This is a genomic window from Chryseobacterium sp. DZ-32, assembly GCF_059587025.1.
Genome location: NZ_JCAIOM010000008.1, coordinates 141,379 through 227,134, shown reverse-complemented (window position 1 = coordinate 227,134; position 85,756 = coordinate 141,379). Strand labels below are relative to the sequence as shown.

Genomic DNA, 85,756 nt, shown 5'->3' with positions numbered 1-85,756 from the left:
TCAGAATAGGAAAATTCCTACTCTGATTTAAGTATATTTGAAATATTAAACTAGTCAACCTTTTTCAGGACTAGTCAACATTTATGTTTGATTAGGTGGAAGATGATAGGTAATAGATGGCAGTAAATGTATGAACGCTGATCATATATATGATTTAGATTTTAGCTCCTCCGGTCTTTTTTAAATGGCTGGGCTAAGGTCTACCCTATTGAATTGTAATAACATCTTTACTTTTATCTTTTTACTTTTATCTTTTTACTTTTATCTTTAAATAAAAAAAATTATGGACACCGATTTCTCAGATAACTTTAAGGTAAACGGAAAATTTTCGATAAAAAAGGCATCAACATCTTATAATGGAAAGCTCACTAAAGAAGAAGGAGAGCAAATGCTGATTCAGGAGAAGGAAAAACTTCGTGAGCTGCAGGAAAAATTATATGCTGACGGAAGCCAGTCCTTGCTGGTGGTATTACAGGCTATGAATGCAGCAGGGAAAGACAGTATGATTGAGCATGTTTTCGGAGGAGTAAATCCTCAGGGATGTAATGTAACCAGTTTTAAAACACCCAGCTCGAAAGAATATTCTCATGATTTTTTATGGAGGCATTATCTTGCACTGCCACAGAAAGGAATGATCGGGATTTTCAACCGTTCTCATTATGAAAGTGTTTTGGTTTGTAAAGTACATCCTGAATATAATCTGAGTGAAAAGACATGGTCTTCCGTAAAAGATTTTGACAGCAAATTCTGGGAAAACAGGTATGAGAGCATCCGCAATTTTGAAAAGCACCTTTCACAGAATGGAACTACTATTGTGAAGATATTTTTACATGTTTCTAAGGATGAACAGAAACAAAGACTTCTGGACAGAATTGATGAACAGGAAAAAAACTGGAAATTCTCTGCCGGAGATCTTCCTGAAAGAGCGTTGTTTGGCCAATATATGGAAGCTTATGAGGAAGCCATCAATGAAACATCAAAAGATTATGCTCCATGGTATGTAATCCCGGCAGACAGTAAATGGTTTGCAAGAGTAGCAGCTATTCAGATTATTATTGATACCCTGGAGAAAATGAATCTCAAATATCCTACTCTTTCCGATAAGGACAGACAGGAATTACAGGAATCCAAAAGACAATTGGAAAGTGAATAAAATAGGGTTGGATGATGGAAGCGTGAAGACGGAGATTTAAAATCATTACGTTTTGAGAAACTTCATTCTTCAAGCCTATGACTTCCAGCTTAAAAAAAACCACGAGAAAATCTGTAAGCCGGATTCTGTACTTCCGAAGAAGTGCCTGTTATTTATCTACGTATTACATTGCTGCAATACTTGAGCTGATTACCCCTCGGCTTTCAGGACGAGCCGCCCCTATTTTCATTGCTGAAAAGAACCGATATACTTATCATTGCACCGCAAAGAGTTTACCTGGTTTCACTACAGCCGAACTGTACCTGCTTTCTGTTGCACTTGTCCTACCCTCACGGGTGACGGATGTTATCCGCTTTGCTGCTCTATGGTGTCCGGACTTTCCTACCTCCTGTAAACAGGAAATCAACAAGCCGATTTTCTCGCAGATGCAAAGGTACACAAATTTTGTGGTAAAAAGGCAAAACGGTAAAATGGCTAAATGGTGTTAGTGCTGCGTAAACGATATGGATGTATCAATATTATTCTTGCATTTTTTTACCTTTTTACTATTTTACATGATAATTTTCCCCTAATTACCAGTTTATTATTATCTTCGTGCCATTATATATCTATGGATTCCAGAGAAAAAGAATTTGCGCAGCTTATCAAAGATAATCAGGGACTGATTATTAAAGTATCGCGTTTGTATACCAATTCTCTGGAAGATGAAGAGGATCTTTTCCAGGAAATCGTGTTACAGCTCTGGAGAAGTTATGATTCTTTCAAAGGAAACTCTAAAATTTCCACATGGATGTACCGTGTAGCGCTCAATACAGCCATTACCCTCTTTAGAAAAAAAAGCAAAAGCCTTCCTACCAATGAGCTTGATATCAACCACAGAGATTTTGTGGAAGATGATGACGAAAAACAACAGCAGGTATCACTTTTGTATACGGTAATCAAGACTCTTCCTAATGTAGAAAGAGCCATTGTCATGATGTATCTTGACGATCTGCCTTACAAGGACATTGCAGAAAACCTCGGAATCACTGAAGTTAATGCACGTGTAAAAATGAACAGATTAAAGAAAACCCTTAAAGAACAGATGGAAAAATATGCCTGAATTTGATTTAGATAGCTTTAAGAAAACATGGCAGGAACAACCTGTCCAGCCTAAATATGACAACAAGGAGATTCTTCAGATGTTGAATAGAAAATCACGTAATTATGTGAAGTATATTTTCTGGATCAGCGTTATTGAATTCCTGTTCTTTTCTGTATTTGGGTTGTTCTACTTTTTTCAGGAAGAAGAGTCGGAAAGTTTTCGTAAAATGCTGACAAGATTGGGTGCGCAGGAAGCTCCTGAAGTAGAAAGCAACTTCGGCCATGCCTATCTGGCTATAAAAATCTTAAGCTTGTTGATTACAGCTTATTTCGTCTTGAAATTCTATCAGAATTACCGGAAAATAAAGATCGAGGAAAATCTGAAAGGGCTTATCACACGAATCATCAAGTTCAAAAGAACGGTGAATGCCTTTATTCTGATCAGCATTGTATTGCTGCTGCTATTCACTTTTGTGCTGATCGCTTTTATATTATATATATTAGATTCCCAGAATATACAGCCTACCAGCTCCAGTCTCACCATCATTATTGTTGGAATTACTGTCAGCACACTACTGGCAATCTCTATGATCTGGGTTTATTACAGACTGGTATATGGTACTATTATTAAAAAGCTTGATAAAAATCTGAAGCAGCTTAAAGAGATAGATTCTCAGGAAAATTAATATACATAGGCATAGTTCGGGATATAATCATTAATTTTATTCCACCAAATCTTAAACTATGCCCTTATCTTATGTGTATGGAACTTCTGACGTTTCATTATTAGGACAGACCATCGGAGCCAATCTTAAAAGTACTGTCGAAAAATACCCTCACCAGGAAGCACTTGTCTGCGTTCATCAGAATTACAGAGCGACTTATCAGGAATTTTACAATCAGACCACAGCTGTTGCAAAAGCTTTATTGTTTTTAGGAGCAAAAGCAGGTGACAGAATCGGGATCTGGTCTTCCAACCGTTATGAGTGGGTACTTTTACAGTATGCCACTGCCAGGATAGGAACTATTTTAGTGAATATCAATCCGGCTTACAGAACTCATGAACTGACCTATGTACTCAATCAGTCCGAAGTTCGTTTTATTTTTTCTTCTTTAAGCTTTAAAACCAGCAATTATAAAGAAATGGTTGAATATGCAAAAGAAGTTTGTCCAACCCTGGAGCATGAAATATTCTTTGATGAAAACTGGGAATATTTTGTGAATAACGGCCAGGAAATTTCAGACGAAGTACTTCACAGTTTTGAAGAACATGTACAGTTTGACGATCCTGTTAATATCCAATATACTTCCGGAACAACCGGTTTCCCGAAAGGGGTCACACTTTCTCATCATAACATTCTCAATAACGGTTATTTTATCGGGATCAGATTAAAATATACTGAGAAAGACCGCGTCTGCATTCCGGTACCCTTTTACCACTGCTTTGGGATGGTTATCGGAAATATGTGCTGCACAGCTCACGGAGCCTGTATGGTAATTCCGAATGACAGCTTTGATCCGGAGATTACTTTAAAAGCTGTTTCAGACGAAAAATGCACTTCTTTGTATGGCGTGCCGACCATGTTTATTGCGGAACTGGCAGTAAAAGATTTTGACAGCTATGATTTTTCAAGTTTAAGGACCGGTGTTATGGCTGGTTCCGTATGCCCTCCGGAGATTATGAAAAAAGTGGAAAGCCTGATGAATATTAAAGAAATGAGCATCTGCTATGGGATGACGGAAACTTCACCAGTATCTACTCAGACTTTAATAGGAACACCGCTGGAAAAGCAGGTCAGCACTGTAGGAACCGTTCAGGATCACCTTGAGATCAAAATCATTGATGAAAACGGAAGGACTTTAAAACGTGGAGAGCATGGAGAACTTTGCACCAGAGGATATTCTGTCATGCTGAAATACTGGAATGATCCTGAAAATACAAAGAAAGTACTGGATGATGCCCGCTGGATGCATACCGGAGATATGGCCGTAATGGACCAAGATGGTTATATTACTATTTCTGGAAGAATAAAAGACCTCATCATCCGTGGCGGAGAAAATATTTCGCCTAAAGAAATTGAAGACTTTTTATATACGTATACCAACATTCTGGATGTTCAGATCATTGGTGTTCCGAGTGAGAAATTCGGGGAAGAAGTAATGGCCTGGATAAAGGTGAGAAAAGGATTTACCATCACGGCAGAAGAACTTCAGGAATACTGCAAAGGAAGGATAGCCCACTATAAAGTTCCGAAATACTGGAAATTTGTAGATGAATTCCCAATGACCATTTCCGGAAAAATAAGAAAGGTGGAAATGAGGGAAATTTCAATGAGAGAGCTGGGGCTGGAACATGTAAAGCAGGGCTAAAATTAAAAAACAAAAAGCATTTCAGACTGAAATGCTTTTTTTATATTTTAAAGTTCTTTTCTTAATCTTGCGACAGGAATATTGAGCTGTTCACGATATTTTGCAATCGTTCTTCTGGCAATATTATAGCCCTGCTCTTTCAGGATCACCACCAATGCATCATCTGTAAGCGGCTTTCTTTTATTTTCTTTACTGATCACTTCCTGAAGATGGGTTTTGATCTCCTTGGTAGAAACTTCTTCTCCATCGTCATTGGTTAAGCTGTCTGAGAACAGATCTTTAAGGTATACAATCCCGTTAGGCGTATCAGCATATTTGCTTTTTACCACCCTTGAAATGGTAGAGATATCAAAACCTGTAATATCAGCAACATCTTTTAAGATCATCGGTTTCAGGGACTTTTCGTCACCTGTAATGAAATAATCCTTCTGGAACTTTACAATCGCTGTAATCGTTTGTAATAAGGTATTCTGACGTTGATTAATCGCATCAATATACCATTTTGCAGCATCCAGTTTTTGCTTGATAAATAAAGCAGCCTGCTTGTGTTCTGATGAGTTTTTATCATGGGAATAGGTTGTCAGGATATCTTTATATTCTTCAGACACTCTTAAAGTAGGCGCATTTTTGCTGTTCAGCATAGGAATTACCTGCCCATCTTTCACCTGAATCACAAAATCCGGAATAATTTCCTGATTGATCGTAATCGTCTGGGTATCAAAGTTTCCTCCAACTTTCGGAGATAATTTTGAAATTTCATCCAGCGCATCTTTCAGATCATCTTCTTCAATATCATATTTCTGAATGATCTTGTTATAATGCTTATTGGTTAAAGCTTCAAACTGATGTCTTAAGATATTGGCAGCCAAAGAAACAGCTTTATCAGAGCTTACTTTCTTTTCGATCTGCAGTAAAAGACACTCCTGAAGACCTCTTGCTCCTACTCCCGGCGGATCCAGTTTCTGAACATAATTTTCAAGGATATCCTCCACTCTTTCTTTCGTGGTATAGATTCCCTGTGAGAAAGCAAGATCGTCAACGATAGATTTGATCTCTCTTCTCAGATATCCGTCTGTATCTAAATTTCCGATAAGGTATTCTGCAATCTTCAGATCTTCCTCACCGATATTCACCAGGTGAATCTGTTCTGTAAGATAATCATATAAGGACTGTCCTTCCGTTAAAAGACTCTCATTATCAAATTCTTCATCATCCGGAGAATAGTTGCTGGATGCGGTTTTATAGCTAGGTTCATCGTCATAGATATATTCGTTGACGTCGAAATCTGTTTCAATGCTGTCTGTACCCTCATCCTGATAAGCGTCTTCAAGGGAAGAATAGTCATCTTCCTTAGAATCTTCTTTTGCAATTTCCAAAGCTGGGTTTTCTTCCAACTCTCTCTCCAACTCCTCTTCAAATTCAAGAGTATGAAGCTGAATAAGCTTCATCAACTGAATCTGCTGAGGGGCCAGCTTCTGTCCTAATTTGAGTTGTAAGTGTTGTTTAAGCATATTCTTATTTGGCGTTTTAACATAACATATTCTACGAATTTAATAAATTTATTTGATAAAAAACATATTTAGCATGATTTTTGCATTACTTGTCCTAATATAATAAACTATTAAAGAATAAAAAAAGCCTTAACTTGTGATTAAGGCTTTTTTTATTGTTCTAGAATTCAGCACTTTTCGGTGTTCTAGGGAAAGGAATTACGTCTCTGATATTCGTCATTCCTGTTACGAAAAGAACCAATCTTTCCAATCCTAAACCAAAGCCTGCATGCGGCACAGAACCGAATTTTCTGGTATCAAGATACCACCAAAGTTCATGCTCGTCTACGTGCATATCTGCCATTTTCTGTTTTAAGACATCTAATCTTGCCTCTCTCTCAGATCCTCCGATGATTTCACCGATACCAGGGAAAAGAACGTCCATAGCGGCAACGGTTTTGTTGTCATCATTCAGTTTCATATAGAAAGCTTTGATTTCTTTCGGATAGTCAAATAATACTACCGGGCTTTCAAAGTGTTTTTCAACAAGATATCTTTCATGCTCAGACTGAAGGTCTGTTCCCCATTTTTCAACAGGGTAAACAAATTTTCCTTTTTTATTTTCTTTAGAGTTCAATAAAATTTCGATCGCTTCCGTATAGCTTACACGCTTGAAACGCTTCGCTACTACATTCTGAAGTTTTTCGATAAGACCTTCTTTTGCTCTTTCTTTTTCCGGTTTTGTCTTTTGTTCTTCCGCAAAACGGTTGTCCAGGAACTCAAGATCATCTTTGCAGTTATCCAATACATACTGGATCACATATTTTAAGAAATCTTCCGCAAGGTCGATGTTATCTTCAAGGTTGTTGAATGCCACTTCCGGCTCAATCATCCAAAACTCGGCAAGGTGTCTTGTCGTGTTGGAATTTTCAGCACGGAAAGTAGGTCCGAATGTATAAATTCTTCCCAATCCCATAGCTGCAGTTTCTCCTTCAAGCTGTCCTGAAACGGTAAGGTTTGTTTTTTTACCGAAGAAATCCTGTGCAAAATCAATTTCACCATCTTCAGTTTTCGGCATGTTGTTCAGATCAAAGTTGGTTACCCCAAACATTTCACCTGCACCTTCTGCATCTGCTCCTGTAATGACTGGTGTGTTGATATAGAAAAACTGATTCTGGTTGAAGAATGAGTGAACAGCAAAACTTACTGCGTGACGCACTCTGAACACCGCTCCGAAAAGGTTTGTTCTGAATCTTAAGTGAGCCTGCTCACGAAGTTTCTCAAGACTGTGTTTCTTAGGCTGAAGAATTGTACTCTGAAGTTCTTCTGTAAAGTTATCTCCTAAAATAATAATCTTTTTAGCAATAATTTCCACAGATTGTCCAGCTCCCTGGCTTTCCACCACTTCTCCTACCACTTTCAGGGAAGAAGCCGTACTGATATTCTTGATGATTGCTTCATCAAAATTTTCGAAATCAACAACTATCTGCAAATTATTAATCGTAGAACCATCATTAAGCGCAATAAAGCGATTAGCACGGAAGGATCTTACCCATCCGTAAACAGTAATGTCATGATGTAATACTTTCTTGTAATCCTTTAGGATTTCTTTGATCGTTTGCTTTTTCATTTGTTGATGATAAATTTTTTATATAAAAATTAATGTCTGCAAAGTTACAAAAAAACAGCGCAACTTGATGATTGCGCTGTCTTTAAAAATCATTTAACTGGTATTTAAACTCTCCGTTCAGGAAATTCACCTTCTCTTCTTCGAACTCTTCTTCATTTTCAGGTACATTTCCACTCAATATTATCCTGAACTTCAATAAAATCCGGAATACCCGGAATGAACACTTACACTATCACTTTTAAAAAGAATAAAATATGATTTTATTCTGAGTTTTCATGGAATTAGTTTATTGAAATGGTTATTAGTTTTTAAGTGATACGTTCGTGGTTATTACCGGGGCTTACATCCATTTTTAGACTATACTATACTTTTAAACTGTGGCGGATTCACCGGATTTATACTGTTTAATGATTTTTAAATGATCACTACACTTTATATTCTAAATTTCTAAACAAGTACTTCATTATTTACATTTAATTTTCTGGTTATTATTTCTGTTTTTATCCTCATTTGTTACTCATTTTTCTGATACAATTCCAGACCTGAATTTTAAATAATCAGGAGTTTGAAACTGATATCTTGTATTGTGCACATACAAAATAAATGGTTGTGTTTTTACCTGAAGCAAAGATGCAGGAAGTGGAAGAATGAAACAAGTGAATACTTTATAGATTCATAAATTTATATACCTAAAAACATGAATCTATAAACAATAAATAATTAAAATCCAGTTGATTAAATTAATCTGAAGACATGTTTTCAATTTCTTTCAGATAGATAGAAAGTGGTGTTCCGGTTCTTTTTTTAAAGGCTAAAGTGAAAGCCTGTTCATTATTATACCCTAATTCTTCGGCGATAAAAGGAATTTTATAAGACCTGAATTTTTTGTCATTGGCCAGTCTGCTGATGGCATAATCAATACGAAGGTCATTGAGATAAGTTGCAAAGTTTTTCCCTTTGTAAGTATTGATAATTTCTGACAGATATTTTGAGTTTGTTTTTATTTTTTTTGCCAGACTTCCCAACGTGATTCCTTTATTCAAAAACTGATCATTGTTTTCAAATATTTCAAGTTCATGTAAAATATTCCTGGCAATATCTTCAGAAACAGTTCTTGATGTTTTATCTTCTGTATTTTCTGTGAGAAGAGGTTCTGATGAAATTTCCTTTTCAATTTCCCCGTCATTTTTTTTCCCTACCCTGTTTTCATTAACGGATTGAATAAGATCCTGAGCGATCTTTTTATAGTTCTTTTCAGATTTTTTATATTTAAAATAAACGTTGATAAATAATAAATGTGAAATCAACAAAAGACTTAAAACAATATAGAAAAGACTTTTTCTTTTCGTAAGCTCATTGGTTATGCTTTCTTTTTCCTGCTGAAGTTCCGGAGTATCATATCTTCTCGGAAGCTCTCTGGAAATATACCTGAACTGCATATCCAGCACCTGATCTACTTTTAAAAAACGGTCTACATAATACAGCTGCTTTTCCTTATCACCGTTTTCTTTATAATAATCAATAAGGTAAGTATATACATCTCTCAGCTCAGGATAGATATAGTTGGTTTTAAGAACCAGAGAATCTATTTTCCTGAAAAAACCAACTGCTTTTTCTTTTTCCTGAAGTCCGGCATAGGACTTTCCTAAATACAAAAGTGTATAATTCTGGTTTCTTTTACTTCCATTATGATTTGTAAAGAAATATTTTTCGCATTCCAATAAGACATCAATGGCTTTCTGATAATTTCTGGAATGCAGATGATAATATCCAAGCAGCCCAAGATTCTGATGATATCGGTAAACATCTTTATTTTTTTTAGAATCCAGCAACCCGTCTTCTATCAATACATAAGCAGAATCCATTTTATTGATCTCTATGTAAGCATCTGCCAGATTCAGTTTGAGAGAATTTTTCTCATCCTCATTCATATAATCTGTATCATAAGCATAGTGTCTCAGTACTTTTGCTGTCTCTGCATGTTTTCCTATATAATTGTTCAGGTGGGCAATACTGATATGGGCCATAGCAATCTGCCTCTTATTTCCCTTTTCTTTTGCATATTTCAGTCCGAGAATATAATTATTGAATGCAGATTGAAGATTGTCATTCTTAGAGTATAAATTTCCTCTTAGCAAATAAATTCTCGCCGGATAGGTATTTTCTTTGGAATTTTTTGTGATGTACTGTAAGCTGTCTAAGTATTTTAATGCGTTGGGTAAGTCTTCTGCAAAATGAAGCATAACATATCCTTCGGCAATATGATTAGCCGCTTTTTCAGATTTTGCCTTTTTAAGATAACTTTGTGCAATACTTTTACTGTTTCCCTCTCCCACACGGTTACTATAGAATTCTTTTTCCAATTCCTCATAAGTCCGTTGTCTCAGGTTATTTTTTTCTATACTTTGGGCTTTTGCATGAGAAAACACCATTCCCATAATCAAACACAGTAGTAAATATTTTATTTTCATCAGTCATCCTGGCTATATTACAAAAATATTATTTTTCTTCAGTAGATACACCACAGCTTTTGCTTTTTTCGTGTATTTATCCATATTTTCATTAGAAGTAATGGAAATTAATCAACAAAAAGAGAGAACAGCCTTAAAAAACTGTACTCTCTTCAAAAATTATTTCCATTCTACTTTACCTTCCAGATAGTACACTCTTCCATTGCTCTCATAAAGAAGATCATAGCCCTGAGAGGTAAGATAGAAATGACAGACTTTCATTTCATTGTTTCTATCTCTGAATTGAATTACTGCAGGACACATTTTCGCCCTATCCATTTTCTTCACCATTACATCAGAACTCTTCTGAATATTTTTCCTGCTATACAAGGACAGCATTCTGTCGTCAATAAAGCGGACATATTTCAAAGATGACAGAGGATAGGTAATTAATTTAAAGGGCTGTCCTGCGAGCTTCGCAGCATTCTCATTGAAAAAATTTGTGATCGAAATACTGTCCTCGGTAATACTTTTCACCACACTTGATTCATACCTTTGCCCATCCTCAAACTCCATACTGTAGATGGCTTCCATTTTAATAGCAAAACCTTTCCCGGATTTTCTTAAATCTGTCAGATCTGTAAATTCTTTTCCTTTTTTAATGACAATCAAAACATTCCCTTCTCCAAAATCACACTCATAATATTTTTTATAATCGAAAGGTTCTTCAATATGGGTTTTCAAGGTATCATTCACTGTATTTTGTGAAAAAACACGTATTGACAGCATCAGTAAAAATAAGATCAGCGTATAATTTTTCATGGCTTGATGATGTAAGGGTTAAAACTTATTATGGTGGCTCTTCTGCAGCGCCTTTTTTGTTTTCTGATTCTTAAAATTCCAGTTGATAAGAGGAAGCTTCCTTCTTCCGTTCTCATTCCAACCACCAATCTGGATGCCCCGGAAATCCTTACATTGATTATACAAACCGATCTGGATTCCTCTGCATTTCTGCCCGATATTGGCCAATGGCGCTACAGAAACACCTTTCATCTCGTGATGCACATTAAAAAAGGGAGAAACAGACATTCCATTGGTCACCGCATACGTATTGATATTACTCGATACATTAATTTCCAGTCCGTTTGTGACGGTAGGTTCCATATTGATAAGCGACAACTGCAGACCGTTAATAGTATTCATTTTTTTGCGGGGAACTACCACATAATCATTATTACCTGGTAATTGTAGGTTGAAAAGCATTAATGGCGGCAAGAAAATGCCCACAAAATTGAATCCCATGCCTAAGCCATTTACCTTTTTAGGCTTAAAATGATCTTCTTCATCATAATATTTAAATAAAATTCCGTTGACATTTTTTACAGTCTTTGAGGGTGAAGCGGCAATCAGTCTTGGTTTCAAAGAATCTACTTTCAGGCTGTCTGAGGCATACATCAGAGTATTGACTAAAAGAACTGCTATTAATAAAATTCGTGTTTTCATAACTCTTATTTTAAAATTACAGTTCAAAATTATCTGCTGAAGATCCAGTTCCGAATGTGAAAAAAAATTAAAAAAAACATCCTGTTTGCGAAAATCGCAAAATGAGAGGTTGGAAGCCGGCAGAAGGAGCCTGCAGGTTACTTTCAGTAATCAATAGTAATAGTAATTATAAATCTTATTACTTTTAAATTGTTATTAATTTTTTCAACATCCAATACTTCCCTTCTCCCAGCTTCTAGCTTCCAGCCCATTCAATCAGCTATAATAACTCGATTGATGTGATAACAATTATTATCCTTTCGACATCCAAAACTTCCCTTCTCCAAGCTTCAAGCTTCCAGCCTTCTAAAAACAAAAAATCAAAAACTCTTTCCACAAAAAAATACTACATTTGTGAAAATCACAAAACTATGCACCAGGAGGCTTTATTGAAGGAAATCCGAAGAAAAATCGGTGAGAAATCTTTGAATGATGAGATCGCCAACATTCTTAATATCAGTTATGATGCCGCTCACAGAAGAACTTCTATGAAAGCCAAGTTCAGTTTTGAAGAAGCACTGGAGCTCGCCAAATACTATCAGATCTCATTGGATCAGTTTCTGGGAACGGAAAATCAATTGGTTGTCAAAAGAACACAGCCTGTAAAAACTACAGAAGATCTTTTAAACTATTTTGAAAACTCTCTGAAGATTTTGAATGTTTTTCAGAACATTAACAATTCCAAAGTATTTTATTCTGCAAAAGACATCCCGTTTTTTTATACTATTTCACATTCAATGTTATCCCGTTTCAAGTTTTATGTCTGGATGAATTTACTGAATCAGGATAAGTTCTTAAGCCCTTTCCATGGGTTTACTATGGAATACCATTCTATAAAAAATGAGATGCTGAAAGATCTTTATGATAAACAAAATGTAACGGAAATATGGAATGACACTACCATTATGAGTGTATTGAGACAAATTTCATTCTATTATGAAATGGGATTATTAAAGAAAAATGAAGTGGATCTTATTCTGGAAGACCTAAGAAAATTACTGGAAGAACTGGAGACTAAAACACTGGAAAAAAATAATTTTCAGATCTATGTCAATGATTTAGTAATTTTAAACAACAGTATTTTATTCAAAAATGAAGAACAGTGTTCCTTTTTTGTGCCTTTCAGCATGTTTGGATATATGATGACCAATGATAAAATGACGTGCGAAGATTCTCTGAGCTATTTTGAACATCAGATCAAAAACTCAAGATCACTGAACGAATCCGGAAACAGAGAGAGGAAAATATTTTTTAATAAGATGTATGAGCAGATCGACAGATTAAAACAAAATTTATCATGAACAGTCTTCGTAGTGGCGAATATTTCGGGGAAACCAATCAAATGGTCAATTTAGAAGGATTGACCATCACCGATACGGAGTATACTCATCCTTACGTAGACTGGCATTATCATGAAAATGCTTATTTCACTTTTCTTCTACAGGGCACCATGACAGAAGGAAACAGAAAAGAAACCTACGGCTGTTCTGCAGGGACATTATTGTATCATCATTGGGAAGATCCGCACTATAATCGTAAACCGGATATTTTCACAAGAGGCTTTCACATTGAGCTTTCGCAAAGCTGGTTTGATCGGTTTGATATTCAGAAAAATAAAGTGGAAGGAAGTTTTAATATCAAAAACCCTGCTTTAAAATTATTGGCCTATCAGATATTCAGGGAAAGCAAAACCAATGATATTTCTTTTGAACTAAATACTAATCAGTTATTACTGCATCTTTTCAGCCAGTTAACTCATCAGAAGGAAAATACAGAAAGAAAACCTTTGTGGGTAGGCCGGATCAATGAAATTCTGCATGAAAGCTTTACAGAAAATCTCAGTCTTACAGAACTTTCCAAAACACTGAACATCCATCCTGTTCATCTCAGCAGGGATTTCCATAAACATTTCCATTGCAATCTGGGGGAATACCTCAGAAAACTAAAGATTAATAAATCAATGGAACTTCTCAATTCACCTTCTTCTTTAACGGATATTGCTCTGGAATGCGGTTTTTCTGATCAGAGTCATTTTATCAGATGCTTTAAAGAAAATATCGGAATTACTCCTTTGAAATACAGGAATCTGTTGAAAAATCATTGAAACTTGATTGTTTGAGATTCTTCATTACATTGCATTTCATTGAGACTGACACGCGTTAAATAACATCATTCACGATTTGGATACATCATTCCCCGATTTGGATACATTTCCCTTTTCGTAAGTTTTCATCTTTGTACCATCATTTAAACAAAAAAATATTTAAAAATGGAAACAAAAAAAGTATGGTTCGTGACAGGAGCTTCAAAAGGCTTAGGGTTCGAGTTGGTGAAAAAATTACTTTCAGAAGGATTTCAGGTTGCTGCAACAAGCCGTACCGTTGAATCCCTGATCTCCAACATTGGAGAAAGTTCAGAAAACTTCCTTCCGCTCAGCGTAAACATCACAGACAATAATGATATCAAATCTGCTATTGAAAAAACAGTAAACCATTTCGGACAAATTGATGTAGTGGTCAACAATGCAGGTTACGGCCAGATCGGAACGCTTGAAGAACTTACTGATGAGGAAGCAAGAGAAAATTATGCAGTGAATGTTTTCGGAACTTTAAATGTGATCCGAAACGCCATGCCTTATCTGCGTAAACAAAGGTCAGGAAACATTTTCAATATTTCTTCTGTCGGAGGATATTCTGCTAATTTTCCAGGCTGGGGAATCTACTGTTCTACAAAATTTGCGGTTGCCGGATTTACGGAAGCGCTGGCTGAAGAGGTAAAAGATTTCGGAGTTCATGCTACCGTGGTTTACCCGGGATATTTCCGTACCGATTTTCTAACTAAGGATTCTGTGAAAACGCCCGCCAATCCTATCCAGGCTTATGAAGCAGCGAGAAATTCGGAACAGGCTCACCTTAATGAAATCAATGGAAATCAGCCTAACGATCCTGAAAAAGCAGCGGATGTCCTGATTCAGATCAGTAAAGAGAAAAATCCTCCAGTACATTTATTATTGGGTGTAGGAACGATGGAATTTCTGAATAACAAAATTGATATTTTAAAGAAAGATGCTGAGAAATGGGAAAGCCTGACTGTTTCTACTGCAATTTAATATAATCATGTCCTTCGACTCCGCTCAGGGTGACATTTCTAATACTGAATGTTTTAATTTATATTCCTGAATTCGATATAAAACTTTAGAGAGATCAGTCTTAGCGGAGCCGAAGACTTTTTGGATCAATGTGTTATCATTTTGAAAAAACAACTAACTTCGTTATATGAAACAACCTGTTCGTTTTAATTCTATATCCGATTTTCATGCTTTCTGCGGACTTCCGAGTCCTGAGCATCCGTTGATCAGCCTGATCGATTACAGCAAGGTCCGCTATGTTGTAGAAAATGAAGAATTGAGATGGATCCAGAATTTTTACTCTATCGGTCTGAAAAAAAATGTCAGTCCGAAATTTAATTACGGACAGCAGCAATACGATTTTGATTCGGGTGTATTGTGCTTTGTTTCCCCGCAGCAGTATTTAAGCCTGGAAATCAATCCGGATGTAGAAGTTGAACCGACAGGTTTTTTACTGTTAATTCATCCTGATTTTCTGTGGAATACTTCATTAACCCGGAAAATAAAGTCTTACGATTTCTTTAGTTATAAGGTGAAAGAAGCACTTTTCCTTTCTGATAAGGAAGAGAAAATCCTTGTTGATCTATTTAAAAATATCGAGCGGGAATATATGGCCAATATCGATAAATTCACGCAGGATCTGATTATTGCCCAGATTGAATTGTTACTGATTTATTCAGACCGCTTTTATGAAAGGCAGTTTTTCACCAGAAAAAAATCAAGCCACGAATTGTTATATAAATTTGAAGACATTCTTTCTCAATATTTTGAAAACGGAAACCTCCTTGAAAACGGAATTCCCACAGTGAAATGTATTGCCGAGCAGATGAATATTTCACCTAATTACCTTGGAACGCTCTTACGTCTTCACACCCGGCAAAATACACAGCAGCATATTCAGAATAAATTAATTGATGCGGCAAAAGAACGTTTAAGCACCACCAATTTGTCTGTCAGTGAAATTGCTTATGAGCTGGGCTTTGAGCATCCGCAGTCTTTCAGCAAACTTTTTAAGCAAAAAACAAATCAGTCACCAGGAGAATTCAGAAAGCTTTTCAATTAGCAGCGCTTTGAAATGATCATTATAAAATAGCAATGTTAATTTCATTCTATTTCACTCTAAAGAAGTTTATTATTTTTGATTAAATACTTCTTTGATATGAAATCATTTCTACTATTGATCTTTATTTTTATATTTTGTCTACATCACGGGCAAAACAACAATATTGTCAATCCTGAAAAAATTGAAAATCCGGTTCAGAAAAAAAATAGTGGAAAGATTGTTTTCCTTTCACAAAATACGCCGCTGGACAACCTGAAAGATTCAGATATTCTCACTTCTACTGTATTTCAGGAAAACGGAGATCTTGGTATTCATGCTTTTTTTGATAACTCGCTGATCAATTATCTTCATCAGCTTGAACCCGGCTGGACTATGGATGAATTGTTGAAAAAAGGAAATTATCAGTTCTCATTTTATGTAGACGGAAAACTTATTTATCAGGAAAATATCAATACAGGAGCGGGAACTTCCGACCATAAAAAATTCAAAACCAGCTTACGAATTCCTCTTCTCAGCAGCAAAAATGAAGATTCCTGGGGAAGGTATTTATGGATGCGTTTTTATATGGCTCACGACGGAATTGATGCACTTTCAGCAGGCAATCATGTTCTAAAAATTGAAATCCGCCCTTACCTTACCACTTACACGATCATAACGGGATCAGTCATTGCAGAAGGACAAATCAATCTCACTGTTCCTGCTCAAAACACTACAGAGCAGCAAATCGCCATTCAACCTATTCAGTCCAATAGCGGTTGGAATATTTCACAGGAAAGAATCAATACGGAAAGCATCAGAACTCTGAATAAGAAAATTGCAGAAAACAGGTTCAAAAATATCACCGGAATAGCTGTTATAAAGGAAGGAAAATTACTTATTGAAGAATATTTTAACGGATCCGGAAGAGATTCATTACAGGATACGCGCTCTGTTGGGAAATCTTTTTCTTCTGCTTTAACGGGAATTGCAATCCAGGATGGATATTTAAAAAGTGAAAATCAAACTCTGAAAGAATTTTATGATCTTAAACTTTTTAAAAATTATTCTTCTCAAAAAGAAAATATTACTATAAAAAGCTTACTGACAATGAGTTCAGGATTTGACGGAAATGATGAAAATTCTGAATCTCCGGGAAATGAAGAAAATATGTACCCGACAGAAAACTGGGTAAAGTTTACGCTGGATCTGCCTTTGACAGGGAATAAAACCGGTAAAAACTGGAGTTACTTTACGGCAGGTGTTGTATTATCCGGAGATATTTTGGATAAAACAGTTCCAAAAGGTTTAAAAAATTATGCAGATAAAACATTATTCCAGCCACTCGGAATCACCCGCTATAAATGGCAGTTTACACCACAGCAGAAGCCTTCTTTGGCGGGAGGACTCCGTATGAGACTACTGGATCTTGCAAAATTCGGACAGTTGTATAAAAATAATGGCGACTGGAATGGAAAAACGATATTGAGTAAGGAATGGATTAAAAAATCCTTCACCAATTATTTTCCTGATCATCCTGATTTCGAAGGATATGGCTATCTGTTCTGGCGAAAGATTTACAAGGTGGGAAACAAAAGTTATGAAGCTTTCCAATCCAGTGGAAATGGAGGAAATAAGATTATTATTTTCACTCAGATACCAGTTGTCATAGTAATTACAGCGCAAGCCTACAACAAGCCCTACGCACACCAGCAATCTGAAAAAATAGTACAGGATTATCTTTTACCCGCCTTAAAAATGAGTAATGAATAATCAGTAATGAGTAAGTAATGTAGAAAAGTGAGAATGAATTGCTTATTGCTAAACTATTCGTCTTTTTTTGAAGGAACCAGAAAAACATCAATAAGACCTTCAGGAAGTTCCATTTTGATGATTCTTTCTTCTCTGTCTACCTCAAGAATCCAGTCTTTGATCATTGGAATAACCACTTCTTTTCCATCCAGATTGGTAATGAAATACACCTGTGCTGTCTGATCGTTCACAGATCTGATCACGCCACAGTTGTTATCATTCTGATCAAGAATTTCAAATCCGATGATTTCGTGGTAATAGAATTGTTTTCCTGAAAGTTTAGGCAGTGAAGCAAGCGGAAGGTAAACACTTTTACCCAGCACCTGATCTACCATAGCTTCAGAAGAGTTTTTGAATGCAAGATTCAGAGCATCCAGTTTGCTCCATGATGATTTTTCAATAAAAAATGGAACCAATAATCCGTTGATTTCAACGAATATTGATTCCAATTTATTGTAAAGCTCGGGTTGATCGGTATCCAATTTAAGGATCACGTTACCCGCAAGTCCATGTCTGCGTGTGATTTTTCCTAAAAAATAGCAATCTTCTTTACGCATAACAGGTTTTGTTCTTAAGCTTCAGTGTTTTCTTCAGTTTCAGCAGCAGGAGCTTCTCCTTCTGTAGCTTCAGCAACAACTTCTTCAGCAGGTGCATTAGCAGCTTCTTCAGCAGCTTTAGCATCAGCTTCAGCTTGTGCAGCAGCAGCAACTCTAGCTTCGTTTACTTTTACTTCAGCTTCTAAAGCAGCTTTCTTAGCATCAGCTTTAGCAGTAGCTAAACCTTCTACTTTACCTTGTACTTTAGCATCTTTAGCTTCTACCCAAGCATTGAATCTTTTTTCAGCTTCAGCTTCGTCAAAAGCACCTTTAGCTACACCACCTTGTAAGTGTTTTTTGTAAAGAGCACCTTTGTAAGATAAAATAGCTCTAGCAGTATCAGTAGGCTGAGCACCGTTGTTTAACCACTTTACAGCAGAATCAACGTTCAATTCGATAGTTGCCGGGTTAGTAATTGGGTTGTAAGTACCTAGTTTTTCGATGAATCTACCATCTCTTCTAGCTCTAGAATCTGCAACCACGATGTGGAAAAAAGGTTTTCCTTTTTTACCGTGTCTTTGTAATCTGATTTTTACTGACATAATGTTTGAATTTTACGGGAACTCGTCCCAGTTAAATATTTAAGAGTGCAAAGATAGTAAAAAAGTTTGAAGTAAAGAGCTCTGAGTAAAAAGTTTTATAAAATTCATTATTTTTTAACTAATCAGTGCAAAAGAGAATACTGTTGAAATAATCACAGAAATTAAAACTGCCATAAAAACAACAAAATTATCTCTTGTTTTTCCTGTAATCCCATAGATCACCAAATAGTTGATGATATACGCAGGCACCAGTAGAAAAAATGAAAACTGCCCGGTAGATGTAAGCACAGCCTTAAAAAAAAGACTCCCGGTTACAGAAGCTATGATAAGCCCTAAAAGACTTTTAAAAATGATTTTCTCATCTATCTTATCATTTTCTTTGACTTTTGAAAACTGATCAAATTTATTCAGAATAAAAATCTTTAAATCGCTGCTGCTAATCATTTCTGAAGAAATATTTTCAAGGATAACATCTATATTTTCTCCCTTTTGTACCCTTTTGTGTACTTCAAATGAGATTCTCCCTTTTTCTTTGACTAAAACTTTCCTGTATTCTGCTGTTTTTACAAATTCATCATAATTGAATTGCTGACTGATGGCTTCCCGCAGTTCATCATTGACTTTACCAGTATGATCAGTCATATGAAGATAGGCAGCATGAAGATCTTCTTCATTATAATTTCTGTAAATATTCTTCATCTACACCGTTCCCATATAGAAAAGTCCAAGGCACTTCTGGTTTTCCTCAATGGTCAGAGAGTCTTTCAGCTCGTCCACGATTTTAGGAGAACTCCAGTAACACCCGATATTATTTGCTGTACAGCTAAGATACATATTCTGAACCGCCATTGAAGTCGCTGCTATTTCTTCCCATTCAGGAACCATTCCGCTGAAGTTGACAACAATAGAAACCACAACATTGGCTTTATTGATTTTAAAACCGATATCGTTGTATTTTTTTTCTAAAAAAAGTTGTTCTGGAGTAACGGTCTTATAGATAGCCTGCATTTCTGCTGCCAGCTGTGCTTTTTCTTCTCCTTTGAATATTTTGAAACGCCAAGGCTTAGTACGTTTGTGATTGGGAGCAAACGTGGCAGAATTTACAATCTCTTCCAAAACTTCCTGAGATATTTCTGTGTCTGTATAATCTTTCGGGAAAATACTTCTTCTCTCCTCTATAATTTCTTTTAAAATGGTTGCTTTACTCATACCTGCAAATTTACAACATGAAATTCAATCTTCATTTTAAAATGTTAAGGATGTATAGCCAGTTTACGATTTTTATACGCCTGATAATTGCTTATGATAAATGTTGCTGCAATTATTAAAGCAATCAGAATACTCAGCCATTTTTCATAGACTTCCCCTTTTGCCGGGTTCAGCATAAATAACACAATAAAACTTATGGAATATACTACCCCGGCAATGATCCATCTGTTATCGGGATCAGGATATTCCTTCACGGTACTTGCTTTATTGTAATTAAAAACAGGAAGCAGTTTATGTTGATCCCAAATGACCAATATCAGTACGGCAATCATCATTAAGGAGGTGATTATCCAGGTCCCCGAAAAGGAAAGGCTGAGGGTAATAACCCAGATATTACTCAAGATAGCCAGAAACATCAATGCTCCCAATGTTGCAAAGCGCTGTGTCATCAGTAAAATTCCGGCTGCCACCTGTGCCAGTCCTAAAAAATTCCAATACAATCCGGATTGATATAAAGCTTCAAAAAAGTATCCGATTGGGTTATCAGTTGAAATTCTGGTAAACCTCTCTCCCATAAGCTTTATTAAACCTGATGGAAAAAAAGCAGAGCCTACGAGATAACGAAGGTGAATAATGATCCACTGATTAATTCTGCCTGTTCTTAATTGTTCAAATTTCATAGTATAGTATTTTGCATAGCAAGGTACTAAATAAAAATAAAACTTCAAATATAAATTTGAAGTTAATCTTATTAAGATGAATAACTATATGATACTGCAGAATCTTATTTACAATACCTCTACAATCTTCTGATGGATTTTATTCAGGGTAAACTCGTCTCCGGGTCTCATTCCCATCATTTTTTTAGCCATGGGGCTTTCCGGAGAAATAGCGTAGAATCTGTCGCCCTCAAAAAAGAACTCTCCCAGCGACACGGAAATGTAGAACCTGGCTTTATTGGTAATCACCAGTGAACCGAGCTGTACCCTTTCTGTAGCTGTATTTAGAACCTTTGCCATATTCCTCCTAAGATCATTCAATGCGCCAAGTTGCCGCTGCATCTGATAAATTTCCTCCTGCATTTCTTCTCTCATGCTGTCATATTTCGGAGTTTTTTTGATGTCACGGCTGGCTTCCAGGGTAAATTCTATAAAGTTTTTCAATTTTTCAATTTTCTCTGCGATGGTGGTCTTCACAAAGTCTCTGATATCACTTTTTTCAAATACAATCTTCTCCATACAATCTATTCTTTATATAAAGATAATATTTTTAGAATAATATTTCAATGACTTAACATAAAATAACGCTTCCTCAACCAACAGTATTAATAAAAATCCCTGTAATAAAAAAGCCCTGTACATTATACAAGGCTTTCCTATTATTTTTCAGCAAGTTTCTTCAGATCTCCCAGTCCCTGGCTAAACATTTTGTCCATATTACTGTCCATCATAGGCTTCATAATTTTCATCATGGTATTCAGCTCATTATCTATCATCCAGGTCACTTTTGTACCGCTGCCCTCAGGAGTCAGTATGATATTACTTTTAGCAGTTCCCTCAAAAGGCTGTATGAAATGAAGCTGGGTTCCCAGTTTTTCATTCGGGATAATTTCTGTGATAGACTGTTCTCCTTCACTGCCGTCACCCTTCCAGTGATAAGAGCTGCCAGGCTGGTTACCCGCACCTGAATAAGTGACAGAAAAGTTTTTGATTTCTTTAGAAAAAGGATCCCAGGTATTGTATGCTTGTAAAGAGCTGGTATGCTGCCATACTTTTTCCTTTGGAGCATTAATGACAATTGATTTTTCATAGTGATAATCTTTACTGAAAGCCAGCATGGCAATGACAGCATAGATAAGAATCAGTACGATGATAATACCGATAATTTTTAAGAGTGTTTTCATAGTCTGTATATTTAAGGTTACTTATTTAATGATGACTTTTTAAATCTGTTCTCAAAATTAAATATTCCCACATCACTCCTTCTTTCCATATGACAAGATTAATTAAAGATAAGGTATTTTTGTCATACCACACCAGTAAGGCATTATTTTTGAGCGTTTCAGCTGTGATTCCCGATGAATCATTAAATTTACCTTATCTAAAAAGATCAAAAAAATGAATATTTTAACAGAAAAATTTAACACTCCATATCATTCGGCTCCGTTCGACAGTATTAAAAATGAAGATTATCTGCCTGCATTTAAAGATTTAATTCAAAAATCTGAAGCGGAAATTGATGCTATTGTCAACAATCCTGATGCTCCCACATTCGAAAATGTTATTGAAGCTTTGGCCTATTCGGGAGAACAGCTGGATGTGGTTTCTAATATTTTTTTCAACTTAAATTCTGCAGAAACCAGCGATGAGATCCAGCAGATTGCCCAGGAGGTTTCTCCGATCTTAACGGAATATTCTTCAAAAATTTCTCAAAACGAGGCCCTTTTCAACAAAATCAAGAAAGTATATGATGAAAAGGAAAAATATAATCTCAACGAGGAGCAGGAAATGCTTTTGAATGAGACCTACAAAGGTTTTGTAAGAAGCGGAGCTTTACTGAATGAGGAAGACAAAGAAAAATTAAAGAAAATCAGCATGGATCTTTCTGTAAAATCTTTACAGTTCGGACAAAATGTTCTGGCTTCCACCAATGCTTATTTTAAACATATCACCAATAAGGAAGATCTAGCAGGAATTCCTGAAGCCATCATGGATCAATATGCCGAAGAAGCCAAAGAAAGAAACCTTGACGGTTGGGTGGTCACGTTACAGTATCCAAGTTATATCCCGTTCATGACGTATGCTGAAAACCGTGAACTGAGAAAGGAACTGGCTTTGGCCAATGGTAAAAAATCTTTCGACGGTGATGAATTTGACAATCAGAATTTGATTAAAGAACTTCTGAATTTAAAACAACAAAAAGCTGAACTTTTAGGATATAAAAACTACGCTGATTTCGTTCTTGAAGAAAGAATGGCCAAGTCTCCGGTGAAAGTTTTCGATTTTTTAAATGAACTTCTTACCAAAGCAAAACCTTATGCTGATAAAGAAATTGAAGAATTAAAATCTTTAGCAAAAGCTGACGGGATTGAAGAAATGCAAGGCTATGACCATGCATTTTATGCTGAAAAACTTCGTAAGGCGAAATTTGATCTTAATGATGAAGAATTAAAACCTTATTTTCCATTACATCAGGTTCAGGATGCTGTATTCGGGCTGGCTGGAGAACTTTTCGGACTGACATTTGAGGAAAGAAACGACATTCCGAAATATCATGAAGATGTAAAGGTATATGAAGTAAAAGAGAACGGAAATTACAAATCATTATTATATGTTGATTATTTTCCAAGAAAAGGAAAAAGAGCCGGTGCATGGATGACCAGCTACAAAAACCAGTATAAGCGAAACGGCGAAAATTCCCGTCCGCATATTTCAATTGTCTGCAACTTCAGCAAACCGACAAAAGATACCCCTAGCTTATTGACCTTCCAGGAAGTGACGACTCTTTTCCATGAGTTTGGGCACGCTCTTCACGGAATGATGGCGGATACTCAATATCCTACTCTTTCCGGAACTTCTGTGAAATGGGACTTTGTAGAACTTCCTTCACAGTTTCTGGAAAACTTCTGCTATGAGCCTGAGTTCCTGAAAACTTTTGCAAAACACTATAAAACAGGAGAAGTTCTTCCTGACGAAAAAATTGAAAAAATTGAGCAGTCCAAAAATTTCATGGAAGGTTACCAGACTTTAAGACAGCTAGGTTTCGGACTTCTGGACATGAATTATCACACTAAAGTGGCAGAACTGGAACATGAAAGTGTAAAAGAGTTTGAAGATAGATATACCAAAGCAACCACTCTTTATCCTTCGAATTCTGAAACAGCGATGAGCCCAAGCTTTTCTCACATTTTCCAGGGAGGATATTCGGCAGGATATTATTCTTACAAATGGGCGGAAGTTCTGGATGCTGATGCTTTCCAGTATTTCAAAGAAAACGGAATTTTCAATCCTGAGATTGCAGCCAAATATAAAGTATTGCTTTCTTCGGGCGGAACAAAAGATCCAATGGAGCTTTACAAAAGTTTCAGAGGCAGTGAACCTAAAGTGGAAAGTCTGTTGAAAAGAGCATTTGGATAGGATATACCTTGAAAATTATGACAGAAGAAATCAACAAGTTAGAAGCTGTTTTTAATCAATCTTTAAAAACAGTTTTTGAAAGTATAACTCCTGAAAAGATTGATGAAATTCTTGACAACAGAGATTCTGCAGAGTTTTCTGATGAATGGATGAAAGCCTATCAGGCAATTGAAGAAAAATCTTTAGATGAGGAAACAGAAGACAAAATAAGTGATATCCGGAAGGAAATTTTTATTTCCACCTTCAAAACCACCGACTCTTCAGATCTTCCCGCTTATATTTCCGATGATTTTGGTTTGATCTGCTCTTACCATATTCATCAGATTGAAAATAGCTGGGTAACCAATTTGCTTTTCACTTATCTTCATCATCAGATTCCAGATGGTGAACTGCTGAAAACAGAAAAAACAATAAAAGAACTGATTGAATAGATCAGAAAACACAAAAAAAGAACAGCGTTTGCTGTTCTTTTTGTTTTAAATTAGCCGCTCGAAAACCTCAAAATAATTCCTGATCCATGACCATTCAAGAACAAATCCAGGACTATATCAACAGTCAGCCGGAACTGAAACGCAATGATATGCAGGAACTCCACAACATTATTGTGGAACTCATGCCGGAATGCCAGCTGTGGTTTCTGGATGGTAAAACAATGAAAATAAAACAGTTTCCAATCCTAATATCGGATATGGATCATATACCATGCAGTATGCAGATGGAAAAACCAGAGATTTTTATCAGATTGGAATGAGTGCCAATACCACAGGAATTTCCATCTACATTATGAATATCGGTGATAAGGCCTATTTAGCCAAAACATATGGAGATAAAATAGGGAAAGCCAGTGTAACAGGATATTGTATTAAATTCAAAACGTTGAAAGATATCAACATTGAAATCCTGAAAGCTGCCATACTGAATGGACTTAAAGAGTAAAAAGCTAAATTTGCACCTTATAGTAAACATCCATTCTGTAATTCTAAATAATGAGCACGATAAAACAAAGATTAGAAAACGTAAAAAAACTTCAGGCCAAAAGATGGGAAAACGAAGATCACTGGGATACTTTAAATGATCTGTTGGTTAAAGAATTAGATGAAATTTTATTGATTGAGCCTGAAAACACTTCGGCTTTAATTAATATTGGTGCTATTTACTCGGATATGGGAGAAAATAAACAGGCATTGGAGTATTTAAAAACGGCATTAGATTTGGGTTCTAAAGACAAAAATCTCTTTGTAAACCTCGCTATTGTGCTTGTTTATATGGAGAAACATCAGGAAGAGTATTTGGAATATCTAGAAGAAGCAGAGGATAAAACGGAAGATCCTCTCACTTTTAAAGCGTATTTTGATCCTCAGTCCCGGTAAAATCAAATTAATTAAAAACTTAAAATCATGTTATTAGCCATCTTACTTCCCTTCTTATCTTTCATGGTCCGTGGAAAAGTTTTCACCGGAATTATCTGCCTTATCTTACAGATCACTCTGATCGGATGGCTTCCTGCGGCAATCTGGGCTGTACTTTCTTTAAATAATGAAAGAGCAGACAAAAGAAATGACCGATTGATCAAAGCCATGCGGGAAAATAAAAGATAAAACTTACCAAGACTACACAAACACTTGATTTAAAATCAATTAATAAACATTATCTATTGTTTTTCAGTTTCTGATTTATAAATTTCATCAAAAAAAATTGCGAAACCGAAAAGTTGCACATATATTTGCAACCATATAGTTTCATTTAAAAATTATCACCTATGAGAAGAGATATTTTTCAGGCTATAGCAGATCCTACACGAAGAGCTATTATTGCACTGATCGCAGTACAGGCGATGACGCCCAATGCCATAGCAGAGCATTTTGATACGACCAGACAGGCCGTTTCAAAACATCTGAAAATTCTGACAGAGTGTGAATTGGTGACTCAAAATCATCAAGGAAGAGAAATTTATTACTTTCTAGAAATTGATAAAATGAAAGAAATAGACCATTGGCTGGAACAGTTCAGAAAGATATGGGAAAGCCGTTTCGAACAGCTTGACACGTTACTGGCAACTTTGAAAAGCCAGCAGAAATAAAGTTTAATACGACAACCAAACTATAAAAATATTAATATGAAACATCTTCTTCAGTTCGATTTCCTTGCAGATAAGGAAAAGAACACCTTAACCATCAGACGTGAGTTTATAGCGAACAGACAATTGGTCTGGGATTGCTACACGAAAAGTGACCTTCTTGATCGTTGGTTCGCCCCCAAACCATTTACTACCAAAACAAAATCTATGGAATTCCGTGAAGGTGGACACTGGCATTATGCAATGGTAGAACCTGACGGAAAAGAATACTGGAGCTGGGTTGGCTATCACAAGATCAATCCAATTGATTCTTATACTTCAAGTGATGCGTTTTGCAATGAAAAGGGAGAAATCAATACAGATCTTCCCCAGGCAAAATGGACAGTAACTTTCACGGATAAAAATGAGAATACCCTTGTAGAAACAATTGTACACTATCAGTCCTTAGCTGATCTGGAAACCATTATCGAAATGGGAATGGAACAGGGAATGATGGCAACTCTTGAAAAACTTGACGAATTATTATTAACATTAAACCCATAAAAATGAGCCACAAAATCACAGTTTCTGCAGTCATCAATGCAGATGCACAAAAAGTATGGAATTATTACACCCAACCGGAGCATATCACCCAATGGAACTTTGCTGATCCTTCCTGGCAATGTCCTTCTGCTTCAAATGATATGAAAGTCGGAGGAAAATATGCTGCAAGAATGGAAGCAAAAGACGGAAGTTTCGGTTTCGACTTTGAAGCTGTTTATAATGAAATAAAAGATGGTGAAAACTTTACCTATACCATGCCGGACGGAAGACAGGTACATGTTGACTTTAAAGAAGACAATGGCCAAACCCATGTAGATGTAGCTTTTGATCCTGAAAACCAGAATCCTGAAGACATGCAGAAAGGAGGCTGGCAAGCAATTCTTGATAATTTCAAAAAATATACGGAATCAAATTAAAAATTTTCAATTGAGAGTTGATATAAAGCTGGATGTTTTACATTCAGCTTTTATTTTTAAGGGATCGGAAACCTTTGAACTCTGATATTGTTGTAAATTTACATCTGAAGACTGAAATATCTGAGATTAGTACCAGAAAGAACTGCAATCCTTGTCAAGATTTAAAACCTAGAACCCCAATTTTTTGAAGCTATGAAAGAAAATAAATACGACAATCCTTCATTTTTTGATCAATACGAAAAAATGCTCCGTTCTCAGATAGGATTAGAGGGAGCAGGAGAATGGCACACCTTAAAAAATATGCTGCCTGATTTTCAAGGAAAAAATGTTCTTGACCTTGGCTGTGGTTTCGGGTGGCATTGCCGCTATGCGATAGAACACGGAGCAAAATCTGTAACCGGAATTGATCTTTCAGAAAAAATGCTGGCAAAAGCTATGGAAATCAATAATCTTGAAGGAATTCAATATGAAAGAAAAGCCCTTGAAGATGTTGACTATCCTGCCGAACAATTTGACATCATATTGAGCTCTCTTACCTTGCATTATATAGAATCTTTTGGTACCATCGCTCAACAGATTTATAAATGGATTATTCCCGGCGGATCATTTGTATTTTCAGTAGAGCATCCTGTTTTCACGGCAGAAGGCGGTCAGGATTGGGTATATGATAAAAATGGTGAAAAAACCTGCTGGCCGGTAGACCGATATTTTATAGAAGGAAAAAGGAATACTACTTTTCTGGGAGAACATGTCATCAAATATCACCGTACTTTAACTTCCTATTTAAATACATTATTAAAAGCAGGTTTTAAAATCAAAGAAGTTATTGAACCTCAACCAGAAGAAGAGATGTTGAAAGAAATTCCGGAGATGAAAGAGGAACTCCGCAGACCAATGATGTTGCTCATTTCAGCTGAAAAATAATTTTCGACCAGAAATTCCCGCATGCATTCCCCTTATTATCTGATGATGTAAGAAATACTAAAAAAACAATATCATTTTCTGTTTTTCATTCGGAAGAACATCGTCCGGAACTTTAAGAATATCGATCATTACAAAAAACATACAGAGAATAGTGATCAAAAATTGGAGAAAGCCGTTCACCATGGTGGTTCTGTTTTTACCCCAAAAGAATTGATGAAAATATGAATTTGCTGCAGCAGAGTTCGAAGACCCGGAAGGAAACAGAATTGCAATGCAAAAAACAATACAATAGCATACCATTCATTGCATATTATTTTTTTTAATACAGTTGATGCATATTTTGTATATTTAAACAACCATTTGAAATCTAATTTGGTAAATAACTATGGCGGAAGAACTATATTTCATCAAGACCAATCCCACTATTGCCAAAATTAATTTGTACAATAAACTCAGCCGTGAAGAAGAACATATTCTGAAATTTCTTCAACCTGAAGCGAAAAACAGCCTTGAAACCATTAAAGAAAAAGTAAAAAGTTCTGTTGAAGAGCTTACTCAGGAAGAACTTCTGCTTATTTTTCAATGGTTTCACAAAGTATATTCTTCAGATCACGAAGAGACCAAAACACAGCTTTTCATCAATGGTATTGATCTTTTTTATGAAATTCCAACAACCGTTCATGCCGAAAATTTCCTTCAGATCCTTTCCGATTATGAAAAACTGCTGAAAAAGGACATGAATTATATTGTGGATTCTAAAAATTTCAATCAATTTCTGATCTACGGAATATTTCTGACAGAGATGATCAACAGAAAACAAAATTCTGATAATATCCTTTGTGAATATCTGAAACCGGATAACCAGTCTTTGTACCTTATGGCAGAAGACCAATGTGGCTTGAAAGATTTTGATCCTGCCATCATCCCGGATCTTCAGCATTACTTTACCGATCTTTATGATCTGACCAGATTTTACAAGGGATCTATCATCAAGCTTGAGCAGGAATAGAAAATTATGCGGTTTATGTAACATCCTGCATTCAATAATTGTCTTTTATAGTATTGAACCAGGATAAAAACTATAACATAGCCGGCAGTTTCCTTTTACGATGCGGAACTGCTTGCTTTTTTTATGAAACTTCTGACATCAGGTTAAAGAACAGCAAAAGCTTTATGAACAACTTTACATCAGATACTCAAATCATCATCAGAAAAGGATTCAGTGATGATCTTCCGGAAATGCTACAGCTTTTTACGGCAACCATAGATGAAGTATGTAAAAAAGACTATAATACTCAACAGCTTGAAGCCTGGAAATCCGGGGCTCAGAATGAGGAGAGATGGATGAAAGTGATCCGTGATCAATATGTTTTGATTGCGATTATAAAAAATAAGATCGCTGGTTTTTGTACACTTGATGACGGAAATTATATTGATATGCTTTTTGTACACAAAGATCATCAGCACCAAGGTATTGCAACCATGCTTTATCGTCAGATTGAAAAAGAAGTTTTGCTGAATTATGAAACGAAGGTTACTGCAGATGTAAGCAAAACGGCCAGACCATTTTTTGAAAAAACAGGCTTTCAGGTTGTTCAGGAAAAAACGGTCTATGTAAAAGGAGTTTCTTTGACCAACTTTACAATGATCAAAAACCTCATCGCTTAATTTTCAGGCTTATGGAATTACATTCTGAATACAAAGAGTATAGAATTTCAGTTCCTCAGGAATTTGAAAATGTATTTACTCATTTTTATTTTGCGGAAAATACCTCTGAAAATCCGGTTACCAAAACACTGCTGCCTACTTATCAGACTATTTTACTATTCTGCTTCGGAGAAAGTGCTACAATGTCTAGCCGTGGAAAAACCATCATACAGATAGATAAATGTATGGTGTTCGGGCCAGTGAGGCAAGCTTTTGAATATACACTTCCCGCAGGATGCTCTATTTTGGTTGCCAATTTTAAGGATGATGCTTTCTTCAGATTTTTTGGAAAAATATCTATTGAACAATTGGTAAAACATCCGGATGAACTGCTGGAAGAAAATTGTTTTACAGACCTTTGGCATCAGCTTAAAAGCTTAGATTTAGTCACAAAACAGGTAGATTACATTCTTGAATTCTGTAAACCTTATCTGCAGGATCGGGACATTACAGGACAGCTGTTGAGTAGTTTTGAGAATGATCTGTTAAATCCCGTTAAAGTAATTGCAGAACAGACTCAGCAGACAGAAAGAAACATCCAGCGAAAGCAGAAAGAGCAGTTTGGCTATTCTTTAAAAGAACTTAACCGTTACAATCGATTTTTAAAAGCTATACAAATCATTGAAAAGGAAACTGAAAGGCAAAACCCTGTCAAGTGGTTTACGATCATTGATGAATGTGGCTATTATGACCAGAGCCAGCTTATCCATGATTTCAGGCATTTTATCAACATTTCTCCGGCTCAATATTTAAAATTCCAGCAGGAAATCTGTAATCCCAGGTCCGGATAGACCGTTTCGTTTTCTTACAATTTTTGAGAAGGACGCCGCAGTACTTTTGTCTCATTAATCTTAACAATCAAAACAATGAGACATTTAATCATTTACGCGCATCCAAATGAAAACAGTTTAAATCATCATCTTTTAAACACAGTTGTTGAAACCCTTCAGTTTCGTAACGAGGAAGTTGTTGTGAGAGATCTTTATACCATAGACTTTGATCCTGTACTTTCTCTGGATGATATGCAGGGACAGCGTATGGGAAAAGTTTTGGATGATGTAAAAACCGAACAGGAATACATTTCGTGGGCAGAGCAGATTACTTTTATCTACCCAATCTGGTGGACCGGACTTCCTGCGATAATGAAAGGATACATAGACCGTGTTTTCAGCTATGGATTTGCCTACCGTTATGATCAGGGGATACAGAAAGGACTCCTGAAAAGTAAAAAGACGGTGATTATCAATACCCATGGAAAATCTCATGAAGAATATGAAAAAACAGGAATGGATAAAGCATTGACACTAACTTCTGACAATGGCATTTTTATCTATTCAGGGCTTGAAATCATCAGGCATTTATTTTTTGATAAAGCAGATAAAGCTTCTCCCGAAAATCTGGAAATCTGGAAAGGTCAGATTAAAAATTTATACTCTGAACATGTTCTTAACTATTAATTTTTTTCTTTAAAAAAACTTATTGAAAAATGAATGATTTACCCTTTATCAGAAGCTTTATGCAAGGCAACTAAGAAAATAATAAAATACAGTTTTTACATCTTTATCCTGTATTTTATTTTTAAGGGATTTATGGCATGAAATTAGCTTCAAAAATCGCAAGTAAAATTGTTTTGAACCATTATTTTAAGCCATTAAGATTGATGGATGGTTAAGTTTTTCTTTTAAAACAAATCTTGTTATAACCCTGCAATGCGTCTTAATGGTTTAAATATTGGATCCTCAGGAATTCCCTGTATATTTGCATCACAATGAAACATCTGAACAGTATATTACGTCTTCCATTCTTCAGTGAATATTACACTCCGGGCTATCGTTCGGGAAGACTTTCTATATCTGTAATCCAATAAAATAATCTAACGTATATATAGAGCCCGGACATTACCTGTCCGGGCTTTTTTCATTTTAAAACTATTCAACATGATTCATCCATTACAAGAAAATGTGGCTATCATCCTGCCTGAAAACGGTCTGGAAGAAAAACTGGCTCTGGCCTCTAAAGAAAACAGAAAACTTTCCATCAAACTGGGTTTTGATCCCACGGCTCCGGATCTTCATCTGGGGCATGCTGTGGTCTTAAAAAAACTGAAACAGTTTCAGGATCTGGGACATCAGATCATTATTATTGTGGGAAGTTTTACAGCAAGGATTGGCGATCCCACAGGAAAAAACAAAGCAAGAAAACCTTTAAGCGCTGAAGATGTACAGCATAATGCCCAGACTTATATCAATCAGCTTTCAAAGGTAATTGATGTACAGAAGACAAAGATTGTTTTCAATTCCGACTGGCTGGATGCCCTTACTTTTTCTGAGGTGATCCAGCTTCTTTCAAGAGTTACCGTTGCACAGCTGATGCACCGAAATGATTTTAATAAAAGGTTTACAGAAAATACACCTATTGCCATGCATGAACTGGTTTACCCGATTCTTCAGGGTTTTGATTCTGTAAAAATTGAGTGCGATATTGAGATGGGAGGCACAGACCAGCTGTTCAACTGTACGATGGGAAGACAGCTTCAGGAGGTGCATCAAATGCCCGCTCAGATTGTCATGTGTATGCCATTGCTGAGAGGTCTTGACGGAAAGGAAAAAATGAGTAAATCCCTGAACAATATTATCGGACTGACGGATGAGCCTAATGAAATGTTTGGAAAAACCATGTCTATTCCTGATGCTTTGATTGAAGAGTTTATCAACCTGACTACCGATTTTTCGATGGAAGAAAAAACAGCGATTTTTTCCCGGTTAAACGAAGGCGAAAACCCAATGAATATAAAAAAACTGATTGCCAAAAATATCATCAGCCAGTACCATGATCCGGCTTCGGCTGACAATGCAGAACAGTTTTTTATCAATCAGTTTCAGAATAAAAATTCTGAAGAGAAAGTGTATGAACGTGTGGCGATCGCTTCATTGAAAAGTATGGAAAACACAATTTCTCTTGTTGAACTCTGCCATCAGCTTAAAAGCGACCTCAGCAAATCAGCAATCCGGAGGTTAATTGAGAGCGGAGGAATTCAGATCAATACAATCAAAATAACAGATGCTGATGAAAAAATGGAACTGACCCCTCAAACTAAAATTAAAATAGGGAGAAGGGGCTTTTTTGAGTTAATATAAGGCTGGAAGATGGAAGCTGGAGGATGGAAGTTTCTGGCGGAAGTCAAACATCTGAAGTTTGTTGAGTGGAATATTTTTTAAAAAACAGAAGTTACAATAAAAAATGCAGAAGTTCTCTACAGCACAATAGTAACTTCCAGCTTCCTTCTTCCAGCTTCCAACCTTTACAACCTTTAACCCATGCAAGAAGAAATAGGACTGAAAATTGCATTCAAGTAAGAGCTTAATTTTTTATTTTTGACTATGGATCTTAACCTGCGCTATAAACAAGCTGATGATACTGATATTGATTATCTTCTCGATCTCAGAATGAAAACCATGAATCCTCATTATGAAAATTCCAGGCTTTCTACCGACAGGGAGACAACTTTGCAAAGAATTCTGTATCAGTTTGAAAAAGCCAATATCATTTTTTTAAATGATCAGCCCATCGGGCTGTTAAAAGTAGACAGAACATTTACCAATATTGAGGTTCTGCAGCTTCAGATTGATCCCAGTCAACAGGGCAAAGGGCTTGGAAAAAAGATCTTGTCAGATATTTTAGAAGAAGCTTCTTTAGCAGGGAAAACGGTTTCATTAAGTGTTTTAAAAACGAATAAAGCACAGCATCTTTATAAAAGTCTTGGGTTCAGAATTGTGGGGGAAGACCAGTATTCTTATTTTATGGAAACGGAAAGGCAATAGATGCTTTTTTTAAGTTTTGACTAAAGCCGCTGAATGTTCCCTTTGATTTAAACACAAATCTCAAATAAATGAGCACAAATGGGCACGATCATCTGTGAGATTCTTCATTACATTTCGTTCCATCAGAATGACACTCCGGAAATAAGCCTTGATTATCCGTTAGTCTTTACTGGTTTGCCATGGTTACGTAAATCAATCTTCCGCCTTCTTCTGCAGATAACAATATTTTTTTACCATCAGTGAGTTCTACCATAGAGCCTGGTGGAATTTCTTTCTGTTCTGTGACATCCTTCATTCCTGATAAGCTTTGGTTGACCAATACCCATCTTCCCTGGTGGAACGTAAAATATCCTACCGGCATTTTATCCTGCATCGTCAGATTCTCGTTGCGTATCACTTTCCTGGAAACATGCCATTTGAAAAGATACTGATTATGATAAACCATGAGCCTGTGATTTTCCGGTTTCCATACCTCATCATCAAATTTAAAATATAAGTCTAAAACGGGTAATGTTCCCTGATGTGGTGTTCCGCAAAACGGGCATTTGGGATTACTCGTATTATCAAAGACGTACCATTTTTCTGTACAATCCGGATTAAGACATGGTTGGATCAGATCTACGGTTTTCAACAAAGCTGTTTCCCATTCATTGGCAGTGGGACGTCTGATGGGATCATGTAATCCATCAACGAATGTCTTTCTGAACAATTCTGAAATATAAGGGCCTGTAACCGTATAAGGAATTTTCTGAGGGTCGCCCCAGAATGCATCCCATTTTCTGAGATGATCGGACTTCACATGGTTGGAATTATTTTGCGGATGTTCTACAAACATTGCTTTTTCTCCCATGGACAGAATTTCATCTTTTTCAGAATCCAGATCCCAGATTTTACCTCCACGCAGCGGATGCCTTCTTAGCAGATACATATAAATGAGAACCGCAAGAGCATGCAGGTCTGTTTTTTGATTGGGTAAATGCCTGTCCGGATCCTGAAGTTTCAGATGTTGGGTTTTTAAAACTTCAGGCGCAATAAAGTCGGCGGTTCCTATGACTTCCGGTGGAAAGAGTCTGGGAACCACAAGACCGTCAATATCGATAATACAGGCAGATTTTGTAACGGGATCTACCAGAATATTGTTATAAGACAAATCGGAGTGTGCCAGTCCCATCTGATGCAGCTTTTTCACTCCTCTGCTGATATTGACTGCAATCTGAAAATAGCTCAGCCAATCTCCCAATTCTGACCGATCCAGTCTCAACGGATACTGCTGATTCCGGAACATGGGAGCGGTAAACCACTTCCCCACTTTATCCTGTCCCTGGATATTATCCGAACCGATATAACCTTTGGCAAAATAAAATTTATGGTGATAAACAGGAACTACAATTCCCGTTAGTTTATTTCTTTCAACAATATCATAAGGCCATCTGAATATTTCGTTCAGAAAGTACTCTGAAGCATTTCCACTCTGTAAACTTTGCAGATAAGTGGAAACAATTCTCATGATTCTTTCTTTTTGTCCTTCATCCAGCGGATTCCGGTAAAAAGCAACTACATATTCTTTATCAGGCGAAAAATAAACATCCTTCACCCCGCCCCGGATAGGGTTTTCATCTACGTATTCATAGGATTTGGCTGTATCCAGAACAGAGACAACCTTAATGGTCTTTTTCATTCGTATTAATAGATTATTGCCAATGTACGGTCATCATGATTTCCTCTGCTCCAGAAATCGCTCCAGATTAAAAGTTCTTCATCAATCTTTTCATCGTTGATAAAATCTACTTTCGCCCTGTCATCATTATTCCCGGCTAGGTCTTCAAAAAGTGCTTTCCAGCTTTCTGTGTCTTCCAGTTTATTTTCGGTGGTAAATTTAGGATCATAAATGCCATCTGTCATCAACACCAGATAAGAAAAATCTTCTACACAGGTGATCTGAAAACGGGAAGCTATTGTATCATTAAAAATTTCTTTCATGGTGATGAAACGTGTCCCTCCACCAAATTCTCCCACATCCATCCGGTTTAAAAGCTTAACTTCAGAAAAATCCGTGTTAATAAGATTGATCGGGCAATCTCCCACTCCAAAACTCAGCACAACATATCCGAAGCTGTACTTTTTAAGCAAAATAAAAATAAGGGTTGCATGCAGATCATTTACTGAAAAATCATTTTCCACTGCTGTTTTTTCCAGTGTTTGATAAACATGTAAAACACCTTCCGATAAGATATTGATGATATTCTGTTTAGATTCTGACTCATTTTCTACGAAAGATTGGCCGTTATACAGCATGCTGACGTTATTTTCAATCTGGTTTAAAGTCTCCTTTGAGTTAAAAAACCGGTTGATCGTTTCTGTTGCCAGTCTGGAACCTTCTCTTGCAGCTTTTGCTGAGCCCGCTCCATCTGAAACAGCAATAATATTCCAGCCATCGGAAAGCCTATTTACAGCAAAATCGTCTTCACGAAATTTGCCTTCATGCGCATGGGAACGTCCTCTTTTGGAAGCCACCACAATTTTTTTGTCTGAAAAAGAACCTTTCAATGAGTCTTCTTCCGGTTTATAAAAAGCTGCGTTTGTATCGCTTGGAATATTCTTCCATAAGTCTTTGGGATCTGCGTTAACGAAGAGTTGTATTTTCTTAGTCTCCATCTGATGCTGATCGTGAATATGATAAAACTGAATATCCAGATGATACATATTATTGGTAACCGGGATTCCTGAGATTGTATTGTTTTCAAAAGTAAGCCCTGTTTCTTCAATGTTTCCAATATTCTGAATCTTTATGTTCGGGAAATCTTCCATATCGAAAGTGAATTCATAGAACTGCTTTGCACTGGCATTTTTCAATATCCAATGAGCATCTTTGAACTCTTCTTTTTCTTTAAAAACAACAGCTTGTTCCATCGTCTTTGACTTGGATTCTGCGGCAGACTTCCTGAAAAATTTGCCCATCATTAGCCCAAAGTTCGGTTAATATCAAATCCTCCTCCGGAAAATCCGTAATAATCCGAAGTTCCGCACCACGGACATTTGCTGTACCCTTCTCCTCTCAGACAGTGTATACCTCCGCAAGAGCAGGTGGCCAATGCAATAGGATTGGCACAATGAGGACATGAAGTACCTCCATCCAGTTCTTCTATATTGATTTTAAGATACATTTTCTGATTGGAAGAAAGTCTGTAGTAGGCTTTTTCATCAATTTTATATGCTCCGTCCAGTCTGTAATATCTTGTAGCCATTCCCGGTATGCTTGATTCTGCGAATGCTTTTTTAAACTTCATCAGATAAAGCTTTTCCGTTTCCTGGCATTTTCCGTTCAATACTACAAAATTATTATCCGGGAATCTCTGTTCCATTTCTGGATCTACTTTCTCCAGAATCATGGAATCTATTTTAGACAAATTAATTCCTTCTTTTTTGGCTTCTGTGACACTCTGGCTGGTTGTTTTAATAGAATCTGTTACCCATTTGAAAAACTCTTTGTAAGAATTCTCATCAGAATTATTGAACAGTAAAACATGGTCTGCCAGAGATCCGAGAAGTTTATAATTGGTATTTTCTCCAATAGAAACAGCAATAGTGTTAGATTTTCCGTTGTATTTGTTATTCCATCTTTCAATGGCTTTGGTCGCATCATCAGTGGGCACTCCGTCTGTAAAAAGAAACACTATAGGTTTCCAGTCGCCTTTTCTTTCATACGTTGTTTTCACAATATCCCTGTCAATACAATCCATTAGTTTAATTAAACCCTGGGAAAGTGATGTACCACTTCCGACCGGAATTTTAGGCGGATAAAAACTGATAATATCCTGCATCGGCGTAATGATTTCAGCTTCTCCCGCAAAACCAATCACGGAAATGTAGACAGTTTCAAGTGAATAAGGATCTTTTTTTAATTCCCTGATGATATTGGCGATCCCTTCCTGTACCTGCTCAATAGGTTCTCCTACCATAGATTCGGAGACGTCTACTAAAAAATAAATAGGCAGTCTTCTCATGCTGTAAAGACAATTTTTTAAATAATAATAGTAAGCTCCGATGGTGGCGGAGGTAATGTGATGTTTTCTCCTGTATTCTGAGATTGTCCTCCCTGCGTAATGGAAGAACTCACCCATTTGAAAAAGGAAGAGAGGGTAATGGCATCCGTAGTATCAAGCTTTACCACATGATCTGTGAGTTCCTTCAGAAACTTTTCATCAGCTTTCGGGCCTGCTGCACATCCTACGATAGCACCAAATTCCAGTCCTCTGATCACCGGGATCATCTGCCTGTATTTCTGAATATCCGAAGGTTTTCCATCCGTAAATATAAAAAGCAGCGGCTGCCAGTCTCCCTTTGTATCGGCAGATTCTTTTACAATTTCCTTCTGCATCAATTCTGAAACCATTTCCAGGGCTGCTCCTGTATGCGTCGGACCACTATCCGGACAGGTAATTTCCATGGGATAAAAGCTCGCCAGGTCTGTTAAGGGTATCATATTTTTAACATCTCTATCGAAGGTAATAACACTCAAATGCAGACTGTCCATTGCCTGCGGATCTGCACGGAGCATACTGATAAGGCCGTTGAATCCATTATTCAGTGCCTGAATAGGCTCTCCGTTCATGGAACCTGAAGTATCTAATAAAAAATAAGCTAATAATCTCCTGCTCATTATAGACAAGTATTAATTCGAAGCCGTCGGCGGAAGTCTTCGACTTCCGCCGACGGCTTTTATTATGATTTGATAAAAATTTGAGAATCTAGTTGGAATATGCGTATTGCTGTCTCAGAATATCGATAAAATTATCTGTATTGTGTGGTTCTCCCACAGCACGGAATTTCCAGTCTCCGTTGTGGCGGTATGCTTCTGCAAAAACCATTGCACATTTACCATTCATACTTGAATCACCGGAAAGGCTGTATTTTGTAATTTCTTTTCCTGTAGCATCTACAGCACGGATAAATGCATTTTCAATCATTCCGAAGTGCTGGTTATTGGTTCTTCCCTGATAAATGGTAACCAGGAATACAATTTTCTGATAACTCTGATCCAGCTGATCCAATCTTACAATGATCTGTTCATCATCTCCATCTCCTGCTCCGGTTCTATTGTCTCCGGTAAGCCATACATTTCCGCTTGGATGCTGCATGGAGTTGAAGAAAACCACATCTCCCTGGTAAAGCCCCATCTGTCTTCCGTCATTGGTCTGTACCGTTCTTCCCAAATTGGCTACTTTTCCGTTGCCATCTAAAAGAAATGCTACTGCATCAAGGTCGTATTCTGCTTCTTTACTGAATAGTTTTCCAAAAAATCCACCTCCCTGCTTTCTTACGTCCCATCCTAAGCCGATGGTTACTTTTGAAAGATCATACACGCTTTCGCCGCGGTCATTCTTTCTTAAATCTATCGTTTGTCCTTTCTGTAAATTAATTGCCATAGTTATAGTTTTTGTGTATCTGATATTTTATTTGATGATTTGCCCTTTGTAGTATTTTTCAAGAAAGAAGCCAAGATCTGCTCTGTATCCTATTCCTGAAGCTTCAAACTTCCAGCTTCCGTTTCTTTTGTACAGTCTTCCGAATTCTACACCGGTTTCAATAGAAAAATCCTCATCCAGTTCGTATTTTGCAATCTCCTGGTTTGAATGGTTATCTACTACTCTGATATAGGAATTTCTTACCTGTCCGAAATTCTGTCTTCTTCTTTCAAAGTCTTCTATGGTTACCACAAAAAGGATCTCTTCTACTCTTGAATCTACTTTATCCAGGTCTATAATGATCGCTTCATCATCGTCACCATCACTGTTTTTACCACTCGGATCATCTCCTGTATGGATAAGGGCTCCATCCGGAGAATTTAAGTTATTGTAAAAAACGAAGTATTCTTCGCTTACTAATTTTCTGTCAGAATCAATCATGATTGCAGAAGCATCCAGGTCAAAATCGTAGCCGGTTCCTTCATTCGGATCCCAGCCTAATCCAATCGTCATTTTCGTCAATCCTATCTCGATCTTTTGTCCTTTCTGTAGATTAATTGCCATAGTGTTTTATATTATGATTATTTTTTGCATTAAGATAGAAGTGATTTATGAACTGACCAAATTTATTCATTAAAAAAATATTTTATACAACTCAATTAAAAGAATTTAAGCCACAAAATAAAAAGGTCCAATTAAAAAATTGAACCTTGTATTATATAAAATGTATTGAATTAATTTTCAAATTCTTTATCTGAAACAGCAGCATTTCTTGCTTTTGCCAGCATGGGAATGGAAATTAATCCCATCACCAGCATAATCACAATCTGCAGCGGTAAAGAAATAAAGGAGTACGTAAGTCCCATTTCACCGCCAAAATCTGCACTTTTCCCTACTGAAATAAACAGCGCCATAAAACCATACTTCATGGCAAGGTTATACGCTCCGATTCCTCCACTGGCAGGGATAATCATTCCTAATGTTCCTACTACAATAATAAAGAAACCGTCTGCAAAGGTAAATGCTGAAGTTTCAGGAAGAGCAAAACATACCAGATATGCAGCAAAGTAATAGCAAATCCAGATTCCTAATGTATAAAGAATGAATTTCCCTTTTTCTTTTAATTTAAAGATGGAAGTTATCCCCTGAAAAATCCCGTCAATAAAGCTAACCACTTTTCCTAAAAAAGGAATTCCTGAAAGTTTCTTTTTAAATACAAAGAACAAAACTGTTCCTGCAATCAGAATAGAAAGAACCAGTATGATCTTGTTGGGATTCATTGTTATTCCTGAGTTTTTATAGAATGACAGAATGGCTTCGTATTTAAACAATAACGTCAGTCCTAAGAAACCAAGCATACAGATCAGATCTACTACCCTTTCCAGAATAATAGTTCCGAAAGATTTATCTACAGGTACTTTTTCCACCCCATATAAAGCGGTTGCCCTTGCTACTTCGCCACTTCTGGGAATTGTAAGGTTCATCAGATAACCAAATGAGATGGACCAAAGCGCATTGGAATTGGAAATTCTGTGTCCCATCGGCTCCAGCATCAGATTCCAGCGTATCGCTCTGAACCAGTACGCCAGAAGACCAAATACGGAAGCAAACAATACCCAGATATAATTAGCTTTTGCCAATGACTTTTGAATGACTTTAAAATCCAGACCTCTTAAGGCAAGCCATAAAAAAAAGCCTGCAAAAGCAAGCGATATTACTATTGTAAGTATTGATTTTACCGGACTTTTTGATATTTTCTCCATGTACTACGTAAGAAGATTTGTTTTTTCATCCGGGAAAACGATTTTTGGCTGGAAGTCTTTTGCTTCTTCCGGAGTCATCTGAGCATAGGCAATGATGATAATGATATCATCTTTCTGTACTTTTCTTGCTGCAGGACCATTCAGACATACTTCACCTGATTTTCTTTTCCCTTTGATCACGTAGGTATCAAAACGTTCTCCGTTGTTCACATTCACGATATAGACTCTTTCTCCCACTACCAGACCGGCAGCTTCTATAAGATCTTCATCGATCGTTATACTCCCTATATAATTAAGGTCAGAGGCAGTTACTCTCACCCTATGAATCTTAGACTTGAAAACTTCTATTAACATGTTGCAAATTTATTAATAAAAATTAATAAAACAGGCGTTTATTATCATTTTAAAACTCCCACAAACACAGGTGTTTAATTTAACAAAACACAAGAAATATAAAAATTACTTATAAATTTAATAATCATATGGTCAAAAAAATTAATTCTTCATACACAATTTAGGATTTAATAAATACGAAAAATAATATTAACTTTTTGCTAAAGTCAATACACATAAGCATTTGGCATGATTTTAGTAACCTGTAACGTAGATTTTCTGTGAAAAGTGGAATTATCATATTTTAACTGATTTCAGTGAAATGCAAAAAAATTGCACAAGTTTTAATAAAAAAATTGCACAATTAGAAAATAGTACTATATTTGCTATAATTACGAACTAACTTTAATATTAAAAATTATGAACAAGTCTGAATTAATCGACGCAATCGCAAAAGATGCAGGTATCACTAAAGTTGCAGCAAAAGCTGCTCTAGAGTCTTTCATTGGTAACGTTACAACTACATTAAAGAAAAAAGACGGAAAAGTTTCTTTAGTAGGTTTTGGTACTTTCTCAGTAGCTGAGAGAGCGGCTAGACAAGGTATTAACCCTGCAACTAAAAAACCGATCAAAATTGCTGCTAAAAAAGTTGCTAAATTCAAAGCTGGAGCTGATTTATCAAATGCAGTTTCAGGTGCTAAGAAAAAATAATCATTCAGATTACAAAAATTCAGGGCTGTTTCTTAGAAACAGCCTTTTTTATGTTCAATAATGATAGAAAATTAAACCATTAAGAAGTTTTAAGGGTTTAGAAATATTAAGTTTTGGCTAAAGCCGTATCATATATCTAATAAAAATAAGCGGGCTAAAATCCGCTTCTATTGATAGTGGAAGCCTATGATATTTTGAAAAGTATAATCATTCGATAGGAACGGGCTTAGTCCGTTTAAAAGATAAATATTCAATTCCGATGGCTTTAACCAAACCTAAAAAAGCTACAGTAAGCAGCTGAAAACTAAATTGTGGTTAAATCCTCTATCATTGTACACATAAAATAAGCGGGCTAAAGCCCGCTTCTATTGATATTACAAATTTTTCAAGCGCCTTATCTCCTATTAAAAACCGCCACTTCTAACTTCTAACTTCTAACTTCTAACTTCTAACTTCTAACTTCTAACTTCCCATTACGGAGCCAGTCTCGAGATTTTCCAGTCAAGATCTTCAAGCTCATAAATAATCCTGTCATGAAGACGATTAGGTCTTCCCTGCCAGAATTCAATTTCATAAGGTCTGGCAAGATATCCGCCCCAGTGGGCTGGTCTTGGAACTTCCCTATTTTCATACTCCTTTTCAAGCTCTTTTAATTTATCTTCCAGAAATTCTCTATTGGGAATCTCCTGACTTTGCGGCGAAACAACAGCTCCTAACTGACTTCCTTTCGGTCTTGAATGGAAATAACCGTCGCTAAGGTTTTCTGCCACCTTTTCAAGATCAGCTTTGATGATAATCTGCCTTTCAAGATTAGGCCAGAAAAAATGCAGGCAGGCTTTATGGTTGTTTTCTATTGCTTTTCCTTTTCTGCTGTTATAATTGGTATAAAAAATAAATCCTTCGTGGGTATATGCTTTAAGCAGTACCATTCTTGTTCTTGGGCACCCATCTTCTTCCACTGTAGAAACCGCCATAGCATTAGCTTCTGAGATCATCGGGCTCTCATTGGCATCCAAAAACCAGTCTCTGAACTGTTCAATTGGATTTTGTTTTATCTCACTTTCAATAAGTTGGGATTTCTCGTACACTTTTCTTCTGTCGTGCAGGTTTTCCATAAATATTTTTTATTAAATTTGAGTATGAATCACTCATACAAAGGTAAAATATTAATCTCGACACCCGACATTTCCGGCGATATTTTTTCAAGATCGGTAGTATTGGTTATTGAACATAATGAAAGTGGTGCATTTGGTTTGATATTGAATAAAAAGAACAGCCAGATGAGTAGCAAATTCAAAGATTTTTTTGACTTTAAAATTGAGGTATATGATGGAGGACCTGTAGAAAACGACAAGGTGTTTTTCATTGTAAAAGGCAAAAGAGTTACAGAGATCTATACAGACATTACTGATGAATACTATCTTACAGAAGATATTGAACGGATCATTAATGCGGTTTTAAGCAGTGAACTGGATATCAACCACATCAAAATATTTTCAGGATATTCCGGATGGTCTTCTCATCAGCTGGATACTGAAGTTCAAAGGAAAATGTGGACAGTAGTGGATGTTTATAATCTTGATTATACGCTTCCCAATGATCAGACACTCTGGAAATCTATTATGCAGAATCTTGGAGGAGAATTTCTTCTCTGGGCCAACTCCCCTGAAGATATTTCCCTGAACTAAAAGTATATTTTTCGTATCATTCTGATAATTAACAAACTTTAAGATTCTTTTAACCAATTTTAAAGAAAGTTTTTCCGTTCTTTGAAAAACTAAAATCACTGATATGAAAGGTATTACACTACTTGCTTTATCAATATTTTCTACAGCGTTTTTATCATTTACTCCTATCAGCAAAAAATACATTGTCATTGATGCCGGACATGGCGGAAATGATTTTGGGGCTGCTTATGGTGAAATTCTGGAAAAAAATATTGCATTAAGCATTGCTAAGGAAATCCGGAAAATCAATGAAAGCCAGGATAAGTATGAGGTTATTTTAACAAGGGATGCAGACAGTTCTCCTACCCTTGCTGAAAGAACAGATCAGATCAATAAGCTGAACCCTGAAATGGTCATTTCTCTTCACGTTAACAGTTCTCCTCAGAAGGAGAGATCTGACAACGGATTTGAAGTTTACGTTCAGAATTCTGACGTATCAAAGGAGTTGGCCGGAAAAATCTATAAGAAATTCAATGCCCGTAAAATTGAAGAACGCCAAAATCTTCATATGCTAAGAGAAACCAAAGCACCTGCTGTATTGGTAGAACTTGGTTTTATCAATAATTCCGATAACAGGAATTATATTACCAGTGAGAAAGGGCAGAAAGAAATCGCACAAAAATTTGTTGAGATTATCAACGAATATTAAATAAAGAAACAATTTCTGATTTTACTCAGAATAAAACCCGGTAAAGGACTTCTGGAACTTTGTTGTTTACCGGGTTTGTCAATTTTTATGAATTAAAACTTTTCTTCCAGCTTTCTACCAATCCGGAGAAACGCGAGGTTTCAAAAGTCTTGTTTCTTATCTTACCTACAGAAAACATACCTTTCTCATCAGAAATCATTAAAATTTCTTCAGCCTTCTGAGATTCAAATGCGATAATCTCGTGTTCCTGAATATCTGCAAGATTATTTTTATGTAAAAAAGTAACAAAGTTTTCCATCAAAGGAGAAATGTAAGCTCCTTCCGTCTGCTTTGGTACTTTGATAACATCACCTTCTAAAAAGAGAAGATTTCCGGCAGTGGTACGTGCTATTCTTTTATTTGGATTCAGAAGGATCACATCGTCAAGATCATTTTCCTGCGCATAGATCACTCCGTAAATGTTTTCCGGACAGTGAACCCGGATATTGCTCAAAAGGTTGTTATTAACATTAATTTCCTTAATCAAATCCAATTCCAGAGGTCTTTGATGAACAACAAGCACATCAGCCATTTCCGTCACCTCGTAAAAATAGGAAACTGAAGATTTTGCCAATGTCATTCCATCATTATTTCTGAACACCTGGAAATTGATAATTCCATTGCTTATTCCTTTGCCTTCAATAATTTCTTTTTGAAAAAGGGTCTGGAAAAACTCCAGCGTGTAAGTCAAAGGAATATTCAGTCTCATCTTTCTCATGGAAGCCATCAGAAAAAAATAGCATTCTTCGTCCATGATCAATCCACCATTTCTTAGAAAGAAAGAAACTTTTACTGAGTCTCCCCAAAGAAAAGCTCTGTTCTTTACATGTAACTCGTCTGATGTAAAATATTGATTTTCCAATTTTTGATGTAATTTATTTACAAAAAAATAATGAACGATAAATCGTTCATCAGTTTTATCATTTCATATAGCCCGGTATTATGCCGCACCCAGTTTTATTCTCAGGTTTTCGATAAGATTTTCCCAATACATTGCATTTTCCTCTTCATCACCTTCTTCACAGAAGTCTGTAATATTTAAAGCAAGATCTTCTGTAATATCATCGATAGTGATCGTCATTTCAAAGAAATTTTTTGTTCCTTCATCTTCTTCCCATCTGAAACGCACGAAACCTTCAGGCTTATATCTGATCAAAGTGGCCTTCTCAGCAGGACCTCCACCCCAGCTAAAAAAGAAATCATCGCCTTTCTCTGTTACCTCATCCGCAAACCATTCAGACAATCCCTCTGCAGTCGCCAGATATTCATATAAAATCTCTGATAAACAGTGCATTGGAAATTCGTAATGGACTTTATGTTTCGCCATATAATCTTTGTTTTATCGTCCCGCAATATATAAATTAATTTTTTTATTACGCAAAAAAACAATTACTTTTTTATAGAATCTGCATGATATTTATCACTGGATTTAAATCCCTGTGATGGTAAGTTTTAAAGCTAAAAGTTACCATGCAAGACATAAAAAAATCTCTCCTTTCCGGAGAGATTTTATCTTTAGTTTTCATTCAGTATATCGAGAATAATCTGACACCCTTCTCTTATTTCATCCAGAGATAATGTAAGAGGCGGAGAGATTCTCAGGTATTCATTTCTGTACAATTGCCAGAAAACAATAAGCCCTTTATCCATGCATTTTTTAGCTACTTCCAGTGTGTATTCAGGAGTTCCTAAGTTCACGGCAAGCATCAGCCCTTTACCGTTGATATTTTTGATTTTAGGATGAACCAAAAGTTCTCTGAACAATTTTTCTTTTTCCTCTACTTCATTCATTAAGCCGCTTTCCAGCACTTCTTTCAATGTTGCATAACTTGCGGCCGCAATCAACGGGTTTCCTCCAAAAGTAGTAATGTGACCCAATTTAGGAGAATGTGAAAGCGTTTCCATGATTTCTCTGGAACTCATAAAAGCTCCTACAGGAACACCGCCTCCCATTCCTTTACCCATGACAAGAATATCAGGAACGATACCAAAGTGCTCGAAAGAGAATAACTTCCCTGTTCTTCCAAATCCCGGCTGTATTTCGTCTAAAATTAAAAGCGCTCCTACTTCTTCACATCTTCTCTTCAGTTTGATCAGGTAATCGTTATCCGGTACCAAAAATCCTGCTGCTCCCTGAATGGTTTCAAGGATAACACAAGCCGTCTTTTCTGTAATTTTATCGAAGTCTTCTTCATTGTTAAATTCAATAAAAGAAACCATCGGTAATAAAGGACGGAATTCTCTCTTGTGAGTTTCATTTCCTGAAACACTCAAAGCGCCGTGGGTATTTCCATGGTAAGAGTTTTTAAAGGAAACGATTTCTTCTCTTCCGGTATATCTTTTAGCCAGCTTTAAGCTTCCATCAATGGCTTCTGCACCACTGTTCACAAGATAAGTAACTTCTAAAGGATCCGGACTAGCTTCTGCAAGCAATCTGCATAATGCGACAGGTTTTTCCTGTGCATATTCGCCATACACCATGACGTGAAGGTATTTATCGGTCTGTTCTTTGATGGCATCCACAATTTTAGGATGTGAATGTCCCAGCGTATTGGCAGAAACTCCTGCTACAAAGTCAAGATATCTTTTTCCGTCTGTACCGTAAATATAGCTTCCTACCGCTTTCTCCACTTCAAAACCTGCAGCAAATTTTGTGGTTTGAGCCTGATATGTAAAAAAATCTTTATGCATTTCCATTGTCTCCAAAAATTTCAGCAAAGCTATAAAAGATTCATTAAACGTTAAAATTAATCCACAAAAAAGACCAGCATTTTACTGGTCTTTCTGTTATTTTCTGGTACGTTTAGGTTTTTTAGCTTCTTCTTTGGCCTTTTCATCATCTATGGCTTTCTGTGCTTTATCGAAGAGCTCATTATCTGCTGTATATTGTATTTCTTCGTTATTCGGAGTGTCTACAAGGATGTCCTGCCATTTCCGGATCCTGTCTTTGGTATTCCAGTTAAAATCCGGGAATTTTCTTTTTGACGGCTCTATCATACTCATCGGATAGGTATCGGAAACAGCTCCGATACTGCAGGAAATAATCTGTAATGCTCTTTCTTCAAACAATGCTCCGATAATTCCGCAGGTAGACAAGGTAATCCCTATTCTTTCCGGTTTTTTGGTTTCCTGATCGGTATCATCAACATAGACGATAGATTGGGCGTTTCCAACTACTCTTGCTTCTTTAATAGCATTTTTCTCATAGTACACCGTCATGAATTTCCCTTTCACCTGATTGAACTCATCTTTCAGGTTCAGGGAGTCTACTTTACTGATGGCAAAGGCATTTCCAATTACTTTTAAGGAATCAATATCTTCCGTTTTGGTATTGAAGTAGGCTTCTACTTTATCTCCGGTTACCTGCTTTTCACCGCTCCAAAGAATCGGGTTGGTATACATATGCATGATTCCGTCTGTTTCGTTGAAAGCAATGGAATCTGCTCTTCCCTGTGCATTGGATTTATAAATACGGGCTTTTTTGAAGGCTCTAAGATAGCTTTTCTTCACTTTGATATCCAGTGAGTCCGGTCTTTGATAAGAGATAATTTTTTCTGCAGCGAAATAAATGGAGTCTTTTTCCATCACTTTTACAGCATACGGACTTTTGGTCATCATTGCAGAGTCTTTTTTCTCAAAAATTTCTCCGTATCCTCCTTTTATGTATCTTTTTTCTTTAGGATCATCCAGGGTTACATTGCCTGTTGCTTTACCAAACCCTGAAATCTGATTGTAGTACATATCATCACCGGTAAGGATTTTTTCATTGTAAAATATCCTTGAGTTTTTGGTTAAATACGCCTCCTTGGAATCCATTTTATAGGTTCCTCTTTCCGTATAGATTCTGTTTCGTGGATTGGTTTTGCTGGTAATGGTTGTAGGACCATTAAAATCGGCAATTTTTGTGTTTTGATTCTGTTTGATATTTGGACCTTCTATAGTATACTGAGGGGTTTCAATCTTTACATTTCCTGTAAGGTCAACTACTCTTGTATTGAGAAAATAAGTTCCTACTTTAGCATAGGTAACATTCTGGCCATCCGAGATCGTTCCTCCTGTATTAAAATACGCTTGATTAGCCAGCCTATCATAATACAGAATATCTGTTTTTATGGTCTGTTTAGGATCCGTCAGGACCACATTTTTTCGGGCAACACCTTTCTGGGTATTGGCATCATATTCCATTTCTCCTGCTGTGATTACAGAGCCGTCTGTATTTTGAAGTCTTGTATTACCTATTGCTTTTACAAAGTTTTCTTCATTATACAGAACTACTTCATCTGCAGTAAGAATGGATCCCTGATGTTCTATCTGAACATGACCGGTAAAATATTGATTCCCGTCGTATTTTTCAGGATCTTTCTTGATTTCGTCTGCGTGGATGATCTTTACTTTATCTTCAGGTCTCACCTGTTGAGGCTGAGTGGGTGAAGGAGCCTGCAGATAAGGATCTCTCTTCACAGGAATTTTATCCTGCGCAAAGTTGAGCGTAGAAATAAAGAGTAACAGAAAAAGGGCTATTCTCATTAATTAGTCATTCTTAGTGCCATAGAAATATAGCGAATGAGAATCAATTTTTACGCCAAATGCTTCTTCAATGGCTTCTTTGATTCCTTGGATTCTTGGGTCACAGAATTCAATAATTTCCTCAATCTCTTTATCAGAGTCTTTTTTGTAGATCACCAGGTGATCATGCTGTTTGTCAAAATAAGACTTTTCATAAGACGAAGAAGTCAATGTCTTTTCTCCGAACTGATGCTTACGGATTAAACCTGCATCAAGGAAAATTTCAATCGTGTTGTAAATCGTTGCTTTGGAAACGTGATATTTCTTCTGCATCATCAGAAGATACAGATCATCAACATTGAAGTGATGATCCATATTATAAATTTCTTCCAATATCGTATATCTTTCAGGTGTGTTTCTGAACCCTTTTTCTAATAAGTAGTTTCTCAAAACATCCTTGATCAAAGCTATATTTTTTTCTTTTTGTATTGTATCCATTAAAAAAATTATCTACAAATTTATTGAATTTTATTTAAATAGATAGTATGGTTAATACAGGTGGCTACGAGTTGTGACGGAAATACCCGGACTGCTCGATCTTATTGTCATAAACTGTTAATTCTGTGATCGGTGCAGATTCCACTTCAACATTGTGCGAAGATACTCCCCAGGCCTTAAAGTCGTCACTTCCGATATACTTCACAAAGTTGTAAATGTTAAGAGTAATCTTTTGTTTAACAGTTAAAAGGATATCGTTGATATAGGTGTTATCTATGATGACATATTTAAGATCCGGCGGTATATCATGAGCTCTTAAAGATGGATGGCTGCTTCTTGAAGGAATGGTTCCGTCCGCCATTAAGTCTTTAAGAACCATATTGAAATAATCGTTGATTCTTCGGTCTACTTTAAATCCTAAAAGGAAATTGATCTTATAGACGGTTCCCGGAAGAATCTCGTCTACAGTATATCTGAAAGTATAGGGATCTTCCTGATTGACAATACTCAGGATAAAATAATGATCTGCTCTTTTCGGCTGTTTTTTGATGATGGAATAGATAATTTTGGATTCCACTTCATCATTTCTTTTTGCCCTGCTCAGGTAAGCAAGATTGGTAGCATATTTCGGAATAGTTTCGTCCAGCTTCATGTCTTTAAGGATAGACACATATTTTTCTATTTTCACAAACTGGATAAATCTTGTTTTGATCAGTCTTCCGTTGTACCATGCATACATAGAAACTCCGATAGAACCTGCCAATACAACGGTAATCCATCCACCTTCCATAAATTTGATGATGTTGGCACTGAAGAATCCTAATTCGATAGCCATGTAAACCATTGCGAAAACCAGAATCAGAACCTTGCTTACTCTATGCTTCAGCAGCCAGAATACTAATAAAACGGTGGTCATCAACATCGTTACGGTAATGGAAAGTCCGTAAGCGGCTTCCATTTTTCCTGATTCTTTGAAATGCAGAACGACAATGATACACAGGATAAGAAGTCCCCAGTTGATTCTTGGAATATACATCTGTCCTTTTACTCCGGAAGGGTAATCAATTTTCTGATTCGGCCAAAGGTTAAGAGACATTGCTTCTGAGAATATGGTGAACGAACCTGTAATCAATGCCTGGCTGGCAATAATTGCAGCGGCTGTTGCTAAAATTACTCCCGGAATGATCATCCATTCCTGCATGATTCCGAAGAACGGGTTTATTACAGAGAAACCTGGTTTGTTATGATTGGTCAGAAGCCATGCGCCCTGTCCAAGATAGTTTAGAATAAGCATGATCTTAACGAATGCCCAGCTTACTCTGATGTTTTTAGCTCCGCAGTGTCCCAGGTCAGAATACAGTGCTTCTGCTCCGGTAGTACAAAGGAAAACCGCTCCAAGAATGACAATGGCACTCGGAGAGTTAACAATGAGCTTATAAGCGTAATAAGGGTTGAAAGATCTTAAAATCTCAAAGTTTTCACTTAAATGCATCACTCCTAGGCCTCCCAATACCAGGAACCAAACTACCATTACCGGACCAAAAAATTTTCCGATAAAACTGGTCCCGAACTGCTGTACCACAAAAATGGCAATCAGAATTCCGATGGTGATTGGAACAACAGGAGTATGGGGATTATAAATTTCAAGACCTTCAATAGCTGACATTACCGTCAGTGATGGGGTAATTACTCCGTCTGCAATAAGTGCCGCAGCACCAATAATCGCAATAAGGTACAGCCATCCTTTTTTAAGGTTTCTTACCAATGAAAACAAGGCAAGAATACCTCCTTCACCTTTGTTGTCTGCTCTCAAAGCAATGATCACATATTTGATTGTGGTCTGCAAAGTAAGGGTCCAGATAATACATGAAAGAGCTCCTTCTATGTATTCATTGAAAGGCATATTGCTTCCCTGGGATCTTGCATTCACAATTGCTTTCATTACGTAAAGCGGAGAGGTACCAATATCTCCAAAAACAATTCCTAGAGACACTAAAACTCCTATGAAGGAAAGTTTCTTTATGTCGAAGTGGTAGCCATCTTCTGTAACTTCTGCCATATCAGCTTAATTTATTTTAAAGGCGCAAATTTATACTAATTTTATGACGTCAAGAATTTTTCTTCATGAATATAATAAATGAAAAAACTTCCTTTCGGAAGTTTTTTTCTATAACTATTTTACGTACATCGCTTTTTTGATCTCCTCTTTTACTTTTTCAAGTTTTGGGAACCATTCTGCAAATAATGCTGCAGAGTAAGGTGCAGGTGCATCAGGAGTAGTAATTCTCTTGATAGGAGCATCTAAATAATCAAATGCTTTTTGCTGTACCATATAAGTAATTTCTGAAGATACTGATCCGAATGGCCAAGCTTCTTCTAAAATAACCAGTCTGTTTGTTTTCTTTACAGATTCTAAAATTGTATCGAAGTCAAGAGGACGAACAGTTCTAAGGTCGATAACTTCTACAGAGATTCCTTCTTTAGCCATATCTTCTGCTGCCTGTAAAGCCAGTTTCATGATCTTTCCGAAAGAAACCAGAGTAACGTCTGTACCTTGTCTCTTGATATCTGCTTTTCCTATTGGTAAGTAGTATTCTTCTTCAGGAATTTCCATTTTATCTCCATACATCTGCTCAGATTCCATGAAAATAACAGGGTCATTATCCTGGATCGCTGTTTTTAACAATCCTTTTGCGTCATAAGGGTTAGAAGGTACCACCACTTTAAGTCCAGGGCAGTTGGCAAACCAGTTTTCAAATGCCTGAGAGTGAGTAGCTCCTAATTGTCCTGCAGAAGCAGTAGGCCCACGGAAAACAATTGGACAATTCCACTGTCCGCCACTCATCTGACGGATTTTCGCTGCGTTATTGATAATCTGATCAATTCCTACCAATGAGAAATTGAATGTCATAAATTCTACGATGGGTCTGTTACCATTCATTGCGGCTCCCACAGAAATTCCTGTAAATCCAAGTTCTGCAATGGGTGTGTCAATTATTCTTTTTGGACCAAATTCATCCAGCATTCCTTTTGAAGCCTTATATGCACCATTATATTCTGCAACTTCCTCCCCCATCAGGTAGATGGATTCGTCTTTACGCATTTCCTCGCTCATTGCCTGTGCAATTACCTCACGAAAAGTATATTCTGCCATATTTTCTTGAAAAATTTAGACTACAAAAGTAGTGTTTTTTTATTATACACATCATAAAAACGCTCTTCATTTCCATGAGAAGTCATAATATTAACTGTATTTAAAATAAATTTTTCTTCCTGATGTCCCGTTCTTGTGGATTTTCCCGCTTCCAGAGATTTTTTGTTCATAAAAAATGACATCTCATTTCTGAAATGTCATCTAAAATTCTATTTAAACTTAAATTAATTAGCTTTTTCCCAAATCTGGGTTCTTCCTAATAAAGATAATCCCAAATACCCTCTTACGTTCAGTTTATCACCGCTTCTTGTAATGGTACATTTGTATGTTTTTCCTGTTTTGGGATCCGTGATGGTTCCTCCTGTGAACTCATCGCCGTCTTTTTTCAGCCCTCTGATGATTTCCAATCCTAAAATTGGCTTTCCTTTTCTGTCATCTTTACAAGCCGTACAGTTTGATTCAGCTGGTTTTATTAATAACTGAGAAACTTTCCCATAGTATTTTCCGTCTGATTTTTTGTACACTTCAACAATAGATTTTGCCTGTTTTGTCTCATCATCTATCGTCTTCCACTTACCTTCTATCTGTGCAAATGTAAGTACACCACATAAAGAAAGTGCGAACGTTAACAATATTTTTTTCATATTTCTTATAGTTTTAATTTTAATACAATATTCTTATCTACGTATTGATAAAAATATAAATTAATTTTCAACGAACAAAAACTTTTATTATACAAAGCATAAAGAGGATATAAAAAGTAAAATCGCTAAAATGCGAAAAAGCTAAATTTCAATCGGCCTGTTGATGTTTTCGCAATTTTACAGATTTACCTTTTTTCCATTTCGCCCTAATACAGTTTCCTGTTAATCACTCTGTCCATGTAATCCTGATACCACGCTTTTGCTGTTTTCTTTCCCTGCTCTACTTCCGGATTTTTAACCTCATTAACCAGATTCTTTTCAAGGCCCAGATCAGATTTATCATATACCCCTACTATTTCTTTTCCGTCAAAACGATAAATATAATTTCCGATCATGAACTGCTCCATACTTCCGTCAGAATTCACAACAATGAAAGGATATTCCTTATCGCTCACCAGACTTCTTCCCCAGCTTCTGATAGGCTTGTTATATCCTATAAGGTCAGCCAGTGTAGGATATATATCTGCCTGCTGTGCAATTTCCTGGCTGACTCCTTTAAGCTGGTATTCAGGATTCGGAGAATAGAAAATCAACGGAACAGCATAACGGTTCATCGCTTTTTCATATTCCGGATAATAGACCTGGTTGGTATGATCTCCCGTGAAAACAAAGATCGTATTATTGAACCAAGGCTGTTTTTTAGCTGTTTCAAAATATTTCTTTATTGCATAATCCGTATACTGTATCGGTTCATGCATTTCTATTTTTCCCTTTTTAAATTTTCCGTTGTATTTTTCAGGAATTTTAAAAGGGTGATGTGATGAAGCCGTAAACACAGTAGTCATAAAAGGCTGTTTCTTTCCTACATTTTTTGCAAAATACTGAAGGAAAGGTTCATCCCAGACCGCCCACATCCCGTCGAAATCTTCATCGTGGTTATACTCTGTTTTCCCGAAATAATGCTTAAATCCTAATATATTTCCGAAACCAAGAAATCCCATAGAACCATTTGGCGCTCCATGATAGAACGAAGTGTCATAGCCAAGGTCATTACATACAGAAACAATAGACTGGATTTTCTGATTGGAATAAGGTGATCCCGTAAATGCATCCGTAAGACTCGGAATTCCTGCCAATACGCTGCTCATCCCATGAATTGATTGTCTGCCGTTTGCAAAAGTATTCGGAAAAATAAGACTCTGGGTTGCCAGACTGTCCATGAACGGAGTATAAGAAACGTAATCTTTAATATTTTTATCTTTATTAAATGCCCCGGAATATTCTCTCCCGAAAGATTCTACGATGAAAATAACAATATTCGGACGGTTCTCTACTTTTCTGTCGTACACTTTATAAGGCTGTACATACTCTTCTATATCTTTTTCGCTCACAAAATGAACTTCCTTGAAATTATTGGTATTTAAAGTCCTGAAAAAGGAGAATGTACTGTTGAGCACCATATTACCCTGCAGAGGATTGGTTACAAAACGGGTTGCATCCACCATATTAATCGGTCTGGTACTGTGTTTAAAATCTCCTCTGATTCCTCCCACAACCAGCACCGCTGTGATACATAAAGTAATAATGGAAGTAATAAAATAAGGTAGTAATTTCAAAGGTTTCACCTCTTCTACTTTCACCTTTTTATAAAGGAAAACCCATAAGATCATCAGGATCATATACCATATCAGTACGAAAGGATGTTGTCCGATAGAAATCATCAGTACCTTAGAAACATTGGATTCGTGCTCAGCTACCTGAAATACTGCTGAAGTAAGCCTTGCCTGTGAAAATTTATAGTAAATAAAATCTCCGAAGTTCATGGCATAAGCAATCCCGTTAGTAATAAAATACAGCCAAAAAAGAACTTTCTGGAAAGTTTTCTTTGTGTTGATGACCAATGGCAGTAAACTAAGCAATATAAACAGTGCATTAACATACAAAATGGCTGTGGTATCAAAAGCAGTACCATGGAAAGCCAGCTTTATATATTCTGAAACGGAGTCTACTTTAATCAGATCTTTATTGAAATACCAGAATAAAAGTCTGGCAATCTGATAAAAAACATAGGCCAGAAAAATCCTGTAAACCAATGCCAGAACTTCCTGTTTTCTAAATCCTTTTAAAAATTTCATGGGGCAAATTTACATCAAAATCATTTTAATGCGTTTTTTAGTTCATATTATTTTGAGTTAGAATTTTTAAAAACTGTAATTTTGTGTTTATGGATTTTATAAAGAATAATCTGGCCAATGCTTTAACCCTGGCTAATTTATTTGCAGGCTGTGTAGGTGCAATACATTTAATTTTAGGAGATTATCAGACAACGGCAATCTGCCTTATTCTCTCTTCGGTTTTCGATTTTTTTGACGGCTTTGTAGCCAGAGCTTTAAAATCAAACTCCAATCTTGGTCTTCAGCTGGACTCGCTTGCGGATATGGTAAGCTTTGGAGTGATCCCAGGACTTACGATGTATAAAGCCCTTGAACCTTTTGGAGCTGAGCTTTTGGGAATGCATTTCCCATTTGAGATCAAGTATCTGGGACTCATTGTCACAGTATTTTCCTGCCTGAGGCTTGCCATTTTTAATTTGGATGAAGAGCAGCGTTATTATTTCAAAGGATTGAATACACCTACCAATACCGTTTTACTGTTCGGTCTTTATTATGCCTTTAAAGAAACCGGAAATTTCAGCTTTTTATTTGATCATGAATTGCTATTAATCCTGCTTACTCTTCTTACTTCATGGCTTCTGATCAGCCCGATCAGGATGATGGCTATGAAATTCAAATCAAAACAATTAAAAGATAACTATCCAAAAATTATATTACTGGCAGGAGGAATTGCCATTCTTTCGATATTCCAGATTGTAGGAATTCCTATGCTTGTTATTTATTATATGCTGGTATCTCTCATTTTTCAGGGACAGCTAAAATAATTATTAAAATAAAACACATTTCAAATTATTAATCATTGACATGAATTTAAAACTCCATAAACCGCTTTGTATTTTTGACCTGGAAACCACAGGAACCAATATCGGAAAAGACAGAATTGTTGAAATATGTATTTTAAAAGTAAACCCGGATGCCTCCAGAGAGAGCAAAACATGGCGTGTAAATCCTGAAATGCCGATTCCAAAAGAATGCAGTGAAATCCACGGGATCTATGATGAAGATGTAAAAGATGCTCCTACTTTCAGGGATATTGCCGCTAAAATTATGGAAATGATTTCAGGAAGTGACCTGGGAGGATTCAATTCCAACAGGTTTGATGTTCCGCTTTTGGCTGAAGAGCTTTTAAGAGTAGGAATGGATTTTGATCTGAGTAAATTCAGACTGGTCGATGCACAGACTATTTTCCATAAAAAAGAACCTAGAAATTTAGGTGCAGCTTACCAGTTCTACTGTGGAAAAACATTGGAAAATGCCCACTCTGCAGAGGCTGATGTAATGGCAACGTTTGAAGTTCTTGACGCTCAGGTTGGAAAATATGATGATATTCCGAATGAAATAGCACCGTTAAGTGAATTTACATTCCATAATAAAAATGCAGACCTTGCCGGATTTATCGGATATAATGAAAAAATGGAAGAAGTTTTCAACTTTGGAAAATATAAAGGACAAGGCGTGAAAGCGGTATTCCAAAAAGACTTAGGATATTTCGGGTGGCTTCAGAACGCTGACTTTCCGTTGTATACCAAAAAGATTTTTACAAAAATTCAATTATCAAGCAGGTTTTAAAAATGTCTGATCTGATTCGTTTTAAATTTTATGAAACTGCCCTTGAAGCTAACAGGGACAAGCAGATACTGGCTGAAAACGGTATCAACAGTTTCATTGCGAATGAGCAGCTCATCCAGTCGGATTGGCTTCTGTCTCAGGCGGTAGGCGGCATACAGCTTCAGGTATTTGAAGATGATATGGAAAAGGCCCGGCAGATCCTGCAGGACTATAAAGACAATGAACAATACTCGCTGGAAGTAGAACATACCATTGAAGATCCCGAGTTTGATTTTGTCTGCCCGAAATGTGGCTCCAATCATATTTACAGGGATGACAGTGCTACCAGTTTCTTTGGAATTTCTTTTCTGACGAGCCACAAATTCAAATGTTATTATTGCGGGAATGAGTTTACCCACTAATTTATTCAGGAATCAATAGTTTTAAACGATCTAAAAGATTGCTTCGTCCCTCGCAATGACGGGGTTAAAAAAAATATAAAAAAAGAGTTATGAAAATAATCTGCATAGGAAGAAACTACAGTGAACACGCGAAAGAATTGGGAAATGAAATTCCTGAGAATCCTGTTATCTTTATGAAACCGGATACCGCTGTTTTAAAAGGAAATGATTTTTATATTCCTGAATTTTCCAATGATATTCACTACGAGCTTGAAGTGGTATTAAAAATTTCAAAGGGAGGAAAATATATTCAGAAAGAAACAGCGCACAAGCATTATGAAGAAATTGGTCTTGGAATCGATTTTACAGCCAGAGATCTTCAGAGCGAACTGAAATCAAAAGGGCTTCCATGGGAGCTTGCCAAAGGTTTTGACGGCTCTGCTGTGGTAAGCAGTTTCTTCAAAAAAGAGAACTTCAGTCTTGAAAACCTTCAGTTTTCGTTATTAAAAAATAAAGAAAAAGTACAGGATGGCAATACGAAAGATATGATGTTCAATTTTGATGATATTGTAGCTTTTGCTTCTCAGTATTTTACGTTAAGGGTAGGTGATCTTATTTTCACAGGAACTCCAAAAGGGGTTGGCAAAGTAGAAGAAAATGATATTCTGGAAGCTTATCTTCAGGAGGAAAAAATCCTTGATATCCGAATATTATAAGTATTTAATATTAAAGTCTGACAAATTTTTCCTATCTTTAGGTAACAAAATTAGAGGTTATGATAAATATTGTATTACCCGTAGATTTTGGGGACAAGACAGACCAATTGGTAGACGGTGCCATAAAATTTGCAAAACAGCTTAACGGCAGAATTTACCTGATCCACGTAGCACCATCAGATATCGGCTTTGCTATTGGTGACATGGGATTTCAATATTTTCCGGAAGTGGAAGCCAACGAAATCAGAGAAGAGCTGGTACAGCTTAATAAAATTGAGCAAAGAATCATCAGCCATGATATTGATTGTGAACACCTTTTAAAACAGGGGCTTGCAAAAGATATTATTCTGGAACATGCAAAAGCCAAAAATGCTGATTATATTGTGATGGGATCACACGGCAGAAGCGGAATTTATGATGTATTCGTGGGAAGCTTAACCAAAGGAATAACGAAAAGTTCAAGTATTCCTGTTCTGGTACTTCCGATTCACGACTAAGAAAAAGAAAATTTTAATCGTTAGTAATAAAAAAACCGATCAAACCCTATTGTTTGATCGGTTTTTTACTATATAACCAATTAATTAACCTTCTTTTTTATAGATATTCGGATCGTAGTAAGGGTGCTTACCTTCCGTTGGAGAATAATAGTCTTTATCTTTATCGCCACCTAGTGTAACCACCAGTACGTAGCACCAATAAGTGAATAGTACACAGCAAACTATAAATAGAATCCAGTTTAAAACATTACCGAAAGCATCAAAGAAACCGAAAGACCATTTGAAAACTTTGCTTAAGAATAGAAAGAAAGACGTCATTATTTTCCTTTTTTAAATTAACTTTGTACAAATTTATAAAAAATGTTTAAATTACTTTCAAAAGAAAGCAATATTTTTTCAATTCCTGTTTATATTGGTTTTCTTCTTTTAGTAGTCATAATATTTAACATACTGAATTTCAATACTTACGAAGCCATAGTTGCCGGAATAACTTTTCTGGGAATTGCTTTGGGATATTTTTGTTTTCACAGTGTTGCCCTTAATTATCAGACCCATCTGCCCTTATTTTTATACACCTTTTTTATTTTCGGGCTGTATCCCGGAAATCTGGATATAGGAATTGCAGTTTCTCTGCTTACCAACTCTTTCCTTATCCTGCTTCTGACGAGTGCAGATGAAGATATCAGGAAAAAATCATATGTATTGGTAGGATCTATTGTAGCCCTGAACTTTATTTTTCTTCCTACCACCTGGCCAATGGCTGTTTTTGTGATCATTCACGTGATTGCCACTTCTGCCAAAATAGGGTTGAATCTTTTCAGATTCCTTCTGGGAATTGTTCTGATTGCATTCAGTTATTTTTCTGTCATGTATTTCGTTCAGTTCACTTCATGGAATATCGATTATTTTCCGTTTGGAAAAATGAAACCGGTAACAGATTACACGGAACTTCTTCCGCTGATTCCTGTGGTTCTGATGCTTATTTATGCTGTGTACGACCATTTTAAAAATTACAACAAGAAAAGTCCGATAAGCAGATATAAATACACTTTCCTGCTGGTCTTTTCTGTAGCACAGCTCGTTACTATCATTCTATATATGAATAAAAGCTATGAATATCTGCTGCTCCTGGCATTTCCTTCAAGTATTATTCTGAGCAGAATGATGAGATTTTTACCTAAATACTGGATGCGTGAAGCCAGTGTATGGCTTATTATTATTAGTTTACTGACCTTCAAAGCGGGTACAGTTTTTGATTTATTTTAGAAAATTATGATTCAGATAGACGATAAATTGATTTCTGAGGAAATTTTTTCCGAAGAATTTGTTTGCAACCTTACGAAATGTAAAGGTGCATGTTGTGTGGAAGGAGATGTGGGAGCTCCGTTGGATAAAGACGAGCTTGAAATATTGGACAGTATTTTTGACAAAATAAAACCTTACCTTACTCAGGAAGGTATTAAAGCCCTTGAAGAACAGGGAACATGGACTACTGATCCACACGACGGAATGTATGTTACTCCAATGGTGGAGAACCGCGAGTGTGCCTATGTAACCTTTGATGAAAAAGGAATTACCAAATGTGGTATTGAGAAAGCATATGAAGATGGTGCAGTAGACTGGCAGAAACCTATTTCATGCCATCTTTACCCAATCCGTGTTACGGAATACTCTTCATTTACCGCATTGAATTATCATGAGTGGAATGTATGCAGCGATGCCTGTACGCTTGGAAAAGAACTTCAGGTTCCTGTGTATAAGTTTTTAAAAACTCCACTGACGAGAAAGTATGGTGAGGAATTTTATACTGTTTTGAGCGAAGCTGCTGAAGAATGGAAAAAAGAGTATGGTTCTTAACCGATACACATTCGAATGAAATAATAAAAACCGCAGATCTCTCCGCGGTTTTTATTTTTGTTATCAATAAAGATGAATTAGTTCGTTGTACTTCCTTTTTGGGTTTCATTTTTTTTAGCATTCTCCCAACCGTCTTCAGGCATAAGTATGGCTACATTTTTTTCTTTTGTCAGATATTTCCTGGCAACATCCTGAAGGTCTTTTACCGTAAGTCCTTTTACTTTATCCGGGTAATTCAGAATATTATATTGATCACTTCCGTCTAATTGATTTTGAGCAATTCCCTGTAACCAGAATCCATTGTCTTTAAGACTTGTTTTATATTCATTGTATTCTCCTTCTTTGTATTTATCGAGATCTTTTTGTTCAGGGCCCATGTCTATCAGTTTTTGTAATTCGGCTACTGCACTTTTTGTAAGCTGATCTACATTTTCAGGGCCACAAGGGAAATTAATGCTAAAATCATAGGCACTGTAAGGGATTTTACTGAAGCTTCCGCTTGCGCTTCCGCCGTAAATACCACTTTCGTCTTCTCTCAGTTTTTCAAGGACTTTAATCGTAGCGACCTCTCCAAGAGCTGAAAGTGCCATAGCTTCCTTCTCATTATAAGGCGCTTCTCCGCTGTAAGAAATTGTGACAAGGCTCTTCGGTTCTTTTCCTTTTTTATAAACCTTTGTATATCCTCCTTTCACTGGTCTGTAGCCTGTATCTTTAAATGTAGACGATTTTCCGGTAGCAGGAAGGGAAGCAATATACTGCAGGATCTCACTTTTAAGCTGTCCTTCATCTATATTCCCCACAAAATAGAAGTGGAAATTACCTGCATTGGCAAACTTATCTTTGTAAATATCATATGCTTTTTTATAATCTGTATTCGCCCAGTCTTTTTCGGTAGGTTCAAGGCCGGTAAATCTTGGATTCTTCTGATTGATAAATTTGGAATATTCACTGGAGAAATAGTATTCCGGATCAGAATCCACATTCGCCAGTATGGCAGATTTCTTTGTTTTATAGGTGTTGAATGATTCCGGGTTATAATTTAAGTCTGTAAAGCAGGCATAGATCAGTTCCATGGCAGTCTTCAGATCTTTTTTCGAACTTGTTCCTGAAATACCTTCTGTAAGACCACCGACATAAGAGCTTACACTCACCTGTTTTCCTGCAAGATAGTGAGCAAGATCTGTCTTTGAAAGCCCTGCTAATCCGGCTTCCAGTAAAGCATCAAATGCAAATTTTGTTTTATTGTAATCGGCATCCGGAATGACAGACAGTCCTCCCAGGCTTATTGCTGCAAAAACAATCTCATCATCCTTAAAATCTGTTTTCTTGAAAGTAACCTTAGCACCGTTGTTCAAAGTCCATGTGGTCGTTCCTAATTTGGCGTCTGCTTCTGTTTTAGTAATTTTCCCTTCGGATTTAAAAGGTTTTACTAAGCTTTCAGTTTTCTTTTTTTCTTCATAAGGTTTAAGATCAGCCACTTTTACAGCATCAAATGTCTTCAGAACCATAGCCTCTTTTGGCATGGTAATACCTTCCTTTTTTGGACCTGTAATAATAACGACCCTGCTGTCATTCTTTACCCGCTTTTTGATAATTTCATTGGTCTGTTCCAGCGCTATGGATGGAAGAACTTCTTTAATATGTTCATATCCCCAGGTAATTCCAGGTATTGGCTCCTGTCTCAGGAAATGGTTCACGTAGCCATCGATAAGTTCACCGCTTTGGTTTTTGTCTTTGTTGTTGTAAGCCCATTCATAAGAGGAAAGCATCCCGGCTTTTGCCCTGTCCAGTTCAGATTGGGTAAATCCGAATCTTTTGGCTCTTTCCACTTCTTCCAAAAGAACTTTCAACGCATTCAACTGGTCGCCGTCTTTTGTAGCTGCGGCACCCTGAAATGCTTCTTTGTTTCTTGCGTAAGTTCCTCCATGGTATACTGAACCATAAGTAAAAGGAGGATTTGGAGAATTAACCAGTTCTGCCAGTCTGCTGTTCAGCATAATATTTACAAGGCCTTCAACAATACTTCTATCATATTGCTGCACTGTTACATCCGGCTGGTACACTTCAGAATCTTTGATAATGAACTGCACTCCTGAAGCCGTAGCATCAGGATCAGTCTCAATAGCAACCAGTGCTTCTTTATGATTCGGAAGATCAAATGATTTTCTTTCTCTGGGTTTTGAAGGATTTTTATATTGGCTGAAGTTATTCCTGATCTTTTTCTCTATTTCATCCACATTGATATCTCCTACTACCACAATTGCCATCAGATCCGGACGGTACCAATCCTGATGGAACTTCCGGATAAGATCAGGTCTGAAGTTTTCCAGCACTTCTTTTTTACCGATAGGAAGTCTTTCTGCGTACTGAGATTGGTATAAAAGCTTTGGCAGGTATTTATCCATCATTCTCTTATCCGGTCCGAGACCTAATCTTAGCTCTTCCAGTACCACTCCTCTTTCTTTATTGATCTGTTCATCAGAAAGTGTTGCGTTAAATGCCCAGTCTTCCATTACTTTCAGACCGGCATCCAGATTTCCAGGTTTATCCAACGGGACAGGAAGCATGTAGACGGTTTCGTCAAAGCCGGTGTAAGCATTAAGGTGCTGCCCGAATTTTACCCCGATAGATTGTAAAAAGTCTACTAATTTATTGTCAGGAAAATTTTTGGTTCCGTTGAAGTTCATATGCTCCATAAAGTGAGCCAGTCCTCTCTGATTTTCGTCTTCAAGAATAGATCCGGCATTGATTGCCAGACGGAATTCTACTTTTTTTTCCGGTAAAACATTTTTTTTGATATAGTACTTCATTCCATTGGAAAGAGTACCGATTCTTACGGACGGATCCACAGGGATGTTTTGTCCATAGATATTGACAGACATCAGGAAGATGGCTGAAAACGAAGATAACATTCTTTTCATCTACATTATTTTTTGACCTTTCAAAAATATCAATTCTCCCAGTGACCGGGCTTTAGCAGAGGGTTAAATTCAAGTTAAAAAATTTAATTATTATAAAATGAAAGCAAATTGTTTCTTTTATATTACTTATATTGATTTTTAATTAAAAACATTCATTAATTATTTAAAATAGACTAATTAAAAATAAGCTCATCTGATTCATTTTTCTTGAAATTACGGTTAACAGATCCATATATACTTCTTTTAAACCCAAAAAACCGTTGTAAAACACAACAGTCATATTATTTTGATTAAAAAAATTCAGTTATTAAACCTGATTTCTGAAACACTGCAATAGCATATTAAGAAAACTTATTGGCATTTGGTTCATATTTTCTACCATAAAAAAACCGGGAATTCCCGGTTTTGATGACTTAAAAAAGTATTTTATTATTTAAAATCAGCATCCGTTACTCCGGAGTTGATCAAAACTTTTGTTGTTTTAATGGTCATTTTCTGACCTCCACCCTCAGCTTCCACTTCAGCCGGGAATTGTATTCCGTCTACAGCCATATAGCTTTTAATGGTTGCCTTTCCTTCACCGGCATCCGTCTTATACAAAAGTCCGGTTCCGGCATCGAAATAGAATTTTCCTTTATCGGAAGACAAAACATTATACTCTTTTCCGTCAAGTTTTTCTGTAGATACTGTCTTGAAATTAGATGCATCAAATGCTAAAGCATCCATTGGTTTTCCTTTCATCAGGTCAGCAATCTTGTCAGCAGGAATATCTGTTTTAGTTCCCATCTGATCAAAATATCCTTTCTCACCGTCAAAAAGCTGCACCATTTCTTTTCCCATAAAAGATTGTACAGATTTGAATTTATTTCCTAATTTCTTAGTTGTCATTTGGATTTCCATTCCCTGCACGGCAACGGTATTGTCAGTAATGGTAGATTTTACAGCGTCTAGTTTATCTTTTCCACCTAGTGCTTTGAAATAATTATCAATAACCTCTTTAGGTGTAAGTTTTGATTGTACGGCTTCTGTTTTAGCAGATACAGCCCCTTTCTTCTGAGCTGCTGCAGGTACTGAGAAAAGTACAGCGCAGAAAAATGGAATGATGATCTTTTTCATATTTATAATAAAGTTTAAAGGGTAAATATAGGAATATTGGCGGACATAAATAAGTAACTTTGAAAACAAAAACCCGGCCAATTAGTTTACCGGATACATCTGACGTAATTCTTAGAAAAGATTTACAACAAAAAAACCGCCAAAGAATTGACGGTTTTCAAATATTTATATCTGAGTATAATTACTTCTTAAGTTCTTCTAAAAATTCGTCGTGAGAAATTTTAGTTTCTTTTTTAGTCGCTTTTTCAAGAATTACATCTTTCAGTTTAGCCATAGCTACTTCAGAAGAAATTTGTCTTACCTGCTCCTGGTCTTTCAACATTTCAACAGCATATTTCTGGATTTCTTCATCTCCTAAGTGGTGGATTCCGTAGATAGCCAATTGGTTTTTCACCAACTGTTCAGCCTGAGCCAATACATCAGCATAGTCAAGGTTGATTTCGTTCTCAGTCATCAATTTACCTTCGATGATCTGATATTTCAACTGGTTTTTCTCAGCTTCAAGAATTTCTTTAGCCTGTTCTTCAGACTGGATATTCTGGTTAGAGAATAACAACCACTTCACAAGGAAAGATTCAGGAAGTTTTACTTCTTCTTTCTCAGTTACCTGCTCCAATACTTTATTCACAAAGTGAACATCAGCATTCTGCTGGAAATACTCGTCTAATTCAGTTTTTACTTTATCTTTAAGCTCTTCTTCAGACTTGATGTTTCCTTCTCCGTATACTTTGTCGAAAAGATCCTGGTTAAGCTCAGCTAAGTTTAATGAATAGAAATCTTTCACTTTAACTTCTACTTCATTGTGGTGTAAGTGCTCAACTTCTTCTTTGCTGAATCCTAATTCTTTAGCTAATTCTTCATCACCTGTAAGAGTTTCTTTAGATACTTTTACAGATTCCTCCATTTTCAACCCTTTTACCAACTTGAAAGCTTCTTTGTTTTCAGCTGTAATAGTAAGGTTTTTTGGGTGGTGGTGGTGCTCACCTTCAGCATCTTCTTCCACAACCTGAGAAACTTCTAAAGCAATGTAAGAATCTTTAGTGATTTTATCTTGAGGAACCTGCTCTGCGAAACGCTTCTGCATGTTTTCAATGCTCTTACCGATTTCTTTGTCAGAAGCTTCTACTTTGTAGTGAGGAGCTTCATATTTAGCTAAATCTATAGTGAATTCAGGCTCAAATCCTACTTCGAAAGCAACTTCTAATTGATCAGCATTGTAATCGAATTCGTTTACTGGCTGAGGAACAGGCTGACCAACTAATCTTAGTTTGTTTTCATTAACATAGTTGTTTAAAGCATCAGAAACTTGTCTGTTGATTTCTTCAAATGCAATACCTGCTTCATATTGTTTTTTAACCATACTCAAAGGCACTTTCCCTTTTCTGAATCCAGGAACTTGCGCATTTTTAGCATAATTAATCAACTGCTTCTCTACTTTTTCTTTGTAGTCAGATTTTTCCAATGTTACTGTAAGCAATGCACTTACATCATCATGGTTTTGTGCGGTAACCTTCATTATTGATTAAAATTTTAGGTTGCAAAAATAGGAATTTTTTATGAAAAAAACTCATTTAAAATCAACTTATAAAGCCAAATATTGTTAAATAAAAAACCACCGGAAAATTCCGGTGGCCCAAACAAGATTAAAGGTATATTAATTAATAATATTATAGTTGGCCTCGGCGTCCGTTTCTCCTCCTGTATGAGTTCCGTAAATCACTCCGTTTCCACTTACAGCAGAAGCTTCAGAAACCGTTACAGGCTCATGGAACAATGTAAGAACCAGCTGACTAGGTGCTGAAGCATTTTTTACAGCGGTATTGACTACCCATTTTGTTTTCAACCCAACACGGTTTCCATCATCTCTTTTGGAAGATTCATCATCTGTACGGGTTAAGGTGATATCAGAATTGGGAAAGTTATACACCAGGAAATGTGCATTTTTTGCTTCCTTAATTTCCTGAGTAGTATCTTCATCACCATTCTTGAAAATAACTTCTACATTATAAGTATGGCCATTGATCAGTTTAACATTAGGGTTTGTGGTACTGTTCACCTGATAATCATAAACTACGGGAACTCCTGTAGCTTCATCCGTTACTCTTAAGAGAACATCTGACAATTCTTCCTGAGGAAGGTCATCTGCTTCATCATCGCTTCTGTTACACGATGTTAAGCTTAAAGAAACAGCTAAGAATAAAAGTCCTAAGATAAGTGTTGTATTTTTAAAAATATTTTTCATGTTTTTGATTTTAAGTAATTAAAATTGATATTTAAGAGTTAAAATGAAGTTTCTTCCCATTTCGTTGGAAAAGAAACGTAGTCTGTTCAGATAATCTCTGTAAGATTTGTTGAATATATTTCGGACTGAAAAATCAATTCCGAAATTTTTAGACAGATTTACCCCTGTCTGAAGGTTCCAAAGGGAATATCCGTTTGGAGGTGTAGAAATATCCACTTCTTCATTGTAAGGATTTCCGTCTGAATCAAATAATCTGATCGGAACGTTATAAACAGGAAATCTCTTCTGTTTCAGATAAGTATTGTTACTCACTGTGAAATAGAAGTTTTTCCATTCTTTTTTACTGAATTCCAATGAATTGTTAAAATTCGGCGGCATCATTAAAATAAGCGGCACATCATGAGTAGTATCCTGTCCATACACATAGGAACCGCTTCCTTTGTATGTCAGATTATCTGTAATTTTAAGCTGAGCATCGATATCCAATCCATACATTTTTGCATTGATCTGCTGATAACTATACTCTACAAAAGCTCCACCCCATTGTGTATTCAGATAACCTGTAGGAATCTGATTGATGAAATTCTGAGTATAAAAGAAATACGGGTTTACAGAAATATTTAATCCTTTCAGGACATTTGCTTTTACGTCTGCCACTAAATTAAACTGATTTCCGGTTTCACTTTTCATTCTCATATCCCCTCTCTCAATGATCGCTGCGGAATGGTGAAGTCCGTCTGCAAAAAGCTCTGCGATATTCGGAGATCTTGAAACCCTGGCGTAATTGAATTTCAGGTTAAAATATTCGGATGGATGGTAAACAATTCCCCCATTTACTGAAATATTATTATAACTTAAAGACGGCTTGGTAAGAATTCTGTTTTGGTTGATTCTTACTACAAAATCTGAATAATCTGATGCATATTTTTTATTCCAGTCACTCAGATCAAACCATTTTGTTACTTCGTAATGATCATAATCGTATCTGCCTCCCAGTTCAAGATCCAGTTCCGGTGCAATTTTATATTTCAGTACGGAATAAATTCCTGCATAGTATCTGTCATAGTTCGGAACAAGACGTCTCGCCTCGGTCTGGGTACTGGAATAATTGTTTTGATATCCTGCATTAATTCCTGTTTCAAGATTCCAGTTTCCTCTTTCTATCAGGTGGTTTACATTCAGATCGTTGGTGATCAGTTCAAGGTCCAAAGCAGGTTTTTTACTTAATGCTTCTGTACGCCTGATATCATATTCTTTTCTATGATTGTACTGAAAGCTGTAAGTAGCTGTTATTTTTCCAAAATTTTCAAACCTTTTGTAAGCCGAAACTTTAGCAATATGATGTTCAATTTCCTGTCGCGGATTATCGATATCATAACTAAAATCTCTCTGATATATTGGTTCCGGAGATGTAAGGGCATTACGAAGATCTGCAGAGTTTCCTACATGAGAACTTCTAAGAATCCCGACGGTACTTTTAGTCAGATAATAATCAAAAGAAAATCCTTTTTCAAATGTCATTTTCTGCACCCCAAAATTAAATCCCGAGCTCTCAAGTCCTGTATTCATCAGGCCATAATCCGGAGCTTCAAGATCTCCAAGTTTTTTATAACTTCCATTGGTTTTTATAGCCCATCCGTTCTCCCATGTTTTTGCAAGTTTTACATTAAGATCAGCGCCTCTTCCGTTTGAAATCCCGGAAAGAGAAACATTTCCCATAATAGTATCTTTCTTAGGCAAAACCTGAGGCTGTAAAACAACAACTCCACCTACAGCACCTGCTCCATATTTCAAAGCTGATGCTCCTTTAATGACATCAATATGTTCAAAATTATTGACATCTACGTTAGGAGCGTGCTCTACTCCCCATTCTTGTTCAGCAAGCTTTACCCCATCATTAAGGATGGAAACCCTGCTTCCATAAAGACCGTGGATAATAGGCTTGGCTATGTTATTTCCTGTTTTCAGAACATTGACACCAGAAATATTGGTTAATAAATTTCCTAAGTTCTCAGTAACATTTCTTGAAAGCGTTGATTTATCAAGTGTTTTCACCACCATACTTCCATTGTTCTTATGACTTCCATGAATGGTCACAGTTTCGATATCTTTAATGTGGTGTTCCAGTGTAATCACCAGCTGAACATCCTTATCAACTCCTATATTTTCAGTATAATCATTGCAATCAGGATGTTGAGCAATGAGTGTATACTTTCCTGCAGGAATTTTGTCAAAAGAAAACTGACCTTTCTTATTGGTTTTAGCTGTAAAGTTCCCGATTTTAATCACTGCATTTTCCAGCCATGTTTTATCATGGAAATCCTGAACGGTTCCCTCTACAGTATAAGTTTTTTGTGCACTTGTAAATACTGATCCACAAAAGACCAGCAGCAGGCAATATATCAATTTCATTGTAAATAGATTGATTGCGCACCCTTTTCAACAGGGTACATTTTCGTTAAAATTTGTGAGAAGGGCTAGTTTTAAATGTACAATGTAAAAGTCTAATGTCTGATGAGAAGTTAGAGGTTAGAAGCTAGAAATTAGTAATTGAACATTATTTAAATACCAATTACAAATTAACAGTTGTTTTTCCAGCAACTCTAAACCTTAAACTTTAAACATTGAATTTTAAAGTACAGAACTTTAAACCCTATAGAATCTATGAATTATGCAAATGCGGGCGGCCCCCGAAGCTGGAAGGTGAATTTGGTCTGTGACCAGATTTTCTCCTGAATGGCGATGATTTGTTTTACTTCATGGCTGTAATGCTCAAAAGTAAAGTTGAATTCTTCAGGAGCTAATGTATGTCCGGTAACCAAAAAGTGGCAGGCCAGACAGTCGCCAGCTTTCTCTTTAGTAACGGCTTTCGTCATTGTATTCTCTGCTTTTTTAAGATGAAAAGCCTTAAAATAGTCTACAGAATCATGATGGTGAAAGCTTTGAGAAAGCAGCGCAAGGAAATACACTCCAAACAACAGTTTGGAGATAAAACTCTTTAGGTTTCTGCTTTCTTTAAAAATCATGGTTCAAAATTATGAAAATAATTTAATTGTTTCCTTAAACTTTTATTAAATTACTTAATAACTGTTGACAATAGGTAGAAGTTAATACGGTTTTGTTACAAAAAAAAATGCTTCATCATTTTAGTTGATAAAGCATTTATATTTTGGTTTAATCCAGTTGGGTTCCAAGATATTCCCACTCCTGTAAAGCTGTATCCAGCTCCTCCTTAGCTTTGTTATATTCTTCTAAGGTTTCATCTGAAGGATTTTCTTTGGCAAAAGATGCTTCCATCTGCTCTACTTTTGTTTCAAGCTCAGAAATTTTCTCTTCCACTTTCTTGATTTTATTCTGAATATTTTTCTGTTCTTTACTTACAATATTTGAAGACTGGCTGCTGCTTACAACAGGTTTCTCCTCTACTTTCTTAGGTTCCACCTTTACTTCCGTATGAAGTTTGGCTTTTTCTGCAGAAATCTCTCTGATGGTTTCTTTCTGTCTGTACTCAAGATATTCGTTGATATCACCAAGGAATTCTTTCATTTTCCCATCACGGAATTCGTAGATTTTATCACAAAGTCCCTGAAGGAATTCCCTGTCGTGAGAGATGACAATTAAAGTTCCTTCAAAATTCTGCAGTGCCAGCTTGATAATTTCCTTAGACTGGATATCAAGGTGGTTGGTAGGTTCGTCCATGATCAGCGTGTTGAAAGGACGAAGCAACAGTTTACAAAGTGCCAGACGGTTTCTCTCTCCTCCGGAAAGTACTTTTGTTTTCTTAGTAACGGCATCTCCCTGGAAAAGGAAAGATCCTAATAAGTCTCTTACTCTTGGTCTTGTTTCTTCTGTTGCTGCATCTTCAGCTTCTTCCAGAACCGTTTTATTAGGTGTTAAAACCTCTTCCTGATTCTGAGCGAAATATCCAATGTTGACATTATGTCCAAGATTCCAGGTTCCTGAATAGTCTTTGATATCTCCTGCCAGGATTTTAGCCAGCGTAGTTTTTCCCTGACCGTTCTGCCCCAGAAGGGCAATTCTGTCTCCTCTCTGAACGATGAAGTCTACATCATCAAAAATTTGCTTCTGTCCGTAGGCTTTTCCAAGATTGATCGCTTCGAAGATCACTTTTCCCGGAACCATAGACTGTACGAAACGGATATTGAATTTTGAAACGTCTTCGTTATCCACTTCAATACGTTCAATCTTATCTAATTTTTTAATAAGTGACTGCGCGAAAGAAGCTTTGGTAGCACTTGCACGGAACTTATTAATATTATCTTCCATCTGCTTGATCTCCGCATCCTGATTCTTTTTAGCCTGAATCAGTTTTTCACGGCGGTCCTCTCTCATGATCAGATATTTGGAATAGTTGGCTTTGTAATCGTCAACTTTTTTATTGTTGATATCAAAAGTACGGTTACAAACCGCTGTCATAAACTGTTTATCGTGACTTACCAGAACAATAGCTCCGGGATAATCCTTAAGGAAGTTCTCCAACCAGATGATGGATTCCATATCCAGGTGGTTGGTAGGCTCATCGAGAAGCATGATATCGTTCTTCTGAAGAAGTAATTTTGCCAATTCGATTCTCATTCTCCATCCTCCGGAAAATTCATCGGTAATTTTCTGGAAATCATCTGCTTTAAATCCTAAACCGAATAACACTTTTTCCATGTCACCCTCAAGATTGTAGGCATCATGGTTCATCAAAAGGTCGTTCAGCTCGGTCATTTTATTAATCAGATCCGTGTAGGAATCACTTTCGTAATCTGTTCTTACAGTCATCTGGTGATTCACTTCTTCAAGCTCATTCTTCCAGGCATTGATCTGTTCAAAAGCCTGCATTGTTTCTGCCCAGACCGTTCTTCCTTTTACGAAATCAAGATCCTGCTTCAGGAAACCAATGGTAACACTTCCTTCAGTGACAACTTCTCCCTCGTAGAAATTAATTTCTCCGGAAAGCATTTTCAATAAAGTGGATTTTCCTGCTCCGTTTTTACCAACGAGACCCACTTTATCATCCTTTTTAATGGTGAAATTGACATTTTGAAATAAATAATTTCCTGAATGATGTAATCCTAAACTTTGAACCGAAAGCATCTTAATTAATAATTAGTAATGAATAATGAATTTTCGGGTGCAAAAATACGGAAAAAGAAATGAATAGCCGAGAAATAAAAAAACAGGCCAGAATTTGGCAATTTTTCTATGTAGGTAAAACATTAAACCGCAAAAAAGGAGACACCATGAGATGTCCCCTAACCTAAATTTAAAACTGAGAAGTATTTTCACGAATGCTTCTATTCATTTACTCTAACAGCTGCCGATGTTTTTACAATAGAGCGAAGCCAGATATCATTATTGGGAACGTTTGTTCCATAAAGAAAATCAGCAACAAAGCTGTCTTCCGGCAGATGAAGTTCTACGGAAAGCCTTTTTGTCCGGCTTGTTTCATCAACGGAGGTACTGCTTGAGACATTTAATCCGTTATTGATCAGCTCAATATTAATTTCACGCTGGGTTCTATACCGGAAACTATCACTATACAATCCGAAGTTTGATGAAATATGCGTATACTCTGCAAATCTTCCGAAATCATATATTGGCTTTTTGCTTACGGAGAGGTCCCTCAGATATTCTTTCATTTTCAAATAATACCTGTTGAGAAAAGAATGTTTATTATAATCTGTCCCGAAGTAGGCTTCATTTTCTGTACTAAACACTGACAATATGGTATTGGTCTCATCCATCATCAGTTTTCCATATACTTTTGAGAGGTCGTTATATACTTTATCCCTGCACACAAATGCCTGCGAAAGTCCATTCACTGTTTCCACTTTATATTCTGAGAGCAATGCATCCCAGATTTTATTTCCATCAGCACTGGTTTTTGCATTTCTGATATCTGAAACATAGCTATGCAGATCATCAACATTTGCGAAATCTGTAGAAATATAAACAGATTGCGGTCCTTCAAGATAGCCGCCTCCAATATCGGCATGATCTCCGGGAACGAATACTTCTTTCCAAACTGATGATTTTTTTTCTGATTTCTGATCCTTCATTGTTTTTGAATTCTCAAATAAGCCGGTAAGCGGAAAGAAAAACCTGCCCTCATTAACTGCACAAAAATGCAGAGCATTCTCTATCTGTACAGACATATTCATATTATAGGTATTAAAAGGTTTGGACTCTACCGTATCAAAAAGCCCCAGAAATTTTATTCTGCAATTTCCCACAGCATAATGAGTCAGAAGCTGATTACAGAAGGTTCTTGCCAACATACCTCCCCGGCCGAATCCGTATACATAAAAATGGTATTCTTTGGTGTCATCATGGGTTATTTTTTGCACAAATTCCCCGGTTTTCTGAAGTTTATCATCAGATGAATAACCACTTCCATAGGGTGGGTTTGCACAGGTTGCCATAGCAAAATTATTATCTTCATGACCTGTTACAGTACCAATTCCTTCAATATATATCTTTTCATCTCCAACGAACAGACTGTATAATTTATAGATATTGCTGAAAGTCCCGTAATAGCTTTCATTATTATTCAGCGGTTTATCCGGAGAAAGAATATTGCCCCCATTATTTCCTGTGCCGTCAAAGAAAATCCCGACGGAAATCACTCTGTTACCATTCATGTTTCTACTTTAATTTTTTATTACAGATCCTGTTGTGTTTTTTTCAACTGACATCCCTTAAAGAGACATTCCAAAATAACAGAAGAAAAACAAGGTTAGCTAGAGTGAAAAGTACCAAATAAAAAATTCCGTATTTCTACGGAATCAATTTATATTTTTTCAAGGGAGTAAATATTGTTGACAATAGCATAGATGACTATCCCTACTGTATTTCTGGCTCCGATTTTTTCGAGAATACGCTGTCTGTGACTTTCTACAGTTCTCGGGCTGATAAAGAGTTTTTCTCCGATTTCGTTGTTGGTCAGTTCCTGGCAGATCAGTTTTACCACATCTTTTTCTCTTTCGGATAATTCATCTTCTGTTTCAAAAAGAGAATTTTTCTTGGCAGAACTGTTCATATAAGTAAACAGCATCTGATGATCTTCGGCCGTGAAAAAAACTCCGTTTTTATCTACCATTGTAATGGCATCAATAAAGGTTTTCTTATTCGAATTTTTCGGCAGAAATGCAGATACTCCCAGCTTGACCATATATCCGAGAATTGAGGTTTTATAATGGGATGACAGGATAATAATTTTAAGATCGGGAAATTTCTCTTTGAGGATTTCTACCAGTTCAAAACCGTTCATGGGTTTCATCTGAACATCTACAAGAGCAATATCAGGGAATTCATCTTTTGAAAGTTTTCCGAGGTCTTCTATAAAACCGGGGCCGTTATCTGCGGTAAGGGTTACCGATATATTTTTCTCATTGGACAGCAGCATTTTTACCCCTTCGAGGATCAGCTGTTCATCATCAATCAGTGCTAGTTTGATTTGGGAACTCATGATATTTTGGAATTTTTATGATTAAACGACTTCCTTTGTTTGAAAATGTTTTTTTCCATTTGTGTGTGGCATTCATAGATTTGATGCGGGATTCGATATTTTTTATCCCCATTCCTTTTTTCACTTCTTCATATTCAAAGCCCTGCCCGTTATCCGAAATCACTACAGCCATATTTTCAGGATAATCTTTCATGTAAATCCAGATATCCGTTGCGTCCGAATGTTTGATCACATTGGTAGTAAACTCCTGAATAATTCTGTACAGCTGTACTTCTACAAAAAGATCTTTCTTTTCATATCCCTGCATTACCTGCAAAGAGATATTGATTTTGTGGGAAAGGTTGGCTATTAATTCTTCAACATATAAAACCAGTCCTACCGACTCCAGGTTTACAGGGTATAATGAATGGGAAATACTTCTGGCAGCATCAATCAGGGAAGACATCTGGCCGTAGATATTTTTTTTGATCAGCTCATCGCCCTGAGTATCCAGATTATTTAACCATAAGGAAAGGATATTGAGACGGTTTCCGATATCATCATGAATCATGACCGCAATTCTTTTTCTTTCTTCTTCCTGGGCTTTGATGTTTTCCAGCACTAATTTCTTCTGATGGAGAACTTCCGCCTCATGCTGTACATTTTTCTCCTTAATGATTCTGGTTATAAAAGCTCTGTACGCTAACAGAATAAAGGATACTATAACTGTTATGGTAACAATTATAAGGATCAGCAGATTGATATTTAAAGTTACTTCTTTAATCTGATAAAAGTGTATAAAAATGAACAGTACAAAATACCCGAAAGAATATTATTGGCACTGAGAATTGTATAGTAATCATTTTCCGACAGATTGGCAATCTGATGCTGGATGATAAAAATAAATACCGAAACGGAATAGTAGAAAAAAATACTGGCATCTACGAGAAGAAAACGGTTCTGTAGAGAGGTATTCTTAATCTCACGGATCAATGTAAACCCGGAAAGACAGATGATGATGATATTGGAAACTACTTTCGCAATATCGGCATTGGCAGGATAATCAAATCCATATTTCGAGATCATAAAGCCAGCTGCCAATGCACCTGTAATCCACAGAACAGGTTTTGGCCAGTCCAGTTTTCTGACAAATAAACCCGTCAGAAGGAAAAATTCTCCTGCGATATATAAAGGATAGAGGAATGAAGTATCATTCAGTCTGAAGATATAAGGCAGCGCCAGATTCAGCAGCTCAATAAAAAAAAGAAAAGCAATACAATGAAAATATTGCTTTTCTTTATGATTTAATATGCGGTATTTTGCTGCTCCCAGCAGTATAACAGATAGAAGCAGTGCATAATTCAGGAATAAAATTGCCTTATAAAGTCCAGCCATTCCTCAGTATATCATTTTAAAATTCACTTCCTACATCTACATCCGGAATACGGCAGATAGGAGGACACGGCTTTGCCCAGTCATAAGTATTGGAAATCACTTCTGCTCCCAGTTCTGCATTCCTGAGATTTTCACGGAAAGAGATAAAAATAAGGGTTACCAGCATTTTTCCATAGATATCATTGTATCTGATACCAAAAGAACAGGTAATACCGGCCAGCCCTTCATCTGAAAGGCAAAGATCTGCTATAGGAACATAGAATTTTCTGAAAATTCCGCTGCCTTCATTTTCTCTGCTCTCTTTATAAAACCAGTCCATCCCTTGGTTTCTCCAGCGTTCAATAGCATCTACGGCTTTGTCCTGCTCAAGAACCGGTGTATTGGAAACCGGGAATCCCATATTGGCATTCTTCTCCATACTCTCAAGATCTCTGGAAAGAACCGCATTTCTGATGACAGTATATTCCTGGATTTCCTGCAGCCTCAGATCTTTATCAAGTTCGGTAAGGAAACTGTATGGATATTCTTTTACATCTATTTTTTCCCCGTCGTTATTCATAGGATAAAAAATAAGAATCAACCGGTCTCTGTAAATTCCTACTGCAGCACAGAAGTCTTTATAATCACTGAACCCTTTCATCCATTCAAGGTGCTCTCTGGAAATATTAAAAACATAGTTGGTAGGGATAAGCTTTTGAATTCTGGAAAAGTCTGAAAGAGATGCTTTCCATTCATTTGATGCTGTCCTGCATTCTTCTACAGGCAGCATATAGTCTACAATGTTTAATGTTGACATAAGCATAGTTTTTAGTCGTATAAAAATATAGAAACTAAATATGCTACGCAAGAGGATTTTAATTAATAATTTTTCACAGTAATATGATAACAGCTCTGTTGTTTCTCTTTGATGAAATATATTCTGCCAGCTTTCTCATAATACTTTAAAACTTTCTCCAATGCCAATTCCATTTTCGGATTGTACTTTAAAACGTTGTTGAATCTTACATAAGAAATGTCAAAAGAATTGCCATAATTGTGTGAACTAATCCCTAGTGAGGCGTTGGAATTCACTCTTCTAAGCCTGCATTGGTCTTCAAGCGTTCTGGTAATGGATGAAACAGTAAATGTACCGCCTTTTGTATCCTTGCTGAACTTAGAACCTATTTTTTCCAGCGTGGTTTTTGCCTTGGATACCATATAAGCCCTGCTGTAATCAAGTTTTTGAACGCGATATCCTTTACCCGATTTTTTTATTTTGTGGAATTTGCCGCTATTGATGTATCGCTGCACTGTTTTGGAATCTTTCAGCAGCTGTACCCCAAAACTTTTTGAGGCATCAAGATGAGATTTATAAAGCGGCGTAGGTTCAACCTTCAATACAGTGGCAAGATCATAGCAGGGAAAAGCTTTTTTAGCTGCCTGCGAATAATGTAAACTATAAATAAAAGGTACAAAGACCACACAAAAAAACTTTCTCATTCACCATCCTTTTAAATTACAAATGAAAGATAAAACATTTATGTTATATCTTTCAAAACCGACTATTATACTCTTTAAACAAATCCCAAACAAACTTTACACCAAATTACAGATTTTGTAATTTTTGTTCTCTCTTTTTTGAAATATTTTTCAGATTTATCTTTTTACTTTAAGATTTAAATTTTACATTTGAGATACTTTAAACAATAAACAACATGATAAAAAAACTTTTCGCTGAATTTTTCGGCACATTTTGGCTTGTTTTCGGAGGATGTGGAAGCGCTGTTTTCGCAGCCGGTGTTCCAGATATTGGCATCGGGCTTTTAGGAGTTGCTTTAGCCTTCGGTCTTACTGTTCTTACCATGGCTTACGCTGTAGGGCATATCTCAGGAGGGCATTTTAATCCGGCAGTTTCTTTTGGACTTTTAGCAGGAGGAAGATTTTCTGCAAAAGACCTTATTCCTTACATTGTGGCACAGTGCCTGGGAGCAATTGTAGCAGCAGGATGCCTGTATACGATTCTTAACGGAGCCGGAGCGGTAGAATTCTCAAAACCCGGAGATTTCGCCACCAACTTCTACGGTGAAGCCGTTTATAACGGAAAAGCTTTCAGTATGGGAGCTGCATTTCTTGCTGAGTTTTTATTAACCGCCTTTTTCCTTATTGTAATCATGGGAGCTACGGATAAGTGGGCTAACGGTAAGTTTGCCGGTCTTGCCATCGGTCTTGCTCTTACGTTGATCCACCTGATCTCAATCCCGATTACAAATACTTCTGTAAACCCTGCGAGATCACTTTCTCAGGCAGTCTTTATGGGAGGAATTGCCATGTCGCAGCTTTGGCTGTTCTGGGTTGCCCCTATTTTGGGAGGAGTTGTAGGAGGTTTAATCTACAAGTTCTTACTTCAGAGAGATACTGCTGAAATTGCAGATTAACTTTAAAATACTATTCAATGATAAAATCCTGTCGGCGGCAGGATTTTTTTATTTTCTGATTTTGAATAATTGTTTTGAAATTCTTTGTAAACGCAAAGTTTTTATAAAGATGAATTTTTATTTAAGGGAGAAAAGTGGTTATGACTACGTCGTTGATGAAGTGATAGGTTTTACAACCGATTAATAAAAATCAATGAAATTGATTCCTTCTTTGCTTTCTTAAACTTTAAATATAGAAAATAAGTCTTTGCGTTAGAATAAGAAACCTCCTTAATTTTATTTCAGTTTTTTAATTTCAAAAGGATTTTTAAAAATCAGTTCCTCGTGCTTTCCTTTGATCTCCATTTTACGCTGGAGAAGATTCAAAGCCATCTTCCTGATAAAAAAATCTTTGTCATTCAGTTTCCAGTAGGAATCTTCATGGAGTCTTTTAGGCTGGCGAATCAGATAAAATTCGGTATCCCAGGTATCCGCATTGTGATAGAATTCAATAATTCCGCAATGTTCCGGAATTAAAGCAGCATCTACCATTCCCATCGGGAGCAAAAAACTGAAAGAATTACACATATAATCCCCACAGGAAATTTTATCGTGTTTCAGAAATTTTTCTCCGGTGTCTTTATTCAGGTATGATTTTTTGAAATCATTTTTAAAATCACTTTTTGAAAGTTTAATTTCAATTTCATGACTTCCACCCTCCGAATCTATGATTAATATGTCCGCTTCCCAATCTGCCTGAAAATAATTCGTCAGTACGATTTCTTTTTCAAAATCGCAATGGGAATGGATGTAGGCGTGTATGAGTTCTTCTATTTTGATCATTTTTTATGATGGTAAAAATATTTTAATAAAACGCAATGCCCGCAAAGTTTTTAATAGTCAAGTGTTTAAAGGCTCGCAAAGGCGTTTCACTCAGCAAAAGTTTCAAATTATTTTATGATACAAAAATTAACAAGTGGAGCGAATTGACAATTAACAATTGCTTTCTTCGGTTTAAATCATCAGCTAACCAGTAAACTACATCCTCTGATATCTGAATGGTCTATTCTTCCTAACACCTGAAATTTATCACCGATTATTTTTCCTAAATCCTGTGTGGCAATAAATGAGCAGGAATGGGTATTGGCAAGATCAATAATATTAATAGCTCCTGTGCGGCCTTCTTTTTGGTACGTTAAGGGATCTTCTGCATTGCGAACCATAATTCTCATCCAGTTGGGACACTCATATTCATTATTTCCAAGGGAGTAAGCCTGTGAAAGTAACTCTGTCATAGAATATTCTGAATAGATTTTCTCCGTTTTAAGGCCTTCCTGCAATATTTTAAGCAATTCATCCTTGGTCATTTCTTCCTTCCGCCCCTTCATACCGCCGGTTTCAATCACTATTAAATTTTCAGGGAAATTCAGGGATTCTTCGCTTTGCTCAGAATGACAGTAATCAAGAAAGTCTAATAAAGCAAAAGAAACTCCGAAAAGAATCACTTTTTTATCCTGCAAGGTGTTCAATAGTTCAAAGAGTTCAGCATGATTATAAAGGAAATATCCGTTTTCCGGCTTGGCAGATTTTTTCATCAGATAATCTACCATATAGATCAGTGATGAATTCTGTCTCTCAAGATAACTTGGAAGCAGCCCCAGAAAAATAAAATCTTCCGGCTTTCCGATGAACTGTTCAAAGCTTTTATAAATACTCTCCTCATAAAGTTCCGGATCTGCGATGAAATGTTTGGAAAGGTTCATCTGGGTGGTTCCTGAACTTTGAAAGAAAAGATCCGTATCCACATTTTTATCCAGAATCTGATGATTTTTAAACATTTCAATAGGAAGAAACGGAATCTTCACCAGGCTATCTACCTCATCGGGACTAACCTTCAGAAAATCAACAAATTTCCTGTATATTTCAACATTTTCATATTGATAACGAAATGTTTTCAATGAGGCATTCAGGAAATCCTGTTCAGTCTGTATGTTGAATATATTTTTCAGTTCCATAATTTTTTGAGTTTCTTAATCCCCGGCTGCAGGGCAATTATAGAGATAGAATATTTTTTTAATAATTTTTTAATGCATAAAACCTATTTTGGTAGACTTATTGCAATGACTTATCCGGAATATGGATTAAAAACAAGAGTGGGTTTTCCACCCGTTCGAAAGTTACCTCTTTTTAGAGGTAATTTTTTTTGCTTTATTTTTCAAAAGTTTTCAGTTCAAAATCTTTTTCAAAAACCCCGTAAGTGAAATAGGAAATCCAGTCTCCAAGGTTGATATATTTTGCATTCTGTTCCAGATCCAGTACCATAGGCAGATGTCTGTGTCCATAGATAAAATAATCAATCTTCTGGGTTTTCAGCTTTTCTTTGGAATAAATGATGAGAAACTCTTTATCTTCTCCCAGAAAAGCCTTGTCCTCTTCTCCTGAGATCATTTTATTTTTTTGGGAAAGATACAATGCTACTTTCATCGCAATATCGGGATGAAGCCATTTGAAAAACCATTGTGCCACAGGGTTTGTGAATAATTTTTTCATTCTTTTATAGCCTTTATCTCCAGGTCCCAAACCATCTCCATGGGCCAGCAGAAACTGCTTCCCTCCCATTTCAAAATATTGTTTCTGATAGAATACGGTACACCCGATTTCTTCTTCCAGATAATCTTTCATCCAAAGATCATGATTTCCGACAAAGAAATAAATATGAATTCCTCTGTCTTTCAATTCTGCAATTTTCCCGAGCACCCGGACATATCCTTTGGGAATGACATGCTTCCATTCGTGCCAGAAGTCAAAAAGATCACCCATTAAAAACAAAACCTGCGCATCTTCCTTGATCTCATCCATCCAGCGTATAAATCTCTCTTCCCGCACCTTGCTTTCCTTTGGTGTAGGGGCACCAAAATGCTGATCCGAAGCGAAATATACTTTTTTTCCAGGTTCTAAATTAATTGTTGTTTTTAACACCTTCTGAGTTTTATGAAAAATTATTGATTATCTTCTGCAACCCATTCTCCATAAGAGTTTTCTGTCTCATGAAGTTTAAGATAGGCTAAAGAAATTCCTTCGGGAAGTCTCGATTTGATTTTAGCAGCAATGGCATACAACATGTTTTCACAGGTTGGCTGGAAGCTGCAATAGATTACTTTATGTCCTTTCTGTTCAAGGTCATCTCCCAGTTCTTTGTGTGGAGACAGCGCATTGACAAGAACCGCATGGTCCCATACATCTACGATTTCAGATTTTACGATACTTTTGATATCTCCGAAATCTACCACCATTCCATTTTTAGGATTTTCAATATCATTAATCGGTTTTCCTTTCACTGTTACAAACAGTTTATAGGAGTGCCCATGCATATTTTTACACTTCCCATCGTAGTTGTAAAGCACGTGAGCCGTTTCGAATGTAAAAATTTTTGTAATACGTATCATAGTACAAAGATAGGATAAAACAGCTTAATAGAGAAAAGACTGTTTCTATTACAACGATTTTAAAATATTCTTTTTAGAAAAAACCTGAAAATAATATTGTTGAAATAGAAAGTTTCATGGAGATGTTTGTTTGATGTTTCCCTAGTAAAAACAGCGGTCGTTTTATTCTATTACATTACAGGAAAAATTATTCATTATATTCTGGTTTTAATTGACCGGTTTGAAAGCCTAATTCTCTCAAATAATCAAGTCCGTTTTGTATTTCCATTGAATTGAAACCGGACCATCCTTTTTTTAACCCCATTACAATTAACTGCCTGATGTATTTAGGCTTATTGAGATTTATCTCATCTTCTGAACCTGTGATTTTATTCATCAGTTTCACACCTGATTTTAAAGGCTGCCCCATTACATAATCCTCGACAGTCATAAATTTGATGATTAGAGGGGTTTGCTTTTGTCCGTTTAAAAATACTTTTACAGTCAAAGTATTAGTTTTAGTTTCAGAGTGATATTGATCAGAAACCAAATACAAGTATTCTATAGTATTGACAGTTATTTTTCTTAACTTATTTTTCATTACCTCGTTCTTCTACCCAGATATTTCAGACATTATCTTATCGTTTTTTCAAACTTGTTAATAATGGTATACGCTTTATCTTTTACAACAATATCATAATTTCCTTTATCCAGGATTAAAAAACGACTGTCTTGGGAAGTATTGAGTTCAATGATATCCGCAGGAACACCTTCCTTTTCAAATTCACCTTTTCTGTAAGCTAAAACCAGGGCCGGATAATTTGAAATTTTAGAAGAAGGAATTTTGTAAAACTTCCTGTTTTTACTCAACATCCAATGCGGCCTTCCGTTGATGTATTTAGTAACAGGATGAATGATTTTAATATCAGTATACAACTCCTTGTCTTCTCCATTGTATATTCCCTTATTTTCATCTTTCAAAACAACAGGGATGGTATTATTTATCAATCTTAAAAGCGGTTCATTATACTTCAGGCTACTTTTTTCTGAAAACTGAGTCTGGTCAATCGTAAAAGGATTGATCCCCGTCAGGTCGGAAAGTCGCCCCGCCATTGTTTTCTCCCAGGATTTATGAACCCCTTCATAAGCATGCTGATAGCCACAATAGATCAGATATTTGCCTTCTTTATTTTTCTGCATAAAATCGAAGATATTGTTTGCCTCTCCTATTTCCCTTTGTTTATTATTTCCTTCTGCTTCATATGAGAAAAGCTTGAACCCAATTTTCAAGGCATTGTAAATAAAGTTTCCGAATTCCGGTTCTTTGGAATAATATCCACTGTTAAGAGCAGCAAATTTTGTGGTGTTTACAGAGTCACCCGCTAATGTTTCAAGTCCCAAATATCTGTAACCTTTGTCATATAATCCCTGAAGTAAGGAAGATGCGAAAGTTCGGTGACTGGCATTGTGATGGGCTTCATTAATGATGATAATCTGTTCACTAACGGATCTTTCTAAGATATAATCTTTTGCGTTGACGGGGATTAATTTCGTAAACTTCAAACTATCTGCAGTGCTCAGCTTTTTCACTCTTCCAAAAGTCATATCCCAACTTTCCAATGCAGATTTATATTGTCCGCTTATCGAGTAAAATGTTGCAGCCATCTGGCTTCTCCAGGATTGACTTTGGGTGGAGTCTGCCACCTTTTTTTTAATATCATCTGTAAACCAGTAAGGATTTTCCTGGCCATAGCCCGCCATGCTTAACAACAACAATGTCAGTGAATATAAAAGCTTCATGTATATTTAGTTTTAGTTTGGGTTTAGTTTTATATTAAAAAAATCTCTCCAGCCAGTCACTTTCCAGGCGCTTGATCTTTTTAGTTTCAGGATCAAATAAAATCCAAAGTGTGCCTGAGTCTACCACCAGCTTATCATTACAGTAAAATTCTACTTTTCTTGGCTGCTTGGCTCCTTCGGGAGTCAGAGGATAAGTTCTTACCGTAATGATATCACCCAGATAAACCTGTTTTTTGTATTGAATATGATGATCCAGAAGCATCCAGGCGTCGTTTACATATTCTGTTTGCTGTTTCAGAAGATCCCAGTGCTCTGCTGCCACTTCTTCCACCCAGTGTACATATTGTACATTATTCACATGGTTGTTCTGATCAATATGCTCTTCTGTTACTTTGATCTGTTTTTCGTACATCAAATTCATTCTCCTGAAAGTTTACTCAAATGTATCATTTTAAAATAAAACTTTCTTCATCCAGCCACTCACTTTTGTCCATAAAAAAACGGAATCATCGTTCTGATTCCGTTACAATATTCAGTATATTGAAAATTCTTATTTAGATTTCCCGGCTGGCTTGGCAGTTGTTGCCGTAGCCCCTAATTTGGTTTTCACAGTAGCAGTGATATCTTCGCTTCCGTCTGTGTAAAGAAGGTTATTAGATTCCTGTGATGCTACATCAAATACAAAATTCAGGTTTCTTTCTTTTGCTACAGCATAAATAGCATCTTTTACTTTCTTCTGTAAAGGACTAAACAATTCGTTTTGTTTGGCAGAAATATCTTTAGCAGCCTGTGTTCTGGTTTCCTCTATCTTCTTACCTAAAGCCTGTAATTCTGTTTGTGCTGCAATCAGTTCTTTGGTCACAGCTTCTTTATTGGCTTCGCTTAACGTTTTTTCTTTATCCTGTGCCGCTTTCAATTTAGTCTGATAATCACCGATAAGCTTCTCAATTTCAGTCTGCCTGGTCTTAGTCAGGTTATCAATAGTATTTCCTATAGTTTTTACTTCAGATAAACTTGCAAAAATGTCCTCTGTATTTACACTTCCAATCTTCTGTTGAGCATGTACAATATTTGCAGTAAGTGTTAATCCTAACGCAATAAAAATTGTCTTAATTAAATTCATTTGTAATAATATTTTTTTTCGCTCCCAAATATAACTCAAATTTCAATTACTTATCATGTAATTATTAATTTGAAATTACATGGTGTAAAAAACAGGTTTAAACAACTTCAGACAAAGAAAAACCTCCTCAAAGAGAAGGTTTAACATCAAAAAATATGGAAAAATGACTAATGGAACTGTGCTGTTTCTGTAGAATCTTTCATTGCTACAGTAGCTGAGGAACCGTTGGTAACAATATTCTGCACTTCATCAAAATATCCTGTTCCTACAAAAGATTGATGCTTCACCGCTCTGAATCCTTTCTGCTGTAGTGCAAATTCGCGCTCCTGAAGTTCAGAATATCCTGCCATTCCTCTTTCTTTATAAGCCAGTGCCAGCTCAAACATGGCTGTATTCAAAGCATGGAATCCTGCAAGGGTAATAAACTGGAATTTGTACCCCATTTTAGCCAGCTCTTCTCTGAAAGTAGACATTTCTTCCACACTCAGTTTTGCAGCCCAGTTGAATGAAGGTGAACAGTTATAAGCAAGCATTTTTCCAGGGAATTTTGCATGAATTCCATCTGCAAATCTTCTGGCCTGCTCCAGGTCAGGATTGGAGGTTTCCATCCAGATCAGATCAGCATATGGCGCATAAGACAGTCCTCTGTCGATTCCCTGCTCAACTCCGTTTCTTACCACGTAAAAACCTTCAGAAGTTCTTTCTCCGGTTACGAATTTCTTATCTCTGTCATCAATATCAGAAGTCAGTAAATCTGCTGCATCCGCATCCGTTCTTGCAATGATAAGACTTGGAACGCCCAATACATCGGCAGCCAGACGCGCTGCTATCAACTTATTGACCGCTTCCTGAGTAGGCACCAATACTTTCCCGCCCAAGTGGCCACATTTTTTAGCGGAAGAAAGCTGATCTTCAAAATGTACGGCAGCCGCTCCGGCTTCAATCATTTGTTTCATCAGTTCAAAAGCATTCAGATTACCTCCAAAACCTGCTTCTGCATCGGCAATAATAGGCACCAGATATTCTTTATTTCCTGTTCCGCTTACAGACTGCACCTGATCCGCTCTTAGTAAGGCATTATTAATTTTCTTTACCACAGAAGGCACTGAATTGGCCGGATACAATGACTGATCCGGATACATCTCCCCTGACAGGTTAGCATCTGCAGCCACCTGCCATCCTGAAAGATAAATTGCTTCCAGGCCGGCATCCACTTCCTGCACCGCCTGATTACCTGTCAATGCACCCAGTCCCGCCACATAATCCTGGGTATTTAATTTATCCCAGAATTTTTTGGACATTTCTGTAGCGATGGTGTAATCTATGGTGTAAGAACCGCGAAGTTTAAGAACTTCTTCTGCCGTATAAGGTCTTTTTACACCGTGCCAACGTGGATTTGTCAGCCAATCTTGCTCTATAGCCTGGATTTGTTCTTGTCTTGTTTTCATAATATTTGGATTTTGTTTGATTAGATTTTTGGGGTTCGGGTTACGAGGTTCGGAGGTACGAGATATAATTCTCAAACTTTCGGACACA

The 85,756-nt window shown here is 36.5% G+C and carries 90 protein-coding genes and 1 other RNA gene; 36 read left to right on the top strand and 55 right to left on the bottom strand.

The features are described from left to right. The first annotated feature begins 283 nt into the window (after positions 1–283). Entirely contained in the window at positions 284–1,153 is an 870-nt protein-coding gene (locus AC59HC_RS11435; RefSeq protein ID WP_496558628.1) for a polyphosphate kinase 2 family protein, read from the top strand. 98 nt (positions 1,154–1,251) lie between these two features. Here AC59HC_RS11435 and rnpB read toward each other — a convergent pair. Then, an RNA gene (gene rnpB / locus AC59HC_RS11430) (RNase P RNA component class A) lies at positions 1,252–1,575 on the bottom strand. A 188-nt stretch (positions 1,576–1,763) separates the two neighbouring features. Here rnpB and AC59HC_RS11425 point away from each other — a divergent pair. The 3 genes from AC59HC_RS11425 to AC59HC_RS11415 are packed head-to-tail and all read left to right on the top strand — an operon-like array spanning position 1,764 to position 4,606. After that, positions 1,764–2,255: an RNA polymerase sigma factor gene (locus tag AC59HC_RS11425; RefSeq protein WP_002976998.1), complete on the top strand. Its 492-nt coding sequence runs from the start codon at positions 1,764–1,766 to the stop codon at positions 2,253–2,255. Next, positions 2,248–2,922: a DUF8845 family protein gene (locus tag AC59HC_RS11420; protein ID WP_202841062.1), complete on the top strand. Its 675-nt coding sequence runs from the start codon at positions 2,248–2,250 to the stop codon at positions 2,920–2,922. Before AC59HC_RS11425 ends, AC59HC_RS11420 begins: the two co-directional genes overlap by 8 nt. A gap of 58 nt (positions 2,923–2,980) precedes the next feature. After that, complete coding sequence (locus AC59HC_RS11415) at positions 2,981–4,606, top strand: AMP-binding protein (RefSeq protein ID WP_110010056.1); 1,626 nt, start codon at positions 2,981–2,983, stop codon at positions 4,604–4,606. Between the two features lie 47 nt (positions 4,607–4,653). Here the strand turns inward: AC59HC_RS11415 and rpoN are convergent, their stop codons facing one another. From rpoN to AC59HC_RS11390, 5 genes are all read right to left on the bottom strand, one after another. Beyond that, complete coding sequence (gene rpoN / locus AC59HC_RS11410; RefSeq protein WP_330747466.1) at positions 4,654–6,117, bottom strand: RNA polymerase factor sigma-54; 1,464 nt, start codon at positions 6,115–6,117, stop codon at positions 4,654–4,656. Between the two features lie 160 nt (positions 6,118–6,277). Continuing rightward, the gene (gene asnS, locus AC59HC_RS11405; RefSeq protein ID WP_482400170.1) at positions 6,278–7,726 is read right to left on the bottom strand and encodes an asparagine--tRNA ligase; all 1,449 of its coding nucleotides are present in this window, start codon (positions 7,724–7,726) and stop codon (positions 6,278–6,280) included. A 740-nt stretch (positions 7,727–8,466) separates the two neighbouring features. Next, entirely contained in the window at positions 8,467–10,197 is a 1,731-nt protein-coding gene (locus AC59HC_RS11400) for a helix-turn-helix domain-containing protein (protein WP_496558627.1), read from the bottom strand. A gap of 159 nt (positions 10,198–10,356) precedes the next feature. Beyond that, a complete protein-coding gene (locus AC59HC_RS11395) occupies positions 10,357–10,998 on the bottom strand; it encodes a hypothetical protein (protein WP_496558626.1) in 642 nt (213 codons plus the stop codon). 18 nt (positions 10,999–11,016) lie between these two features. Continuing rightward, positions 11,017–11,679 carry a hypothetical protein gene (locus tag AC59HC_RS11390; RefSeq protein ID WP_496558625.1) on the bottom strand — a complete coding sequence of 221 codons (663 nt, stop codon included), beginning with the start codon at positions 11,677–11,679 and terminating at the stop codon, positions 11,017–11,019. Positions 11,680–11,957: 278 nt separating this feature from the next. On the opposite strand from AC59HC_RS11390, the gene AC59HC_RS11385 reads away from it, so the two are divergent. From AC59HC_RS11385 to AC59HC_RS11365, 5 genes are all read left to right on the top strand, one after another. Continuing rightward, a complete protein-coding gene (locus tag AC59HC_RS11385) occupies positions 11,958–13,019 on the top strand; it encodes a helix-turn-helix domain-containing protein (RefSeq protein ID WP_496558624.1) in 1,062 nt (353 codons plus the stop codon). Next, positions 13,016–13,822, top strand: coding sequence for a helix-turn-helix transcriptional regulator (locus AC59HC_RS11380; RefSeq protein WP_395974747.1), 807 nt, complete (start codon positions 13,016–13,018; stop codon positions 13,820–13,822). Before AC59HC_RS11385 ends, AC59HC_RS11380 begins: the two co-directional genes overlap by 4 nt. A gap of 165 nt (positions 13,823–13,987) precedes the next feature. Next, entirely contained in the window at positions 13,988–14,827 is an 840-nt protein-coding gene (locus AC59HC_RS11375; RefSeq protein ID WP_202841077.1) for an SDR family NAD(P)-dependent oxidoreductase, read from the top strand. A 166-nt stretch (positions 14,828–14,993) separates the two neighbouring features. Further along, positions 14,994–15,908 (top strand): helix-turn-helix domain-containing protein, encoded by a 915-nt coding sequence (locus AC59HC_RS11370; protein WP_496558623.1) that lies wholly within the window; start codon positions 14,994–14,996, stop codon positions 15,906–15,908. 96 nt (positions 15,909–16,004) lie between these two features. Then, positions 16,005–17,657, top strand: coding sequence for a serine hydrolase domain-containing protein (locus AC59HC_RS11365; protein ID WP_496558622.1), 1,653 nt, complete (start codon positions 16,005–16,007; stop codon positions 17,655–17,657). Between the two features lie 53 nt (positions 17,658–17,710). Here AC59HC_RS11365 and rimM read toward each other — a convergent pair whose 3' ends face one another. The 7 genes from rimM to AC59HC_RS11330 form a co-directional block, all read right to left on the bottom strand. Continuing rightward, a complete protein-coding gene (gene rimM, locus AC59HC_RS11360; RefSeq protein WP_110010066.1) occupies positions 17,711–18,253 on the bottom strand; it encodes a ribosome maturation factor RimM in 543 nt (180 codons plus the stop codon). 14 nt (positions 18,254–18,267) lie between these two features. After that, positions 18,268–18,834 carry a 30S ribosomal protein S16 gene (locus AC59HC_RS11355; RefSeq protein ID WP_062673921.1) on the bottom strand — a complete coding sequence of 189 codons (567 nt, stop codon included), beginning with the start codon at positions 18,832–18,834 and terminating at the stop codon, positions 18,268–18,270. A gap of 114 nt (positions 18,835–18,948) precedes the next feature. Beyond that, a complete protein-coding gene (locus AC59HC_RS11350) occupies positions 18,949–19,533 on the bottom strand; it encodes a hypothetical protein (RefSeq protein ID WP_343639591.1) in 585 nt (194 codons plus the stop codon). Then, positions 19,534–20,043: a nitroreductase family protein gene (locus AC59HC_RS11345; RefSeq protein WP_120232096.1), complete on the bottom strand. Its 510-nt coding sequence runs from the start codon at positions 20,041–20,043 to the stop codon at positions 19,534–19,536. It abuts the gene before it with no gap. Between the two features lie 44 nt (positions 20,044–20,087). Beyond that, positions 20,088–20,723 (bottom strand): DoxX family membrane protein, encoded by a 636-nt coding sequence (locus AC59HC_RS11340; protein WP_496558621.1) that lies wholly within the window; start codon positions 20,721–20,723, stop codon positions 20,088–20,090. Between the two features lie 108 nt (positions 20,724–20,831). Further along, positions 20,832–21,281, bottom strand: a complete 450-nt coding sequence (locus AC59HC_RS11335) for a hypothetical protein (RefSeq protein ID WP_496558620.1) — start codon at positions 21,279–21,281, stop codon at positions 20,832–20,834. A gap of 140 nt (positions 21,282–21,421) precedes the next feature. Continuing rightward, positions 21,422–21,946 carry an SRPBCC family protein gene (locus AC59HC_RS11330; RefSeq protein ID WP_330747477.1) on the bottom strand — a complete coding sequence of 175 codons (525 nt, stop codon included), beginning with the start codon at positions 21,944–21,946 and terminating at the stop codon, positions 21,422–21,424. 214 nt (positions 21,947–22,160) lie between these two features. Here AC59HC_RS11330 and AC59HC_RS11325 point away from each other — a divergent pair, with 214 nt between their 5' ends. The 16 genes from AC59HC_RS11325 to AC59HC_RS11250 all read left to right on the top strand — a co-directional run bounded on the left by AC59HC_RS11325 (position 22,161) and on the right by AC59HC_RS11250 (position 33,667). After that, entirely contained in the window at positions 22,161–24,179 is a 2,019-nt protein-coding gene (locus AC59HC_RS11325; protein ID WP_482400179.1) for a M3 family metallopeptidase, read from the top strand. A gap of 17 nt (positions 24,180–24,196) precedes the next feature. Further along, positions 24,197–24,610: an immunity protein PIM1 family protein gene (locus AC59HC_RS11320; RefSeq protein WP_482400180.1), complete on the top strand. Its 414-nt coding sequence runs from the start codon at positions 24,197–24,199 to the stop codon at positions 24,608–24,610. A gap of 86 nt (positions 24,611–24,696) precedes the next feature. Next, entirely contained in the window at positions 24,697–24,930 is a 234-nt protein-coding gene (locus tag AC59HC_RS11315) for a hypothetical protein (protein WP_496558619.1), read from the top strand. After that, on the top strand, positions 24,927–25,115 hold the full coding sequence (locus tag AC59HC_RS11310) for a hypothetical protein (protein WP_496558618.1): 189 nt from the start codon (positions 24,927–24,929) through the stop codon (positions 25,113–25,115). Before AC59HC_RS11315 ends, AC59HC_RS11310 begins: the two co-directional genes overlap by 4 nt. Positions 25,116–25,165: 50 nt before the next feature. Continuing rightward, positions 25,166–25,549 carry a hypothetical protein gene (locus AC59HC_RS11305; protein ID WP_496558617.1) on the top strand — a complete coding sequence of 128 codons (384 nt, stop codon included), beginning with the start codon at positions 25,166–25,168 and terminating at the stop codon, positions 25,547–25,549. A gap of 27 nt (positions 25,550–25,576) precedes the next feature. Continuing rightward, entirely contained in the window at positions 25,577–25,777 is a 201-nt protein-coding gene (locus AC59HC_RS11300) for a YqaE/Pmp3 family membrane protein (protein ID WP_202967943.1), read from the top strand. Between the two features lie 161 nt (positions 25,778–25,938). Then, positions 25,939–26,259 (top strand): ArsR/SmtB family transcription factor, encoded by a 321-nt coding sequence (locus AC59HC_RS11295; protein WP_047378845.1) that lies wholly within the window; start codon positions 25,939–25,941, stop codon positions 26,257–26,259. Positions 26,260–26,295: 36 nt separating this feature from the next. Then, positions 26,296–26,799, top strand: coding sequence for an SRPBCC family protein (locus AC59HC_RS11290; RefSeq protein ID WP_496558616.1), 504 nt, complete (start codon positions 26,296–26,298; stop codon positions 26,797–26,799). Positions 26,800–26,801: 2 nt separating this feature from the next. After that, positions 26,802–27,215, top strand: coding sequence for an SRPBCC family protein (locus AC59HC_RS11285; RefSeq protein WP_496558615.1), 414 nt, complete (start codon positions 26,802–26,804; stop codon positions 27,213–27,215). 192 nt (positions 27,216–27,407) lie between these two features. Beyond that, on the top strand, positions 27,408–28,139 hold the full coding sequence (locus tag AC59HC_RS11280) for a class I SAM-dependent methyltransferase (RefSeq protein ID WP_496558614.1): 732 nt from the start codon (positions 27,408–27,410) through the stop codon (positions 28,137–28,139). Between the two features lie 385 nt (positions 28,140–28,524). Further along, complete coding sequence (locus tag AC59HC_RS11275) at positions 28,525–29,148, top strand: hypothetical protein (RefSeq protein WP_496558613.1); 624 nt, start codon at positions 28,525–28,527, stop codon at positions 29,146–29,148. Positions 29,149–29,312: 164 nt separating this feature from the next. Continuing rightward, entirely contained in the window at positions 29,313–29,807 is a 495-nt protein-coding gene (locus AC59HC_RS11270) for a GNAT family N-acetyltransferase (protein WP_496558612.1), read from the top strand. 11 nt (positions 29,808–29,818) lie between these two features. Beyond that, entirely contained in the window at positions 29,819–30,637 is an 819-nt protein-coding gene (locus tag AC59HC_RS11265) for a helix-turn-helix domain-containing protein (protein ID WP_411413531.1), read from the top strand. 75 nt (positions 30,638–30,712) lie between these two features. Then, complete coding sequence (locus tag AC59HC_RS11260; RefSeq protein ID WP_496558611.1) at positions 30,713–31,303, top strand: NAD(P)H-dependent oxidoreductase; 591 nt, start codon at positions 30,713–30,715, stop codon at positions 31,301–31,303. 480 nt (positions 31,304–31,783) lie between these two features. Then, positions 31,784–32,983, top strand: a complete 1,200-nt coding sequence (gene tyrS, locus AC59HC_RS11255; RefSeq protein WP_343639621.1) for a tyrosine--tRNA ligase — start codon at positions 31,784–31,786, stop codon at positions 32,981–32,983. A 243-nt stretch (positions 32,984–33,226) separates the two neighbouring features. Further along, on the top strand, positions 33,227–33,667 hold the full coding sequence (locus AC59HC_RS11250; RefSeq protein WP_482400186.1) for a GNAT family N-acetyltransferase: 441 nt from the start codon (positions 33,227–33,229) through the stop codon (positions 33,665–33,667). A gap of 166 nt (positions 33,668–33,833) precedes the next feature. On the opposite strand, the gene AC59HC_RS11245 is transcribed toward AC59HC_RS11250, so the two are convergent. From AC59HC_RS11245 to panD, 8 genes are all read right to left on the bottom strand, one after another. Beyond that, positions 33,834–35,345, bottom strand: coding sequence for a helix-hairpin-helix domain-containing protein (locus AC59HC_RS11245; protein ID WP_429812912.1), 1,512 nt, complete (start codon positions 35,343–35,345; stop codon positions 33,834–33,836). A 5-nt stretch (positions 35,346–35,350) separates the two neighbouring features. Further along, on the bottom strand, positions 35,351–36,628 hold the full coding sequence (locus tag AC59HC_RS11240) for a PP2C family serine/threonine-protein phosphatase (RefSeq protein WP_482400187.1): 1,278 nt from the start codon (positions 36,626–36,628) through the stop codon (positions 35,351–35,353). Further along, entirely contained in the window at positions 36,628–37,671 is a 1,044-nt protein-coding gene (locus tag AC59HC_RS11235; protein WP_496558610.1) for a TerY-C metal binding domain-containing protein, read from the bottom strand. The genes AC59HC_RS11240 and AC59HC_RS11235 overlap by 1 nt, the downstream gene beginning before the upstream one ends. A gap of 17 nt (positions 37,672–37,688) precedes the next feature. After that, positions 37,689–38,327, bottom strand: coding sequence for a vWA domain-containing protein (locus tag AC59HC_RS11230; protein WP_110010091.1), 639 nt, complete (start codon positions 38,325–38,327; stop codon positions 37,689–37,691). An 88-nt stretch (positions 38,328–38,415) separates the two neighbouring features. Next, the gene (locus AC59HC_RS11225; RefSeq protein WP_202841121.1) at positions 38,416–39,093 is read right to left on the bottom strand and encodes a TerD family protein; all 678 of its coding nucleotides are present in this window, start codon (positions 39,091–39,093) and stop codon (positions 38,416–38,418) included. A 27-nt stretch (positions 39,094–39,120) separates the two neighbouring features. Then, positions 39,121–39,696, bottom strand: a complete 576-nt coding sequence (locus AC59HC_RS11220; protein ID WP_047420681.1) for a TerD family protein — start codon at positions 39,694–39,696, stop codon at positions 39,121–39,123. Positions 39,697–39,866: 170 nt separating this feature from the next. Next, positions 39,867–40,895 (bottom strand): lysylphosphatidylglycerol synthase transmembrane domain-containing protein, encoded by a 1,029-nt coding sequence (locus AC59HC_RS11215; protein ID WP_395974759.1) that lies wholly within the window; start codon positions 40,893–40,895, stop codon positions 39,867–39,869. Between the two features lie 3 nt (positions 40,896–40,898). Then, entirely contained in the window at positions 40,899–41,249 is a 351-nt protein-coding gene (gene panD / locus AC59HC_RS11210) for an aspartate 1-decarboxylase (protein WP_002976902.1), read from the bottom strand. A gap of 399 nt (positions 41,250–41,648) precedes the next feature. On the opposite strand from panD, the gene AC59HC_RS11205 reads away from it, so the two are divergent. Further along, positions 41,649–41,939, top strand: coding sequence for an HU family DNA-binding protein (locus AC59HC_RS11205; protein WP_002976900.1), 291 nt, complete (start codon positions 41,649–41,651; stop codon positions 41,937–41,939). A gap of 473 nt (positions 41,940–42,412) precedes the next feature. On the opposite strand, the gene pdxH is transcribed toward AC59HC_RS11205, so the two are convergent. After that, positions 42,413–43,054: a pyridoxamine 5'-phosphate oxidase gene (gene pdxH / locus AC59HC_RS11200; RefSeq protein ID WP_496558609.1), complete on the bottom strand. Its 642-nt coding sequence runs from the start codon at positions 43,052–43,054 to the stop codon at positions 42,413–42,415. Positions 43,055–43,078: 24 nt separating this feature from the next. On the opposite strand from pdxH, the gene AC59HC_RS11195 reads away from it, so the two are divergent. Together AC59HC_RS11195 and AC59HC_RS11190 are read left to right on the top strand one after the other, a co-directional pair. After that, entirely contained in the window at positions 43,079–43,627 is a 549-nt protein-coding gene (locus AC59HC_RS11195; protein ID WP_110007966.1) for a YqgE/AlgH family protein, read from the top strand. Positions 43,628–43,730: 103 nt separating this feature from the next. Then, the gene (locus AC59HC_RS11190; protein WP_496558608.1) at positions 43,731–44,315 is read left to right on the top strand and encodes an N-acetylmuramoyl-L-alanine amidase family protein; all 585 of its coding nucleotides are present in this window, start codon (positions 43,731–43,733) and stop codon (positions 44,313–44,315) included. Positions 44,316–44,400: 85 nt separating this feature from the next. Here AC59HC_RS11190 and AC59HC_RS11185 read toward each other — a convergent pair whose 3' ends face one another. The 10 genes from AC59HC_RS11185 to AC59HC_RS11140 all read right to left on the bottom strand — a co-directional run bounded on the left by AC59HC_RS11185 (position 44,401) and on the right by AC59HC_RS11140 (position 55,291). Beyond that, positions 44,401–45,216 (bottom strand): aminotransferase class IV, encoded by an 816-nt coding sequence (locus AC59HC_RS11185; protein ID WP_496558607.1) that lies wholly within the window; start codon positions 45,214–45,216, stop codon positions 44,401–44,403. Between the two features lie 78 nt (positions 45,217–45,294). Then, on the bottom strand, positions 45,295–45,681 hold the full coding sequence (locus AC59HC_RS11180; RefSeq protein WP_034696870.1) for an START-like domain-containing protein: 387 nt from the start codon (positions 45,679–45,681) through the stop codon (positions 45,295–45,297). Positions 45,682–45,869: 188 nt separating this feature from the next. Further along, positions 45,870–47,045 carry an aspartate aminotransferase family protein gene (locus AC59HC_RS11175; RefSeq protein ID WP_496558629.1) on the bottom strand — a complete coding sequence of 392 codons (1,176 nt, stop codon included), beginning with the start codon at positions 47,043–47,045 and terminating at the stop codon, positions 45,870–45,872. Positions 47,046–47,141: 96 nt separating this feature from the next. Then, positions 47,142–48,881 carry an OstA-like protein gene (locus tag AC59HC_RS11170; RefSeq protein ID WP_496558606.1) on the bottom strand — a complete coding sequence of 580 codons (1,740 nt, stop codon included), beginning with the start codon at positions 48,879–48,881 and terminating at the stop codon, positions 47,142–47,144. A gap of 3 nt (positions 48,882–48,884) precedes the next feature. Beyond that, positions 48,885–49,358: a Fur family transcriptional regulator gene (locus tag AC59HC_RS11165; RefSeq protein ID WP_002976876.1), complete on the bottom strand. Its 474-nt coding sequence runs from the start codon at positions 49,356–49,358 to the stop codon at positions 48,885–48,887. Positions 49,359–49,422: 64 nt separating this feature from the next. After that, the gene (locus AC59HC_RS11160; RefSeq protein ID WP_110007970.1) at positions 49,423–51,417 is read right to left on the bottom strand and encodes a KUP/HAK/KT family potassium transporter; all 1,995 of its coding nucleotides are present in this window, start codon (positions 51,415–51,417) and stop codon (positions 49,423–49,425) included. A 114-nt stretch (positions 51,418–51,531) separates the two neighbouring features. After that, on the bottom strand, positions 51,532–52,512 hold the full coding sequence (locus tag AC59HC_RS11155) for a pyruvate dehydrogenase complex E1 component subunit beta (protein WP_110007971.1): 981 nt from the start codon (positions 52,510–52,512) through the stop codon (positions 51,532–51,534). Positions 52,513–52,532: 20 nt separating this feature from the next. After that, entirely contained in the window at positions 52,533–52,682 is a 150-nt protein-coding gene (locus tag AC59HC_RS11150) for a hypothetical protein (RefSeq protein WP_496558605.1), read from the bottom strand. A gap of 54 nt (positions 52,683–52,736) precedes the next feature. Beyond that, positions 52,737–53,156, bottom strand: a complete 420-nt coding sequence (locus tag AC59HC_RS11145; protein WP_227943428.1) for a DUF2147 domain-containing protein — start codon at positions 53,154–53,156, stop codon at positions 52,737–52,739. 206 nt (positions 53,157–53,362) lie between these two features. Further along, entirely contained in the window at positions 53,363–55,291 is a 1,929-nt protein-coding gene (locus tag AC59HC_RS11140; protein WP_429812881.1) for an LTA synthase family protein, read from the bottom strand. Between the two features lie 89 nt (positions 55,292–55,380). Between AC59HC_RS11140 and AC59HC_RS11135 the strand changes: the two genes are divergently transcribed. The 5 genes from AC59HC_RS11135 to AC59HC_RS11115 all read left to right on the top strand — a co-directional run bounded on the left by AC59HC_RS11135 (position 55,381) and on the right by AC59HC_RS11115 (position 58,492). Beyond that, a complete protein-coding gene (locus AC59HC_RS11135; RefSeq protein WP_202841138.1) occupies positions 55,381–56,094 on the top strand; it encodes a CDP-alcohol phosphatidyltransferase family protein in 714 nt (237 codons plus the stop codon). Positions 56,095–56,134: 40 nt separating this feature from the next. Next, positions 56,135–56,899 (top strand): 3'-5' exonuclease, encoded by a 765-nt coding sequence (locus AC59HC_RS11130; RefSeq protein WP_131435691.1) that lies wholly within the window; start codon positions 56,135–56,137, stop codon positions 56,897–56,899. Positions 56,900–56,901: 2 nt separating this feature from the next. Beyond that, positions 56,902–57,300 (top strand): putative signal transducing protein, encoded by a 399-nt coding sequence (locus tag AC59HC_RS11125; RefSeq protein ID WP_343644231.1) that lies wholly within the window; start codon positions 56,902–56,904, stop codon positions 57,298–57,300. A gap of 89 nt (positions 57,301–57,389) precedes the next feature. Next, entirely contained in the window at positions 57,390–57,995 is a 606-nt protein-coding gene (locus AC59HC_RS11120; RefSeq protein WP_202841142.1) for a fumarylacetoacetate hydrolase family protein, read from the top strand. Positions 57,996–58,054: 59 nt separating this feature from the next. After that, positions 58,055–58,492 carry a universal stress protein gene (locus AC59HC_RS11115; RefSeq protein WP_062673831.1) on the top strand — a complete coding sequence of 146 codons (438 nt, stop codon included), beginning with the start codon at positions 58,055–58,057 and terminating at the stop codon, positions 58,490–58,492. 84 nt (positions 58,493–58,576) lie between these two features. On the opposite strand, the gene AC59HC_RS11110 is transcribed toward AC59HC_RS11115, so the two are convergent. Continuing rightward, on the bottom strand, positions 58,577–58,810 hold the full coding sequence (locus AC59HC_RS11110) for a DUF6341 family protein (RefSeq protein ID WP_002976854.1): 234 nt from the start codon (positions 58,808–58,810) through the stop codon (positions 58,577–58,579). A 42-nt stretch (positions 58,811–58,852) separates the two neighbouring features. Between AC59HC_RS11110 and AC59HC_RS11105 the strand changes: the two genes are divergently transcribed. Together AC59HC_RS11105 and AC59HC_RS11100 are read left to right on the top strand one after the other, a co-directional pair. After that, positions 58,853–59,758, top strand: a complete 906-nt coding sequence (locus AC59HC_RS11105; RefSeq protein ID WP_411413520.1) for a DUF6427 family protein — start codon at positions 58,853–58,855, stop codon at positions 59,756–59,758. Between the two features lie 6 nt (positions 59,759–59,764). Then, a complete protein-coding gene (locus AC59HC_RS11100; protein WP_110007981.1) occupies positions 59,765–60,349 on the top strand; it encodes a DUF3109 family protein in 585 nt (194 codons plus the stop codon). Between the two features lie 77 nt (positions 60,350–60,426). Here the strand turns inward: AC59HC_RS11100 and AC59HC_RS11095 are convergent, their stop codons facing one another. From AC59HC_RS11095 to AC59HC_RS11035, 13 genes are all read right to left on the bottom strand, one after another. Next, positions 60,427–63,270: a M16 family metallopeptidase gene (locus AC59HC_RS11095; RefSeq protein ID WP_496558604.1), complete on the bottom strand. Its 2,844-nt coding sequence runs from the start codon at positions 63,268–63,270 to the stop codon at positions 60,427–60,429. A 429-nt stretch (positions 63,271–63,699) separates the two neighbouring features. After that, positions 63,700–64,386 carry a hypothetical protein gene (locus AC59HC_RS11090; RefSeq protein WP_411413518.1) on the bottom strand — a complete coding sequence of 229 codons (687 nt, stop codon included), beginning with the start codon at positions 64,384–64,386 and terminating at the stop codon, positions 63,700–63,702. A 181-nt stretch (positions 64,387–64,567) separates the two neighbouring features. Further along, positions 64,568–65,902 carry a trigger factor gene (locus AC59HC_RS11085; RefSeq protein WP_411413517.1) on the bottom strand — a complete coding sequence of 445 codons (1,335 nt, stop codon included), beginning with the start codon at positions 65,900–65,902 and terminating at the stop codon, positions 64,568–64,570. A 138-nt stretch (positions 65,903–66,040) separates the two neighbouring features. After that, on the bottom strand, positions 66,041–66,628 hold the full coding sequence (locus tag AC59HC_RS11080; protein WP_496558603.1) for a hypothetical protein: 588 nt from the start codon (positions 66,626–66,628) through the stop codon (positions 66,041–66,043). An 18-nt stretch (positions 66,629–66,646) separates the two neighbouring features. Next, a complete protein-coding gene (locus tag AC59HC_RS11075; RefSeq protein ID WP_482399578.1) occupies positions 66,647–69,040 on the bottom strand; it encodes a TonB-dependent receptor in 2,394 nt (797 codons plus the stop codon). A 257-nt stretch (positions 69,041–69,297) separates the two neighbouring features. Continuing rightward, entirely contained in the window at positions 69,298–69,654 is a 357-nt protein-coding gene (locus tag AC59HC_RS11070; RefSeq protein ID WP_238349641.1) for a hypothetical protein, read from the bottom strand. A 148-nt stretch (positions 69,655–69,802) separates the two neighbouring features. Further along, a complete protein-coding gene (locus AC59HC_RS11065) occupies positions 69,803–71,731 on the bottom strand; it encodes an ABC-F family ATP-binding cassette domain-containing protein (protein WP_110007987.1) in 1,929 nt (642 codons plus the stop codon). Positions 71,732–71,931: 200 nt separating this feature from the next. After that, a complete protein-coding gene (locus AC59HC_RS11060; protein ID WP_496558602.1) occupies positions 71,932–73,278 on the bottom strand; it encodes a T6SS phospholipase effector Tle1-like catalytic domain-containing protein in 1,347 nt (448 codons plus the stop codon). Between the two features lie 149 nt (positions 73,279–73,427). Next, on the bottom strand, positions 73,428–74,105 hold the full coding sequence (locus tag AC59HC_RS11055) for a response regulator transcription factor (RefSeq protein WP_110007989.1): 678 nt from the start codon (positions 74,103–74,105) through the stop codon (positions 73,428–73,430). Next, a complete protein-coding gene (locus AC59HC_RS11050) occupies positions 74,074–74,706 on the bottom strand; it encodes a sensor histidine kinase (protein ID WP_429812857.1) in 633 nt (210 codons plus the stop codon). Before AC59HC_RS11050 ends, AC59HC_RS11055 begins: the two co-directional genes overlap by 32 nt. A gap of 149 nt (positions 74,707–74,855) precedes the next feature. Beyond that, positions 74,856–75,479 (bottom strand): hypothetical protein, encoded by a 624-nt coding sequence (locus AC59HC_RS11045; protein WP_202841153.1) that lies wholly within the window; start codon positions 75,477–75,479, stop codon positions 74,856–74,858. Positions 75,480–75,495: 16 nt separating this feature from the next. Then, positions 75,496–76,275, bottom strand: a complete 780-nt coding sequence (locus tag AC59HC_RS11040; protein WP_496558601.1) for a hypothetical protein — start codon at positions 76,273–76,275, stop codon at positions 75,496–75,498. A gap of 62 nt (positions 76,276–76,337) precedes the next feature. Continuing rightward, positions 76,338–76,958, bottom strand: coding sequence for a DUF5715 family protein (locus AC59HC_RS11035; protein ID WP_227943444.1), 621 nt, complete (start codon positions 76,956–76,958; stop codon positions 76,338–76,340). 218 nt (positions 76,959–77,176) lie between these two features. On the opposite strand from AC59HC_RS11035, the gene aqpZ reads away from it, so the two are divergent. Then, positions 77,177–77,893 (top strand): aquaporin Z, encoded by a 717-nt coding sequence (gene aqpZ / locus AC59HC_RS11030; protein WP_110008304.1) that lies wholly within the window; start codon positions 77,177–77,179, stop codon positions 77,891–77,893. 276 nt (positions 77,894–78,169) lie between these two features. Here aqpZ and AC59HC_RS11025 read toward each other — a convergent pair whose 3' ends face one another. The 9 genes from AC59HC_RS11025 to aceA form a co-directional block, all read right to left on the bottom strand. Beyond that, positions 78,170–78,715, bottom strand: a complete 546-nt coding sequence (locus tag AC59HC_RS11025; protein WP_202841158.1) for a hypothetical protein — start codon at positions 78,713–78,715, stop codon at positions 78,170–78,172. 179 nt (positions 78,716–78,894) lie between these two features. After that, on the bottom strand, positions 78,895–79,887 hold the full coding sequence (locus tag AC59HC_RS11020; RefSeq protein ID WP_411413511.1) for a LuxE/PaaK family acyltransferase: 993 nt from the start codon (positions 79,885–79,887) through the stop codon (positions 78,895–78,897). 193 nt (positions 79,888–80,080) lie between these two features. Beyond that, on the bottom strand, positions 80,081–80,851 hold the full coding sequence (locus AC59HC_RS11015; protein WP_110007996.1) for a UDP-2,3-diacylglucosamine diphosphatase: 771 nt from the start codon (positions 80,849–80,851) through the stop codon (positions 80,081–80,083). A 20-nt stretch (positions 80,852–80,871) separates the two neighbouring features. Continuing rightward, positions 80,872–81,318: a 6-pyruvoyl trahydropterin synthase family protein gene (locus AC59HC_RS11010; RefSeq protein WP_202841165.1), complete on the bottom strand. Its 447-nt coding sequence runs from the start codon at positions 81,316–81,318 to the stop codon at positions 80,872–80,874. A gap of 187 nt (positions 81,319–81,505) precedes the next feature. After that, the gene (locus AC59HC_RS11005) at positions 81,506–81,898 is read right to left on the bottom strand and encodes a hypothetical protein (RefSeq protein ID WP_202841167.1); all 393 of its coding nucleotides are present in this window, start codon (positions 81,896–81,898) and stop codon (positions 81,506–81,508) included. Between the two features lie 32 nt (positions 81,899–81,930). Continuing rightward, positions 81,931–83,097, bottom strand: a complete 1,167-nt coding sequence (locus AC59HC_RS11000; RefSeq protein WP_496558600.1) for a hypothetical protein — start codon at positions 83,095–83,097, stop codon at positions 81,931–81,933. A gap of 34 nt (positions 83,098–83,131) precedes the next feature. Next, positions 83,132–83,518: an acyl-CoA thioesterase gene (locus tag AC59HC_RS10995; RefSeq protein WP_496558599.1), complete on the bottom strand. Its 387-nt coding sequence runs from the start codon at positions 83,516–83,518 to the stop codon at positions 83,132–83,134. A gap of 129 nt (positions 83,519–83,647) precedes the next feature. Continuing rightward, positions 83,648–84,220, bottom strand: coding sequence for an OmpH/Skp family outer membrane protein (locus tag AC59HC_RS10990; RefSeq protein ID WP_496558598.1), 573 nt, complete (start codon positions 84,218–84,220; stop codon positions 83,648–83,650). Between the two features lie 167 nt (positions 84,221–84,387). After that, positions 84,388–85,668, bottom strand: a complete 1,281-nt coding sequence (gene aceA / locus AC59HC_RS10985) for an isocitrate lyase (protein WP_496558597.1) — start codon at positions 85,666–85,668, stop codon at positions 84,388–84,390. Between the last annotated feature and the right edge of the window lie 88 nt (positions 85,669–85,756).

What these genes read in the sequence shown, in the direction of transcription:
- AC59HC_RS11060 (WP_496558602.1), bottom strand. Translation starts at nt 73,278, where the DNA reads ATGAATGGTAACAGAGTGATTTCCGTCGGGATTTTCTTTGACGGCACA.
- AC59HC_RS11195 (WP_110007966.1), top strand. Translation starts at nt 43,079, where the DNA reads ATGAATCACTCATACAAAGGTAAAATATTAATCTCGACACCCGACATT.
- AC59HC_RS11120 (WP_202841142.1), top strand. Translation starts at nt 57,390, where the DNA reads ATGAAAATAATCTGCATAGGAAGAAACTACAGTGAACACGCGAAAGAA.
- AC59HC_RS11000 (WP_496558600.1), bottom strand. Translation starts at nt 83,097, where the DNA reads ATGAAGCTTTTATATTCACTGACATTGTTGTTGTTAAGCATGGCGGGC.
- tyrS (WP_343639621.1), top strand. Translation starts at nt 31,784, where the DNA reads ATGATTCATCCATTACAAGAAAATGTGGCTATCATCCTGCCTGAAAAC.
- AC59HC_RS11145 (WP_227943428.1), bottom strand. Translation starts at nt 53,156, where the DNA reads ATGAAAAAAATATTGTTAACGTTCGCACTTTCTTTATGTGGTGTACTT.
- AC59HC_RS11010 (WP_202841165.1), bottom strand. Translation starts at nt 81,318, where the DNA reads ATGATACGTATTACAAAAATTTTTACATTCGAAACGGCTCACGTGCTT.
- AC59HC_RS11315 (WP_496558619.1), top strand. Translation starts at nt 24,697, where the DNA reads ATGACCATTCAAGAACAAATCCAGGACTATATCAACAGTCAGCCGGAA.
- AC59HC_RS11150 (WP_496558605.1), bottom strand. Translation starts at nt 52,682, where the DNA reads ATGAACAAAAAATCTCTGGAAGCGGGAAAATCCACAAGAACGGGACAT.
- AC59HC_RS11275 (WP_496558613.1), top strand. Translation starts at nt 28,525, where the DNA reads ATGGCGGAAGAACTATATTTCATCAAGACCAATCCCACTATTGCCAAA.
- AC59HC_RS11425 (WP_002976998.1), top strand. Translation starts at nt 1,764, where the DNA reads ATGGATTCCAGAGAAAAAGAATTTGCGCAGCTTATCAAAGATAATCAG.
- AC59HC_RS11170 (WP_496558606.1), bottom strand. Translation starts at nt 48,881, where the DNA reads ATGAGAATAGCCCTTTTTCTGTTACTCTTTATTTCTACGCTCAACTTT.
- AC59HC_RS11400 (WP_496558627.1), bottom strand. Translation starts at nt 10,197, where the DNA reads ATGAAAATAAAATATTTACTACTGTGTTTGATTATGGGAATGGTGTTT.
- AC59HC_RS11025 (WP_202841158.1), bottom strand. Translation starts at nt 78,715, where the DNA reads ATGATCAAAATAGAAGAACTCATACACGCCTACATCCATTCCCATTGC.
- AC59HC_RS11235 (WP_496558610.1), bottom strand. Translation starts at nt 37,671, where the DNA reads ATGAGAAGACTGCCTATTTATTTTTTAGTAGACGTCTCCGAATCTATG.
- AC59HC_RS11390 (WP_496558625.1), bottom strand. Translation starts at nt 11,679, where the DNA reads ATGAAAACACGAATTTTATTAATAGCAGTTCTTTTAGTCAATACTCTG.
- AC59HC_RS11065 (WP_110007987.1), bottom strand. Translation starts at nt 71,731, where the DNA reads ATGCTTTCGGTTCAAAGTTTAGGATTACATCATTCAGGAAATTATTTA.
- AC59HC_RS11320 (WP_482400180.1), top strand. Translation starts at nt 24,197, where the DNA reads ATGACAGAAGAAATCAACAAGTTAGAAGCTGTTTTTAATCAATCTTTA.
- AC59HC_RS11325 (WP_482400179.1), top strand. Translation starts at nt 22,161, where the DNA reads ATGAATATTTTAACAGAAAAATTTAACACTCCATATCATTCGGCTCCG.
- AC59HC_RS11155 (WP_110007971.1), bottom strand. Translation starts at nt 52,512, where the DNA reads ATGGCAGAATATACTTTTCGTGAGGTAATTGCACAGGCAATGAGCGAG.
- AC59HC_RS11290 (WP_496558616.1), top strand. Translation starts at nt 26,296, where the DNA reads ATGAAACATCTTCTTCAGTTCGATTTCCTTGCAGATAAGGAAAAGAAC.
- AC59HC_RS11205 (WP_002976900.1), top strand. Translation starts at nt 41,649, where the DNA reads ATGAACAAGTCTGAATTAATCGACGCAATCGCAAAAGATGCAGGTATC.
- asnS (WP_482400170.1), bottom strand. Translation starts at nt 7,726, where the DNA reads ATGAAAAAGCAAACGATCAAAGAAATCCTAAAGGATTACAAGAAAGTA.
- AC59HC_RS11070 (WP_238349641.1), bottom strand. Translation starts at nt 69,654, where the DNA reads ATGATTTTTAAAGAAAGCAGAAACCTAAAGAGTTTTATCTCCAAACTG.
- AC59HC_RS11245 (WP_429812912.1), bottom strand. Translation starts at nt 35,345, where the DNA reads ATGAAAAAGACCATTAAGGTTGTCTCTGTTCTGGATACAGCCAAATCC.
- AC59HC_RS11305 (WP_496558617.1), top strand. Translation starts at nt 25,166, where the DNA reads ATGAGCACGATAAAACAAAGATTAGAAAACGTAAAAAAACTTCAGGCC.
- AC59HC_RS11415 (WP_110010056.1), top strand. Translation starts at nt 2,981, where the DNA reads ATGCCCTTATCTTATGTGTATGGAACTTCTGACGTTTCATTATTAGGA.
- AC59HC_RS11035 (WP_227943444.1), bottom strand. Translation starts at nt 76,958, where the DNA reads ATGAGAAAGTTTTTTTGTGTGGTCTTTGTACCTTTTATTTATAGTTTA.
- aceA (WP_496558597.1), bottom strand. Translation starts at nt 85,668, where the DNA reads ATGAAAACAAGACAAGAACAAATCCAGGCTATAGAGCAAGATTGGCTG.
- AC59HC_RS11285 (WP_496558615.1), top strand. Translation starts at nt 26,802, where the DNA reads ATGAGCCACAAAATCACAGTTTCTGCAGTCATCAATGCAGATGCACAA.
- AC59HC_RS11135 (WP_202841138.1), top strand. Translation starts at nt 55,381, where the DNA reads ATGGATTTTATAAAGAATAATCTGGCCAATGCTTTAACCCTGGCTAAT.
- AC59HC_RS11265 (WP_411413531.1), top strand. Translation starts at nt 29,819, where the DNA reads ATGGAATTACATTCTGAATACAAAGAGTATAGAATTTCAGTTCCTCAG.
- AC59HC_RS11125 (WP_343644231.1), top strand. Translation starts at nt 56,902, where the DNA reads ATGTCTGATCTGATTCGTTTTAAATTTTATGAAACTGCCCTTGAAGCT.
- rpoN (WP_330747466.1), bottom strand. Translation starts at nt 6,117, where the DNA reads ATGCTTAAACAACACTTACAACTCAAATTAGGACAGAAGCTGGCCCCT.
- AC59HC_RS11295 (WP_047378845.1), top strand. Translation starts at nt 25,939, where the DNA reads ATGAGAAGAGATATTTTTCAGGCTATAGCAGATCCTACACGAAGAGCT.
- rimM (WP_110010066.1), bottom strand. Translation starts at nt 18,253, where the DNA reads ATGCGTAAAGAAGATTGCTATTTTTTAGGAAAAATCACACGCAGACAT.
- AC59HC_RS11215 (WP_395974759.1), bottom strand. Translation starts at nt 40,895, where the DNA reads ATGGAGAAAATATCAAAAAGTCCGGTAAAATCAATACTTACAATAGTA.
- AC59HC_RS11350 (WP_343639591.1), bottom strand. Translation starts at nt 19,533, where the DNA reads ATGAAGAATATTTACAGAAATTATAATGAAGAAGATCTTCATGCTGCC.
- AC59HC_RS11075 (WP_482399578.1), bottom strand. Translation starts at nt 69,040, where the DNA reads ATGAAATTGATATATTGCCTGCTGCTGGTCTTTTGTGGATCAGTATTT.
- AC59HC_RS11175 (WP_496558629.1), bottom strand. Translation starts at nt 47,045, where the DNA reads ATGCATAAAGATTTTTTTACATATCAGGCTCAAACCACAAAATTTGCT.
- AC59HC_RS11345 (WP_120232096.1), bottom strand. Translation starts at nt 20,043, where the DNA reads ATGAGTAAAGCAACCATTTTAAAAGAAATTATAGAGGAGAGAAGAAGT.
- AC59HC_RS11420 (WP_202841062.1), top strand. Translation starts at nt 2,248, where the DNA reads ATGCCTGAATTTGATTTAGATAGCTTTAAGAAAACATGGCAGGAACAA.
- AC59HC_RS11090 (WP_411413518.1), bottom strand. Translation starts at nt 64,386, where the DNA reads ATGAAAAAGATCATCATTCCATTTTTCTGCGCTGTACTTTTCTCAGTA.
- AC59HC_RS11165 (WP_002976876.1), bottom strand. Translation starts at nt 49,358, where the DNA reads ATGGATACAATACAAAAAGAAAAAAATATAGCTTTGATCAAGGATGTT.
- AC59HC_RS11270 (WP_496558612.1), top strand. Translation starts at nt 29,313, where the DNA reads ATGAACAACTTTACATCAGATACTCAAATCATCATCAGAAAAGGATTC.
- AC59HC_RS11225 (WP_202841121.1), bottom strand. Translation starts at nt 39,093, where the DNA reads ATGGCAATTAATTTACAGAAAGGACAAACGATAGATTTAAGAAAGAAT.
- AC59HC_RS11435 (WP_496558628.1), top strand. Translation starts at nt 284, where the DNA reads ATGGACACCGATTTCTCAGATAACTTTAAGGTAAACGGAAAATTTTCG.
- AC59HC_RS11085 (WP_411413517.1), bottom strand. Translation starts at nt 65,902, where the DNA reads ATGAAGGTTACCGCACAAAACCATGATGATGTAAGTGCATTGCTTACA.
- AC59HC_RS11130 (WP_131435691.1), top strand. Translation starts at nt 56,135, where the DNA reads ATGAATTTAAAACTCCATAAACCGCTTTGTATTTTTGACCTGGAAACC.
- panD (WP_002976902.1), bottom strand. Translation starts at nt 41,249, where the DNA reads ATGTTAATAGAAGTTTTCAAGTCTAAGATTCATAGGGTGAGAGTAACT.
- AC59HC_RS11040 (WP_496558601.1), bottom strand. Translation starts at nt 76,275, where the DNA reads ATGTCAACATTAAACATTGTAGACTATATGCTGCCTGTAGAAGAATGC.
- AC59HC_RS11355 (WP_062673921.1), bottom strand. Translation starts at nt 18,834, where the DNA reads ATGTCAGTAAAAATCAGATTACAAAGACACGGTAAAAAAGGAAAACCT.
- AC59HC_RS11395 (WP_496558626.1), bottom strand. Translation starts at nt 10,998, where the DNA reads ATGAAAAATTATACGCTGATCTTATTTTTACTGATGCTGTCAATACGT.
- AC59HC_RS11335 (WP_496558620.1), bottom strand. Translation starts at nt 21,281, where the DNA reads ATGGAGAAGATTGTATTTGAAAAAAGTGATATCAGAGACTTTGTGAAG.
- AC59HC_RS11220 (WP_047420681.1), bottom strand. Translation starts at nt 39,696, where the DNA reads ATGGCAATTAATCTACAGAAAGGACAAAAGATCGAGATAGGATTGACG.
- AC59HC_RS11020 (WP_411413511.1), bottom strand. Translation starts at nt 79,887, where the DNA reads ATGGAACTGAAAAATATATTCAACATACAGACTGAACAGGATTTCCTG.
- AC59HC_RS11310 (WP_496558618.1), top strand. Translation starts at nt 24,927, where the DNA reads ATGAGTGCCAATACCACAGGAATTTCCATCTACATTATGAATATCGGT.
- AC59HC_RS11055 (WP_110007989.1), bottom strand. Translation starts at nt 74,105, where the DNA reads ATGAGTTCCCAAATCAAACTAGCACTGATTGATGATGAACAGCTGATC.
- AC59HC_RS11280 (WP_496558614.1), top strand. Translation starts at nt 27,408, where the DNA reads ATGAAAGAAAATAAATACGACAATCCTTCATTTTTTGATCAATACGAA.
- AC59HC_RS11110 (WP_002976854.1), bottom strand. Translation starts at nt 58,810, where the DNA reads ATGACGTCTTTCTTTCTATTCTTAAGCAAAGTTTTCAAATGGTCTTTC.
- AC59HC_RS11080 (WP_496558603.1), bottom strand. Translation starts at nt 66,628, where the DNA reads ATGAAAAATATTTTTAAAAATACAACACTTATCTTAGGACTTTTATTC.
- AC59HC_RS11370 (WP_496558623.1), top strand. Translation starts at nt 14,994, where the DNA reads ATGAAACAACCTGTTCGTTTTAATTCTATATCCGATTTTCATGCTTTC.
- AC59HC_RS10990 (WP_496558598.1), bottom strand. Translation starts at nt 84,220, where the DNA reads ATGAATTTAATTAAGACAATTTTTATTGCGTTAGGATTAACACTTACT.
- AC59HC_RS11300 (WP_202967943.1), top strand. Translation starts at nt 25,577, where the DNA reads ATGTTATTAGCCATCTTACTTCCCTTCTTATCTTTCATGGTCCGTGGA.
- AC59HC_RS11095 (WP_496558604.1), bottom strand. Translation starts at nt 63,270, where the DNA reads ATGAAAAGAATGTTATCTTCGTTTTCAGCCATCTTCCTGATGTCTGTC.
- AC59HC_RS11375 (WP_202841077.1), top strand. Translation starts at nt 13,988, where the DNA reads ATGGAAACAAAAAAAGTATGGTTCGTGACAGGAGCTTCAAAAGGCTTA.
- AC59HC_RS11260 (WP_496558611.1), top strand. Translation starts at nt 30,713, where the DNA reads ATGAGACATTTAATCATTTACGCGCATCCAAATGAAAACAGTTTAAAT.
- AC59HC_RS11160 (WP_110007970.1), bottom strand. Translation starts at nt 51,417, where the DNA reads ATGGCAGAAGTTACAGAAGATGGCTACCACTTCGACATAAAGAAACTT.
- AC59HC_RS11380 (WP_395974747.1), top strand. Translation starts at nt 13,016, where the DNA reads ATGAACAGTCTTCGTAGTGGCGAATATTTCGGGGAAACCAATCAAATG.
- AC59HC_RS11180 (WP_034696870.1), bottom strand. Translation starts at nt 45,681, where the DNA reads ATGGCGAAACATAAAGTCCATTACGAATTTCCAATGCACTGTTTATCA.
- AC59HC_RS11005 (WP_202841167.1), bottom strand. Translation starts at nt 81,898, where the DNA reads ATGAAAAATAAGTTAAGAAAAATAACTGTCAATACTATAGAATACTTG.
- AC59HC_RS11340 (WP_496558621.1), bottom strand. Translation starts at nt 20,723, where the DNA reads ATGAAATTTGAACAATTAAGAACAGGCAGAATTAATCAGTGGATCATT.
- AC59HC_RS11140 (WP_429812881.1), bottom strand. Translation starts at nt 55,291, where the DNA reads ATGAAATTTTTAAAAGGATTTAGAAAACAGGAAGTTCTGGCATTGGTT.
- AC59HC_RS10995 (WP_496558599.1), bottom strand. Translation starts at nt 83,518, where the DNA reads ATGAATTTGATGTACGAAAAACAGATCAAAGTAACAGAAGAGCATATT.
- pdxH (WP_496558609.1), bottom strand. Translation starts at nt 43,054, where the DNA reads ATGGAAAACCTGCACGACAGAAGAAAAGTGTACGAGAAATCCCAACTT.
- AC59HC_RS11045 (WP_202841153.1), bottom strand. Translation starts at nt 75,479, where the DNA reads ATGGCTGGACTTTATAAGGCAATTTTATTCCTGAATTATGCACTGCTT.
- AC59HC_RS11240 (WP_482400187.1), bottom strand. Translation starts at nt 36,628, where the DNA reads ATGATGGGCAAATTTTTCAGGAAGTCTGCCGCAGAATCCAAGTCAAAG.
- AC59HC_RS11115 (WP_062673831.1), top strand. Translation starts at nt 58,055, where the DNA reads ATGATAAATATTGTATTACCCGTAGATTTTGGGGACAAGACAGACCAA.
- AC59HC_RS11100 (WP_110007981.1), top strand. Translation starts at nt 59,765, where the DNA reads ATGATTCAGATAGACGATAAATTGATTTCTGAGGAAATTTTTTCCGAA.
- AC59HC_RS11330 (WP_330747477.1), bottom strand. Translation starts at nt 21,946, where the DNA reads ATGAAAACACTCTTAAAAATTATCGGTATTATCATCGTACTGATTCTT.
- AC59HC_RS11190 (WP_496558608.1), top strand. Translation starts at nt 43,731, where the DNA reads ATGAAAGGTATTACACTACTTGCTTTATCAATATTTTCTACAGCGTTT.
- AC59HC_RS11105 (WP_411413520.1), top strand. Translation starts at nt 58,853, where the DNA reads ATGTTTAAATTACTTTCAAAAGAAAGCAATATTTTTTCAATTCCTGTT.
- AC59HC_RS11365 (WP_496558622.1), top strand. Translation starts at nt 16,005, where the DNA reads ATGAAATCATTTCTACTATTGATCTTTATTTTTATATTTTGTCTACAT.
- AC59HC_RS11250 (WP_482400186.1), top strand. Translation starts at nt 33,227, where the DNA reads ATGGATCTTAACCTGCGCTATAAACAAGCTGATGATACTGATATTGAT.
- AC59HC_RS11230 (WP_110010091.1), bottom strand. Translation starts at nt 38,327, where the DNA reads ATGAGCAGGAGATTATTAGCTTATTTTTTATTAGATACTTCAGGTTCC.